Annotated in this window: 104 protein-coding genes, 3 tRNA genes and 1 pseudogene (1 of these 108 running past the window's edge); 31 read left to right on the top strand and 77 right to left on the bottom strand. The window is 70.3% G+C overall.

Annotated elements, in window-relative coordinates; all coding sequences use genetic code 11:
* Positions 1 to 182: 182 nt before the first annotated feature.
* Positions 183 to 1,205, top strand: coding sequence for an adenosine deaminase (locus ACWD4J_RS23255; protein WP_451397339.1), 1,023 nt, complete (start codon positions 183 to 185; stop codon positions 1,203 to 1,205).
* Positions 1,206 to 1,248: 43 nt separating this feature from the next.
* Here ACWD4J_RS23255 and ACWD4J_RS23260 read toward each other — a convergent pair whose 3' ends face one another.
* From ACWD4J_RS23260 to ACWD4J_RS23285, 6 genes are all read right to left on the bottom strand, one after another.
* Positions 1,249 to 2,304 carry a UDP-N-acetylmuramate dehydrogenase gene (locus ACWD4J_RS23260; RefSeq protein ID WP_451397340.1) on the bottom strand — a complete coding sequence of 352 codons (1,056 nt, stop codon included), beginning with the start codon at positions 2,302 to 2,304 and terminating at the stop codon, positions 1,249 to 1,251.
* A gap of 152 nt (positions 2,305 to 2,456) precedes the next feature.
* Positions 2,457 to 2,897, bottom strand: coding sequence for a MaoC family dehydratase (locus tag ACWD4J_RS23265; protein WP_451397341.1), 441 nt, complete (start codon positions 2,895 to 2,897; stop codon positions 2,457 to 2,459).
* On the bottom strand, positions 2,894 to 3,346 hold the full coding sequence (locus ACWD4J_RS23270) for an FAS1-like dehydratase domain-containing protein (protein WP_451397342.1): 453 nt from the start codon (positions 3,344 to 3,346) through the stop codon (positions 2,894 to 2,896). The genes ACWD4J_RS23265 and ACWD4J_RS23270 overlap by 4 nt, the downstream gene beginning before the upstream one ends.
* Positions 3,347 to 3,542: 196 nt before the next feature.
* Positions 3,543 to 3,707 carry a 50S ribosomal protein L33 gene (gene rpmG, locus ACWD4J_RS23275; RefSeq protein WP_003948671.1) on the bottom strand — a complete coding sequence of 55 codons (165 nt, stop codon included), beginning with the start codon at positions 3,705 to 3,707 and terminating at the stop codon, positions 3,543 to 3,545.
* A gap of 89 nt (positions 3,708 to 3,796) precedes the next feature.
* Positions 3,797 to 3,869 (bottom strand) — tRNA-Met (locus tag ACWD4J_RS23280).
* Between the two features lie 46 nt (positions 3,870 to 3,915).
* A tRNA-Thr gene (locus ACWD4J_RS23285) sits at positions 3,916 to 3,988 on the bottom strand.
* Positions 3,989 to 4,399: 411 nt separating this feature from the next.
* Here ACWD4J_RS23285 and ACWD4J_RS23290 point away from each other — a divergent pair.
* The 3 genes from ACWD4J_RS23290 (at position 4,400) to ACWD4J_RS23300 (ending at position 7,147) form a co-directional block, all read left to right on the top strand.
* Complete coding sequence (locus ACWD4J_RS23290; protein ID WP_451397343.1) at positions 4,400 to 5,758, top strand: amidohydrolase family protein; 1,359 nt, start codon at positions 4,400 to 4,402, stop codon at positions 5,756 to 5,758.
* Between the two features lie 127 nt (positions 5,759 to 5,885).
* Positions 5,886 to 6,542, top strand: a complete 657-nt coding sequence (locus tag ACWD4J_RS23295) for an NAD(P)H-binding protein (RefSeq protein ID WP_451397344.1) — start codon at positions 5,886 to 5,888, stop codon at positions 6,540 to 6,542.
* Between the two features lie 179 nt (positions 6,543 to 6,721).
* Positions 6,722 to 7,147 (top strand): nuclear transport factor 2 family protein, encoded by a 426-nt coding sequence (locus ACWD4J_RS23300; protein WP_451397345.1) that lies wholly within the window; start codon positions 6,722 to 6,724, stop codon positions 7,145 to 7,147.
* A gap of 59 nt (positions 7,148 to 7,206) precedes the next feature.
* On the opposite strand, the gene ACWD4J_RS23305 is transcribed toward ACWD4J_RS23300, so the two are convergent.
* Positions 7,207 to 7,288: transfer RNA gene (locus ACWD4J_RS23305), tRNA-Tyr, on the bottom strand.
* Between the two features lie 189 nt (positions 7,289 to 7,477).
* Here ACWD4J_RS23305 and ACWD4J_RS23310 point away from each other — a divergent pair.
* On the top strand, positions 7,478 to 7,966 hold the full coding sequence (locus tag ACWD4J_RS23310) for a YajQ family cyclic di-GMP-binding protein (protein WP_451397346.1): 489 nt from the start codon (positions 7,478 to 7,480) through the stop codon (positions 7,964 to 7,966).
* A 96-nt stretch (positions 7,967 to 8,062) separates the two neighbouring features.
* Here ACWD4J_RS23310 and ACWD4J_RS23315 read toward each other — a convergent pair whose 3' ends face one another.
* The gene (locus tag ACWD4J_RS23315; RefSeq protein ID WP_451397347.1) at positions 8,063 to 8,329 is read right to left on the bottom strand and encodes a GlsB/YeaQ/YmgE family stress response membrane protein; all 267 of its coding nucleotides are present in this window, start codon (positions 8,327 to 8,329) and stop codon (positions 8,063 to 8,065) included.
* 155 nt (positions 8,330 to 8,484) lie between these two features.
* Between ACWD4J_RS23315 and ACWD4J_RS23320 the strand changes: the two genes are divergently transcribed.
* Entirely contained in the window at positions 8,485 to 9,708 is a 1,224-nt protein-coding gene (locus ACWD4J_RS23320; RefSeq protein WP_451397348.1) for an APC family permease, read from the top strand.
* Positions 9,709 to 9,786: 78 nt separating this feature from the next.
* On the opposite strand, the gene ACWD4J_RS23325 is transcribed toward ACWD4J_RS23320, so the two are convergent.
* The 13 genes from ACWD4J_RS23325 to ACWD4J_RS23385 all read right to left on the bottom strand — a co-directional run bounded on the left by ACWD4J_RS23325 (position 9,787) and on the right by ACWD4J_RS23385 (position 22,445).
* Positions 9,787 to 10,926 (bottom strand): barstar family protein, encoded by a 1,140-nt coding sequence (locus tag ACWD4J_RS23325; protein ID WP_451397349.1) that lies wholly within the window; start codon positions 10,924 to 10,926, stop codon positions 9,787 to 9,789.
* A 14-nt stretch (positions 10,927 to 10,940) separates the two neighbouring features.
* The gene (locus ACWD4J_RS23330) at positions 10,941 to 11,339 is read right to left on the bottom strand and encodes a YccF domain-containing protein (RefSeq protein WP_451397350.1); all 399 of its coding nucleotides are present in this window, start codon (positions 11,337 to 11,339) and stop codon (positions 10,941 to 10,943) included.
* On the bottom strand, positions 11,336 to 12,199 hold the full coding sequence (htpX, locus tag ACWD4J_RS23335; RefSeq protein ID WP_451397351.1) for a zinc metalloprotease HtpX: 864 nt from the start codon (positions 12,197 to 12,199) through the stop codon (positions 11,336 to 11,338). The genes ACWD4J_RS23330 and htpX overlap by 4 nt, the downstream gene beginning before the upstream one ends.
* Positions 12,200 to 12,418: 219 nt before the next feature.
* Entirely contained in the window at positions 12,419 to 13,927 is a 1,509-nt protein-coding gene (locus tag ACWD4J_RS23340) for an NADH-quinone oxidoreductase subunit N (protein WP_451397352.1), read from the bottom strand.
* A complete protein-coding gene (locus tag ACWD4J_RS23345) occupies positions 13,924 to 15,498 on the bottom strand; it encodes a complex I subunit 4 family protein (RefSeq protein WP_451397353.1) in 1,575 nt (524 codons plus the stop codon). The genes ACWD4J_RS23340 and ACWD4J_RS23345 overlap by 4 nt, the downstream gene beginning before the upstream one ends.
* A 6-nt stretch (positions 15,499 to 15,504) precedes the next feature.
* Positions 15,505 to 17,499 (bottom strand): NADH-quinone oxidoreductase subunit 5 family protein, encoded by a 1,995-nt coding sequence (locus ACWD4J_RS23350; protein WP_451397354.1) that lies wholly within the window; start codon positions 17,497 to 17,499, stop codon positions 15,505 to 15,507.
* Positions 17,496 to 17,888, bottom strand: coding sequence for an NADH-quinone oxidoreductase subunit NuoK (nuoK, locus tag ACWD4J_RS23355; RefSeq protein WP_451397355.1), 393 nt, complete (start codon positions 17,886 to 17,888; stop codon positions 17,496 to 17,498). The genes ACWD4J_RS23350 and nuoK (ACWD4J_RS23355) overlap by 4 nt, the downstream gene beginning before the upstream one ends.
* Positions 17,888 to 18,577, bottom strand: a complete 690-nt coding sequence (locus tag ACWD4J_RS23360) for an NADH-quinone oxidoreductase subunit J family protein (RefSeq protein ID WP_451397356.1) — start codon at positions 18,575 to 18,577, stop codon at positions 17,888 to 17,890. The genes nuoK (ACWD4J_RS23355) and ACWD4J_RS23360 overlap by 1 nt, the downstream gene beginning before the upstream one ends.
* The gene (locus ACWD4J_RS23365; protein WP_451397447.1) at positions 18,574 to 19,152 is read right to left on the bottom strand and encodes a NuoI/complex I 23 kDa subunit family protein; all 579 of its coding nucleotides are present in this window, start codon (positions 19,150 to 19,152) and stop codon (positions 18,574 to 18,576) included. Before ACWD4J_RS23365 ends, ACWD4J_RS23360 begins: the two co-directional genes overlap by 4 nt.
* Before the next feature lie 86 nt (positions 19,153 to 19,238).
* Positions 19,239 to 20,207 carry a complex I subunit 1/NuoH family protein gene (locus ACWD4J_RS23370; protein WP_451397357.1) on the bottom strand — a complete coding sequence of 323 codons (969 nt, stop codon included), beginning with the start codon at positions 20,205 to 20,207 and terminating at the stop codon, positions 19,239 to 19,241.
* On the bottom strand, positions 20,204 to 21,445 hold the full coding sequence (locus ACWD4J_RS23375) for an NADH-quinone oxidoreductase subunit C (protein WP_451397358.1): 1,242 nt from the start codon (positions 21,443 to 21,445) through the stop codon (positions 20,204 to 20,206). Before ACWD4J_RS23375 ends, ACWD4J_RS23370 begins: the two co-directional genes overlap by 4 nt.
* Complete coding sequence (locus ACWD4J_RS23380) at positions 21,442 to 22,110, bottom strand: NADH-quinone oxidoreductase subunit B (RefSeq protein ID WP_451397359.1); 669 nt, start codon at positions 22,108 to 22,110, stop codon at positions 21,442 to 21,444. Before ACWD4J_RS23380 ends, ACWD4J_RS23375 begins: the two co-directional genes overlap by 4 nt.
* A complete protein-coding gene (locus tag ACWD4J_RS23385; protein WP_451397448.1) occupies positions 22,101 to 22,445 on the bottom strand; it encodes an NADH-quinone oxidoreductase subunit A in 345 nt (114 codons plus the stop codon). Before ACWD4J_RS23385 ends, ACWD4J_RS23380 begins: the two co-directional genes overlap by 10 nt.
* A gap of 443 nt (positions 22,446 to 22,888) precedes the next feature.
* On the opposite strand from ACWD4J_RS23385, the gene ACWD4J_RS23390 reads away from it, so the two are divergent.
* The 5 genes from ACWD4J_RS23390 to ACWD4J_RS23410 all read left to right on the top strand — a co-directional run bounded on the left by ACWD4J_RS23390 (position 22,889) and on the right by ACWD4J_RS23410 (position 29,946).
* A complete protein-coding gene (locus ACWD4J_RS23390) occupies positions 22,889 to 24,163 on the top strand; it encodes a sensor histidine kinase (RefSeq protein WP_451397360.1) in 1,275 nt (424 codons plus the stop codon).
* A gap of 171 nt (positions 24,164 to 24,334) precedes the next feature.
* Positions 24,335 to 25,723 (top strand): sensor histidine kinase, encoded by a 1,389-nt coding sequence (locus ACWD4J_RS23395; protein ID WP_451397361.1) that lies wholly within the window; start codon positions 24,335 to 24,337, stop codon positions 25,721 to 25,723.
* Between the two features lie 231 nt (positions 25,724 to 25,954).
* Positions 25,955 to 26,626: a LuxR C-terminal-related transcriptional regulator gene (locus tag ACWD4J_RS23400; RefSeq protein ID WP_451397362.1), complete on the top strand. Its 672-nt coding sequence runs from the start codon at positions 25,955 to 25,957 to the stop codon at positions 26,624 to 26,626.
* A gap of 304 nt (positions 26,627 to 26,930) precedes the next feature.
* A complete protein-coding gene (locus ACWD4J_RS23405; RefSeq protein ID WP_451397363.1) occupies positions 26,931 to 28,880 on the top strand; it encodes a 2-oxoacid:acceptor oxidoreductase subunit alpha in 1,950 nt (649 codons plus the stop codon).
* The gene (locus tag ACWD4J_RS23410) at positions 28,873 to 29,946 is read left to right on the top strand and encodes a 2-oxoacid:ferredoxin oxidoreductase subunit beta (protein WP_451397364.1); all 1,074 of its coding nucleotides are present in this window, start codon (positions 28,873 to 28,875) and stop codon (positions 29,944 to 29,946) included. Before ACWD4J_RS23405 ends, ACWD4J_RS23410 begins: the two co-directional genes overlap by 8 nt.
* A gap of 94 nt (positions 29,947 to 30,040) precedes the next feature.
* Here ACWD4J_RS23410 and ACWD4J_RS23415 read toward each other — a convergent pair whose 3' ends face one another.
* Positions 30,041 to 30,421 carry a winged helix-turn-helix transcriptional regulator gene (locus ACWD4J_RS23415; RefSeq protein WP_451397365.1) on the bottom strand — a complete coding sequence of 127 codons (381 nt, stop codon included), beginning with the start codon at positions 30,419 to 30,421 and terminating at the stop codon, positions 30,041 to 30,043.
* 91 nt (positions 30,422 to 30,512) lie between these two features.
* Here ACWD4J_RS23415 and ACWD4J_RS23420 point away from each other — a divergent pair, with 91 nt between their 5' ends.
* The 3 genes from ACWD4J_RS23420 (at position 30,513) to ACWD4J_RS23430 (ending at position 33,003) form a co-directional block, all read left to right on the top strand.
* Positions 30,513 to 31,367, top strand: coding sequence for an SDR family oxidoreductase (locus tag ACWD4J_RS23420; RefSeq protein WP_451397366.1), 855 nt, complete (start codon positions 30,513 to 30,515; stop codon positions 31,365 to 31,367).
* 126 nt (positions 31,368 to 31,493) lie between these two features.
* Positions 31,494 to 32,459, top strand: a complete 966-nt coding sequence (gene rarD, locus ACWD4J_RS23425; RefSeq protein ID WP_451397367.1) for an EamA family transporter RarD — start codon at positions 31,494 to 31,496, stop codon at positions 32,457 to 32,459.
* Between the two features lie 70 nt (positions 32,460 to 32,529).
* Positions 32,530 to 33,003, top strand: coding sequence for a VOC family protein (locus tag ACWD4J_RS23430; RefSeq protein WP_451397368.1), 474 nt, complete (start codon positions 32,530 to 32,532; stop codon positions 33,001 to 33,003).
* 100 nt (positions 33,004 to 33,103) lie between these two features.
* Here the strand turns inward: ACWD4J_RS23430 and ACWD4J_RS23435 are convergent, their stop codons facing one another.
* The 5 genes from ACWD4J_RS23435 to ACWD4J_RS23455 form a co-directional block, all read right to left on the bottom strand.
* Positions 33,104 to 33,835: a polysaccharide deacetylase family protein gene (locus tag ACWD4J_RS23435; RefSeq protein ID WP_451397369.1), complete on the bottom strand. Its 732-nt coding sequence runs from the start codon at positions 33,833 to 33,835 to the stop codon at positions 33,104 to 33,106.
* A 212-nt stretch (positions 33,836 to 34,047) separates the two neighbouring features.
* Entirely contained in the window at positions 34,048 to 34,884 is an 837-nt protein-coding gene (locus ACWD4J_RS23440; protein WP_451397449.1) for an ABC transporter permease, read from the bottom strand.
* 91 nt (positions 34,885 to 34,975) lie between these two features.
* Positions 34,976 to 35,944, bottom strand: coding sequence for an ABC transporter ATP-binding protein (locus tag ACWD4J_RS23445; RefSeq protein ID WP_451397370.1), 969 nt, complete (start codon positions 35,942 to 35,944; stop codon positions 34,976 to 34,978).
* Between the two features lie 65 nt (positions 35,945 to 36,009).
* A complete protein-coding gene (locus ACWD4J_RS23450; protein WP_451397371.1) occupies positions 36,010 to 37,314 on the bottom strand; it encodes a LolA family protein in 1,305 nt (434 codons plus the stop codon).
* A gap of 236 nt (positions 37,315 to 37,550) precedes the next feature.
* On the bottom strand, positions 37,551 to 38,561 hold the full coding sequence (locus ACWD4J_RS23455) for a polyprenyl synthetase family protein (protein ID WP_451397372.1): 1,011 nt from the start codon (positions 38,559 to 38,561) through the stop codon (positions 37,551 to 37,553).
* Between the two features lie 374 nt (positions 38,562 to 38,935).
* Here ACWD4J_RS23455 and ACWD4J_RS23460 point away from each other — a divergent pair, with 374 nt between their 5' ends.
* Complete coding sequence (locus ACWD4J_RS23460) at positions 38,936 to 40,999, top strand: CocE/NonD family hydrolase (RefSeq protein ID WP_451397373.1); 2,064 nt, start codon at positions 38,936 to 38,938, stop codon at positions 40,997 to 40,999.
* Positions 41,000 to 41,024: 25 nt separating this feature from the next.
* Here ACWD4J_RS23460 and ACWD4J_RS23465 read toward each other — a convergent pair whose 3' ends face one another.
* The 4 genes from ACWD4J_RS23465 to ACWD4J_RS23480 all read right to left on the bottom strand — a co-directional run bounded on the left by ACWD4J_RS23465 (position 41,025) and on the right by ACWD4J_RS23480 (position 45,495).
* Entirely contained in the window at positions 41,025 to 41,618 is a 594-nt protein-coding gene (locus tag ACWD4J_RS23465) for a hypothetical protein (RefSeq protein WP_451397374.1), read from the bottom strand.
* 83 nt (positions 41,619 to 41,701) lie between these two features.
* Positions 41,702 to 42,907: a sigma-70 family RNA polymerase sigma factor gene (locus ACWD4J_RS23470; protein ID WP_451397375.1), complete on the bottom strand. Its 1,206-nt coding sequence runs from the start codon at positions 42,905 to 42,907 to the stop codon at positions 41,702 to 41,704.
* Positions 42,908 to 43,060: 153 nt separating this feature from the next.
* A complete protein-coding gene (locus tag ACWD4J_RS23475; protein ID WP_451397376.1) occupies positions 43,061 to 43,885 on the bottom strand; it encodes an HAD family hydrolase in 825 nt (274 codons plus the stop codon).
* A gap of 65 nt (positions 43,886 to 43,950) precedes the next feature.
* Entirely contained in the window at positions 43,951 to 45,495 is a 1,545-nt protein-coding gene (locus ACWD4J_RS23480; RefSeq protein ID WP_451397377.1) for an MFS transporter, read from the bottom strand.
* A 306-nt stretch (positions 45,496 to 45,801) separates the two neighbouring features.
* On the opposite strand from ACWD4J_RS23480, the gene ACWD4J_RS23485 reads away from it, so the two are divergent.
* Both ACWD4J_RS23485 and ACWD4J_RS23490 read left to right on the top strand, forming a co-directional pair.
* Positions 45,802 to 47,961 (top strand): penicillin acylase family protein, encoded by a 2,160-nt coding sequence (locus ACWD4J_RS23485; RefSeq protein ID WP_451397378.1) that lies wholly within the window; start codon positions 45,802 to 45,804, stop codon positions 47,959 to 47,961.
* Positions 47,951 to 48,625 (top strand): GNAT family N-acetyltransferase, encoded by a 675-nt coding sequence (locus tag ACWD4J_RS23490; RefSeq protein ID WP_451397379.1) that lies wholly within the window; start codon positions 47,951 to 47,953, stop codon positions 48,623 to 48,625. The genes ACWD4J_RS23485 and ACWD4J_RS23490 overlap by 11 nt, the downstream gene beginning before the upstream one ends.
* A 91-nt stretch (positions 48,626 to 48,716) precedes the next feature.
* Here the strand turns inward: ACWD4J_RS23490 and ACWD4J_RS23495 are convergent, their stop codons facing one another.
* Positions 48,717 to 49,919, bottom strand: coding sequence for an FAD-dependent oxidoreductase (locus ACWD4J_RS23495; protein WP_451397380.1), 1,203 nt, complete (start codon positions 49,917 to 49,919; stop codon positions 48,717 to 48,719).
* A gap of 147 nt (positions 49,920 to 50,066) precedes the next feature.
* On the bottom strand, positions 50,067 to 51,371 hold the full coding sequence (locus ACWD4J_RS23500) for a carboxylate--amine ligase (protein WP_451397381.1): 1,305 nt from the start codon (positions 51,369 to 51,371) through the stop codon (positions 50,067 to 50,069).
* A 208-nt stretch (positions 51,372 to 51,579) separates the two neighbouring features.
* Between ACWD4J_RS23500 and fahA the strand changes: the two genes are divergently transcribed.
* A complete protein-coding gene (gene fahA, locus ACWD4J_RS23505) occupies positions 51,580 to 52,905 on the top strand; it encodes a fumarylacetoacetase (protein WP_451397382.1) in 1,326 nt (441 codons plus the stop codon).
* A gap of 229 nt (positions 52,906 to 53,134) precedes the next feature.
* On the opposite strand, the gene recQ is transcribed toward fahA, so the two are convergent.
* From recQ to ACWD4J_RS23580, 15 genes are all read right to left on the bottom strand, one after another.
* A complete protein-coding gene (gene recQ, locus ACWD4J_RS23510; protein ID WP_451397383.1) occupies positions 53,135 to 55,213 on the bottom strand; it encodes a DNA helicase RecQ in 2,079 nt (692 codons plus the stop codon).
* A gap of 336 nt (positions 55,214 to 55,549) precedes the next feature.
* Positions 55,550 to 57,199: an NADH-quinone oxidoreductase subunit NuoN gene (nuoN, locus tag ACWD4J_RS23515; RefSeq protein ID WP_451397384.1), complete on the bottom strand. Its 1,650-nt coding sequence runs from the start codon at positions 57,197 to 57,199 to the stop codon at positions 55,550 to 55,552.
* On the bottom strand, positions 57,196 to 58,767 hold the full coding sequence (locus ACWD4J_RS23520) for an NADH-quinone oxidoreductase subunit M (RefSeq protein ID WP_451397385.1): 1,572 nt from the start codon (positions 58,765 to 58,767) through the stop codon (positions 57,196 to 57,198). The genes nuoN and ACWD4J_RS23520 overlap by 4 nt, the downstream gene beginning before the upstream one ends.
* Before the next feature lie 5 nt (positions 58,768 to 58,772).
* The gene (gene nuoL / locus ACWD4J_RS23525) at positions 58,773 to 60,716 is read right to left on the bottom strand and encodes an NADH-quinone oxidoreductase subunit L (RefSeq protein WP_451397386.1); all 1,944 of its coding nucleotides are present in this window, start codon (positions 60,714 to 60,716) and stop codon (positions 58,773 to 58,775) included.
* A gap of 14 nt (positions 60,717 to 60,730) precedes the next feature.
* Positions 60,731 to 61,030, bottom strand: coding sequence for an NADH-quinone oxidoreductase subunit NuoK (gene nuoK, locus ACWD4J_RS23530; RefSeq protein ID WP_451397387.1), 300 nt, complete (start codon positions 61,028 to 61,030; stop codon positions 60,731 to 60,733).
* Positions 61,027 to 61,842, bottom strand: coding sequence for an NADH-quinone oxidoreductase subunit J (locus ACWD4J_RS23535; RefSeq protein ID WP_451397388.1), 816 nt, complete (start codon positions 61,840 to 61,842; stop codon positions 61,027 to 61,029). Before ACWD4J_RS23535 ends, nuoK (ACWD4J_RS23530) begins: the two co-directional genes overlap by 4 nt.
* Entirely contained in the window at positions 61,839 to 62,459 is a 621-nt protein-coding gene (gene nuoI / locus ACWD4J_RS23540; protein WP_451397389.1) for an NADH-quinone oxidoreductase subunit NuoI, read from the bottom strand. Before nuoI ends, ACWD4J_RS23535 begins: the two co-directional genes overlap by 4 nt.
* Positions 62,452 to 63,810 (bottom strand): NADH-quinone oxidoreductase subunit NuoH, encoded by a 1,359-nt coding sequence (nuoH, locus tag ACWD4J_RS23545; protein ID WP_451397450.1) that lies wholly within the window; start codon positions 63,808 to 63,810, stop codon positions 62,452 to 62,454. The genes nuoI and nuoH overlap by 8 nt, the downstream gene beginning before the upstream one ends.
* A 26-nt stretch (positions 63,811 to 63,836) precedes the next feature.
* Entirely contained in the window at positions 63,837 to 66,353 is a 2,517-nt protein-coding gene (locus ACWD4J_RS23550) for an NADH-quinone oxidoreductase subunit G (RefSeq protein WP_451397390.1), read from the bottom strand.
* On the bottom strand, positions 66,350 to 67,726 hold the full coding sequence (nuoF, locus tag ACWD4J_RS23555) for an NADH-quinone oxidoreductase subunit NuoF (RefSeq protein ID WP_451397391.1): 1,377 nt from the start codon (positions 67,724 to 67,726) through the stop codon (positions 66,350 to 66,352). Before nuoF ends, ACWD4J_RS23550 begins: the two co-directional genes overlap by 4 nt.
* Entirely contained in the window at positions 67,726 to 68,586 is an 861-nt protein-coding gene (gene nuoE / locus ACWD4J_RS23560) for an NADH-quinone oxidoreductase subunit NuoE (RefSeq protein WP_451397392.1), read from the bottom strand. The genes nuoF and nuoE overlap by 1 nt, the downstream gene beginning before the upstream one ends.
* Entirely contained in the window at positions 68,583 to 69,962 is a 1,380-nt protein-coding gene (locus tag ACWD4J_RS23565) for an NADH-quinone oxidoreductase subunit D (protein WP_451397393.1), read from the bottom strand. The genes nuoE and ACWD4J_RS23565 overlap by 4 nt, the downstream gene beginning before the upstream one ends.
* Positions 69,959 to 70,693, bottom strand: a complete 735-nt coding sequence (locus ACWD4J_RS23570) for an NADH-quinone oxidoreductase subunit C (protein WP_451397394.1) — start codon at positions 70,691 to 70,693, stop codon at positions 69,959 to 69,961. Before ACWD4J_RS23570 ends, ACWD4J_RS23565 begins: the two co-directional genes overlap by 4 nt.
* Positions 70,690 to 71,244, bottom strand: coding sequence for a NuoB/complex I 20 kDa subunit family protein (locus ACWD4J_RS23575; protein ID WP_451397395.1), 555 nt, complete (start codon positions 71,242 to 71,244; stop codon positions 70,690 to 70,692). The genes ACWD4J_RS23570 and ACWD4J_RS23575 overlap by 4 nt, the downstream gene beginning before the upstream one ends.
* 36 nt (positions 71,245 to 71,280) lie before the next feature.
* A complete protein-coding gene (locus tag ACWD4J_RS23580; RefSeq protein ID WP_306321116.1) occupies positions 71,281 to 71,640 on the bottom strand; it encodes an NADH-quinone oxidoreductase subunit A in 360 nt (119 codons plus the stop codon).
* 774 nt (positions 71,641 to 72,414) lie between these two features.
* On the opposite strand from ACWD4J_RS23580, the gene ACWD4J_RS23585 reads away from it, so the two are divergent.
* On the top strand, positions 72,415 to 73,212 hold the full coding sequence (locus tag ACWD4J_RS23585) for a C40 family peptidase (protein WP_451397396.1): 798 nt from the start codon (positions 72,415 to 72,417) through the stop codon (positions 73,210 to 73,212).
* Between the two features lie 85 nt (positions 73,213 to 73,297).
* Here the strand turns inward: ACWD4J_RS23585 and ACWD4J_RS23590 are convergent, their stop codons facing one another.
* The 3 genes from ACWD4J_RS23590 to ACWD4J_RS23600 all read right to left on the bottom strand — a co-directional run bounded on the left by ACWD4J_RS23590 (position 73,298) and on the right by ACWD4J_RS23600 (position 77,479).
* Positions 73,298 to 75,118, bottom strand: a complete 1,821-nt coding sequence (locus ACWD4J_RS23590) for a hydroxysqualene dehydroxylase (protein ID WP_451397397.1) — start codon at positions 75,116 to 75,118, stop codon at positions 73,298 to 73,300.
* A gap of 112 nt (positions 75,119 to 75,230) precedes the next feature.
* Positions 75,231 to 76,037 (bottom strand): nucleotidyltransferase domain-containing protein, encoded by an 807-nt coding sequence (locus ACWD4J_RS23595; RefSeq protein WP_451397451.1) that lies wholly within the window; start codon positions 76,035 to 76,037, stop codon positions 75,231 to 75,233.
* A 149-nt stretch (positions 76,038 to 76,186) separates the two neighbouring features.
* Positions 76,187 to 77,479 (bottom strand): geranylgeranyl reductase family protein, encoded by a 1,293-nt coding sequence (locus tag ACWD4J_RS23600; protein WP_451397398.1) that lies wholly within the window; start codon positions 77,477 to 77,479, stop codon positions 76,187 to 76,189.
* Positions 77,480 to 77,576: 97 nt separating this feature from the next.
* On the opposite strand from ACWD4J_RS23600, the gene ACWD4J_RS23605 reads away from it, so the two are divergent.
* Together ACWD4J_RS23605 and ACWD4J_RS23610 are read left to right on the top strand one after the other, a co-directional pair.
* A complete protein-coding gene (locus ACWD4J_RS23605; protein ID WP_451397399.1) occupies positions 77,577 to 78,092 on the top strand; it encodes a GNAT family N-acetyltransferase in 516 nt (171 codons plus the stop codon).
* Between the two features lie 97 nt (positions 78,093 to 78,189).
* Positions 78,190 to 78,534, top strand: coding sequence for a PASTA domain-containing protein (locus ACWD4J_RS23610; protein ID WP_451397400.1), 345 nt, complete (start codon positions 78,190 to 78,192; stop codon positions 78,532 to 78,534).
* 45 nt (positions 78,535 to 78,579) lie between these two features.
* Here the strand turns inward: ACWD4J_RS23610 and ACWD4J_RS23615 are convergent, their stop codons facing one another.
* The 4 genes from ACWD4J_RS23615 to ACWD4J_RS23630 form a co-directional block, all read right to left on the bottom strand.
* A complete protein-coding gene (locus ACWD4J_RS23615; RefSeq protein ID WP_451397401.1) occupies positions 78,580 to 79,269 on the bottom strand; it encodes a demethylmenaquinone methyltransferase in 690 nt (229 codons plus the stop codon).
* Positions 79,270 to 79,348: 79 nt separating this feature from the next.
* Positions 79,349 to 80,524: an acyltransferase family protein gene (locus tag ACWD4J_RS23620; protein ID WP_451397402.1), complete on the bottom strand. Its 1,176-nt coding sequence runs from the start codon at positions 80,522 to 80,524 to the stop codon at positions 79,349 to 79,351.
* Positions 80,525 to 80,554: 30 nt separating this feature from the next.
* Complete coding sequence (locus ACWD4J_RS23625) at positions 80,555 to 82,897, bottom strand: bifunctional polysaccharide deacetylase/glycosyltransferase family 2 protein (protein WP_451397403.1); 2,343 nt, start codon at positions 82,895 to 82,897, stop codon at positions 80,555 to 80,557.
* 19 nt (positions 82,898 to 82,916) lie between these two features.
* A complete protein-coding gene (locus ACWD4J_RS23630) occupies positions 82,917 to 83,309 on the bottom strand; it encodes a hypothetical protein (RefSeq protein ID WP_451397404.1) in 393 nt (130 codons plus the stop codon).
* A gap of 305 nt (positions 83,310 to 83,614) precedes the next feature.
* Between ACWD4J_RS23630 and ACWD4J_RS23635 the strand changes: the two genes are divergently transcribed.
* On the top strand, positions 83,615 to 84,646 hold the full coding sequence (locus tag ACWD4J_RS23635; protein WP_451397405.1) for a hydrolase: 1,032 nt from the start codon (positions 83,615 to 83,617) through the stop codon (positions 84,644 to 84,646).
* A 55-nt stretch (positions 84,647 to 84,701) separates the two neighbouring features.
* Here ACWD4J_RS23635 and ACWD4J_RS23640 read toward each other — a convergent pair whose 3' ends face one another.
* From ACWD4J_RS23640 to ACWD4J_RS23650, 3 genes are all read right to left on the bottom strand, one after another.
* Positions 84,702 to 85,148, bottom strand: a complete 447-nt coding sequence (locus ACWD4J_RS23640; protein WP_451397406.1) for an imidazolonepropionase-like domain-containing protein — start codon at positions 85,146 to 85,148, stop codon at positions 84,702 to 84,704.
* Positions 85,149 to 85,155: 7 nt separating this feature from the next.
* Positions 85,156 to 86,370, bottom strand: coding sequence for a cyclic dehypoxanthinyl futalosine synthase (gene mqnC / locus ACWD4J_RS23645; RefSeq protein WP_451397407.1), 1,215 nt, complete (start codon positions 86,368 to 86,370; stop codon positions 85,156 to 85,158).
* A 117-nt stretch (positions 86,371 to 86,487) separates the two neighbouring features.
* Positions 86,488 to 87,300, bottom strand: coding sequence for a menaquinone biosynthetic enzyme MqnA/MqnD family protein (locus tag ACWD4J_RS23650; RefSeq protein WP_451397452.1), 813 nt, complete (start codon positions 87,298 to 87,300; stop codon positions 86,488 to 86,490).
* 384 nt (positions 87,301 to 87,684) lie between these two features.
* Here ACWD4J_RS23650 and ACWD4J_RS23655 point away from each other — a divergent pair, with 384 nt between their 5' ends.
* On the top strand, positions 87,685 to 87,888 hold the full coding sequence (locus ACWD4J_RS23655; RefSeq protein WP_067282429.1) for a cold-shock protein: 204 nt from the start codon (positions 87,685 to 87,687) through the stop codon (positions 87,886 to 87,888).
* A 283-nt stretch (positions 87,889 to 88,171) separates the two neighbouring features.
* On the opposite strand, the gene ACWD4J_RS23660 is transcribed toward ACWD4J_RS23655, so the two are convergent.
* Complete coding sequence (locus ACWD4J_RS23660; RefSeq protein ID WP_451397408.1) at positions 88,172 to 90,079, bottom strand: AMP-dependent synthetase/ligase; 1,908 nt, start codon at positions 90,077 to 90,079, stop codon at positions 88,172 to 88,174.
* A gap of 43 nt (positions 90,080 to 90,122) precedes the next feature.
* Positions 90,123 to 91,457, bottom strand: a complete 1,335-nt coding sequence (locus ACWD4J_RS23665) for an acetyl-CoA C-acetyltransferase (protein WP_451397409.1) — start codon at positions 91,455 to 91,457, stop codon at positions 90,123 to 90,125.
* Between the two features lie 71 nt (positions 91,458 to 91,528).
* On the opposite strand from ACWD4J_RS23665, the gene ACWD4J_RS23670 reads away from it, so the two are divergent.
* Together ACWD4J_RS23670 and ACWD4J_RS23675 are read left to right on the top strand one after the other, a co-directional pair.
* Positions 91,529 to 92,881 (top strand): 3-oxoacyl-ACP reductase, encoded by a 1,353-nt coding sequence (locus ACWD4J_RS23670; RefSeq protein ID WP_451397410.1) that lies wholly within the window; start codon positions 91,529 to 91,531, stop codon positions 92,879 to 92,881.
* A gap of 46 nt (positions 92,882 to 92,927) precedes the next feature.
* Entirely contained in the window at positions 92,928 to 93,812 is an 885-nt protein-coding gene (locus tag ACWD4J_RS23675) for a MaoC family dehydratase (protein ID WP_451397411.1), read from the top strand.
* On the opposite strand, the gene ACWD4J_RS23680 is transcribed toward ACWD4J_RS23675, so the two are convergent.
* The 8 genes from ACWD4J_RS23680 to ACWD4J_RS23715 form a co-directional block, all read right to left on the bottom strand.
* A complete protein-coding gene (locus tag ACWD4J_RS23680; RefSeq protein WP_451397412.1) occupies positions 93,809 to 94,483 on the bottom strand; it encodes a TetR/AcrR family transcriptional regulator in 675 nt (224 codons plus the stop codon). The two genes, ACWD4J_RS23675 and ACWD4J_RS23680, sit on opposite strands and share 4 nt — an antisense overlap.
* Before the next feature lie 68 nt (positions 94,484 to 94,551).
* Positions 94,552 to 95,811: an MFS transporter gene (locus tag ACWD4J_RS23685; RefSeq protein WP_451397413.1), complete on the bottom strand. Its 1,260-nt coding sequence runs from the start codon at positions 95,809 to 95,811 to the stop codon at positions 94,552 to 94,554.
* Between the two features lie 24 nt (positions 95,812 to 95,835).
* The gene (locus tag ACWD4J_RS23690; protein ID WP_451397453.1) at positions 95,836 to 96,138 is read right to left on the bottom strand and encodes a DUF4229 domain-containing protein; all 303 of its coding nucleotides are present in this window, start codon (positions 96,136 to 96,138) and stop codon (positions 95,836 to 95,838) included.
* Positions 96,139 to 96,255: 117 nt separating this feature from the next.
* Positions 96,256 to 96,828: an N-acetyltransferase family protein gene (locus tag ACWD4J_RS23695; RefSeq protein WP_451397414.1), complete on the bottom strand. Its 573-nt coding sequence runs from the start codon at positions 96,826 to 96,828 to the stop codon at positions 96,256 to 96,258.
* A 95-nt stretch (positions 96,829 to 96,923) separates the two neighbouring features.
* Entirely contained in the window at positions 96,924 to 97,589 is a 666-nt protein-coding gene (locus ACWD4J_RS23700; RefSeq protein WP_451397415.1) for a UdgX family uracil-DNA binding protein, read from the bottom strand.
* 224 nt (positions 97,590 to 97,813) lie between these two features.
* Positions 97,814 to 98,977 carry an aminofutalosine synthase MqnE gene (gene mqnE / locus ACWD4J_RS23705; protein ID WP_451397416.1) on the bottom strand — a complete coding sequence of 388 codons (1,164 nt, stop codon included), beginning with the start codon at positions 98,975 to 98,977 and terminating at the stop codon, positions 97,814 to 97,816.
* A gap of 88 nt (positions 98,978 to 99,065) precedes the next feature.
* Entirely contained in the window at positions 99,066 to 99,521 is a 456-nt protein-coding gene (locus ACWD4J_RS23710; protein WP_451397417.1) for an Lrp/AsnC family transcriptional regulator, read from the bottom strand.
* A 212-nt stretch (positions 99,522 to 99,733) separates the two neighbouring features.
* Positions 99,734 to 100,468, bottom strand: coding sequence for a UbiX family flavin prenyltransferase (locus tag ACWD4J_RS23715; protein ID WP_451397454.1), 735 nt, complete (start codon positions 100,466 to 100,468; stop codon positions 99,734 to 99,736).
* A gap of 170 nt (positions 100,469 to 100,638) precedes the next feature.
* On the opposite strand from ACWD4J_RS23715, the gene ACWD4J_RS23720 reads away from it, so the two are divergent.
* Positions 100,639 to 101,301 carry a rhomboid family intramembrane serine protease gene (locus ACWD4J_RS23720; RefSeq protein ID WP_451397418.1) on the top strand — a complete coding sequence of 221 codons (663 nt, stop codon included), beginning with the start codon at positions 100,639 to 100,641 and terminating at the stop codon, positions 101,299 to 101,301.
* A gap of 20 nt (positions 101,302 to 101,321) precedes the next feature.
* On the opposite strand, the gene mqnP is transcribed toward ACWD4J_RS23720, so the two are convergent.
* Complete coding sequence (gene mqnP / locus ACWD4J_RS23725; RefSeq protein WP_451397419.1) at positions 101,322 to 102,224, bottom strand: menaquinone biosynthesis prenyltransferase MqnP; 903 nt, start codon at positions 102,222 to 102,224, stop codon at positions 101,322 to 101,324.
* Between the two features lie 79 nt (positions 102,225 to 102,303).
* Positions 102,304 to 103,761 (bottom strand): menaquinone biosynthesis decarboxylase, encoded by a 1,458-nt coding sequence (locus tag ACWD4J_RS23730; RefSeq protein ID WP_451397420.1) that lies wholly within the window; start codon positions 103,759 to 103,761, stop codon positions 102,304 to 102,306.
* Positions 103,762 to 103,861: 100 nt separating this feature from the next.
* Between ACWD4J_RS23730 and ACWD4J_RS23735 the strand changes: the two genes are divergently transcribed.
* Together ACWD4J_RS23735 and ACWD4J_RS23740 are read left to right on the top strand one after the other, a co-directional pair.
* On the top strand, positions 103,862 to 104,260 hold the full coding sequence (locus ACWD4J_RS23735) for a PLD nuclease N-terminal domain-containing protein (RefSeq protein ID WP_451397421.1): 399 nt from the start codon (positions 103,862 to 103,864) through the stop codon (positions 104,258 to 104,260).
* 174 nt (positions 104,261 to 104,434) lie between these two features.
* Entirely contained in the window at positions 104,435 to 105,850 is a 1,416-nt protein-coding gene (locus tag ACWD4J_RS23740; RefSeq protein ID WP_451397422.1) for a purine-cytosine permease family protein, read from the top strand.
* A 46-nt stretch (positions 105,851 to 105,896) separates the two neighbouring features.
* Here the strand turns inward: ACWD4J_RS23740 and ACWD4J_RS23745 are convergent.
* Positions 105,897 to 106,253 (bottom strand): annotated as a pseudogene (locus ACWD4J_RS23745) (ricin-type beta-trefoil lectin domain protein); the annotation flags it as partial.
* Positions 106,254 to 106,410: 157 nt separating this feature from the next.
* Positions 106,411 to 106,971 carry a hypothetical protein gene (locus ACWD4J_RS23750; protein ID WP_451397423.1) on the bottom strand — a complete coding sequence of 187 codons (561 nt, stop codon included), beginning with the start codon at positions 106,969 to 106,971 and terminating at the stop codon, positions 106,411 to 106,413.
* 325 nt (positions 106,972 to 107,296) lie between these two features.
* Between ACWD4J_RS23750 and ACWD4J_RS23755 the strand changes: the two genes are divergently transcribed.
* Entirely contained in the window at positions 107,297 to 107,791 is a 495-nt protein-coding gene (locus tag ACWD4J_RS23755) for an N-acetyltransferase family protein (RefSeq protein WP_451397424.1), read from the top strand.
* A gap of 62 nt (positions 107,792 to 107,853) precedes the next feature.
* Here the strand turns inward: ACWD4J_RS23755 and ACWD4J_RS23760 are convergent, their stop codons facing one another.
* Positions 107,854 to 108,201, bottom strand: coding sequence for an ArsR/SmtB family transcription factor (locus ACWD4J_RS23760; protein WP_451397455.1), 348 nt, complete (start codon positions 108,199 to 108,201; stop codon positions 107,854 to 107,856).
* Positions 108,202 to 108,328: 127 nt separating this feature from the next.
* Here ACWD4J_RS23760 and ACWD4J_RS23765 point away from each other — a divergent pair, with 127 nt between their 5' ends.
* Positions 108,329 to 109,315: a quinone oxidoreductase family protein gene (locus tag ACWD4J_RS23765; RefSeq protein ID WP_451397425.1), complete on the top strand. Its 987-nt coding sequence runs from the start codon at positions 108,329 to 108,331 to the stop codon at positions 109,313 to 109,315.
* Positions 109,316 to 109,327: 12 nt separating this feature from the next.
* On the opposite strand, the gene ACWD4J_RS23770 is transcribed toward ACWD4J_RS23765, so the two are convergent.
* Together ACWD4J_RS23770 and ACWD4J_RS23775 are read right to left on the bottom strand one after the other, a co-directional pair.
* Positions 109,328 to 109,810 carry an ABA4-like family protein gene (locus ACWD4J_RS23770; RefSeq protein ID WP_451397426.1) on the bottom strand — a complete coding sequence of 161 codons (483 nt, stop codon included), beginning with the start codon at positions 109,808 to 109,810 and terminating at the stop codon, positions 109,328 to 109,330.
* Positions 109,807 to 110,715, bottom strand: coding sequence for a hypothetical protein (locus ACWD4J_RS23775; RefSeq protein ID WP_451397456.1), 909 nt, complete (start codon positions 110,713 to 110,715; stop codon positions 109,807 to 109,809). Before ACWD4J_RS23775 ends, ACWD4J_RS23770 begins: the two co-directional genes overlap by 4 nt.
* 186 nt (positions 110,716 to 110,901) lie before the next feature.
* Between ACWD4J_RS23775 and ACWD4J_RS23780 the strand changes: the two genes are divergently transcribed.
* Positions 110,902 to 111,552 (top strand): MerR family transcriptional regulator, encoded by a 651-nt coding sequence (locus tag ACWD4J_RS23780; protein WP_451397427.1) that lies wholly within the window; start codon positions 110,902 to 110,904, stop codon positions 111,550 to 111,552.
* 47 nt (positions 111,553 to 111,599) lie between these two features.
* On the opposite strand, the gene ACWD4J_RS23785 is transcribed toward ACWD4J_RS23780, so the two are convergent.
* Positions 111,600 to 112,433 carry a class I SAM-dependent methyltransferase gene (locus ACWD4J_RS23785; RefSeq protein ID WP_451397428.1) on the bottom strand — a complete coding sequence of 278 codons (834 nt, stop codon included), beginning with the start codon at positions 112,431 to 112,433 and terminating at the stop codon, positions 111,600 to 111,602.
* Positions 112,434 to 112,703: 270 nt separating this feature from the next.
* Positions 112,704 to 113,534: the 3' portion of a PucR family transcriptional regulator gene (locus ACWD4J_RS23790; RefSeq protein WP_451397429.1), read on the bottom strand. The gene runs 468 nt beyond the window's last position; 831 of the gene's 1,299 nt are visible here — the last part of the coding sequence; its start codon lies beyond the right edge, outside the window; it ends in the stop codon at positions 112,704 to 112,706.

Raw genomic sequence — 113,534 nt, forward strand, 5'->3', positions numbered from 1 at the left:
GAGCGGGGAGATATACAGCACCCGGCAGCGCTTCTTCGGATCGGCCGGTGGCGGGGTGGACGCCAGCTGGTCCAGGGCGGCGACGGAGAATTCCGGGCGCCCACCCGTTTCTTCGTTCGAGCAAGGCCACGAACAGGGAAAGCGGCTACCGGCGCGACACCTGTGTGCGGCAAGATCTCCGGATGGAGCGCGTAGTACGTGACGTGAGTCAGCTGCCGAAGGCACATCTGCACCTGCACTTCACCGGGTCGATGCGGCCCACCACCCTGCTCGAACTGGCCGACAAGTACGGCATCCACCTGCCGTCCGCGCTGACCGGCGGGGAACCGCCCAAGCTGCGGGCCACCGACGAACGCGGCTGGTTCCGCTTCCAGCGGCTGTACGACGCGGCGCGGGCCTGTCTGCGTGAGCCCGAGGACATCCAGCGGCTGGTGCGCGAGGCCGCCCAGGAGGACCTGAAGGACGGCTCCGGGTGGCTGGAGATCCAGGTCGATCCGACGTCCTATGCGCCACGCCTCGGCGGTCTCATCCCGGCCCTGGAGATCATCCTGGACGCCGTGGACAGGGCCTCGCGCGACACGGGGCTCGGCATGCGCGTCCTGGTCGCGGCGAACCGTATGAAGCACCCGCTGGACGCCCGGACGCTGGCGCGGCTCGCCGTGCGCTACGCCGATCGCGGCATCGTCGGTTTCGGGCTGTCCAACGACGAACGGCGGGGCATGGCGCGCGACTTCGACCGCGCGTTCGCCATCGCGCGCGAAGGCGGGCTGCTGTCGGCGCCGCACGGCGGCGAGCTGACCGGTCCGGCCTCCGTGCGCGACTGCCTGGACGACCTGCATGCGCACCGCATCGGGCACGGGGTGCGGTCCGTGGAGGATCCGCGCCTGCTGAAGCGGCTCGCGGAGCGCGGAGTGACCTGCGAGGTGTGCCCGGCGTCGAACGTCGCCCTCGGCGTGTACGAGAAGCCGGAGGACGTGCCGCTGAGGACGCTGTTCGAGGCCGGGGTGCCGATGGCGCTGGGCGCCGACGACCCGCTGCTCTTCGGGTCCCGGCTGGCCGCGCAGTACGAGATCGCGCGCTCGTACCACGGCTTCACCGACGCCGAACTCGCCGAGCTGGCACGGCAGTCGGTGCGCGGCTCCGCCGCCCCCGCGGGCGTACGGGAGAAGCTGCTGGCGGGGATCGACGAGTGGCTGGCCGGTTGACGGCGTTCCGCTGACAGCCTGCTGACGACCCCCTGGGGATCCCTCAGAGGCTGACGCCCACCGTCACCGGTTCGTTGACCAGCGTGATGCCGAAAGCATCCCGCACGCCGGCGACGACCTCGCGGGCGAGGGCCAGCAGGTCCTCGGTCGTGGCGGCGCCCCGGTTCGTGAGGGCCAGCGTGTGCTTGGTGGAGATCCGCGCGGGCCCGTCGCCGTAGCCCTTGTGGAACCCTGCCTTGTCGATGAGCCAGGCGGCGGAGGTCTTGGTGAGGCCGTCGCCCGCGGGATAGGCGGGTGCGCTGGCGTCGGGGCCCAGACGCTCGGCCACGCGCGCGTGGAAGGCCGCGAGCTGCTCCGCGGTGAGGATCGGGTTGGTGAAGAACGACCCCGCCGACCAGGTGTCGTGGTCCTCGGGGTCGAGCACCATGCCCTTGCCGGTGCGCAGCTTGAGCACGGTCTCGCGGGCGTCGGCGAGCGGTACGCGGTCGCCGGGCCCGACACCCAGCGCGCGGGCCGTCTCGGCGTACCTGAGCGGAGCGGAGAGCCCGTCCGCGTCCTCCAGCCGGAACCGGACGCGCAGCACCACGAACCGTTCGGGATCGGCCTTGAAGCGGCTGTGGCGGTACGAGAAGTCGCACTCGGCGTTCGGAATGGTGACCGTTTCGCGCGCCCTGCGGTCGTACGCGATCACTTCGCTGATCGTCGACGACACCTCCTGGCCGTACGCACCGACGTTCTGGATGGGCGTCGCGCCCGCAGAACCCGGGATTCCGGCCAGGCACTCGATGCCTGCGAGACCCGCCTCGACCGTACGGGCCACCGCATCGGTCCACACCTCGCCGGCGGCCAGTTCCAGCTCCGTACCCTCGAGTGCGAAGCCGCGCGTGGCGATGCGCAGGGCCGTACCGGCGAAGCCCTCGTCGCTGATGACCAGGTTCGATCCGCCGCCGATGAGCAACAGCGGGGTGCCTGCGTCGTCGGCCTCGCGGACGGCGGCGACCACCTCGTCGTCGGTGGTCGCCGTGATCAGGCGGTTCGCGGGGCCGCCGAGCCGGAAGGTGGTCAGTGGGGCGAGAGGGGCGTCGTGGAGTTCCTGCACGCGCACCAGAGTACGAGAACGGCCCCGCGGCTCAGGCGGGGCCGTTCTCGAGGCGGGCCCCTACAGGCCGCTCCAGACGCTGCAGTGCCTGCCCAGTCGCCGCGGCAGTTCGTCACCGGTCGTCGCCGACCACGTGACGAACGTCGCGTCTCCTAGGCCAGCTGTACGACCGCCCGGGACATGCCCAGCACCTTCTGGCCTCCGGAGGTGGCCGTGAGGTCGACGCGTACGCGGTTGTCGTCGAGCTTGGCCGCGATCTTGCCGCTGACCTCGATCACCGCGCCCTGGTCGTCGTTCGGGACGACGACCGGCTTGGTGAACCGCACGCCGTACTCGACGACGGCTCCCGGGTCCCCCACCCAGTCGGTGACGACGCGGATGGCCTCGGCCATGGTGAACATGCCGTGCGCGATGACGTCCGGCAGCCCGACCTCCTTGGCGAACTTCTCGTTCCAGTGGATCGGGTTGAAGTCACCGGAGGCGCCCGCGTACTGCACCAGCGTGGCGCGGGTCACGGGGAAGGTCTGGGCCGGGAGTTCCGTGCCGACCTCGACGTCGTCGTAGGCGATCTTCGCCGCCGTGCTCACCGTCATGCCTCCTCCGCCGCACGGGCCACGAGCTTGGTCCAGGCCGTCACGACGTGCTCGCCGGCCTCGTCGTGGACCTCGCCGCGGATGTCCAGGATGTCGTTGCCCGCGAGGGACTTGATGGCCTCGATGGTCGAGGTGACCGTGAGGCGGTCGCCCGCGCGCACCGGGCGCGTGTAGGCGAACTTCTGGTCGCCGTGCACGACGCGGCTGTAGTCCAGGCCGAGCTGCGGGTCCTCGACGACCTGGCCCGCGGCCTTGAAGGTGATGGCGAACACAAAGGTCGGTGGCGCGATCACATCGGCGTGGCCGAGCGCCTTGGCGGTGTCCGGGTCGGTGTACGCGGGGTTGGCGTCCCCCACCGCCTCCGCGAACTCGCGGATCTTCTCCCGGCCGACCTCATAGGGGTCGGTGGGCGGGTAGGACCGCCCGACGAAGGACTGGTCGAGCGCCATGGGCTCGGCACCTCCTGGTTTCCACGGCTTTCACTGGCTCGCACGGCTCGCGCACTCGGCACCGGCCGGCTGCCCGGTCAGGGTTCCACGGATGACCCGGTAAGGACGCGAGGCCGTCCCCGATATGGACGCGGCGCCCCCCGGAACGACGCAAGGCCGCCCCCGGAGAGGGGACGGCCTCGCGTACGAGCCTGTTTTATCGCGTCTCGCGGTGCGCGGTGTGCGCGTTGCAACGCGGGCAGTGCTTCTTCATCTCAAGACGGTCCGGGTTGTTGCGCCGGTTCTTCTTGGTGATGTAGTTCCGCTCCTTGCACTCCACGCAGGCCAGCGTGATCTTCGGGCGGACGTCGGTGGCAGCCACGTGAGTGCTCCTTGACGAACGGATGGGATGAATTAACGCAAGAAAGAGTAGCCGATCGAAGGACCGACCCCGCAATCGGCTACTGTCAGTAGCGGTGACCGGACTTGAACCGGTGACACAGCGATTATGAGCCGCTTGCTCTACCGACTGAGCTACACCGCTGTGATGCGATCCGTTCCCGCCTTGCGACGGGAACCTCACACACCAGAGCCCCAATACGGAATCGAACCGTAGACCTTCTCCTTACCATGGAGACGCTCTGCCGACTGAGCTATTGGGGCGAGCGATGAAGACATTACACGCTCGCCCACCGATCGCCCAAATCCGTTTCCCCCGCCCTGCCGTACGCCGGTGACAATGCCTCTCTGCGGGCCCACCGGGCCCCGCACCAGCCGACTCTCGCCGCGCTCAGTCGTCTCTCCAGCCACAGCGGTCGCGCCAGGGCGCCTCAGCCGTGCCGTCCCGCCGCCCGTCGCGCCGGCCTTGTCCGGCTCCGGCCCCCTCGGCCTTGTCCGGCCCTGCCGTCCCGCCGCACCGGGCCTCGTCCGGCCGCACCACGCCGGTACGACTATTGCGCTCCTCCTCGAAGCGGACCAGCCGTCACCCTAGGCTCGACTCACGCTGCGTGATCTTGCGCACGTCGCCGCGTTCGACATGACGCCTGCAGCCGTCCTTCGAGTCCCAGGAGCGCGATGCCCGACAGCCAGCCGCAGCAGCCCGACTCCCCCGGCACCCCGGGCTCAGGGGGCGCTTCGGACTCCCCGGGATCCGCGGGCTCGTCCGGTTCATCCGGTTCATCGGGTTCATCGGGCCGGTCGGGCAGCGGCAGCGGCGACCGGTCGGTCGGGGACGGCACGGCAGTGCTGCTCTGCGGCGCACGTCTGACCGATGGCCGGACCGTGGACGTACGGCTCAGCGGGGGGCGTATCGAGGCGGTCGGCACGGCGGGCAGTCTGACCGTGCCCGCTGCCCGCGTGGACCTGACCGGCTATCTCCTGCTGCCCGCGCCCGCGGAGCCGCACGCCCACAGCGACTCGGCGCTCTCGGCCGAGACGCCCGGCCCGGTGTCGTACGAGGTCCAGGACGTGCAGCGGCGGACCACCGAGGCCGCCCTGCTTCAGCTCGGGCACGGTGCGACGGCACTGCGTTCGCATGTGCGGATCGGCGATGTGCAGGGGCTGGGGCCGATGGAGGCGGTGCTGCAGGCGCGGCGGTCGCTGCGCGGCCTGGTCGATCTGATGGCGGTGGCGGTGCCCCGGCTCCTGACGGGCGTGGCCGGGGAGGACGGGCTCGCGATGCTGCGGGACGCGGTCAAGATGGGCGCCTCCGTGATCGGCGGCTGCCCCGACCTCGACCCTGATCCGGCGGGCTATGTGGAGGCGGTACTGGAGGTCGCCGCGGAGCACGGCTGCCCTGTCGATCTGCACACGGACGCGGATGATCCGGCGCGGCTTTCCCGGCTCGCGGCCATGGCGGGCGGGCTCCGGCCCGGAGTGACGATCGGGCCGTGCACCGGGCTCGGGCGGCTGCCCACCGAGACGGCGTCGCGCAGCGCGGACCAGCTCGCCGCGGCCGGGGTGAGCGTGGTGTCCCTTCCGCAGGGCGGATGCGGGGGTGGTGGCGTGCTGGGTGGCGGCGCGGCCCCGGTACGACTGCTGCGGGCAGCCGGGGTGCGCGTCGCGGCCGGCAGCGGCGCGCTTCGGGACGTGTCCAATCCGGTCGGGCGTGGGGATCCGCTCGAGGCCGCGTATCTGCTGGCCGCGCAGGAGGGGCTGCGCCCCGAGGAGGCGTACGACACGGTGAGCGCCCGGGCCCGGGCTGTGCTGGGACTGCCCGAGGTGCGTGTGGAGGCGGGTTTTCCGGCCGAGTTGCTGGCTGTGCGAGGCGACCAGCTGGCAGGTGCGCTCTCGCTCGCGTACAGCCGCATCGTGGTGCATCGGGGGCGCGTGGTGGCGCGGACCAGCGCGGTACGCGAGTACTGCGACTCGGCGGCGGCGGTGGCGCTCGACCTGCCGCGGCAGGGGCGCTCGAAGGGCTGCGATTCACCGTGAGGGCCGGCTCGAGCGCCGTGCGTCGCCGGCCGGCTCAACTCGCCGGGACGGGTGGGCGAGTCGGCGGCCGCGGGCGTCCGTACCGGCCACACGGCGATCTCGTACAGCCCGGCGTACGGTCGGAAGCATGCGCATTGTCATTGCTGGAGGGCACGGTCAGATCGCGCTGCGGCTGGAGCGGTTGCTCGCTGCGCGCGGGGACGAGGTCGCGGGGCTCATCCGCAACGCCGAACAAGCATCCGACCTGGAGACGGCGGGGGCCGAAGCGATTCTGTGCGATCTCGAGTCCGCTTCCGTGGAGGAGGTTGCGGGGCATCTGCAGGGCGCGGACGCGGCCGTCTTCGCGGCGGGCGCGGGGCCTGGTAGCGGCGCCGCGCGAAAAGAAACGGTGGACCGCGCGGCGGCGGTTCTCTTCGCGGACGCGGCGGAACGGGCCGGAGTGCGGCGGTATCTGGTGGTCTCGTCGATGGGCGCCGATCCCGCCCACCAGGGCGACGAGGTCTTCGACGCCTATCAGCGGGCCAAGGGCGAGGCCGACGCCGACATCCGCGGGCGGGCGGGCCTGGACTGGACGATCCTCCGGCCCGGCATGCTGACGAACGACGCCGGAACCGGTCTCGTACGCCTGGAGGCCCACACCGGACGCGGGCCGGTCCCGCGGGACGACGTCGCGGCGGTGCTGGCCGAACTGGTCGACACGCCGGCGACCGCGGGCCTGACACTGGAGCTGATCAGCGGTTCGACGCCGGTGTCGGTGGCGGTGAAGTCCGTGGCGGGGAACTGAGGCAGGGCGACGGGCGACGGGTGCGTTCGCCTTCGGCGTAAGGCGTTCGCTGGGTGTTCGCTGTGGACACAACGCGGGAAGCGCGGGGAGGGCCGGTGCTTGGCTGATGCTTGGCTGAGGCATCCGGCCCTCTCGACACCTCGTCCGCCACGCCCTTTCCAAGCGAGGAGCGCCCGCCCATGAGCACCGAAGAGCCCCTGGGGCAACAGGAAGTACCGGCCCAGCAGGCCGCCCTGCTCCACCGGATGTACGAGGTGTTCAGCACCGATGAGCGCGAGGCCGTCCTGGCCGCCGCGCTCGCCCCGGACGTGGACTGGCCGAATGTCCTCGACGGCATCCGCCTCCACGGCCACGAGGAGGTATTCGCATACTGGGCACGCCAGTTCGCCGCCGGAACGCCTCTCGTACGGCTGGAGGGGCTGCGGCTCGACGAGCAGAAGCCGGGTGCCGAGGCACCCCCGGACCGATCCCGGCGGGTCGTCGCGACGGTCCGGACCGGCATGCGCGACAAGACGGGCGACCACTGGGCCGACGCGCCGGTCGAACACGTCTATTCCTTCACGAGCGCCGGGCTGGTGAGCAGGATGGATGTACGTCAGCCCTGAGCGCATGAAGAAACCCCCTCCGACTGCGTTGTCGCAGTCGGAGGGGGTCTCCCTCAGCGTGGCGGCGCCAGGATTCGAACCTGGGAAGGCTGAGCCGGCAGATTTACAGTCTGCTCCCTTTGGCCGCTCGGGCACACCGCCGGGTATCGCTGCCGTTGAGCCGCTTTCGCGGTGCTCCGTGGCAACGACGTAAACGATACCTGATGCGTGGGGGTGCTTCGCCACCCTATTGATCAGTACCTGCTCGCGCCCTGGTGGCTAGGCTTTGCTGATGCGGCCAACGGGACCGGCGGCCGCCCCTACGCACCCCGATACAAGGAGCCACAGGACATGGCCGACTCCAGTTTCGACATCGTCTCGAAGGTCGAGCGGCAGGAGGTCGACAACGCCCTCAACCAGGCCGCGAAGGAGATCTCCCAGCGCTACGACTTCAAGAACGTCGGCGCGTCGATCGCCTGGTCCGGCGACAAGATCCTGATGCAGGCGAACTCCGAGGACCGGGTGAAGGCCGTCCTCGATGTGTTCCAGTCCAAGCTGATCAAGCGCGGGATCTCGCTGAAGGCGCTGGATGCGGGCGAGCCGCAGCTGTCCGGCAAGGAGTACAAGATCTTCGCGTCGATCGAGGAGGGCATCTCCCAGGAGAACGCGAAGAAGGTGGCGAAGATCATTCGCGATGAGGGCCCGAAGGGCGTGAAGGCACAGGTGCAGGGCGAAGAACTGCGTGTCAGCTCGAAGAGCCGCGACGACCTGCAGGCCGTGATCGCGCTGCTGAAGGGCCAGGACTTCGATTTCGCGCTGCAGTTCGTGAACTACCGGTAGTTCGTTTCGGTCACGGCCTGAGGTCTGTTGATCGCGCGGCGGAGGGAGGCACCCGGAACGGTGCCGCCCTCCGCCGCTTCCGGCTGCGGTCTCGGGTCAGCGGCGGGAGTTCCCGAACAGGAGGCGGTAGGCGATCAGCAGGACCAGGGAACCGCCGATCGCGGAGGCCCAGGTCGCTCCGTCGTAGAAGTCGTTGACGACCGGGCGGTGGAGGTAGCGGGCCGAGATCCAGCCACCGACGAAGGCCCCTGCGATGCCGATGAGGGTCGTGCCGATGAAGCCGCCCGGGTCGCGTCCGGGCAGCAGAAATTTGGCGATGGCACCGGCCAGCAACCCCAGAACGATCCAGCTGATGATGCTCATGCCCTGAACCTGCCTTTCCTGCGCGGCATTCGTGCGCTGTTGTCTGGGATGACGTCTGCGGGCGGCGCTCAGTTCCGGTGATCAGTAAGGTGCGGCGCATGACACACGAGCGCGACATATGACATGAGGGCGCGGCACATGAGACAGGGGCTCGCATGACACAGGAGCTGCGGAGGACGCTGGGCGTCTTCGACGCCGTGGTCATCGGGCTGGGGTCGATGCTCGGGGCGGGAATCTTCGCGGCTCTGGGGCCGGCGGCGGGTGCCGCCGGGTCGGGACTGATGCTCGGGCTCGGGCTCGCCGCCGTGGTCGCGTACTGCAATGCGATGTCTTCGGCGCGGCTGGCCGCGCTGTATCCGGCATCCGGTGGGACGTATGTGTACGGGCGGGAGCGGCTCGGCGAGTTCTGGGGATATCTGGCCGGGTGGGCGTTCGTCGTCGGCAAGACCGCCTCGTGCGCGGCGATGGCGCTGACCGTCGGAGCGTACGTGTGGCCCGGGCAGGCGCATGCGGTCGCCGTCGCCGCCGTCGTGGCGCTGACCGCCGTCAACTACGGCGGGGTGCAGAAGTCCGCGTGGCTGACGAGGGCGATCGTCGCCGTGGTGGTGGCGGTGCTCGCGGCGGTTGCCGTGGCCTGTCTGGGGTCGGGGGAAGCGGACTTCGGGCGGCTGGACGTCGGGGCCGACGCCACGGCTGCCGGGGCGCTTCAGGCGGCCGGGCTGCTGTTCTTCGCCTTCGCCGGGTACGCGCGTATCGCGACGCTGGGTGAGGAGGTGCGCGATCCGGCACGCACCATTCCGCGCGCGATCCCGCTGGCTCTCGGTATCGCGCTCTGTATATACGCCACTGTGGCCGTGGCGGCCCTCTCGGTGCTGGGGTCCGGCGGTCTTGCCGATGCGTCCGCGCCGCTGGCCGACGCGGTGCGTGCCGCGGGAGTACCGGGTCTGGCTCCCGTGGTGCGGGTCGGTGCGGCCGTGGCGGCGCTCGGGTCGCTGCTCGCGCTGATCCTGGGCGTGTCGCGGACGACGCTCGCCATGGCACGGGACCGGCATCTGCCGGGCGCCCTGGCCGCCGTGCATCCCCGGTTCCAGGTGCCGCACCGGGCGGAGCTCGCCGTGGGGGCGGTGGTCGCGGTGCTGGCTGCGACGGTCGACGTGCGCGGTGCCATCGGCTTCTCCTCCTTCGGGGTGCTCGTCTACTACGCCATTGCCAACGTCTCGGCCTGCACTTTGAGTTCCCGAAGGGCACTCTCCGTAGTGGGTCTGGTCGGCTGCCTGTTGCTGGCCTTCTCCCTGCCGGTCCTATCGGTGGCCGCGGGTATCGGTGTGCTGGCCGTGGGGATGGTCACGTACGCGGTGCGGCGCCGGTCGGCGCAGTGAGCGGCTCGGCGCTGGTGAGCGGCTCGGCAAGGTGAGTGGGCCGGTGCTGGAGCTGGTCGGCGTGCGTGTGCACGCCGGTCAGGCCAGGACCACCTCGACCCCCATCTCGGCCAGATGGCCGAGCAGTTCCTCGAAGGCCGGCGAGCGGCCATGGGTCTGCGGGGTCACGCCGAGACAGGTGCGGGCGACGTGGGCGTCGTGCCAGACCAGGGTGAAGGGCCGCCGGGCGCCGAACCCGCCGCGCAGGCAGTCCTCCAGGGCGTCGAGGTTCCGGCCGAAGTACCCGCCCGGGCCGTTCACCGCCTCGCCCAGTGCGCAGTAGAAGCCGGGCGCGTCGGTGATGTGGCGGCCGTCGAGGTGGTGGGCGGTGCCGGGCTCCGCCTCCGGCCTGCGGCTGTTGTGCCTGGCCAGGGCGGTCCCGAGCCAGAAGTCGCGGCTCGCGGTGTCGCAGTGCGCCCACAGGTTCGGCTCGGCCGGAATGCCGTCCCACCACAGGTCCCAGACCGTACGAGCCGCGTGCGGAGGCCGCTCCGACCAGGGTTCCAGGGTGAGATCGATCAGTCCGCGGCCGTGCGCCGAGGGGATCCAGGCCGTGAGCTCGCCCTCAACGGCGTACTGGAGCGTTCGCCCGAAGGCGTCGAGACGCAGGACCTTGGCGTGGCCGAGTTCCTCGTCGCCCGCGTCCAAGGCCGCCCGCAGGACTCCTCGCGGAGCGCAGCCGAGCAGCCGCAGCGGGGGCTCCTGCGGGTCGGGGTACGGCTCGCCGACGTGGGCCAGGTCCCGGCAGCGGCCGTACGGTTCGGCGCGCCCGCCGAACAGCCGGTAGCCCGGGGACAGCGGGGGCCGTGCCGGGTAGTCGCGCCGGCTGTCGTCCTCGCGCGCCTCAACGGTGATGTCGCGCAGCGAAAGGTCCGGGGCGCAGGGGCGGTCGCCGAGGACGCGTACGTCCTCCAGGCGCCACTCGCCCACCCGGTTGCCCGCCTTGTCGAGGATCTCGAAGGCCAGGAGGCCGAGCGGTGCGGATCCATCCGAGTGAGCCCGGGCGAGGGCAGCGCTCAGTTGTCCCTCGGGCGCGCAGCCGAGCAGTTCGAGGCGCGCGCGCTCGGGCAGGGGTGGGTCGGCGAAGAGATCTTCCGCGTCCGCGCACAGGGCCCAGATCTGATCGTGTTCGGGCTCTTCGGCGTCGTACGGGGCCAGTGCGTACTTCGGCGGCTGCACCCCCGCGCCGCCCGCTACCAGCTTGCCCGGGCGAACGGCTGGTCCGTGCGGACGATTTCGCGGCCCAGCGGCAGCAACGAGACCGGTATGAGCTTGAAGTTGGCTATGCCCAGGGGGATGCCGATGATCGTGAGGCAGAGGGCGATGCCGGTCGTGATGTGGCCGAGCGCGAGCCACCAGCCCGCGAGGACCAGCCAGAGGACATTGCCGACGCAGGAGGGCGCGCCCGCGTCCCTGCGCTCGACCGTCGTATAGCCGAAGGGCCACAGGGCGTAGACGCCTATGCGGAACGCCGCTATGCCGAACGGGATGCCGATGATCGTGAGGCACAGGATCAGTCCCGCGAGCACGTAGCCGAGGAACAGCCAGAAACCGCTCAACACAAGCCAGATGACGTTCAGGACGGTCTTCATCGGCGTCGACCTGCCATCTGTTCGAGCCGGGCGATGCGCTCCGCCATCGGCGGGTGTGTGGAGAACATCTTCGACATTCCCTGACCCGGACGGAACGGGTTGGCGATCATCATGTGGCTCGCCGTCTCGAGGCGGGGCTCGGGCGGCAGCGGCAACTGCTTGGTCCCGGCGTCGAGTTTGCGCAGCGCACTGGCGAGGGCGAGCGGGTCGCCGGTGAGCCGGGCGCCGGACGCGTCCGCCTCGTACTCGCGGGAGCGGCTGATCGCCAGCTGGATGATGCTGGCGGCGAGCGGCCCCAGGATCATGATCAGCAGCATGCCGAGGATGCCGGGGCCCTCGTCGTTGTCCGAGCGGCCGACCGGGATCAGCCACGCGAAGTTGACCAGAAACATGATCACGGAGGCGAGGGCGCCCGCGACCGATGAGATGAGGATGTCGCGGTTGTAGACATGGCTGAGCTCGTGGCCGATCACGCCCCGGAGCTCGCGTTCGTCGAGGATCTTGAGGATGCCCTCGGTGCAGCAGACGGCGGCGTTGCGCGGGTTGCGTCCGGTGGCGAACGCGTTCGGCGCGACCGTCGGCGAGATGTACAGCCGGGGCATGGGCTGGCGCGCCTGTGTGGAGAGCTCGCGGACCATGCGGTAGAGCCCTGGTGCCTCGAACTCGCTGACCGGGCGCGCACGCATGGCGCGCAGCGCGAGCTTGTCGCTGTTCCAGTAGGCGTACGCGTTCGTGCCGATCGCGATGAAAAGGGCGACGATCAGGCCCGTACGCCCGAAGAAACTGCCGATGACGAGGATGAGTGCGGACAGTCCCCCGAGGAGTACGGCGGTCTTCAGCCCGTTGTGCCGGCGGTGCACGGTACGCCCTCCTGGTGGTGCGGCGGGGGAACCCTCTGCGTTGTTGACGCTCTGGAGCTTCCACGGTCCGGTGGCTGGTGCTGCCACTGTCCAGTGGAACCTCCCGTACGGGTCAACGCCAGGCGGGAAGTACTAGTTCCCTTGTGCGTGCAGCGGCGCGCATGGGCCGTCCGGGTGACGGGCCACGCGCGCGTGCCGGTTGAGTCGTGTCTGCGCGACTCAGAACAGCCCGGTGCCCGCGAAGCGCAGGACGATCTGGGGTGCCCCGGAGAGGGCGATGCCGAGGACGGCGGTCAGTGCGATCGCGGCCGTCAGCGGGGCCGGAACGCGGTGCCGCTCGGGTTCTCCCTCCGGCGCGCGGAAGAGCAGCGCGGTCCACTGCAGGTAGTAGTAGAGCGCGATCACGACATTGACGGCCATGACCACCGCGAGCCACCCGAGACCGGCGTCGACCGCGGCCGAGAAGACCGTGACCTTCGCGAACAGGCCGATGATGCCCGGCGGCAGTCCCGCGAGGCAGAGCAGGAAGAAGGCCAGCGCCAGGGCCGCCACCGGCCGCCCCGCATAGAGGCCGCGGTAGTCGCTGATGCGGTTGAGCGGCTTGGCACGGGCGACGAGAGCGGCCACGGCGAAGGCGCCGAGGTTCACGGCTGCGTACATGAGGGCGTACGCGACGGTGGAGCCGATGGCCTTCTCGGCGTCCTTGGAGTAGCCGGCGGCGGCGATCGGTACCAGCAGGTAGCCGGCCTGGCCGACGGACGACCAGGCGAGCAGCCGGACCGCGCTGTACGCGCGCGTGGCCTGCTGCCGCAGCGCGCCGGCATTGCCCACCGTCATGGTGAGCGCGGCGAGGACGGCGAGCGCGGGGCCCCACACGTCGGCGTACGAGGGAAGGGCGACGACGGTGACGAGGATCAGCCCGGAGAAGCCGACCGCCTTGCCGACGACGGACAGGTACGCGGCGACCGGCAGGGGCGCCCCGATGTAGGTGTCCGGCACCCAGAAGTGGAAGGGCACGGCGGCCGTCTTGAAGGCGAAGCCGACGAGGGTCAGGACGACACCAGCCTGGGCGAGCGTGTGGAGTTGCCCGTCGACGTGTCGGAGTGCCGATGCGGTCTCGGTCAGATACAGGGTGCCGGTCGAGGCGTAGAGGAAGCTGACGCCCATGAGGGTCACGGCGGTCGCGGCGACGGACGACAGGAAGAACTTCAGTGCCGCTTCCGCGGACCGCTTGTCGCCCCGCTTGAGGCCGACCAGGGCGAAGGCGGGCAGCGAGGCGACCTCGAGGGCGACGACGAGGGTGGCGAGGTCGCGGGATGCGGGCAGCAGGGCGGCACCCGCGGTGGAGGAGAGCAGCAGGAACCAGAACTCCCCTTCGGGGAGTTCCCTTCCGGAGTCCTTGGCGTCCTTCAGGGCGCTCGCCGACATCAGGGCCGCGAGCAGGGCTCCGCCGAGGACGAGGAACTGGATGACGAGTGTGAAGCGGTCGACGGTGTAGCTGCAGACGGACGCGTTGTGCCGCAGACAGAAGGTGGAGCGGTCGCCGTCCAGCAGGGGCAGCAGTGAGAGCGTGGCCGCGGCGAGTCCCGCGATGGACACCCAGCCGAGGACGGCCTTCCTGTCGTCGCGTACGAACAGGTCGGCGACCAGGACGACGAGTCCGACGAACGCGGCGATGGTCGGCGGCGCAATCGCGAGCCAGTCGACGGACTGGACCAGGGAGCTCATCGGGTGCCTCCTGCGAGGAGCTGCTGCACGGCCGGGTCGGTGAGGCCGAGGAGGACCGCGGGCCAGAGTCCGGCGATGACGGTGAGGGCGACGAGGGGCGTCCAGGCGGCGAACTCGTAGCCCTGGATGTCGGGGACCGCTCGGCGCTCCTGCTCGGTGGATCCCATGCAGACGCGGCGTACGACGACGAGCATGTAGGCGGCGGTGAGCAGGGTGCCGAGGCCCGCGAACACCATGAAGGTCAGGAACGCGGGCCGGCTGAGGCCTTGGGCGGGCTGGAACGCGCCGAACAGGGCGAGCATCTCGCCCCAGAACCCCGCGAGGCCCGGCAGTCCGAGCGAAGCCACCGCGCCGAAGGCGAGCAGGCCGCCGAAGCGGGGGGCGCGGCCGTAGAGGGCGGCCCCCGTCTCCTGGGAGAGGGTGTCGAGGTCCGTCGTGCCGGTGCGGTCCTTGAGGGCGCCGACCAGGAAGAACAGCAGGCCGGTGATGAGGCCGTGGGCGATGTTGGCGAACAGCGCGCCGTTGACGCCGGTCGGGGTCAACGTGGCGATGCCGAGCAGCACGAAGCCCATGTGGCCCACGGAGGAGTACGCGATGAGGCGCTTGAGGTCGCCCTTCGCGCCCTGCCTTGCCAGGGCGAGGCAGGCGAGGGACCCGTAGATGATGCCGACGACCGCGAAGGCGGCGAGGTAGGGCGCGAAGGTGTGCATCCCGTCGGGAGTGATCGGCAGCAGGATGCGCACGAACCCGTAGGTGCCCATCTTCAGCAGGACGCCGGCGAGCAGGACCGAGCCGACCGTGGGCGCGGCCGTGTGGGCGTCCGGCAGCCAGCTGTGCAGCGGCCACATCGGGGTCTTGACCGCGAGCCCGATGCCGATCGCCAGAACGGCGATGACCTGCACGGATGTGGTGAGCGACCGGCCGTTGTCAGTGGCGAGTGCCACCATGTCGAACGTGCCTGAGTTGAGCCCGACGAGGAGGAGGCCCAGCAGCATCACGACGGAGCCGAGCAGCGTGAAGAGGATGAACTTCCACGCGGCCGGGCCCCGTCCCTCGCCGCCCCAGCGGGCGATGAGGAAGTACATCGGGATGAGCACCATCTCGAAGGCGAGGAAGAACAGCAGCAGGTCGAGGACGGCGAAGGTGGCGAGGGTGCCGGACTCGAGCACGAGGATCAGAGCGACGAATGCCTTGGGGGACGGGCCCGCAGGCATCTTGAAGTAGCTGTACAGCGCGCAGAGGAAGGTCAGCAGCGCCGTCATCACAAGGAGGGGGAGCGAGATGCCGTCGATGCCGAGGTGGATCCGCACGTCGAGTGCGGGGATCCAGCTGATGTCGGTCGTGGCCTGCATCTTCGAAGGCTGGTCGTGGTCGAAGCCGAGCGCCAGGACGATGGCGGCGGCGAGGACCGCGCCGGTCACGGTCACGCCGTGGCGGAGCACGGCCTGCTCGGGCGACTTCCCCTTCAGCCCGGGCGGGGCGGGCAGGAGAGCGGCGACGGCGCCGATGAGCGGGCCGACGACGACGAACGCAAGAAGGAACTGCATCATGGATTCGCTGATATCGATCACGGCTGCTCACGCTCCCCTGGTGGCGACGAGGACGGCGACGATCGCCAGGACGGCGGAGCCGGCGAGCAGCGCGCTGAGGTAGGTCTGCACATTGCCGGTCTGGGCGCGGCGCACGGCCGTGCCGAGCCAGCGCGGGGCGGTGCCCGCAGCGCGTACGTAGGTGTCGACGACCTCGCGGTCGAGGAAGCGGACCAGTTCGGCGGCGGCGCGTACGGGGCGTACGAACAGGGCCGTGTAGACGGCGTCGAGGTGGAAGCCGACGGCCGCGTGGCGGTGCAGCGGGCCGAGCAGCAGACGGCCGGGGTCGGCCGGGTCGGGGGCGTAGGCCACGTCTCCGTACGCGGGGGCGTGGCTCGCGATGGCTTCGGCCTCGACCACGCCGGCGTCCGCCTCCGGGTGAGCCGCGACCGCACCCAGGGGGACCCGGGCTGCCAGCGCCGTCGTGTGCCGCCAGGCGCCATAGGTGACCAGTCCGCCGACCAGGGCCAGACCTGTGCCGAGCACGGAGGTGGTGAGGGTCGGGGTGAGGTCGCGGCCGTCGAACCAGTCGGGCAGGAACCCCACAGTGAGCCCGAAGGCGAGGGACGGCAGGGCGAGCACCCACAGGACGGCATTCATGACCACGGGCTGCTTGCCGTGGTCCGGGGCCTCGGCGCCGTGGCCCCGGAAGGCGAGGAGCCACAGCCGGGTGGCGTAGGCGGCGGTGAGGAGGGCGGTGATCAGTCCGGAGACGAGCACGACCCAGCCCGCCGATGCGGGTACGGCAGCCGCCTCACCGGAGGCCGCGTGCTCGGCTGCCCCCAGCACGGCCTCCTTGGAGAAGAACCCGGCGAACGGCGGGATCGCGGCGAGTGCCAGCAGCGCCACGGTCATCGTCCAGTAGGCATCGGGGACGCGGCTGCGCAGGTCCCGCATGCGGGACATGGCGGCCAGCGAGTTGGTGCCGGCGGCGTGGATGATCACGCCCGCGGCGAGGAACAGGAGCGCCTTGAAGGCGCCGTGCGCGAGGAGGTGGAAGACGGCCGCACCGCGGTCACCGACGGCCAGGGCGCCGGTCATGTAGCCGAGCTGGCCGATGGTCGAGTAGGCAAGGACGCGCTTGATGTCGTCCTGGGCGAGCGCGGCCAGCGCCGAGCCGGTCATCGTGACGGCGGCCATCACGGCGAGGACGACCAGGGCGGCCGCCGACGCCATGAACACGGGGAGGAGCCGGGCGATGAAGTAGACGCCGGCCGCAACCATCGTCGCGGCGTGGATCAGCGCGGAGACCGGCGTCGGGCCGGCCATCGCGTCGGGCAGCCAGGTGTGGAGCGGGAACTGTGCGGACTTGCCCGCGACGCCCGCCAGGAGCAGCAGAGCGATCAGCGTCGGGTGGTCGAGGCTGCCGCTCGCGACGGCGCCGAGGACCTTCGTGATGCGGAACGACCCGGCGTCGGTGGCGAGCGCGAACAGACCGAAGAGGAAGGGGACGTCGCCGAGCTTGGTGACCAGGAAGGCCTTCAGGGACGCGGCCCGTGCCTCGGGCGTCTCCCAGTAGTGGCCGACGAGGAAGTACGAGCAAATGCCCATGACCTCCCAGCCGACCAGCAGCACGATCAGGTCGCCGGAGTAGACGACGAGCAGCATCGCGGAGGTGAAGAGGGAGATGAGCGCCGCGTACGAGGGGTAGCGCGGGTCGTCGCGCAGATAGCCCGTGGAGTAGATCTGCACGCAGGACGCGACCACGCCGACCAGTACGGCGACGAGGACCGCGAAGCCGTCCAGGTGCAGGGCGAGTTCGATGGGGACCGAGCCGGTGGGGGTGAGCTCGGTGGCCGCGTCGATGGCCGGTCCGCCGGCCTGACGGGCGGCGACCAGCACCGCGAGGACCGTCGAGAGCAGGGTGGGCAGGACGGCCAGGGGGCGCACGAAGCCGGGAGCGGTGCGGCCGAGCAGGAGGCCGGCCGCGGCACCCAGAAAGGGAAGGAGGGGGACGAGTACGGCAAGGGTCGTGGTGGTCACGCGGCGGCCTCGGTGTTCTCTGCCATGGCGGGGGCGGCCGGTTCGGTGCCGTCGTCCCCGGGACCGGGGCGCGTCTCGGCGGTGTCGCGGAGCTTGTCGATGTCTGAGGTGCCCCGGGCACGGTAGACGGCCAGCACGATCGCGAGGCCGATGCCGATCTCGGCGGCGGCGATGGTGATCGTGAAGAGGGTGAGCGCCTGGCCTGAGTGGAGGGTGTCGCGGGCGGCCTGGCTGAGCCAGACGTCGAAGGCGACGAGGTTGAGGTTGACGGCGTTGAGCATGAGCTCGACGGACATCAGCACCAGGATCGCGTTGCGGCGGGCCAGGACGCCGTACAGGCCGGTGCAGAAGAGGAGGACGGAGAGCACGGCGGGATAGGCGAGATGCATCAGCGGACCCCTTCCTTGCCGGACGCCGCCTTGCCCTCGGAGGCCGCTGTGCCCATGGACGGTGTCTTGTCCTCGGCCGGCGCCTTGTCCCCGGACTGCGCCCTGTCCGGCGATTCCTCGGGTCGTTCGCCCTCGGCTGCCGCCTTGCGGGACAGGACGATGGCGCCGACGAGGGCGGCGAGGAGCAGGACCGAGAGCGCCTCGAACGGCAGCACCCAGTTCTTGAAGAGGCTGGCGCCGGTCACGGCGGTCGAGCCGTCGGAGCCGGCGACAGCGGCTGCCGCGGCGTCCAGGTCGATCCAGGTCGTACGGAAGGCGTCGACGACGACCCAGACCAGGGCGACGGCCGCGGCGCCGGCGACGGTGAGCGCCGCCCACCGGTTGCCGGAGTCGGCGTCCGGGGAGCGGCCGATGGGCGCCCTGGTGAGCATCAGTCCGAACAGGAGGAGGACCACGACGGAACCGACGTAGATGAGGACCTGCACCCAGGCGATGAACTCGGCGGTCAGCAGGAGGTACTCGACGGCGAGGCCGCCGAGCGCCACCACCAGCCACAGGGCGGCGTGCACCAGCTGCTTGGTGGTGACGGTTATGGCCGCCGCGCCGAGCGTGACGATCCCGACCAGCAGGAAGGCGATCTCGACGCCGGTCGGGGAGAGGAAGCCGTGGCTGCTCGCTGCGAGGGTCACGCGGATCCCTCCTCTCCAGGAGTGCCGGAGGCGGAGGGGCCACCGGACACCTCGGGGGCGCCGGAAGCCTCGGGGGCGCCGGAAGCCTCGGGAGCCGCGGGCGGCTCCTGGGCGGCGGCCAGCTTCTCCGCGGCCTTGCGGGCTGCGGCCAGCTCCTTGGGCTCTTCCGCTCCGGGGTCGAGGGCGGGCGGGGCCGGGACCGTCCACATCCACTCGCGGAGCTTGTCGCGCTCGTGGGTGAGGTCGCGGATGTCGGTCTCGGCGTACTCGAACTCCGGGGACCAGAACAGCGCGTCGAAAGGACACACCTCGATGCAGATACCGCAGTACATGCAGAGCGAGAAGTCGATGGCGAAGCGGTCGAGGACGTTGCGGCTGCGTTCGCGTCCGCCGGGTGCGGCGGCCGGGACCGTCTCTTTGTGGGAGTCGATGTAGATGCACCAGTCAGGGCACTCGCGTGCGCACAGCATGCAGACGGTGCAGTTCTCCTCGAACAGGCCGATGACACCGCGAGTGCGCGGCGGAAGCTCGGGCTGGACGTCCGGGTACTGCGCGGTGACGGACTTCCTCGTCATCGTGCGGAGGGTGACGGCCAGGCCCTTGGCGAGGCCGGAACCGGGAATGCGGGACCGTGTGGTGGGCGGAAGGGACTCGGCCACGGTTACGGGATCACCACCTTGACGACGCCGGTGAGGGCGATCTGGGCGAGGGCGAGCGGGATGAGGACGGTCCAGGAGAGCTTCTGGAGCTGGTCCTCGCGCAGCCGCGGGTAGGTCACGCGCAGCCAGATCACGATGAAGGCGAGCACGGCCGACTTGAGGAGGGTCCACACCCAGCCGAGCCCGTCGGCGCCCCACGGACCGTGCCAGCCGCCGAGGAACAGGACGGTGGTGAGGCCGCACAGGACGACGATGCCGGCGTACTCGGCGAGCAGGAACAGAGCGAAACGGAGGCCCGTGTACTCGGTGTAGGCACCGAAGATGATCTCCGAGTCGGCGACCGGCATGTCGAAGGGCGGACGCTGGAGCTCGGCGAGGCCCGCGACGAAGAAGACGATGGCGCCCACGATCTGCCAGGGCAGCCACCACCACTCGAAGGCGTTGACGATGCCCGGGAGCGACACGGTCCCCGCCGCCATCGCCACCGAGGCGGCGGTGAGCAGCATCGGCAGCTCGTACGCGAGGAGCTGCGCGGCGGTGCGGAGGCCGCCGAGGAGGGAGAACTTGTTGGCGGACGCCCATCCGGCCATGAGCGAGCCGAGCACGCCTACGCCCATGACGGCGAGTACGAAGAAGATGCCCGCGTCGACGATCTGGCCGACGGCGCTCTCGCTCGGGCCGATCGGGATGGCGACGAGGACGAGAAGGTAAGGGAGGAGCGCGACAGCGGGGGCGAGCTGGAAGACACGGCGGTCGGCGCCGGCCGGTACGACGTCTTCCTTCTGCGCGAACTTCACACCGTCGGCGACGAGCTGCGCCCAGCCGTGGAAGCCGCCCGCGTACATGGGGCCGAGGCGGCCCTGCATGTGCGCCATCACCTTGTGCTCGGTCTGCCCGATGACCAGGGGCAGCGTGAGGAAGACGACGAAGACGACGAGGAGTCGCAGAGCGACGTCGAGCGCGTCGTTCACTGCGGGCCTCCTGGGCGGTTGTCGGGGCTGTCGGTGCTGTCGGTGCTGTCGGTGCTGTCGGTGCTGTCGGTGCTGTCGGTGCTGTCGGTGCTGTCGGTGGGATTGTCCGGGGACTCGGGGCCCTTCGACTCCGAGGGCTCGGACTCCGGTGCCTGGGCTTCAGCTGGTACTTGTCCCGGTTCAGCTGAGGCCTCGGCCGACGGCTCTGCCGACTTCTGCGCGGAGTCGTCGTCCGACTCGTCGAAGGCGGGCCGTGCATGGTGCCAGGGCGCGTCGGCGCTACGGGCAGGGCGAGATGCACCCTCGCGCGCCTGGGACGCCGGGGCACCCTCAGCCTGCGCGCCCTCAGCCTCCACGGCCGAGGCACCCGTGGCCGTACCGTCCGCTGCGGCAGCCCGCTGGCTCGCCGAGCCCTGGCTCGCACTCCGCGACCGGCGCGGGGCCGCCGCCCCACAGGCCCCAGTAGCCCCACTGGGCCCACTGGCCCCAGGAGCAACAATTGCCCCCGTCGGCCCGGCCGGAGGCTCAGCCGCAGCGGCCGAGCCGGCCGTCGCCGCCGCAGCCGCCGCTCCTGCCTGGCTGGCCGAACCCTCGCTCGCCGTGCGCGTACGCCGAGCCGGGCGGTCCCCCGCGGCGCGGGCAGCCCCGCGCGCGGGACGGGCCGGAGCCGCGGGAAGCTGGCCCTTCAGCGGGCCCCACTCGTTGGGATCGGGCACGCCGGGCGGCAGCATCTGGCGGCGCTTCGGACCCCCGTGCTCGGACTCCCCCGGCTCCTTCGCGCCCGGCCAGGCCTTGGCGACTCGCGCCGCCAGCACGAAGTCCTTGCGCAGCGGGTGGCCCTCGAAACCGTCGGGCAGGAGCAGAGGCGTCAGGCCCGGGTGGCCCTCGAAGGTCACGCCGAACATCTCGTGGGTCTCACGCTCGTGCCATGCCGCGCCCGCGTAGAGGCCGACGGCGGACGGCAGTACGGGCGCGTCGTGCGGAACGGTCGTACGGACGAGGAGGCGGCGTACTGGCGACAGCGCCACCACGTGTGCGGACACGCGGAAGCCCGTGCCGGGCTCGTCGACGGCGCTCAGCCAGTCGAAGTAGGTGCAGCCGAGCACGGAACGCGCCGTCTCCAGGGCCGCCGTCCAGGAGGACGGGGGCACGTCGACGGTCAGCACGTCGTACGACTCCTCGGCCGTCGCATCCGCACCGAAGAGTTCCTCGACGGGGGCGGTGAGCCAACCGGTCACTCGGACGCCTCCCCCGCAACAGGCGGCTGAACAGGGGGCTTCACCAGGCCGCTCTGCAGCGCGGCTGCCGAAGGCCGGCCCGCACCCGCCCCGTACCGCTCCCCCAGCGACTCCCGCGCGATCTTCTCCTGGAGCTTGAGGATGCCCTGGAGCAGCGCCTCCGGACGCGGCGGGCAGCCGGGCACGTACACGTCCACCGGGATGATCTGGTCGACGCCTTTGGTCACGGAGTACGAGTCCCAGTACGGGCCGCCGCAGTTGCTGCAGGCGCCGAACGAGATGACGTACTTGGGCTCGGGCATCTGCTCGTAGAGGCGCTTCACGGCCGGGGCCATCTTGTCCGTCACCGTGCCGGACACGACCATCAGGTCCGCCTGGCGCGGGCCGGGCGCGAACGGGATCACGCCGAGCCGGATGAAGTCGTGCCGGGCCATCGACGCGGCGATGAACTCGATGGCGCAGCAGGCGAGCCCGAAGTTGAAGACCCACAGGCTGTAGCGGCGGCCCCAGTTGAGGATCACCTTCATCGGCTCGGGGGCGAGCCGGGCCAGGGCTCCCAGCCTCTTCGGCTCGGGAAGCAGCACGGGCTCGGGAAGCAGTACGGGCTCGGGCTGGACCGCGTCCGCGTTCTGGGCCGCGTCCGTATCGGGCCGGGTCACGTCCATGTGAGGACGCCCTTCTTGTATGCGTACAGCAGGCCTACGGCGAGGAAGCCGAGGAAGATGAACATCTCCACGAGCGTCGTCGCTCCGTAACCGGGCGCGGCGAACACCGTGGCCCACGGGAACAGGAAGATCGAGTCCACGGCGAAGATCACGTAGAGGAAGGCGTAGACGTAGTAGCGGACCTGGGTGTGCGCCCAGCCCTCGCCGACCGGGTCGACGCCGCACTCGTACGTCAGCAGCTTCTCGGGCGTGGGGACGACGGGGCGCAGCAGGCGCCCCGCGGCGAACGCGACGGCGACGAAGAGCACGCCGATGAGGGCGAGCAGACCGACCACGGAGTACGACTGGAAGTAGTCGGCCGCGAGGCCGCTCTGCGCGACATCCGGCGCCGCAAAGCCGAGGCCGCCCGCAGCAACGCCGTGTCCCCCTGCGAGTTCGCCCACGGCGACGTGAACCCCCGCGACGTCGCCCGCAGCGACGTGGCCTGCCGCGAGAACGGTCGGTTCCGGCACGTCCGCCCCTCGTTCCCTCATTGCGCCCGGTGCCGGGCGGCTTCGTTGCACCCGGTGACGGGCGTTTCGTTGCGCCCCGTGATGGGCCGTGTTCGACGATCTGTACGCACGGGAGTCTAGGGCCTGCTAAAGAAACGGTAAGCGGCCCGTCATGCGTGCAGTCGGCGGGCCCCCCTCGGCGGCCCGCACGAGGTGGGGTTATCCCCAGTTAACCTCGGCGGCGGACCTCATGGCGCAACGGCGCGCGACCGGGCACGCTGGCGGCCATGACCGCAGGGACCAGCACCGGCTCCAGCGCCGGCACCGCCACCACCCGAACCGGCACGGGCACCGCCGGGGCAGCCGCAGCCGCCCCCGAGGACAGCACCGCGCACAGCGACGAGCAGCTGCCGCCCGCCCGCTTCGCCTTCGGCGGGCAGACGTGGAAGGAGATCGCCCATCTCCTCGCGAACCTGCCGGTGGCGCTGCTGGGCTTCATCTACGTGATGACGGTGCTCTTCACCAGCGCCTGGCTGACCGTGACGGTGATCGGGTTTCCGCTGCTCGCGGCCGGGCTGATGGGCGCGCGGCAGCTGGGCAGGCTGGAGCGGGCGCGGGCCAGGCTGCTGCTCGGGGTGCGGGTGGACGAGCCGAGTCCGCTGCCGTTGCGCGGGCGCGGCGGGTTCTTCCCGCAGCTGTGGATGACGCTGAAGGACCCGGTCGGCTGGCGCACCGTGCTCTACGAGTTCATACGGCTTCCGTGGGGCGTGCTCACCTTCACGGTCACGTTCACGTCGCTGTTCGTCCTCTGGCCGGTCCTGCCGTTCATCGCGCGCGGGCTCACCAACGCCGACCGGGCGATGGTGCGCGGGCTGCTGTCGCCCTCCGACGAGCTGGAGCGCCGCATCGCCGAGCTGGAGTCGGACCGGGGCGTCGTGGTCGACACGGCCGCGGCCGACCTGCGCCGTATCGAACGCGATCTGCACGACGGCGCGCAGGCCCGCCTGGTGAACCTCGCGATGGGGCTGGGCCTGGCCAAGGAGAAACTCCTGGAGGACCCCGACGCGGCCGCGGCGATGGTCGAGGAGGCCCATGGCGAGGTGAAGCTGGCTCTGCAGGAGCTGCGCGACCTGGCGCGCGGCATCCACCCGGCCGTCCTCACCGACCGCGGCCTGGACGCGGCACTGTCCTCGGTGGCATCGCGCTGCACCGTGCCGGTGCAGGTGACCGCCGATCTGGACGCACGCCCGGCGGCCGCCATCGAGGGCATCGCGTACTTCACGGTCTCCGAGCTGCTGCAGAACGTCAGCAAGCACAGCGGGGCGCGCTCCGCGTCCGTGGAGGTGTGGCGCGCGGACCGGCGGCTGATGATCCAGGTACGGGACGACGGGCGCGGCGGTGCGCGCCTGGACGGCGGTACGGGGATGGCGGGGCTCGCGGAGCGGCTCGGCGCGGTCGACGGTCTCTTCGTGATCGACTCCCCGGGGGGCGGCCCGACCACGATCACGGCGGAACTGCCCTGGCGGGACCGGACGGACGATCCGGCGCCCGGGAGGGCGTAGCGCCCACACCCCGCCCGCGAGACCGTAGCGCCCGCCCGGGGAGCCGGGGGGTAGGGAAAACCCCCGCCCCAAGACGCCGACGGACTCCATGGTCCGGGGGCTCCGCCGCCAGCACTGTTGATGTACGACGACGACAGCCGGGCACCGAGCAGAAACGGACGGGCGGCAGCGATGGCCACGCAGTACGGGCAGGGGTACGGGCAGCAGTACGAACAGGGGTACGGGCGGCTCGGCGGGTCCGGTTTCGGCGGGACGGGCGACGGGGAACCGGCGCGGCGGCACCTGCTGCCGGCGGGGCTGCGCGCGCCGTTCGAGGGGCGCACCTGGCGCGAGTTCGGCTATCTGATGGTGAGCCTGCCGGTCAGCATCCTGACGTTCACCTTCGCCGTCACGATGCTGTCGCTCGGCGCGGGCCTCCTGATCACCTTCCTCGGCATCCCGGTGCTCGCCGCGGCGCTCGCCGGCTGCCGCGGGCTCGGCGCGCTGGAGCGGGCCCGGGCCAGGGCGCTGCTGCGCCTGGACGTGGCGGACCCGAAGCCGGTCCGGCGGCCGGGACGCGGCAACGCGCTCTCGCGGGGGGCGGCTCTGCTGCGGAGCGGCACCTCCTGGCGGCATGTGCTGTACGCGATCGTGCACTTCCCGTGGGCCGTGTTCGCCTTCTCGGTGGCGGTGTCCTTCTGGTCCCTCGGCTGGGCGATGCTGACGTACCCGCTGTGGCAGTGGGTCTTCCCGGCGTACGTGGGCGAGGGCGGCATCCAGCTCTACGGCGACGGCACGCACAGCGTCTACCTGGACAACCCGTTCGAGATCACCGTGACCGCGCTGGTCGGCCTGCTGATCACGCTGGCGACGCCGTGGATCCTGCGGGCCCTGACCTCCGTGGACCGGCTGCTGGTGTCGGGTCTGCTGGGGCCGTCGCGGCTGGCCACGCGGGTGGTGGAGCTGGAGTCCGACCGCGGTGTCGTGGTCGACACGGCCGCGGCCGACCTGCGCCGAATCGAGCGCGATCTGCACGACGGGGCACAGGCCCGCCTGGTGGCGCTGGCCATGGATCTGGGGCTCGCCAAGGAGAAACTGGCCAAGGACCCGGAGGCTGCGGCACGCATGGTGGACGAGGCGCACGGCGAGGTGAAGACGGCACTGCAGGAGCTGCGCGACCTGGCGCGCGGCATCCACCCGGCCGTCCTCACCGACCGCGGCCTGGACGCGGCACTGTCCGCGGTGGCGTCCCGCTGCACGGTCCCGGTCCAGGTCGACGTGGACCTGCCGTCCCGCCCGGCACCCGCGATCGAGGGCATCGCCTACTTCACGGTCTCCGAGCTGCTGCAGAACATCAGCAAGCACGCGCAGGCGACCCGGGCGATCGTCGACGTGTGGCGCGCCGAGGACCGGCTGTTCCTACAGGTCACGGACGACGGCATGGGAGGCGCGGCGGTCGCGAAGGGCTCCGGCCTGGCGGGCCTCGCCGAGCGGCTGAACGCCGTCGACGGCATCCTCCTCGTCGACTCCCCGCCGGGAGGCCCGACCCGCGTCACGGCCGAGCTGCCCTGGCGCGGCTGACCCTCGCGCGCCGTCCTGAGAACCGACCGGACACCCGACCGGCAAACCGGCCGCACCGGAGTCCCACCTCCCGATTCCCGCGCCTCAGGCCCGTCCCGTCCCGAATGCTGGGATGCTGGTCTCCGCCGTACGACCCGCAGAAGGCCGTACGGCAGAGACGTACACGTGCCGGCAGAGCCGGGCAGGGACCGCGCCGGGCGAGCCGAGAGAGTCCAGGGGGACCGGAGAATCGTGGAGGACAGGGTGCGGGTGGTCATCGCCGAGGATTCAGTGCTGCTCAGGGAGGGCCTGACCCGGTTGCTGACCGACCGCGGGCACGAGGTCGTCGCGGGTGTGGGCGACGCGGACGCGCTGATCAAGACCATCACCGAGCTGGCCGCGGAGGGCTCGCTGCCCGACGTGGTGGTGGCGGACGTACGGATGCCGCCGACGCACACGGACGAGGGCGTACGGGCCGCGGTGCAGCTGCGCAGGCTCCATCCCGGGCTCGGCGTGCTGGTGCTGTCGCAGTACGTGGAGGAGCGGTACGCGACGGAGCTGCTCGCGGGCTCCAGCCGCGGCGTCGGGTATCTGCTGAAGGACCGGGTGGCCGAGGTACGCGAGTTCGTGGACGCCGTGGTGCGCGTGGCCGACGGTGGTACGGCGCTCGACCCGGAGGTCGTGGCCCAGCTGCTGGGCCGCAGCCGCAAGCAGGACGTGCTCGCGGGACTCACCCCGCGCGAGCGGGAGGTCCTCGGTCTGATGGCCGAGGGCCGGACGAACTCGGCGGTCGCCAGGCAGCTCGTGGTGAGCGACGGCGCGGTCGAGAAGCACGTCAGCAACATCTTCCTGAAGCTCGGCCTGGCACAGAGTGACGGGGATCACCGGCGTGTTCTGGCGGTTCTGACTTACCTGAACTCGTAGCGGACTGACACTCTGTCAAATATCAGTCACAACCTGCGACGAAGTGCGGACAAGGCGAAGGCGAGGCGCATCGGACCCGAGCTCGGACCCGAGTCCTAGCACCAAGGGATGAGCGGCCCGCGTCTTCCACGGGAAGGGTCAAGGGCGTGCAGAATACGACAAAACAGGACAGCGGATCATCTCAAAAGTGCGTCCACCATGCGAACAGTCCCAGGAAGGACACCCTTACCGACGTAGGGTGGGCTATGGGGAGGCCGGTCGGCCGGCCGCCTCGTACGAGCCGCCTCGAGGGAGGTCCAGTTCAGTGACCAGCCAGGTCAGTAGCCCAGCCGAGCAGGCCGACGGGACCGTTGTCGGTGGGCAGCGCACGCCGCTGTCCGAGGCGGGCGCATCGGGCGACAAGGAAGTACGCCGTCTCGACCGTGTGATCATCCGGTTCGCGGGCGACTCCGGTGACGGCATGCAGCTCACGGGCGACCGCTTCACCTCGGAGACGGCGTCCTTCGGCAACGACCTGTCGACGCTGCCGAACTTCCCCGCCGAGATCCGGGCCCCTGCAGGCACCCTGCCGGGTGTCTCGTCGTTCCAGCTGCACTTCGCCGACCACGACATCCTCACGCCGGGCGACGCGCCCAACGTGCTGGTCGCGATGAACCCTGCCGCGCTGAAGGCGAACATCGGGGACGTGCCGCGGGGCGCCGAGATCATCGTCAACACGGACGAGTTCACCAAGCGCGCGATGCAGAAGGTCGGCTACGAGACGTCCCCGCTGGAGGACGGCTCGCTCGACGGCTACAACGTGCACCCGGTGCCGCTGACCACGCTGACGGTGGAGGCGCTGAAGGAGTTCGATCTTTCGCGCAAGGACGCCGGGCGCAGCAAGAACATGTTCGCGCTGGGCCTGCTGAGCTGGATGTACCACCGGCCCACCGAGGGCACCGAGAAGTTCCTGCGGGCCAAGTTCGCCAAGAAGCCGGACATCGCCGAGGCGAACATCGCCGCGTTCCGGGCGGGCTGGAACTTCGGCGAGACGACCGAGGACTTCGCGGTCTCCTACGAGGTCGCCCCGGCCACCAAGGCGTTCCCCACCGGCACGTACCGCAACATCTCCGGGAACCTGGCGCTGTCCTACGGGCTGGTCGCCGCGTCTCGCCAGGCGGACCTGCCGCTGTACCTCGGCTCGTACCCGATCACCCCGGCGTCGGACATCCTGCACGAGCTGAGCAAGCACAAGAACTTCGGCGTGCGCACCTTCCAGGCCGAGGACGAGATCGCGGGCATCGGTGCCGCGCTCGGCGCGGCGTTCGGCGGTTCGCTCGCGGTCACCACGACCTCCGGCCCGGGTGTCGCGCTCAAGAGCGAGACCATCGGTCTGGCGGTCTCCCTGGAGCTGCCGCTGCTGATCGTCGACATCCAGCGCGGTGGCCCGTCCACCGGCCTGCCGACCAAGACGGAGCAGGCGGACCTGCTGCAGGCGATGTACGGACGCAACGGCGAGGCGCCGGTGCCGGTGGTCGCGCCGAAGACCCCGGCGGACTGCTTCGACGCCGCCATCGAGGCGGCCCGGATCGCGCTGACCTATCGCACGCCGGTGTTCCTGCTCTCCGACGGCTATCTGGCCAACGGCTCCGAGCCCTGGCGTATCCCGGAGCTCGACGAGCTGCCCGACCTGCAGGTCCAGTTCGCGCAGGGCCCTAACCACACGCTGGACGACGGCACCGAGGTCTTCTGGCCGTACAAGCGCGACCCGCAGACCCTGGCCCGTCCGTGGGCGATCCCGGGCACGCCGGGTCTGGAGCACCGCATCGGCGGCATCGAGAAGCAGGACGGCACGGGCAACATCTCCTACGACCCGGCCAACCACGAGTTCATGGTCCGCACCCGCCAGGCCAAGATCGACGGCATCGAGGTGCCCGACATCGAGGTCGACGACCCGACCGGGGACGCGAAGCTGCTGGTCCTCGGCTGGGGCTCGACGTACGGACCGATCACGGCCGCCGTGCGCCGGCTGCGCAAGGCGGGCGAGAACATCGCCCAGGCCCATCTGCGCCACCTCAACCCCTTCCCGGGGAATCTCGGCGACGTCCTGAAGCGTTTCGACAAGGTGGTGATTCCCGAGATGAACCTCGGTCAGCTCGCCACCCTGATCCGGGCGAAGTACCTGGTCGACGCTTACTCGCACACCCAGGTCAACGGAATGCCGTTCAAGGCGGAGCAGCTCGCCGCGGCTCTGAAGGAGGCCATCGATGCCTGAGACCACCACCGAAGGGACCATCGAAGCGCTTTCGCTGGTGCCCAAGGCCGAGGCCAAGCAGTCCATGAAGGACTTCAAGTCCGATCAGGAAGTGCGCTGGTGCCCCGGTTGCGGTGACTACGCGATCCTCGCCGCCGTGCAGGGCTTCATGCCCGAGCTCGGCCTGGCGAAGGAGAACATCGTCTTCGTCTCGGGCATCGGCTGTTCCTCCCGCTTCCCGTACTACATGAACACCTACGGGATGCACTCCATCCACGGCCGCGCCCCGGCCATCGCGACCGGGCTCGCCTCCTCCCGTCGCGACCTGTCGGTGTGGGTCGTCACGGGTGACGGTGACGCCCTGTCGATCGGCGGCAACCACCTGATCCACGCGCTGCGCCGCAACGTCAACCTCAAGATCCTGCTGTTCAACAACCGGATCTACGGCCTGACCAAGGGCCAGTACTCACCCACCTCCGAGGTCGGCAAGATCACCAAGTCGACGCCGATGGGCTCGCTGGACGCGCCCTTCAACCCGGTGTCCCTGGCGATCGGCGCCGAGGCGTCGTTCGTGGCGCGCACGGTGGACTCCGACCGCCAGCACCTCACGAGCGTGCTGCGCGAGGCGGCCGCCCACCCGGGCACGGCGCTGGTGGAGATCTACCAGAACTGCAACATCTTCAACGACGGCGCCTTCGACGCCCTCAAGGACAAGCAGCAGGCCGAGGAGGCGGTGATCCGCCTGGAGCACGGGCAGCCGATCCGCTTCGGCCACGAGAACGCCAAGGGTGTCGTGCGCGACGCGGCCACCGGCGATCTGAAGGTCGTCACGGTCACGCCGGAGAACGAGTCGCAGATCGTGGTCCACGACGCGCACTCCGCATCGCCGACGACGGCGTTCGCGCTGTCCCGGCTCGCCGACCCGGACACCCTGCACAACACCCCGATCGGCGTCTTCCGCTCCGTCGACCGGCCGGTCTACGACACGCAGATGGCCGACCAGCTGGACACCGCCATCGAGCAGAACGGCAAGGGCGACCTCGCGGCGCTGTTCGCCGGAGGCGACACCTGGACGGTGGTCGGCTGACCGCCGACCCCCCGTTCGCACAACGGCATGAGGCCCGGACCCGAAGCCCTGAGCTTCAGGTCCGGGCCTCATCGTGTTTTACGTACCCGCGGTTTCAGGCCCGCGTCTCGTCGTACGCCTGGCGGGCCTTCAGTACCTCGCCCATACGCTGCTCGGTCCAGGTCGCCAGTGCCCGGACCTGCTCCGCCGCCTCCCTGCCGATCGGTGTCAGCGAGTAGTCGACGCGCGGCGGTATCACCGGCTTGGCGTCCCGGTGCACCAGGCCGTCGCGCTCCAGTGTCTGCAGCGTCTGGGCCAGCATCTTCTCGCTGACGCGGCCGATCTCGCGGCGCAGCTCGCTGAACCGGTACGAGCGCTCCTGCAGGGCGATGAGGACGAGCACGCCCCAGCGGCTGGTGACGTGCTCCAGGACCAGCCGGTACGGACACATGGCGGCGTCGTCGTCCACCTTGATGGGCTTGATGCTTACGGCCATGCCAGTACCTTACTTCAAAGTGGGTACTTTCCAATCCACAGCGCCCCTCCTAGGGTTAGCAGCAGAGCCACTCAAGAGGGAGAAATCAGTCATGAGCATCGTCGTCACCGGCGCCACCGGACACCTCGGCCGTTTCGTCGTCGAGGGGCTGCTCGAGAAGGTCCCGGCCGACCAGATCACCGCCGTGGTCCGCAGCGAGGAGAAGGCCGCCGGCTTCGCCGCCCGCGGCGTGAAGATCGCGGTCGCCGACTACAACGCCCCCGAGACCTTCGACGGCCTGTTCGCCGCCGGCGACAAGGTGCTCCTCATCTCCGGCAACGAGTTCGACAAGGGCCGGGTCGGCCAGCACAAGGTCGTCCTCGACGCCGCCAAGGCGGCCGGTGTCGCGCTCCTCGCGTACACCAGCGCCCCCGGCACCCTGACGGCCGCGCTCGCCGACGACCACAAGGGCACCGAGGCGGCGATCCTCGAGTCCGGTGTGCCGTACGTGCTGCTCCGCAACGGCTGGTACAACGAGAACTACACCGAGAACCTCGCCCCCGCCCTCGAGCACGGCGCCGTCGTCCAGGCCGCCGGCGAGGGGAAGGTCGCCTCCGCCTCGCGCGCCGACTACGCGGCCGCCGCCGTGGCCGTGCTGACCGGCGAGGGCCACGAGAACAAGACGTACGAGCTGAGCGGCGACACCGCGTGGGGCTTCGCCGAGTACGCCGCCGAGGTCGCCAAGCAGTCCGGCAAGGAGATCGTCTACAACGCCGTATCCGTCGAGGCCTTCACCGGCATCCTGACCGGCGCCGGGCTGCCCGGCCCCCTCGCCGCGATCCTGGCGGGCGTGGACGCGTCCATCGAGCAGGGCGAGCTGGCCGTCACCAGCGGCGACCTGTCCCGTCTGACCGGCCGCCCGACCACGCCGATCGCGGAGTCGATCGCCGCGGCGCTCAAGGCCTGAGCACCCCTCAGCCCCGCACCGCCACCCCCCGAACCCCGCCTGTCATGACCGTATTCCAATACGGACATGACAGGCGGGGTCGGGCGGCGCTACCTTCGTGGAGTTGCCGTGTCCGAGGAGGGTGTCTTGAAGTCGAAGAGCGAGCAGCGAATAGGTCTGCTGAACGGCTTCGCGGCATACGGGGCGTGGGGGATCGTTCCTCTCTTCTGGCCCCTCCTCAAGCCCGCCGCGGCCGGCGAGATCCTCGCGCACCGCATGGTGTGGTCGCTCAGCGTCGTGGGCGTCGCGCTGTTCGTGATGCGCCGCTGGGCCTGGGCCGGCGAGCTGCTCCGGCAGCCGCGCAAGCTGGGGCTGATCACGGTCGCCGCGGCCGTCATCACCGTCAACTGGGGCGTCTACATCTGGGCCGTGAACGCCGGCCATGTGGTCGAGGCCTCGCTCGGCTACTTCATCAATCCGCTGGTCACCATCGCCATGGGCGTCCTGCTGCTGAAGGAGCGCCTGCGGCCCGCCCAGTGGGCCGCGGTCGGCATCGGCTTCGCGGCGGTCGTGGTCCTCACCGTCGGCTACGGCCGGCCGCCGTGGATCTCGCTCGTCCTCGCCTTCTCCTTCGCCACCTACGGCCTGGTGAAGAAGAAGGTCAACCTCGGGGGCCTGGAGTCGCTGGCCGCCGAGACCGCGATCCAGTTCCTGCCCGCGCTCGCCTATCTGCTGTGGCTCGGCTCGCAGGGGGACTCCACTTTCGGGACCGAGGGCGCGGGCCACGCGGCGCTCCTTGCCACGACGGGCATCGTCACGGCCGCTCCCCTGGTGTGCTTCGGCGCGGCCGCGATCCGGGTACCGCTGTCCACACTCGGGCTGCTGCAGTACCTCGCACCGGTCTTCCAGTTCCTGCTGGGCATCTTCTACTTCCACGAGGCCATGCCGCCCGAGCGCTGGGCGGGATTCGCCCTGGTGTGGCTGGCGCTGATCACGCTCACCTGGGACGCGCTGCGGACCGCGCACCGGGCCCGGGCCAAGGCCGAGGCACTGCGACTGGAAGCCACCCGGCAGGCGCCCGAATCCCCGGCGCCGCGTGGGGCGACCGCCTGAACCGACGGGCAGGCACGGCTCTGCCGGAAGACGGCGTGTCGCAAGGCCCGGGGGCCTATAAGTGGTGCGTATGACTCAGCAGAGCCACCATCCGCCGACGCTCCACTGGAAGCTCGTCATCGACGCCGCGGATCCCCACTCCCAGGCGGCCTTCTGGGCCGAGGCCCTCGGGTACGAGGTCGAGGACAACAGCGCCCAGATCGAACGGCTACTCGGCCTCGGCGCCGCCCCTGAATCGCTCACTCTGAAGTTCCGCGGCCGGTACGCCTGGCGGGACCTCATCGCGGTACGGCACCCGGACGACCCGTACGACGAGGAGTCCGGCATCGGGCTCGGGCGCCGGATCCTCTTCCAGCGCGTACCGGAACCGAAAACCGGCAAGAACCGCCTCCACATCGACGTCCACTCCCCGGGCGGGCAACGGGACACCGAAGTCGACCGGCTGGCGGGGCTCGGCGCCAGCGTGCTGCGCCGGGTCAAGGAGCCGGCGGGCGAGTGGGTGATCATGCAGGACCCGGAAGGAAACGAGTTCTGCGTCCACTGAGCTTCTGCATTCACCGAGCTTCTGCGTCCAATGAGCCGTCGCTTCGCCTCGGGCGGGGCCTGCGCAGCCCGCCCGAGGCCAGGCGGCAGCCGTTATGCGTTCAGGTGCATTTCAGGACCCTCGGCCAGATCGCGCCGACCGGGCCACGGTTCCGGCAGAACAGACGACCCTCGGCATGCGCGGCGTCGATCAACTTCGGCAGGGCTGCCGGGTAGTTGGTGTACAGATGACCGTAGATGGTGCCCGCGTGCTTGGCATCAGCCGAAGCTTTCTTGTACTCCGAGACAATGGAGTCGATCGAGCGGTAGTGGACGCCGTCCGGCTTCTGCCAGTCGTCCGTCCGTATGGTCCATGTGCAAAGCCGGTACCCCAGCTGAGAAGCGATACGACGCACCCTGCTGTTCCACTCCCCATGCGGCGGCCGAAGCACGTTCGTCTTCACCCCGTCGGCGATCTGGAATCTGACCGCGGAATTAGTGAGGTTGGTGAGCGAACCAGGGTTGCTCGGGTGGGAGTAGGTGTGATTGCCGACATAGTGCCCCTGTGCGCGTAGCGTCGAGACGATATCGGGGTAGTTCTTTGCGTACTTGTTTATAAGGAAGAACGCGGCCCGGATGTTGCGGCTCTTGAGGTAGGCGCCTGTACGGGTGGCGATGTACGGGTCCTTGACATTCCAGTCGTCGAAAGTGAGCAGCAGTCGACTTGAATTGGTGTTCCCGCACCGCTGACGCGAATAGGCCGACGGGTAGGGAGGCACCGGTGGCGTCATCGATATGGTCAGGGCCGTCGCAGCCAGCGCGGCCGATTCCTTGAGAATACGAGCGGGACGCATGGATTCTCCTTTCGGCGTTGACGATCACTGAAGACATCAGCCTGGAGGATCACCAGCCGTCCCCTAAAAATGTCAGTCACTCCAGGTGGGCGCGCCACTGGAGAGTGGCATGTTCCCCGGCGACGTTGTCCGTTCAGGTGATCCTTGATTCCGCGGTCACCCGTTCAGCCCGCACATCAGAATCTGCCACTCGGCTCAGTCATACCGAACGGCTAAGCCGTGATGTCCTTCGCCGTGAATCTCGCCCAGGCTGCCGAGCCGAACACGGCCGCATAGACGGCCTGCAGCCCGAGGTTGCGCGTCAGGTCGTCCCAGTAGACCGGGTCGCGCATCAGATCGGCGAAGGACAGCCAGTAGTGCGAGAAGAGATACGGCTGGATCGCGTGCAGCTGGGGGATCTGGTCGAGGATCTGGACCGTGATCAGCAGGCCGACGGTCGTCGCCATCGCCGCGATGCCGCTGCTCGTCAGCGTCGAGACGAAGAGGCCGAGCGCCGCGACTCCGATCAGCGACGCGGCGACGACCAGCGCGATCAGCAGGGCACGCAGCAGCCCGTCACCCATCCCGATGCGTGTGCCGGAGATCGTGGTGAGCTCGCCGAGCGGGAACAGCAGCGCGCCCACGGTCAGGGCCGAGACCGCCACGACGAGGGTCGCCACGAGGCAGAACGCCATCGTCGTCGCGTACTTGGTGAGCAGCAGCCGCGTACGGCCCGCCGGGGCCACCAGCAGATAGCGCAGGGTGCCCGCGTTCGCCTCGCCCGCTATCGCGTCGCCCGCGACGACGCCGATCGCCATCGGCAAGAAGAACGGCAGCGTCGCGGCCAGCGAGGTGAACACCAGGAACAGGCCGTTGTTGGTGATCTGCGCGATGAACGCCGGGCCGCCACCGCCACCACCCGGGCCCGTGCCGCCGCCGTCGCTCGTCTCGATCTTCACCGCGATGCCGACGAGTACGGGCACGGCCGCGAGCACACCGAGGAGTGCCAGGGTGCGCCAGCGGCGGAACGTGGTCGTCAGCTCGCTGCGGAACAGGCCGAGGGTCCACATGCGGCGTATGGAGGGTGCGGCAGGCGCGGTCGCCGCGGTCTGCACGGCTCGTTCGCTATGTTCGGTTTGCTTGGTGCGTACGGATGTGCCCTCAGCCTGCGACATCGAAGCCCTCCCCCGTCAGCGCCACGAACGCGTCCTCCAGCGAGGCGCGTTCCAGGCCGAAGCCGCGCACCCGCACACCGGCCGTTACCAGCGCCGCGTTCACCTCCGCCAGGTCGCGGCCCGGATCCGGCGGCTCGCCCGTCACCCGGTCGTCCGTGACGACGATGTCCGTCACGCCCTGCTCCTTCAGTACGCGGGCCGCGTCCCCCGGGTCCGGGGTGGTCACGACGAGGCGGCCGCGCGCACCCGCGGCGAGCTCGGCGACCGGGCCCTGCGTGATCAGGCGGCCGCGGGCCATCACGGCCGCATGGGTGCACACCTGCTCGATCTCGTCCAGGAGGTGCGAGGAGAGAAAGACGGTCGTGCCGTCCGACGCCAGCTCCCGGACCAGCGCGCGTATTTCACGCATGCCCTGCGGGTCGAGGCCGTTGGTCGGCTCGTCGAGCACGAGCAGCCGCCTGGGCTGCAGCAACGCGGCCGCCAGCCCCAGGCGTTGCTTCATGCCGAGCGAGTACGCCCTCGCCTTCTTGCCGGCCGCGGCCGTGAGGCCCACCCGGTCCAGGGCCTCGGCGACGCGTGCCCGACGGGTGCGGGGGTCGGCGGTCGGGTCCGCCGCGTCGTACCGCAGCAGGTTGTCGCGGCCGGTCAGGAAGCCGTAGAGCGCCGGGCCCTCGATGAGCGCGCCCACGTGCGGGAGCACATGGCGCGTGGCGCGCGGCATGGGGCTGCCGAGGACCCGGGCCGAGCCCGAAGTCGGCTCGATCAGGCCCATCAGCATCCGGATGGTGGTGGTCTTGCCCGAGCCGTTGGGACCGAGGAACCCGAAGACGCTGCCCTCCGGGACGGTCAGGTCGAGCCCGTCCACGGCGAGCTGCCCGCCGCGGTAGCGCTTGGTGAGCGCACGGGTGGCGATCACCGCGCCCGTGTCCCTTTCCGCGGCGGACAGTTCCTCCATGACTCTCCCAACCTGCTTGCGTCGTACCGTTGCTGTGACTGACGAACCGCTCCTGAACCTGGGGGCTACTTCGCCGCGTTGGCCGCCTTCACCAGCGCGTCCTTGGTCACCGCGCCCGCGTAGACCTTGCCGTCGTCCGTGATGAGGGCGTTGACCAGGCGGGTCGAAAAGACCGTGCCGGAGCCGAACTTGCCGGACACCTTGTCGCCCAGCGCGTCCAGAAGCTGCTGCGCCTGCGGCGCGGCATCGTCCGAGCCGGCCGACGGCAGGCCCTGGCCGCCCGGCACCTCGAACTCGGCGATGGAGTCCCAGCCCTCGCCGATGACCTTCAGTCCGCCCAGCCCGCTCAGCTCGTCCTCGAGACCCTCGCCCGACTTGGGCGCCGTGCCCTTGAACGTCTCGCCCCCGTCCTTGGACGCCTTGTCCTCGTCCTTGGACGTCCTGTCCTTGGACGCCGACTCGTCGCCCTCGGTGACCTTTGTGCCCTTGGGCGGGCTGAAGTCGAACGCGGACGCTGACGGCTTGCCGAAGTCGACCTTGGTGAAGCCCGCGTCGACGACGGCGGCTCCGCCACTGGCCGGTGTCAGCGTGAACTTGAGCGGCATGCCGGTCTTCGCATCCACCGCCACCGAGATCGCGCCGACCGTCGAGCCGGACTGCTTCGGCTTGACGAGCAGCTTGTAGGCATCGCGGCCGGCGACCTGCGCGGTGCCGTCGACCGTCACCGACGTCGTGTCGTCGACCGCCTTCAGTGCCTCGTCGGTCAGCTCCTTGGGGGTGGCCGGGACGTCCTCGGGCGCGCCCCTGTCACCCTCGTCGCCCTTCCCGGCGTGCTCCGTACCCGTCGTGTGGTACGCCTCGTTCGACGCGCTGTCGTACGCCCACACCTCGTCGCCGTTGCGGATCAGGCTGTACTCGGACGCGTCGTCGAGGACCGACAGCTTCTGCTTGTCGGGGCCGTCGGCCGCCACGCGGAGCGTGTGCGTACCGGACGCGAGCTCCATCAGCTTGGCCTGGGGATCGGCGGACGAGCCGCTGCCGTCGTCGCTCGCACCGCCGCCCGGCGTGAGGCTGCCCGCGATGCCGCCCAGCGAGGGGAGCCCGAAGTCGGTGCTGATCTTCACCGTGCCGGAGAACTGCTGCACATCCGACGCGGCGATCTTCTCGATGAGTTTCTGCGCGCTGATCTCAGGCAGATCGGGGTCACCGGAGTCGGCGAGTGCCGGGACGAGCCCGATGGTCGCCGCGGCCACCCCCAGGACCGCGACCGGGACCACGTAGCGCGCGGCCCTGCGGCGGCCCGCGCGCAGGTCATCGGCCTCTGCGGCGGCCCCCTCCGCTGACGTCTTGCCGGATTCGTACGGTGCCATCTGTGCCCTACCTCCGTGGTTCGGCGGCGGCCTGCTCTGTCCCTGTACTCGTCCACTCCGCGCCGCCATTGTCACCCGAATTGCTGTGAAGTGGCGTGTTCCATCTGACCAAACCGGCCATGAGGAAGCGTCAGACCGGGGGCCCAACTCCGTGTACTCCTGCGGTATGACATGCGACGGCGGCGCCTCCCCCGTACCGTAGGGGAAGGCGCCGCCGTGTCGTGCGCGGACCGGGCTCAGCCCGCCCGATGCACCACCGCGTCGCACAGCTCCACCAGCGCCGCCTTGGCATCGCACTCGCGCAGGGGCGCGAGCGCGGCCCGCGCCTCCTGCGCGTACCGCACGGTGTCCCGGCGGGCCTGCTCCAGCGCCGGGTGGACGCGCAGCTTGGCCAGCGCCTCCGCGTGGCGGGCGTCGTCGGTGAGGTCGGAGTCGAGGAGCTCGCTCAGGGCGATGTCCTCGGGCAGGCCGAGCCGCTCCACGCACTCGCGAAGCCGCAGCACCGGCAGCGTCGGAATGCCCTCGCGCAGATCCGTGCCCGGCGTCTTGCCGGACTCACGCGCATCGGAGGCGATGTCCAGGACGTCGTCGGCCAGCTGGAAGGCGACGCCGAGCCGCTCGCCGTACTGGGTCAGCACGTCCACGACCGTCTCGTCGGCGCCCGACATCATCGCGCCGAATCGACCCGCCACAGCGATCAGCGAGCCGGTCTTGCCGCCGATCACGTCCAGGTAGTGCTCGACGGGATCGCGGCCGTCGCGCGGCCCCGCGGTCTCCAGGATCTGGCCCGTGACCAGGCGCTCGAAGGCCTCGGCCTGGATGCGGACGGCCTCCGGACCGAGGTCCGCCAGGATGTGCGAGGCGCGGGCGAAGAGGAAGTCGCCGGTCAGGACCGCGACGGAGTTGCCCCAGCGCTTGTTGGCGCTCTCGACGCCGCGGCGCACCTCGGCCTCGTCCATGACGTCGTCGTGGTAGAGGGTCGCGAGGTGCGTGAGCTCGACGACCACGGCGGAGGGCACGACGCCCGGCGCATACGGGTCGCCGAACTGCGCGGCGAGCATCACGAGCAGCGGGCGGAACCGCTTCCCTCCCGCGCGGACCAGATGCTGAGCGGCCTCCGTGATGAACGGGACCTCACTCTTGGTGGCCTCGAGGAGGCCCTCCTCGACAGCCGCCAATCCGGCCTGGACATCGGCTTCGAGAGCCTGGTCCCGCACGCTCAGCCCGAACGGCCCGACGACGGTCACGAGGGATCTCCTGTCTGCTGACGATCACAAGGTCGGTCACATGGGCGATGACACGGTTTTTCGCTGTGTTTGTCGATCTGTCGCTGCCATCACTCGAGTCAGCGTATCCGGTCGCCTTTCGATCACAGTGAGGGCCTGCCTGTCCAAGCCAGGCACTGTGCGACCTCCCCCGGTATCTTCGTGATCATCCTTATATCTCCCCATATGCCTCAAACACCCACTGTGCACCTTCGAAGCGCCCGCCCAGGCACCTCACACGGCCCGTCACTCACACAGCCCGTCACTCACACAGCCGGTCGCGCAGCGCGCAGATCCGGCGCCTCACACGTCATACGCAGAAGTGACCGCCGGAGTTCCGGCACCGAGGTCCCGTCATGAAGATCCGCACCTCCTTCCCGTACGAGACGACCCGCCAGGACGTCCGGATTCCGCTGTCGGACGGAACGCGGCTGTACGCGCGCGTGTGGCGCCCGCTGACCGCAGAACCCGTACCGGCGCTGCTCGAGTACCTCCCGCACCGCCTGACCGACCGGACCGCGCCGCGCGACTGGCAGCGGCATCCCTGGTACGCGGGCCACGGGTACGCGTCCGTGCGCGTGGACGTGCGCGGGCACGGCAATGCGGAGGGCATGCCGGGCGACGCGTACTCGTCCGCCGAGCTGTCCGACGGGGTCGAGGTGATCGAGTGGCTGGCCGCCCAGCCGTGGTGCAGCGGCAGTGTCGGCATGTTCGGCCTCTCCTGGGGCGGCACCAACGCCCTCCAGATCGCGGCGCTCGCGCCCGAGCCGCTCAAGGCCGTCGTCACCGTCTGCTCCTCCGACGACCGCTACGACAACGACCCGCACTACCTGGGCGGCTCCGTCCTCGCCGTGGACATGCAGGCGTGGGCCGCGGCGATGCTCGCCGGCGTGGCGCGTCCGCCCGACCCGCTGTACGCCGGTGACGCATGGCGCGACATGTGGCTGTGGCGCCTGGAGGCCGTCGAGCCCGTCGTCCACACCTGGCTGAGCCACCAGACGAGGGACGCCTACTGGCGGCACGGCAGCGTCTGCGAGGACTACGGCGCGATCAGGGCCGCGGTCCTCGCGGTCGGCGGCTGGCACGACCCGTACCGCGACACGGTCCTGCGGCTGGTCGAGCACCTCCGGCACCTTCCGGACGACCGGGTACGGGGGCTGATCGGCCCCTGGTCGCACCAGTACCCGGACCGGGGACTGCGGCCGGGCCCGGCGATCGGCTTTCTGCAGGAGACGCTCCGCTGGTGGGACCGGCATGTGAAAGGCGTCGACTCCGGTGTGTCCGCAGAGCCGAAGCTCCGCTCCTGGATCAGCGACTCCCATCCACCGGCGACGGTGTACGCGGAGCTGCCGGGCCGCTGGGTGGGTGAACCGTCGTGGCCGTCGCCGAACGTCCGCTTCGTTCCGTACGGGCTGGGCGAGGCGGGCAGCCGGTCACCCGGCGGGGCCGGGCCCTCCCCGGCAGTGGCGGCCCCAGCCCCCGTCCTCGTACGGTCGCCGATCCACACAGGGCTGGACGCCGGCCGTTTCCGCCCCTCCGGCAACGAAGCGGACCTGCCGCCGGACCAGCGTGAGGAGGACGGGAGATCGGTGTGCTTCGACTTCGCGGTCGAACAGGAGACGTGGATCCTCGGCCGGCCGCGGGTCCGGCTGCGGCTGACCTCCGCGACACCCCGCGGTCAGGTGGTGGCCCGCCTCTGCGACGTGGCGCCGGACGGCGCGTCGACGCTGGTCACCCGGGGTGTGCTCAACTTCTCGGCACGGCGGGGCCGGGACCGGGTGGTCGAGTGGACGCCGGGCGCGACCGAGGACGTCGCCTTCGAACTGAACGGCATCGGTCATGCCTTTCCGCCCGGCCATCGCATCCGGCTCGCCGTCTCGTCCGCGTACTGGCCGTGGATCTGGCCGCAGCCCGGCTCCGAGGCGGGCTTCGTACTGGACCCGGCGGGCAGCACGCTCGAACTCCCGGTCCGCGCGCTCACCGCCGACGCCGCCCTCGCCTCCCCCTTCGAGGCACCGGAGCAGTCCGAGCCGCTGGGCGTCGTCATCCCCCTGACGCTGAACGAACAGCGCCCGGAACGCCTCGTCGTACACGATGTCGCCCAGGGCGAGCGGCGCCTGGAGGTGGGCCCGCGGCCCGGGGGTGCCCGCGTCCACCCGGACGGCCTCGAATACTCCGAGGACGTCGTGGACACGTACACGATCAACGAGTCCGGCCCGCTCTCGGCCCGTACCCGCTCGGACTGGTCCATCCGGCTGCACCGGCCGGAGCTGCCGTGGGACGTTCGGATCGAGACACGCTCGGAGATCGCCTGCGACGCGACGTCCTTCACCACGTCGGACGAGGTCGTATGCCGGGAGGGGGACGAAGTGGTGTTCCACCGGACGTGGGAACGCCGCATTCCGCGGACAGCGGGCTGAGCCCCGTTCCAGCTGAGCCCCCGTTCTAGCTGGGGCTCAGCGGAAGCACCCGGCACGTCAGGGTTCCGGCGGCTGCGCTCCCGGCCGGGCCGGCAGCCGCCAGGGGGTTCGGCCACAACTGGAACAGCCACTCTTCCTGGTGGTCGACGGCGTCCGGCTGCCGGGGCGACCGCCGGTGAGCCCGCACCCGCCAGACGCCCTGCCGGCCGAGCCACACGGTGGCAACGTTGTCTCCCATGATGTTCTGCAACTGGAGTTCCAGGCTCTCCAGCAGCGCAAAGTCGCATTCCATGGCGTCACACGCCCACTCTGCGGCAGACACGGGCTCGGTGTCGTAGACCTCGAGGCTCACGGATGCGTAGCGAATGTCCGTGACCGCGCTGCGCGCGACCATGCCGGACGGCGTGCAGACCAGCATCCTGCGGTAGTCCTCGTCCTGCCACAGCATCAGACCGTCGTCCCAGTAGGACGCAGGGGGGTCGTTGAGGAGGAAACAGCCGTGGTCGACAGGGGTTTTGACCCACACGGTCTGGTGGGGCGAAGGCGAACGGGGCGTCGACGTCTCCGATGACCGGGCTCTGCGCATGCTCTCCTGCCGGGCTGCGATGAACGAGGACACGACGGGTGTGTCGTGTCCTCTGCTTCACGCAGCGGGAGGGTGCGTCCGTCGATAGACACTCACACTTTTTTTATGACATGGCCTCACATCACGCGATGACACCAGTTATGGGCGACAAACCCGGTTTGTTCAATTTTCACATATGGACTGGGCCAGGCCGCACTGCTCAGTAGCGGCATGCCTGTCGCACCGCCCCGGTCGGCGGGCTTTCCTTGGCCTGTGGGGATCCCGGGGTCTGTGGGCCTGCCTTTGTCGGCGGGCTCTCCTGGGTACGCGGGCTTGCCTGGGTACGGGGGCTTGCCTCGGTCTGTGGGCCTGCCCTTGTCGGCAGGCTTTCCTGGGTACGCGGGCTTGCCTCGGCCAGTGGGCCTGCCCTTGCCTGCCGGCTTGCCCGTGTCTGCAGGCTTGCCCTTCGCCTTGCCCTTGGCTTGGGACTTGCCCTTGCCCACGCCTTTGGACTTGCCCTTGTCTGCGGACTCCCCGCCGTCCGAAGCGGCCGTCGCCGAGGCCGACGGCACCGACGCCGGGGACGCGGACGTGGACGGAGAAGGAATCGAGCGCACGTCGGCGGTCGTTTCCGCAGGCAGTACGCCCGGCAGCAGGTGGTGCGGAGAGTGCGGCGCCGGTTCGACCGTCGCCGACTCGGGTGCGATCACGACCGCCACTACCATCGCGGTCGCGGTCGTCGCGGCGGCGACAACCGGGTAGGCGGGGGCGAGCCGGGCCGAGTCCGCCACCCACCTCCACCACACGACGACCAGTCCCAGTGCCGATGCCAGCAGGGCTTTCAGCGTGCTTCTCGCTCGGGCCAGCAACGACTCGGCAGTCCGGTAGCCGACCCCGAGCCGCCCGGCCACCTCGGAGACCGTGAGCCCCTCCGCCCGCAGCCGCAGAGCCCTGGCCTGACGGGCAGGCAGCCGTGACAGTGCCTCCGCTGCCCACGCGGCCTCCGCCCGATCGCACACCCGCTCGTCGAAGGACGCCAGGTCCAGAGCGACGGGGAGGCGGGACCACCTGCGATGCTCGCGGATGCGCTGCCGATGCGTGTCGGCGCACAGCCGCACCGTCACGCGCATCAGCCACGGAGCGAGCCCTTCCGTGTCACCGCGGTAGGACTCGACCGCGCGGATCATCGCCTCCTGCACCACGTCTTCGGCGTCCTCCACGGTGGCCGTGCGTGGACGGGCGATCCGTATCAGGGCTTCCCGCTGCTGCAGCACCGCGTGCCAGCGCGCTGCCTCTTCGTCCGGCCCGCATCCGTCAATGCCGTCCTCGGCACCCACCGTCACCGGTCCACCCCTGGGGAAGTCCAAAAAACCTGCGAAAGCGTAACGTTTCTGCGACTGCCTCGGTGACGGCCTGGACAGGAGCAGTTGCACAACGCAGGTACGGGCGGTCGACGAACTTGTTTGCAGGTCACGGGAGCGACATTGCCCAATAAGTCAGCCGAACAACCGCTCCAGCACTACCGCGATCCCGTCCTCCTCGTTCGACAGGGTCACCTCGTCGGCCACCGCCTTGAGATCGGTGTGAGCATTGGCCATGGCGACACCGCGGGCGGCCCAGCGGAACATGGGGATGTCGTTGGGCATGTCACCGAACGCGATCGTGCCGGACGGGGCCAGGCCCAGGCGATCGGCCGCCAGCGCCAGGCCGGTCGCCTTGTTTATGCCGCACGGCTGGAGCTCGACGGTGCCGGGACCGGACATCGTCACCGCGGCCAGTGAGCCGACGGCCTGCCGGGCCGCGGCCGCCAACTCGTCGTCCGAGAGCCACGGGTGGCGCAGCAGCACCTTGCTGATGGGCTCGGTCCACAGGTCGTCGCGCCGGTCCACACGTACCGCCGGGAGCAGGGGGTGCGGCATCCGGTAGCCGGGCTCGATGAGTGTGAGGCCGTCCACTCCGTCCTGGTCCACGGCCGCATAGACCTCACCGACCTCCGCCTCGATCTTGCCGAGCGCCGTCTCCGCCAGTTCGCGGTCCAGGGTCACCGACCAGACCATCCGGTGCGCTCCGGCGTCGTACAGCTGAGCTCCCTGGCCGCAGACGGCCAGCCCATGGCAGCCGAGGTCGTCGAGCAGGGGCTGCACGCGCGGCGCCGGGCGTCCTGTCACCACGAGATGCCGGGCGCCCGCGGCGACCGCCTCCGCCAGCGCGTCCCGTGACCGGTCGGAGAGCGTGTCATCGCCGCGGAGCAGCGTTCCGTCCAGGTCTGTGGCGATAAGTGAATACATGAGGGATGCGGGGGGTGCGGTGGGTGCGGCCATGATCCTGAGAATACGGACCATCGGCTCATCAGCCCCACGGGATGCAGAGGTTCAGTTCCGTCACATCACTGGCTCTTGCTGTCACGTATCTTTCCGGCGTCCGCCCCCGGCCGCTCCGCCCTCCGAAGCAGCAGCGCCGTCACGCAACCTCCGACGAGGACCGCCGCCGCGCCCGCGAGCTGGCTGGTCTCGATGCCCGAGGTGAAGGCGTCCATGACGGCGCCGCGTTCGGCGGCCGTTCCGGCGGCGGCCAGGGCGGCCGGGAGGGAACCCGCGCCTGCGACGGCGACCGGCAGGAGGGCGGTGAACCGGGAGTTCATGACGGCGCCCAGGACGGCGACGCCCAGGCTGGTGCCGAGTTCGGACATGGTGCCGTCCACCCCGGCGCCCGCCCCCGCCTTCTCCGGCGGGATGGCGCCCATGACCGCCTCGACGATGGCCGGGTTGGCGAGCGCGCAGCCCGCGCCCATGAGGACGAGGCCGACCAGCAGCACGCCGTAGCCGTCGGCGGACGGCAGCGCGGCGATGATGAAACCGGCCGCCAGCAGGGCCATGCCGACGGCTATCGACAGCGGCAGACCGAGCCGACGCATCAACCGCGCCGAGATTCCCACCGAGTTGAGGGCGACGACCGTGAGCGCGAAGGGCGCGATGCGCAGTCCCGCCTCCAGCGGCGCGTACCCGCGGACGAACTGCAGCTGCTGCGTGAGCAGATAGAGCGTGCCGCCGCTGCCGAAGGTGATGAGGACCACGCCCGCGACCGCCCCGACGAAGCGCCGGTCGCGGAAGAACTGCATGTCCAGCATGGGGTGCGGGACGCGGCGCTCCCACAGCGCGAACGCGCCGAGCACGAGCACGCCGACTGAGGCCGTGAGCAGCACCCGGCCGGAGCTCCAGCCGTGGTCGGGCCCCGAGATGACGGCGTAGACGACCGCGGCCATGCCGAGGGTGGACAGCAGCGCGCCGGGCAGGTCAGGGCGATGACCGTCGGCGTTCCTGGATTCGGGTACGAGGGCCCGGACGGCGACGAGTGCGAGCACCACGACCGGGATGTTGATCAGGAAGATCGCACCCCACCAGAAGTGGGCGAGCATCAGCCCGCCGATCGGGGGCCCGGCCGCGAAGCCGAGGGCGTTCACCGCGGCCCAGATACCGATCGCCTTGGGACGCTCCTCGGCGTCGAATATCTGTATAGCGACGGCGAGCGTGGTGGTCAGCAGCAGTGCGCCGCCGACTCCCATGCCCGCCCGTGCGGCGATCAACTGACCGCTGGACTGGGAGAGTCCGGCCGCCAGCGATCCGACACCGAACAGGGCGAGTCCGGCGAGCAGCAGCCTCTTGCGGCCGTACCGGTCGGAGGCGCTGCCCGCGGCGAGCAGCAGGCCGGCCTGGACGAGGGAGTACGCGTTGATGACCCACTGGACGTCGGCGGTGGTCGCGTCGAGATCCCTGCTGAGGGTGGGGATCGCGACGTTCAGGACCGTGTTGTCGAGCACCACCGTGAGCTGGGCGAGGCAGATCACCGCGAGGATCAGCCACCGTGTGGGGAGCCGGGCGTCGGACGGGGTTGCGGTGGACCCGTCGGCGGCCGTGTCGGCGGCCGCCGTCACGGCTGTATGCCGAACGGTATGCCGAACGGGCCGCGGCGGAGCAGGTCTGCGCTTCGGGCTCGATTCATGGCAGCGTCTTCTCTTCCGATTCGTCCGACTCTGATCCGTCTGACCTCGTCTGACTCTGATGCGTACGACCGACCCGGGGGCCACCGGACGTCGGGTGAGGTTAGGTTAACCTAACCGAAGTAAACGCGGTGGGCGGCGCCTGCTCGCCGGCCCCACACGGCTCGAAGGACCACATCCACCCGGCTCTGCCGTACGACGGTCAGCCTCCCTCAGAGGCGAAAAGGATGGAGAAGTGGTGTGAGCATCCAGGTCTACCGGGACTCGTGGGGGATACCCCATCTGCGCGCCGGCAGCGCGCTCGAACTCGCCTACGCCCAGGGGCGGAACGCCGCCGAGGACCGGGCGTGGCAGATCGAGGTCGAGCGGCACCGGTCGCAGGGCACGACGGCCGCCTTCCTGGGCGCCGAGGCCGTCGGCTGGGACCGGTTCGCCCGGCAGGCCCGGCTGGACGACACCGCCAGGCGCTGCTTCGACAGGCTCGACCGGCTCGATGCCGACACCGCCGCATGGATCAGGAGTTACGTCGACGGGGTCAACGACGGCCTGCGCCGGGGCGCGCGACGGGCGCCGCAGTTCGAGGCCACCGGACTGACGTCCGGCCGGTGGCAGCCGTGGACGCCGCTCGGTGTCTGGCTGTCCACGCACATCCTGTTCGCGGGCTTCCCCACCAAACTGTGGCGCGAGAAGGTCGTCCGCCGTCTCGGCACGGAGGCGATCGAGCTGTTCGCCACCGATGGGACCGGCACGTCCGGGAGCAACGGCTGGCTCGTCGCGGGCGACCGCACCGCCACCGGGGCCGCTCTCATCGCGGGCGACCCGCACCGGTTCATCGAGGATCCGGGCGTCTATCAGCAGATCCGCCTGGCATGCCCGGAGTTCGACGTGGTCGGCCTCGCCGTACCGGGCGTCCCGGGCATCGGCCATTTCGGACACACCGGGCAGGTGGCCTGGGCGATCACCAACGCCATGGCCGACTACCAGGACCTCTACCGGGAGCAGCTCCGACGCCGCGGTGACCGGCAGGACGCAGACCAGCACGGTGGAGGGGACGTCGAGGCGCTCGGACCGGACGGCTGGCGCCCCGCCTCGGCCCACCTCGAGACGATCGAGGTCGCCGGGGCCGATCCCGTCGAGGTCGAGGTGATCGAGACCGAACGCGGTCCGGTCGTGATCGGCGGCCCGGACGCATCGGTGGCCATCAGCCTCCGTTATCCGCCGCGCGTACGCGAGGACCTGGGATTCGCGGCGCTGCCCGCGCTGCTGAGGGCCCGGAGCGTGGCCGACGTGGACCGGGCGTTCGACCAGTGGGCGGAGCCCGTCAACGTCGTACAGGCCGCGGACACCGAGGGCGGGCTGCTGCACCGCGTCGCCGGCGCGGTGCCGCGCCGCCACCGGGACAACATGCTGCGTGTCGTGTCCGCCTGGGAGCCCGGACACGAGTGGCTCGGATGGCACGAGCTGCCCCGCGAGGACGTCGACGCTGTCGCCGTGATGGCGAACCAGCGGGGCATCGCCGGGCCGCTCGGCGTGGAGTTCGCGCCACCGCACCGGCAGCGGCGCATCCGGGAGCTCCTGGACGAGTCGGTGTTCTGGTCCGGCAAGGACATGGCGGCCATCCACACCGACACCCAGCTGGCTTCCGCCCGGCCCCTCATCGACCTCATCGAGGGAATGGGCGGGCTGGGCGGGCCGGACTGTGTGGACAGTCCGGAAGGGCCGGGCGGGCTCGTGGGGCTCAGTCCTGAGGCCGAGCGGCTGCGGGATCGGCTGCTGCGCTGGGACCGCCGGATGGATGCCGGGAGCACCGAAGCGACGGCATACGCGGCCGTGCGGGCGGCGGTGGTACGGCGGCTGGCGGCTCATCCGGCCCTGTCCGGTCTGAGCGAGCCCCCTCCGTATCCCGCGATCTTCCAGCCGTGGCTCGCGCTGGTACCGCGGGTCGCCTACGCGCTCGAAGCGCTGCTGACGTGCCGTGAGATCCCCGGCGTCGACGGGACCGGCCGGCTGAGGGCCGACCTCGTCCGAGCGGCCCTGGAGGACGTGGCCGCCGGCGGAGGCGAACCGCTGCCGTGGGGCGAGGTGCACCGGCTCGCTCCCTGGCAGGCCCTGCCCGACGTGCCGGACGAGCAGTGGCCGGGACTGTCAGGCGACCACGACTGCGTGCTGTCCACCTCGAGCGTTCCGGGCGTCACGGACCACAGCGCGCGCGGCCCCGCCGCGCGCTACGTCTGGGACCTCGAGCGCCGCGAGGACAGCCTCTGGGTGGTCCCGTTCGGAGCCTCCGGCGTGCCCGGTGACACCCACCACCGCGACCAGCTGCCGCTGTGGCTCCACGGCGAACTCGCCCCCGTGACCACCGACTGGAACCTTCTGACCGAGGAGAGCCATGACCTCTGAGACACCGTCCCTTCAGCCCCTCCAGCCCCTTCAGCCCCTTGAGACCGCTGAGACCGCTGAGACCGCTGAGACCGCTGATGCCCTTACCGAGTCCCACGCCGGTCCCCGGGAAGCCGTGTACGAAGAGACGGTCGGCGGCTTCGGCACGGTCCGTGTCGTCCCGGTGGATCCCGCCGGCGACATCGACCTGATCCACGCCTGGGTCTCCGAGGAGCGCGCCCGTTTCTGGGGCATGCGCGACATCGGCCGGGAGCGCGTCCTGGAGATCTACGCGTACCTGGACTCCCTCGCCACGCACCACGCGTACCTGATCCACCGGGACGGCAAGCCGGTCGCGCTCTTCCAGACGTACGAACCGGAGTCCGACCCGGTCGGCGAGTGCTACGACGTCCAGCCCGGCGACTTCGGCATACATCTGATGGTGGGTCCCCCGGGCGGTACCCAGGAACCAGGCTTCACCGGCACCCTCCTCTCCGTCTTCCTCGCCTTCGTGCTGTCGGTGCCGGGCCGGCGGCGGATCGTGGCCGAACCCGACGCCCGCAACGACAAGGCCATCGAACGCCTGGTCAGGCAGGGCTTCGTACGCGGGCCCCAGATCGACCTGCCGGAGAAGCGGGCGCAGCTGGTGTTCCTGAGCCGGGAAACCTTCGAGAGCCGCGGCTGAACCAGGCGGGGCGCGGTCGGCTCGGGCGAGCCGTGCGGGGCGGGCTGGGGTGGGCGAGCCGGTCTCGGCCCGCCCCGCCCCGCCCTGGGATTCAGCCGTGCGCCGCCGCCAAGTGCCTGGCCAGCCGCGGAGACGCGAACTCCGTCCCGCACACGAACCGCATGACCGGCCCGTACGACGCCGCCGCCGGAAGACCCGTGAAGTACAGGCCCGGCACCGAGGACCGGTACCCCGCGCCCAGCCTCGGCGTGCCACGGCTCACCGCCAATTGCGTACGCAGCTCGTGCCCCAGGAAGTCCATCGCGGCGATGTCGACGCGGTAGCCGGTCGCGGCTATCACATGGTCCGCGGAGAGCTCCTCGGTGCGGCCGCCGAGGGTCTGGACGGCGAGCATCGGGCGGCCGACCGGCGCTCCGGCCCGTACGATCCGGCTCACCTCGCGCACCTTCACCGCGCCCTCGAACCGCTCGCGCAGCCACCAGGCACCGAGCGGCCCGAGGATCCGGCGCACCAGGTAGTGGCGTGTCGCCGCGGGCAGATAGCGGTACGGGTGGGGGTAGTAGCTGAGCGCGTACAGCGACCAGGCACGGCCGAACGGCGACTCCGGGCGCAGCTTCGGCTGCTCCCACGGCGCCGCGCCGAACGCCACCGCCCCCTTGCCGCGCGCCACCACCCGTACCCGCGCCCCGGCCTCCGCGGCGAGCGCCGCCGTCTCCAGAGCGGACTGGCCCGCGCCGACGACGATCAGGTCCTGGCCCGCGAACCGCGTCAGGTCGTGGTGCTGCGAGCTGTGCGAGACCGCGGCTGTCGGCGCCGGTCCGTCGGGGGCGGCAGCGCCGAGCTCCTGCGGCAGGTACGAGAGTCCGGACAGGCCGGTCGCGACGACCACCGCGCGCGCCGTGAACTGCTCTCCGGAGTCCAGCTTCAGTTCGAAACCCGCGGCGCCGCGGCGGTCGACCGAGACGACCCGCACCTGCTCCAGATCCGGCACGAGCTTCTGCTGGAACCACTCCCCGTACGCCACGAACGTCTCGACGGGGATGATGTCCTCGTCGGTGACCAGGCGCCGTATCCCGGCCGCGGCGCAGTAGTCGCCGAGGGTGTGGCCGCGCTGTGGTGCGTCGATGTTCGACGCCGCGGGGGTCGACTTCAGCAGCATCCCCGCGGGCATGTGGGCACGCCAGCTCACCATGGGCTCGCCGAAGACCCGCACCGGAATGCCGCGCGCCCGCAGATGGGCGGCGGTGGACAGACCGAAGGGTCCCGCACCGATGACTGCTACAGGATGGTTCACGTTCACGAAGTCCCCTCCCCAGGACGTCACTTGCTTCGCGTCACGCCTACTTCGCTGATCCGCTCGCCGTTCTCGGCGCCTTGGCCCTTGGTCATGTGCTGGAGCGTCGGCGTCCTTGGTCATGTGCCGGAGCGGCGGCGGCCTTGGTCACGTGCCGGAGCGGCGGCCGGTCCGCCACAGCTGGTACAGATGTCTGGCCCCCGGTCCCACGAACCGGGCCAGCATCGTGAAGAACGGACGCATGTCGTCGCCCGCGAGCCACGCCAGCTCCGTGCCGCTCGCGCGGGCGGGGGCGTGCGGTGTCGTGTAGCCGCTGCGGCGGTACGCGATGAGGGCGGGCAGGTCGATGTTCTCCACGAGGTAGCGGTGGCCGGCGCGCTGTTCCCCCTCCGGAACCGCCCGGCCGGTCAGGTGCAGATGCATGGCACGGACGACGTCGACGCCCGACTCGCTCTCGAAGAGCCGGAACTGCGCGCCCATGCGCGGGTTGAAGTCGAGCAGCTTGTACTGCCCGTCGCGGCGGTCGAAGCGCAGATCGAGGTCGACGATGCCGGTGAAGCCGATCCGCTTGACGAAGCGCGCGGCGATGTCCGCGAGTTCCGGGTTGTCGACCACGAAGGCCTGCGCGGTCATGCCCGCGTGCGGCGGCCAGGAGCGGACCTTGACACCGGTGAACATCGCGAGCGGCGTCGACTCCTCGTCGAAGTACGCGTGGACGATCCAGTCCTCGGCCTCCTCTCTCGGCAGGTACTCCTGAAGGATCACCCCGGGCTGCTCTCCCCAGTCGCGGGCGAGCGCGAGCAGTGCCTCGCGGCTCGCGATGCGCGTGGTCCCGTTCACCGCCGGCCGTCTGCGGCGCACGAAAGCCTCGCGGTTCTTGGCGATCACCGGGAAACGCGCCTCGGCGGCGAACTTCTCGATGTCCGCCTGCGACTCGGGGAACACGGCAGCAGGGCTCGGGATGCCATGCTCGACGCACAGCTCGTGCAGCCCCTGCTTGCTGGCGAGGCGCCGCGGCAGTGCGGGGTCCACACGCGGGAAGAGAAACCCCCCGAACCCGCCGAACCCGCTGGATCCCGATGACCCGCCGGACGCCCCGGCTCCCCCGGGTCCCGCGCTGCCGCCGCCGAGCTCCTCCTGGTGCTCGGCGATGAGCACCGCCGCTTCCTCGTCGGTCGGAATGAGCACGGTCGGCCGACCGATGCGGCGGCCGATGCGCAGCAGTCCCTCGACCAGCCGCTCCGGTTCCTCCGTTCCGGTGGTCGGCCAGACGAAGGCGCGCCGCAGATAGCGCGAGGCCGCCGCGGGTGTGTAACGGTCCTCCGTGATCGCATACATGGGCACGCCGAGGCGCCCCAGGCTGCGTATGGCTCCCACCCCGCCGTGGTGCAGCGGATAGTGGCCGAACTTCACGATCAGGCCCGGCACTTCCCGGTCGGCTGCGAACGGCACGCCGCTGGCGCTCCTGGCCACGGGTCCCCCCACGTGTCCCCCCTACGGACCGGACCCCACCCAGTCCGCGTCCCCAAAGGACGCTAAGCCGGAATTGAACACTCCAGCAATATCTATCCGGACATTGCGAACTCTTTAGACACTGCCCATCGCCCGCAACTCCCCCGTAACGTGAGCCACAACCACACGGAAAGCGAGGCAGGAACAGATGCCCGAGCAGAACCCGCTCGATCCTCTCGACCCGCGCGACGCTCTCGACCCGGCCGACCAGGTCCACCCCCTCGGGCCGGCCGGCCCGCTCGACCTCACCGAGGGCGATCCCTTCGGCCCGCACAACCTCCCGTACGGCGTGTTCTCCCGGCCCGTGCACGGCTCCGCGGAGCGGCGGGTCGGCGTACGGCTCGGGGAGTTCGTGCTGGACGCGGGGGCGGTGGCCGCCGCGCTCGGCTCGCCGTATGCCTCGCTGCTCGCGCAGCCGGCGCTCAATCCGCTGCTGGCGGCGGGCCGCACCGCCTGGAGCGACGTGCGGCGCGCGCTCACCGCCTGGGTGACGGTGCCCGCCCACCGGGACGTCGTCGAGCCGCTCCTGCACCCGCTGTCCGAGGTCACACTGCACCTCCCCTTCGAGGTGGCGGACTACGTCGACTTCTACTCCTCCGAGCACCACGCCCGTAACGCGGGCCGGATCTTCCGCCCCGAGGCCGCAGACCCGCTCACCCCCAACTGGAAGCACCTTCCGATCGGTTACCACGGCCGATCCGGCACCGTTGTGGTGTCCGGAACGGATGTGGTACGGCCCTGCGGCCAGCGGAGGACTCCGGCGGATCCCGCACCCGTCTTCGGCCCTTCGGTACGCCTCGACATCGAGGCCGAGGTCGGGTTCGTGGTGGGCGTGCCGTCGGCCATGGGCACACCGGTCGCGCTGCCGGACTTCCGGGAGCACGTCTTCGGGCTGTGCCTGCTCAACGACTGGTCGGCCCGGGACCTGCAGGCCTGGGAGACCGTGCCGCTCGGCCCCTTCCTCGGCAAGTCCTTCGCCACGTCGGTGTCGGCATGGATCACGCCCCTGGAGGCGCTGGACGCGGCACGCGTGCCACCGCCGGAGCGCACACACCCGCTCCTTCCCTATCTCGACGACTCGGCGGAGCCGGCGGCGGACGAACCCGGCGGCTACGACCTGCGCATCTCCGTCGCGATCAACGGCCATGTGGTCTCCCGGCCTCCCTTCTCCACGATGTACTGGACGGCGGCGCAGCAGCTGGCCCATATGACGGTCAACGGCGCCTCGCTGCGCACGGGCGATCTCTACGCTTCGGGCACCGTCAGCGGCCCCGGTGAGCACGAGCGCGGCTCGCTGCTCGAGCTCACCTGGAACGGCCGCGACGCCCTCGACCTCCCCGATGGCAAGCGGACGTTCCTCGAGGACGGCGACGTGGTGACCCTGTCGGCGTGGGCACCGGGACCGGGCGGGACGAAGGTGGGCCTCGGGGATGTCACCGGACGGGTCGTACCCGGCGCGGCGGGCACCGCCTGACACGGACCTGCCGACGGGCCTCGGGAAGCACTGGCGCGACGGGCCTCTGAAATCCTGCGTCCGGGCCGCCCTCGCCACCGCGACGGCGGACTCCGACGCGGACGTCAGGGCGTACGCTGCGCGGGCGCTTCAGCGGTGGCATTGTCCCTTGGGGTGCCCGATGCCGGGGCGGGCCAGGGGGCGGACAGGGTGCCCGACGTCGCGGGGGTCAGCGGTGGCCGACGGACAGTTATATCCAGTCGTCCGGCTCCGGCTCCGTCGTCAGCTCCTCCGGCCAGTCCGGGTCCTCCCGGTCCGGGGCTCCTCCGGGAGCCCCGTCCGGGGCCCCCAGGGAAGCCAGCACCCCGAGCACCCCCTCCCCGTACGTCGCCAGCTTCTTCTCGCCGACCCCGCTGATGCCGCCCAGCTCGGCCACCGAGCCCGGGCGAACCGCGGCGATCTCCCTGAGCGTGGCGTCGTGGAAGATGACGTAAGCCGGAACGCCCTGCTCGCGGGCCTGTTCGGCCCGCCAGGAACGCAGGGCCTCGAAGACGGGCACGAGCTCCTCGGGCAGATCCGCAGCGGCCGCCTTCGCCTTGCGTTCCCCCTTCGCGGACGACGACGCCGACCGGGACGCGGCCGGCTTCTTCGGCTCCTTGCGCAGCGGCACTTCGCGCTCGCGTCGCAGCACCGTCCCGCTTGTGCCGGTCAGCACCAGCGTCCCGTACTCACCTTCGACGGCCAGCAGGTCCTGTGCCAGCAACTGGCGCACCACTCCGCGCCATTCAGCCTCCGAGAGCTCCTCTCCGATGCCGAAGACCGACAGCTGGTCGTGGTCGAACTGGATGATCTTGGCGGTCCGGCGGCCCAGCAGGATGTCGACGATCTGCCCCGTGCCGAACTTCTGGCCGCGCTCCCGCTGCAGCCGCACCACCGTGGAGAGCACCTTCTGCGCCGGGACCGTGCCGTCCCAGGTCTCGGGCGGCGTGAGGCAGGTGTCGCAGTTGCCGCACGCCGGGGCTCCGGGTTCCTGGCCGAAGTACGTCAGCAGCCGGCCGCGACGGCAGTCGGCGGACTCGCACAGGGCGAGCATCGCGTCGAGGTGGGAGGCCGCCCGCCGGCGGAAGGCCTCGTCGCCCTCGCCGCTCTGGATCAGCTTGCGCTGCTGGACGACGTCCTGCAGGCCGTACGCCATCCAGGCCGTGGAGGGCAGGCCGTCGCGGCCCGCGCGGCCGGTCTCCTGGTAGTAGCCCTCGACGGACTTCGGCAGGTCGAGATGGGCGACGAACCGGACATCCGGCTTGTCGATGCCCATGCCGAAGGCGATCGTCGCCACCACCACGAGGCCCTCTTCGCGCAGGAAGCGGGACTGGTGGGCGGCGCGCGTGCCCGCGTCCAGGCCCGCGTGGTACGGCACGGCCTCGATGCCGTTGCGGCACAGGAACTCCGCCGTCTTCTCCACCGAGTTGCGCGAGAGGCAGTAGACGATGCCGGCGTCTCCCGTGTGCTCCTCGCGGAGGAAGGCCAGCAGCTGCCGCTTCGGGTCGTCCTTCGGCACGATGCGGTACTGGATGTTGGGCCGGTCGAAGCTCGCCTCGAAGTGGCGGGCGTTCCGCAGATCGAGGCGCTGGGTGATCTCCTGGTGCGTGGCCCGCGTCGCGGTCGCCGTCAGGGCCATCCTCGGCACGTCCGGCCAGCGCTCGCCCAGCACCGAGAGCGCCAGATAGTCCGGCCGGAAGTCGTGTCCCCACTGCGCCACGCAGTGCGCCTCGTCGATCGCGAAGACGGAGATCTTGGCGCGGGAGAGCAGCTCGAGGGTGGCGTCCAGGCGCAGCCGCTCCGGAGCCAGATAGAGCAGGTCCAGCTCCCCCGCGATGAACTCCGCCTCGACCATGCGCCGCTCGTCGAAGTCCTGCGTGGAGTTGATGAACCCGGCCCGGACGCCGAGCGCCCGCAGCGCGTCGACCTGGTCCTGCATGAGTGCGATCAGCGGCGATACGACGATTCCGGTGCCGGGGCGGACCAGCGCCGGGATCTGGTAGCACAGGGACTTTCCACCGCCTGTGGGCATGAGCACGACCGCGTCGCCGCCCGCCACCACGTGGTCGATGATCGCCTGCTGCTCGCCGCGGAAGGCTTCGTAGCCGAAGACTCGGCGGAGTGTGCCGAGTGCGTCGCTCTCAGCCAGTCCCGTGGTACCGGCCGAGGCGCTCGCTGGCTCCGCGAAGCCGTCCTCCGGCGCCGCGAAGCCGTCCTCCGGCGCCGCGCCTGGCGCTGCGCTCAGCTCCGCGCCCGTCTCCGCTTCGGCCATCACGCCTGTTCCGCCCATCGCAATCATTGCCGTGCCCCCCGTGTGTCGTCCCTCGACCACCACAGCCACCATAGGGGGCGGCGCCGACACCCGAAGAGTTATCCACAGGCTGGGGAGTGCCCGGCAATCCCGGAGCGGGCGCCCTGCGGGGCTTTCCCCCAATCCCGCCCCTTCCCGAAACTGGGGGCTCCGCCCCCAGACCCCCGAGATCGCCCTTCGGGCTCGTCCTCAAACGCCGGAAAGGCTGAAAACAAGCACCGCACGGGCTCGAAACAAACACCGGGCGGGCCGAATACCTCAGCCCGCCCGGCACCTGAGAAGAAGCCCGGCCTCCGGCCCGACAGCCCGGCAACCTCAGCGCACAAACACCCCGGCTTGCCCCGCCAGATCCAGGAAGTACTGCGGCGCGACACCGAGCACCAGCGTGACCACGACCCCCAGCCCGATCGCCGTCATCGTCAGCGGCGACGGGACGGCCACCGTCGGCCCCTCCGGGTTCGGCTCACTGAAGAACATCAGCACGATCACGCGGATGTAGAAGAACGCCGCGATCGCCGACGAGATCACACCGATCACGACCAGGGGCGCCGCTCCGCCTTCCGCTGCCGCCTTGAACACGGCGAACTTCCCGGCGAAGCCGGACGTCAGCGGAATGCCGGCGAAGGCCAGCAGGAACACCGCGAAGACCGCCGCGACCAGCGGAGAACGCCGGCCGAGACCCGCCCACTTGGACAGGTGTGTGGCCTCGCCGCCCGCGTCCCGCACCAGCGTGACGACCGCGAAGGCGCCGATCGTCACGAACGAGTACGCCGCCAGATAGAACAGCACGGACGAGACGCCGTCCGGAGTCATGGCGATGACACCCGCCAGGATGAAGCCCGCGTGCGCGATCGACGAGTACGCCAGGAGCCGCTTCATGTCGGTCTGCGTGATCGCGACGATCGCTCCGCCCAGCATGGTGACGATGGCGACGCCCCACATCACCGGCCGCCAGTCCCAGCGCAGACCCGGCAGGACGACGTACAGCACACGCAGCAGGGCGCCGAACGCGGCCACCTTCGTCGCGGCCGCCATGAAGCCCGTGACCGGTGTCGGCGCTCCCTGGTACACGTCGGGCGTCCACATGTGGAACGGCACGGCGCCCACCTTGAACAGCAGGCCCATCACCAGGAGCGCGGCACCGATGAGCAGCAGCGCGTCATTGCCCATGGTGTCGGCGAGCGCGGGGTTGACGTTCTGGATGGTGCCGTCCACGACCTGCGAGATCGTCGCGTACGACACGGAGCCCGCGTAGCCGTACAGCAGGGCGATGCCGAACAGGGTGAAGGCGGAGGCGAAGGCGCCCAGCAGGAAGTACTTGACGGCGGCTTCCTGCGATACGAGCCGCTTGCGCCGGGCCAGGGCGCACAGGAGGTAGAGCGGCAGCGAGAAGACCTCCAGGGCGACGAACAGCGTCAGGAGGTCGTTCGCCGCCGGGAAGATCAGCATGCCGCCGATCGCGAACAGGACCAGCGGGAACACCTCGGTGGTGGTGAATCCCGCCTTCACCGCGGCCTTCTCGCTGTCGCTGCCGGGCACGGACGCGGCCTGCGCGGCGAACGAGTCGACACGGTTGCCGTGCGCCGCCGGGTCCAGCCGCCGCTCGGCGAAGGTGAACACGGCGACCAGGCCGGCCAGGAGAATGGTGCCCTGCAGGAACAGTGCGGGCCCGTCGACGGCGATCGCGCCCATCGCCGAGATCCGCGCCTTCGTGGTGCCGTATCCGCCGGCCGCCAGCCCGACGACGGCGGCGAAAGCGGCTGCGAGCGCGACGACGGACGTGAACACCTGGACGTAGTAGCGCTGCTTGCGGGGCACGAAGGCCTCGACGAGCACCCCGACGATCGCCGCGCCCAGGACGATCAGGGTGGGCGACAGCTGCCCGTACTCGATCTTCGGCGCGTCGATCTTGCTGATCGGCTCCGCCGCGGTTGTCCACAGGCTGTGGACGGCTGATGCGCTCACTTGGCCGCCTCCACCTCGGGCTTGGGGTCCTGCTTCTGTACGTCGGACAGGGTGTGCCCGACCGCAGGGTTGACGATGTCGGTGACCGGCTTCGGATAGACGCCCAGGAAGATCAGCAACGCGACCAGCGGGACGACCACCACGAGTTCGCGCAACCTGAGATCGGGCATCGCCGAGACCTCCGGCTTCACCGGGCCCGTCATCGTCCGCTGGTAGAGGACGAGCGTGTAGAGCGCGGCGAGCACGATGCCGAAGGTGGCGATGATGCCGATCACCGGGTAGCGGGTGAATGTGCCGACCAGGACGAGGAATTCACTCACGAAGGGGGCGAGGCCGGGCAGGGACAGGGTCGCCAGGCTGCCGATCAGGAACGTGCCGGCGAGCACCGGGGCGACCTTCTGCACGCCTCCGTAGTCCGCGATGAGCCGCGAACCGCGCCGCGAGATCAGGAAGCCGGCCACCAGCATCAGTGCGGCGGTCGAGATCCCGTGGTTGACCATGTAGAGCGTCGCGCCGGACTGGCCCTGGCTGGTCATCGCGAAGATGCCCATGATGATGAAGCCGAAGTGCGAGATCGACGCATAGGCCACCAGGCGCTTGATGTCGCGCTGGCCCACGGCCAGCAGCGCGCCGTACACGATGCTGATCAGGGCCAGCACCAGGATCACCGGGGTCGCCCACTTGCTGGCCTCCGGGAAGAGCTGGAGGCAGAAGCGGAGCATCGCGAACGTGCCGACCTTGTCGACGACCGCCGTGATGAGGACGGCGACCGGGGCGGTTGCCTCACCCATGGCGTTCGGCAGCCAGGTGTGCAGCGGCCACAGCGGCGCCTTCACCGCGAAGGCGAAGAAGAAGCCGAGGAACAGCAGCCGTTCCGTGCTGGTCGACATGTCGAGCGTGCCGTTCGCGCGGGCCTGGGCGATCTCCTGGAGCGAGAAGTTCCCCGCCACCACGTACAGCCCGATGACCGCGGCCAGCATGATCAGGCCGCCGACCAGGTTGTAGAGGAGGAACTTCACGGCCGCATACGAGCGCTGGGTGGCGGCGGCCGTGTCCCCGTGCTCGTGTGCCCGGTCTCCGAAGCCGCCGATGAGGAAGTACATCGGGATGAGCATGGCTTCGAAGAAGATGTAGAAGAGGAAGACGTCGGTGGCCTCGAAGCAGAGGATCACCATCGCCTCGACGCCGAGGATCAGGGCGAAGAAGCCCTGCGTCGGCCGCCATCTGCTCGACTTGGTCTCCAGGGGGTCGGCGTCGTGCCAGCCCGCCAGGATGATGAACGGGATCAGTACGGCGGTCAGCGCGATGAGCGCCACTGCGATGCCGTCGACCCCCAGCTCGTACCGCACGCCGAAGTCCTTGATCCAGGCGTGCGATTCCGTCATCTGGTAGCGGGCGCCGCCGGGCTCGAAGCGCACGAGCACGGCCATGGCCAGCACCAGCGTGGCCAGCGAGACCAGCAGCGCGAGCCACTTGGCGGCGGTCCGCCGGGCGGCCGGGACGGCGGCCGTGGCGATCGCACCGACCGCCGGGAGCGCCGCCGTCGCTGTCAGCAGAGGAAAGGACATCGGTATCAGACCGCCCTCATCAGCAGGGTCGCGGCGACGAGGAGCGCCGCACCGCCGAACATCGAGACCGCGTAACTGCGTGCGTAGCCGTTCTGGAGCTTGCGCAGCCGCCCGGACAGCCCGCCGACCGAGGCCGCCGTGCCGTTGACGACTCCGTCGACCAGCGAGTGGTCGAGGTACACCAGGGAGCGCGTGAGGTGCTCGCCGCCGCGGACCAGCACGACGTGGTTGAAGTCGTCCTGGAGGAGATCGCGCCGGGCGGCCCGGGTGAGGAGCGAGCCGCTCGGGGCGACGACGGGGACCGGCCGGCGCCCGTACTGGAGATAGGCGAGGCCCACGCCGAGCAGCAGCACCACCATCGTGGCGGTCGTGATGACTGGCACGCCGACGACCGGGTGCGGTTCCTCGAACGAGGTCACCGGCTCCAGCCAGTGCACGAACCGCTCACCGATGCCGAAGAACGCGCCCGCGAAGACCGACCCGAAGGCCAGCACGATCATCGGGATCGTCATGGACCTGGGTGACTCGTGCGGGTGCGGCAGCTCGCCGGGGTGCACCTCGATGCCGGGCTCGACACTCGGCGCCTTGTCCGGGTCGGGGGCCGGCTGCCAGCGCTTCTCACCGAAGAAGGTCATGATCATCACGCGCGTCATGTAGTACGCGGTGATGCCCGCGCCCAGCAGCGCGACGCCACCGAAGATCCAGGACCGCAGATCGCTCTGCTGCGCGAAGGCGGCTTCGATGATCTTGTCCTTGGACCAGAAGCCCGAGAACGGCGGCAGACCGATGATCGCGAGGTAACCGAGACCGAAGGTGACGAAGGTGACCGGCATGTACTTCCGCAGGCCGCCGTACTTCCTCATGTCGACCTCGTCGTTCATGCCGTGCATGACCGAGCCGGCGCCGAGGAACAGTCCGGCCTTGAAGAAGCCGTGCGTCACCAGGTGCATGATCGCGAAGGCGTAGCCGACGGGGCCGAGGCCGGCGGCCAGGACCATGTAGCCGATCTGCGACATCGTCGAGCCGGCCAGGGCCTTCTTGATGTCGTCCTTCGCGCAACCGACGATCGCACCGAAGAGGAGCGTGACCGCGCCGACCACCACGACCGCCAGCTGCGCGTCCGGAGCGGCGTTGAAGATCGCGCCGGACCGGGTGATCAGATACACGCCCGCCGTCACCATGGTGGCCGCGTGGATCAGGGCCGAGACCGGGGTCGGGCCCTCCATCGCGTCCCCGAGCCAGGACTGCAGCGGCACCTGCGCGGACTTGCCGCACGCGGCGAGCAGCAGCATCAGCGCGATCGCGGTGAGGGTGCCCTCGCTGGTCTTGCCCGTGGAACCGAGGACCGGCCCGAAGGCGAAGGTGCCGAACGTGGTGAACATCAGCATGATCGCGATGGACAGGCCCATGTCGCCGACGCGGTTGACCAGGAAGGCCTTCTTCGCGGCGGTGGCGGCGCTGGGCTTGTGCTGCCAGAAGCCGATCAGCAGGTACGAGGCGAGGCCGACGCCCTCCCAGCCCACGTACAGCAGAAGGTAGTTGTCGGCGAGGACGAGCAGCAGCATCGCCGCGAGGAACAGGTTCAGATAGCCGAAGAAGCGGCGGCGGCGCTCGTCGTGCTCCATGTACCCGATCGAGTACAGGTGGATGAGCGAGCCGACGCCGGTGATCAGCAGCACGAACGTCATCGACAGCTGGTCGAGCCGGAAGGAGACGTCCGCCTGGAAGCCGCCGACCGGGATCCAGCTGAACAGGTGCTGGGTGAGCGTCCGCTCCTCGGCCCCCTTGCCCAGCATGTCGGCGAAGAGCAAGAGGCCGATGACGAAGGAGACGGCCGCGAGCACCGTGCCGAGCCAGTGGCCCACACGGTCCAGGCGGCGGCCGCCGCACAGCAGGACGGCCGCTCCGAGCAGTGGCGCCGCTACCAGCAGCGCAATCAGGTTCTCCACGAGTCTGCGACCCCTTACAGCTTCATCAGGCTGGCGTCGTCGACCGAGGCCGAGTGGCGGGAACGGAACAGCGACACGATGATCGCGAGCCCGACCACGACCTCCGCGGCGGCGACGACCATCGTGAAGAAGGCGATGATCTGGCCGTCGAGATTGCCGTGCATACGGGAGAAGGTGACGAACGCGAGGTTGCAGGCATTGAGCATGAGCTCGATGCACATGAACACGACGATCGCGTTCCGCCTGATGAGCACGCCGGTGGCGCCGATGGCGAACAGCAGAGCGGCCAGATAAAGGTAGTTGACCGGATTCACTTCGATGCCTCCTCGGGCCGCGGCCGTTCAAGGCGGTCCTTCGCGCGCTGCTCGAGCGCCTTCAGATCGTTCAGCGCCTCGCTGGACACGTCGCGGATCTGGCCTCGCGAGCGCAGCGTCTTGTTGACGGTGAGCTCGGAGGGCGTGCCGTCCGGGAGGAGGCCCGCGATGTCCACCGCGTTGTGTCGGGCGTAGACGCCGGGGGCGGGCAGCGGCGGCACGTGCTTGCCCTCGCGCACGCGCTGCTCGGACAGCTCGCGCTGGGTCCTGGCGCGCTCGGTGCGCTCGCGGTGCGTGAGCACCATCGCGCCGACCGCGGCGGTGATCAGCAGCGCGCCGGTGACCTCGAAGGCGAAGACGTACTTGGTGAACATGAGCTCCGCGAGGCCCTGCACGTTCCCACCGGAGTTGGCCTGTCCGAGGCCGTTGAACTCCTTCAGCGAGGCGTTTGCGATGCCGGCGAGCAGCAGCACCGCGAATCCGACGCCGCAGAGGGCGGCCAGCCAGCGCTGGCCCTTGATGGTCTCCTTCAGCGAGTCCGCGGCCGTGACACCGACGAGCATGACCACGAAGAGGAACAGCATCATGATCGCGCCGGTGTAGACGACGATCTGCACGATGCCGAGGAAGTACGCACCGTTGGCCAGGTAGAAGACCGCCAGAACGATCATGGTCCCGGCCAGGCTCAGCGCGCTGTGCACGGCCTTCTTCATGAACACGGTGCCCAGGGCGCCGATCACGGCGACCGTGCCGAGCACCCAGAACTGGAACGCCTCACCGGTCGATGTGGTGTAGGCGGCGAGCTGGCTCATGTGTCCGCCCCTTCCTCTTCCGGACGTTCGCCCTTGGAGACCGCGACCTGCCGGACCGTGCCCGGCGCCGCCTCCGTCACCAGGCCCCGGTAGTAGTCCTGCTCGTCCGTGCCGGGGTAGATCGCGTGCGGCGAGTCGACCATGCCCTCCGTGAGGCCGGCGAGCAGCTGCTCCTTGGTGTAGATGAGGTTCTCGCGGCTGGAGTCGGCCAGCTCGAACTCGTTGGTCATCGTCAGCGCGCGCGTGGGGCACGCCTCGATGCACAGGCCGCAGAAGATGCAGCGGGCGTAGTTGATCTGGTAGACGCGGCCGTACCGCTCGCCGGGCGAGTAGCGCTCCTCGTCGGTGTTGTCCGCGCCCTCCACGTAGATGGCGTCCGCGGGACAGGCCCAGGCGCAGAGCTCGCAGCCGACGCACTTCTCCAGGCCGTCCGGATGGCGGTTGAGCTGGTGCCGTCCGTGGAAGCGGGGAGCGGTGGTCTTCTTCTGCTCCGGATACTGCTCGGTGAGCCGCTTCTTGAACATGGCCTTGAAGGTCACGCCGAAGCCGGCCACCGGGTTCTGGAACCCTTGATCCGTCTCGCCGGACTTCCCGGGCTCGTTGGACTGCTCAGCCATCGGACGCCTCCTTTCCATCCGCAGGTCCGTCACTTGGAGTATCCGGGCCGCCACTGACAATGAGCTCCCGCTCCCGCCGCGGGCGCCGCCTCGGCACCGGCGGCAGGGTCTGCCCCGGCAGCGGCGGCACGGGGAACCCGCCCGCCATCGGGTCGAAGGCCGCGGGCTTCGCAGGTGCCTCCTCGGCGGGCTGCCTGCCGCGGAACATGTCGACGACGAAGGACAGCAGCAGGACGGCGAGGACGCCTCCGGCGACGTAGAGCGCGATGTCGCCGACGGCGTAGTTCTCGTTCCGCAGCGCCCGTACGGTCGCGACGAGCATCAGCCAGACGACGGAGACGGGGATGAGGACCTTCCAGCCGAGCTTCATCAGCTGGTCGTAGCGGACGCGCGGCAGGGTGCCGCGCAGCCAGATGAAGAAGAACAGCAGCAGCTGGACCTTGATGACGAACCAGAGCATCGGCCACCAGCCGTGGTTCGCACCCTCCCAGAAGGTGCTGATCGGCCAGGGCGCCCGCCAGCCGCCGAGGAAGAGCGTCGCCGACACGGCCGAGACCGTCACCATGTTCACGTACTCGGCGAGCATGAACATCGCGAACTTGATCGACGAGTACTCGGTGTTGAAGCCGCCCACCAGGTCGCCCTCGGACTCCGGCATGTCGAACGGCGCGCGGTTGGTCTCGCCGACCATCGTGACGATGTAGACGAGGAACGACACCGGCAGCAGCAGGACGTACCAGCGGTCGTGCTGCGACTCGACGATCGCCGAGGTCGACATCGACCCGGAGTACAGGAACACCGAGGCGAACGCGGCGCCCATCGCGATCTCGTACGAGATCATCTGCGCGCAGGAGCGCAGGCCGCCGAGCAGCGGATACGTCGATCCGGAGCTCCAGCCCGCCAGCACGATGCCGTAGATGCCGACGGAGGCGACCGCGAGGATGTAGAGCATCGCGATCGGCAGGTCGGTGAGCTGCATCGCGGTGCGGTGCCCGAAGATCGAGATCTCGTTGCCGGACGGGCCGAAGGGGATCACCGCGATCGCCATGAACGCCGGGATGGCCGCGACGATCGGCGCGAGGATGTAGACGGCCTTGTCCGCGCGCTTGACGATCACGTCTTCCTTGAGCATCAGCTTGATGCCGTCCGCGAGCGACTGGAGCATGCCCCAGGGGCCGTGTCGGTTCGGGCCGATGCGCAGCTGCATCCAGGCGACGACCTTGCGCTCCCACACGATGGAGAAGAGCACCGTCACCATCAGGAAGGCGAAGCAGAAGACCGCCTTGATGGCGACCAGCCACCAGGGATCGGTGCCGAACATCGACAGGTCCTCCACCGCGAGCGGCGTCAGCGCCCCTGGCGCCAGGGCCTGCGGCGTCATGACGTCACCTCCGTGACAGAAGAGGCCTTCGGCTCCACCGCCGGGCCGATGCGGACGAGTTCGCCGGGCCGCGCCCCCGTGTCCGAGGCAACGCCTGTCCCGGTCGAGTTCAGCGGGAGCCACACCACGCGGTCGGGCATCTCGGTGATCTGAAGCGGGAGTTGCGTGGCGCCCGCGGGTCCGGTGACGGCGAGGACATCGCCGTCCTTGACGCCCGCCTCGCCCGCGGTGGCCGCGGAGAGCCGGGCCACGGCCGCGTGCCGCGTGCCGGCGAGCGCCTCGTCGCCGTCCTGGAGGCGGCCCAGGTCGAGCAGCAGCCGGTGGCCTGCGAGCACGGCCTCTCCGGCACCCGGCCTCGGCAGGGGCACCGCCGTCTCGAGCGGCTCGGTCGCCCGCGGCCCGTCCCAGGGGCCGAGCCGGTCCAGCTCGGCGCGCGCCGTACGCAGGTCGGGCAGGCCGAGGTGCACATCCATGGCGTCCGCAAGCATGTGCAGCACGCGCGCGTCGGTCGGCGCCAGACGGCGCGTCATCTGGTCCGGCTTGAGCGCGGCCTCGAACGGCCGTGCCCTGCCTTCCCAGTTGAGGAAGGTGCCCGCCTTCTCGGCGACCGCGGCCACCGGCAGGACGACGTCGGCCCGCTCCGTCACCTCGCTCGGACGCTGCTCCAGCGAGACGAGGAAGCCCACCTCGTGAAGCGCTTCACGCGCGCGTGCCGGGTTCGGGAGATCGGCGACCTCGACGCCCGCGACGAGCAGCGCCCCCAGCTCGCCCGTGGCGGCCGCCTCGACGATCTGCCCGGTGTCGCGGCCGTAGCGGTGCGGAAGTTCCGCGAGCCCCCAGGCGGCGGCGACCTCCTCCCGCGCGCGCGGGTCGGTCGCCGGACGCCCGCCCGGCAGCACGGACGGCAGGGCACCCACCTCGATCGCGCCGCGCTCACCTGCCCGGCGCGGGATCCACACCAGCTGTGCGCCGGTCGCGGTCGCGGCCCGTACGGCTGCGGTCAGCCCGCCCGCCACGGCGGCGAGCCGCTCGCCGACGGCGATGACGGAGCCCTCGGCGCGCAGCGCCTCGCCGGCCCTCGCCCCGTCGTCCTCCAGACCGACCCCGCCCGCGAGCGCGTCCAGCCACTCGGTCTCGGTGCCGGGCGCCGCGGGCAGCAGCGTACCGCCGGCCTTCTCCAGGCCGCGCGTGGCGTGCGAGGCGACCGCGAAGGTGCGCTGCCCGTGCTTCCGCCAGGCCTTGCGCAGCCGCAGGAAGACGCCGGGCGCCTCCTCCTCCGCCTCGATGCCCACGAGCAGCACGGCGGGCGCCTTCTCCAGCGCGGCGTACGTGACGCCCGTACTGTCCAGGTCCCTTCCGCGCCCTGCTACCTGCGAGGCCAGGAAGTCGGCCTCCTCGCTGCTGTGCACGCGCGCGCGGAAGTCGATGTCGTTGGTGCCGAGCGCCACGCGCGCGAACTTGCTGTAGGCGTAGGCGTCCTCGACGGTCAGCCGGCCACCGGTCAACACGCCGGTCCTGCCGCGCGCCGCGGTCAGCCCGCGGGCCGCCGCCTCCAGGGCCTCCGGCCAGCTGGCGGGCTCCAGCTCACCGGTCTCGGCGTTCCGGACGAGGGGGTGTTCGATCCGGTCCGGCAGCTGCGCGTACCGGAACCCGAACCGGCCCTTGTCGCAGATCCACTCCTCGTTGACCTCCGGGTCGTCGGCGGCGAGCCGCCGCATGACCTTGCCGCGCCGGTGGTCGGTGCGCGTGGCGCAGCCGCCCGCGCAGTGCTCGCACACGGACGGGCTGGAGACCAGGTCGAAGGGCCGGGCACGGAAGCGGTACGCCGCCGAAGTGAGCGCGCCGACCGGGCAGATCTGGATCGTGTTCCCGGAGAAGTACGACTCGAAGGGGTCGCCCTCACCCGTGCCGACCTGCTGCAGCGCTCCCCGCTCGATGAGCTCGATCATCGGGTCGCCGGCGACCTGGTTGGAGAACCGGGTGCAGCGCGCGCAGAGCACGCACCGCTCGCGGTCGAGCAGCACCTGCGTGGAGATCGGCACCGGCTTCTCGTACGTCCGCTTCTTGCCCTCGAAACGGGTGTCCGGGTCGCCGACCGACATCGCCTGGTTCTGCAGCGGGCACTCGCCGCCCTTGTCGCAGACCGGGCAGTCCAGCGGGTGGTTGATGAGCAGCAGCTCCATCACACCGCGCTGCGCCTTCTCGGCGACGGGCGAGGTGAGCTGCGTCTTCACGACCATGCCGTCCGTACACGTGATCGTGCAGGACGCCATGGGCTTGCGCTGGCCCTCGACCTCGACGATGCACTGGCGGCAGGCACCGGCCGGGTCGAGCAGCGGGTGGTCGCAGAACCGCGGGATCTCGATGCCGAGCAGCTCGGCGGCGCGGATGACCAGGGTGCCCTTGGGCACGCTGAGCTCGATGCCGTCGATCGTCAGCGTCACGAGGTCCTCGCGCGGCACCGCGGCTTCGGCGTTGCCGCCCCCGGAGGGAGCGCCAGTCGTCACCGTCATGCGTTCACCTCCGTACGGTGATCGGCCCAAGCCGTGGACTTGGCCGGGTCGAAGGGGCAGCCCCCGCCCGTGATGTGCTGCTCGTACTCCTCGCGGAAGTACTTGAGCGAGGAGAAGATCGGCGAGGCGGCGCCGTCGCCGAGGGCGCAGAAGGACTTGCCGTTGATGTTGTCGGCGATGTCCGCGAGCTTGTCGAGGTCGCTCATGGCGCCCTTGCCGGCCTCGATGTCGCGCAGCAACTGCACCAGCCAGTACGTTCCTTCACGGCAGGGCGTGCACTTGCCGCAGGACTCGTGGGCGTAGAACTCGGTCCAGCGGGTGACGGCCCGCACGACGCAGGTCGTCTCGTCGAAGCACTGCAGCGCCTTGGTGCCGAGCATGGAACCGGCGGCGCCCACGCCCTCGTAGTCGAGGGGGACGTCGAGGTGCTCGTCGGTGAACATCGGGGTCGAGGAGCCGCCCGGGGTCCAGAACTTCAGCCGGTGCCCCGGCCTCATCCCGCCGCTCATCTCCAGCAGCTGACGCAGTGTGATGCCGAGCGGCGCCTCGTACTGGCCGGGGTTGGCGACATGGCCGCTGAGCGAGTAGAGCGTGAAGCCCGGGGACTTCTCGCTGCCCATCGACCTGAACCATTCCTTGCCCTTGTGCAGGATCGCGGGAACCGACGCGATGGATTCCACGTTGTTCACGACAGTGGGGCACGCGTAGAGGCCCGCGACGGCAGGGAAGGGGGGACGGAGTCGCGGCTGGCCGCGGCGGCCTTCGAGAGAGTCGAGCAGCGCGGTCTCCTCACCGCAGATGTACGCGCCCGCGCCCGCGTGCACCGTGAGTTCGAGATTGATTCCGCTGCCCAGAACGTTCTTGCCGAGGTAGCCCGCCGCATACGCCTCGCGCACGGCCTCGTGCAGCCGCCTGAGCACGGGGACGACCTCGCCGCGCAGATAGATGAAGGCGTGCTCCGACCTGATCGCGTAGCAGGCGATCACGATCCCTTCGATGAGGGCATGCGGGTTCGCGAAGAGGAGCGGGATGTCCTTGCACGTCCCGGGCTCCGACTCGTCGGCGTTGACAACAAGATAGTGAGGCTTGCCGTCGCCCTGTGGGATGAACTGCCACTTCATACCCGTGGGGAAGCCCGCGCCGCCGCGGCCGCGCAGGCCCGAGTCCTTGACGTACGCGATGACGTCGTCCGGCGACATGGCGAGCGCCTTGCGCAGGCCCTCGTACCCCTCGTGCCGGCGGTAGACGTCCAGCGTCCAGGACCTGTCCTCGTCCCAGAACGCCGACAGTACGGGGGCGAGCAGCTTCTCCGGGCTCGACTCCCCGCCGGCCTCGGGCCGCGGGGTCCCCCCGTATTCGGTGGACACCGTCATCACTCCCCCTCCTCGGTGACCGGGCCCGCGGGGTGCGCGGGGTCGGACGCCGATGTCTTCTGCGGCGCGTCGTGGGCGCTGAGGTGCTCGGCGGGCGGCTCGTCCTGGGGTGCGGCGTCGCTGCGCTCCTCGCCGCGCGGGTGGACGATGCGCGGCTCGGGCTGCTCGCCCTTGGCCAGGCGTAGTCCGATCAGCGAGGCCGGGCCCGCGCTGCCGCTCGCCTCGGCGGCGCCGGGCCGGGGGTCGGGGAACCCGGCGAGGATGCGGGCCGTCTCCTTGTATGTGCACAGGGGCGCGCCGCGGGTGGGCCGGACCTCGGCGCCCGCGCGCAGATCGTCGACCAGCCGCGTGGCGCTCTCGACGGTCTGGTTGTCGAAGAACTCCCAGTTGACCATCACGACCGGGGCGAAGTCGCAGGCCGCGTTGCACTCGATGTGCTCCAGGGTGACCTTGCCGTCGCCGGTGGTCTCGCCGTTGCCGACGCCCAGGTGCTCCTGGAGGGCGGAGAAGATGGCGTCGCCGCCCATGACCGCGCACAGGGTGTTGGTGCAGACGCCCACCTGGTAGTCACCGCTCGGCTTGCGCCGGTACATGGTGTAAAAGGTCGCGACCGCGGTGACCTCGGCCGTGGTCAGGCCGAGCATGTCCGCGCAGAACCGCATCCCGGTGCGCGTGACGTACCCCTCCTCGGACTGCACCAGGTGCAGCAGCGGGAGCAGCGCGGACCGGGAGTCGGGGTAGCGGCCGATGACGTCGCGCGCGTCCGCTTCGAGCCGGGCCCGGACGTCGTCCGGGTAGTCGGGCGCGGGCAGTTGCGGCATGCCCAGGCTGACGCCCTGTTCGGAAGGGGTGGTGGTCACCGGTCGACGCCTCCCATCACGGGGTCGATGGACGCGACGGCGACGATGACGTCGGCGACCTGGCCGCCCTCGCACATCGCCGCCATGGCCTGCAGGTTGGTGAACGACGGGTCGCGGAAGTGGACCCGGTAGGGGCGGGTGCCGCCGTCGGACACGACATGCACCCCGAGCTCGCCCTTGGGGGATTCCACTGCCGCGTAGGCCTGGCCGGGCGGGACCCGGAAACCTTCCGTCACCAGCTTGAAGTGGTGGATCAGGGCCTCCATGGAGGTGCCCATGATCTTCTTGATGTGGTCGAGCGAGTTGCCGAGACCGTCCGGGCCGAGGGCGAGCTGCGCGGGCCAGGCGATCTTCTTGTCGGCGACCATGACCGGGCCGGGCTCCAGCCGGTCCAGGCACTGCTCGACGATCCGCAGCGACTGGCGCATCTCCTCGAGCCGGATCAGGAAGCGTCCGTAGGCGTCGCAGGTGTCGGTGGTCGGGACGTCGAAGTCGTACGTCTCGTAGCCGCAGTACGGCTGCGCCTTGCGCAGGTCGTGCGGGAGGCCCGCCGAGCGCAGGATCGGTCCTGTGGCGCCGAGCGCCATGCAGCCGGCGAGGTCGAGGTAGCCGATGTCCTGCATACGGGCCTTGAAGATGGGGTTCCCGGTGGCGAGCTTGTCGTACTCGGGAAGGTTCTTGTTCATCTTCTTCACGAACTCGCGGATCTGATCCACCGCGCCGGGCGGCAGGTCCTGGGCGAGTCCGCCGGGCCGGATGAACGCGTGGTTCATCCGCAGGCCGGTGATCAGCTCGTAGATATCGAGAATCAGTTCACGATCACGGAAGCCATAGATCATGATCGTGGTGGCACCGAGCTCCATGCCGCCGGTCGCGATGCACACCAGGTGCGAGGACAACCGGTTCAGCTCCATCAGGAGCACCCGGATGATCGTCGCCCGGTCCGGGATGTCGTCTTCGATGCCGAGAAGCTTCTCGACCGCGAGGCAGTACGCCGTCTCGTTGAAGAAGGGCGTCAGGTAGTCCATGCGCGTCACGAACGTGGTGCCCTGCGTCCACGTGCGGTACTCGAGGTTCTTCTCGATGCCCGTGTGCAGATAGCCGATGCCGCAGCGGGCCTCGGTGACGGTCTCGCCCTCGATCTCCAGGATGAGGCGGAGCACACCATGGGTGGACGGGTGCTGCGGACCCATGTTGACGACGATGCGCTCGTCGTCGGCCTTGGCCGCGGTCTGGACGACCTCGTCCCAGTCGCCGCCGGTGACCGTATATACAGTCCCCTCGGTCGTCTCTCGTGAAGACCCCAGCGTCCCGGAGGGACTCGATGAGGGGCGGTGGCCGGGTGACGGGTGGGCGGAAGCTGACTGCGTGCTCATGAGTACGACCTCCGCTGGTCCGGAGCCGGGATCTGGGCGCCCTTGTACTCGACGGGGATGCCGCCGAGGGGGTAGTCCTTGCGCTGCGGGAAGCCCTGCCAGTCGTCCGGCATCATGATCCGCGTCAGCGCCGGGTGGCCGTCGAAGACCAGCCCGAAGAAGTCGTACGTCTCGCGCTCGTGCCAGTCGTTCGTCGGATAGACGGAGACGAGCGAGGGGACGTGCGGATCGGCGTCTGGGGCGCTGGTCTCCAGGCGGATCAGCCGGTTGTGGGTGATCGAGCGCAGGTGGTAGACGGCGTGCAGCTCGCGGCCCTTGTCGTCGAGGTAGTGCACCCCGGAGACGCCGGTGCACAGCTCGAAGCGGAGCGCCGGGTCGTCGCGCAGGGTCTGGGCGACGCGGAGCAGGTACTCGCGCTCGATGTGGAAGGTGAGCTCGCCGCGGTCGACGACCGTCTTCTCGATGGCGTTCTCCGGGACGAGGCCCTGTTCCTCCAGGGCGCCCTCGAGCTCGTCGGCGACTTCGTCGAACCAGCCGCCGTAGGGCCGCGCGGCAGGGCCGGGCAGCCGTACGGAGCGGACGAGCCCCCCGTACCCGGAGGTGTCGCCGCCGTTGTTCGCGCCGAACATGCCGCGCTGGACGCGGATCTCCTCGCCCTGGTCACCCCGCTGACCAGGAAGATTCGAGGCATTGAGGTCCTTCTCGGGGTTCACGCCGTTCTGCTCGCTCATCGCAGCAGCCCCTTCATCTCGATGATGGGGAGCGCCTTGAGCGCCGCCTCCTCCGCCTCCTCGGCCGCCTCCTCGGCGTTCACGCCGAGCTTGGAGGTCTGGATCTTCTGGTGGAGCTTGAGGATCGCGTCCATCAGCATCTCGGGCCGCGGCGGGCAGCCGGGCAGATAGATGTCGACGGGGACGATGTGGTCCACGCCCTGCACGATCGCGTAGTTGTTGAACATGCCGCCGGACGAGGCGCAGACGCCCATGGAGATGACCCACTTGGGGTTCGGCATCTGGTCGTAGACCTGCCGCAGCACCGGCGCCATCTTCTGGCTCACGCGGCCGGCCACGATCATCAGGTCGGCCTGGCGCGGCGAGCCGCGGAAGACCTCCATGCCGAAGCGGGCCAGGTCGTAGCGCCCCGCGCCGGTCGTCATCATCTCGATGGCGCAGCAGGCCAGGCCGAAGGTGGCCGGGAAGACGGACGACTTGCGCACCCAGCCCGCGGCCTGTTCGACGGTGGTCAGCAGAAAACCGCTCGGCAGTTTCTCTTCGAGTCCCATTAGTGGCCCCTCAGACCCCTTTGTCCCTTGCGCCTGTCAGTCCCATTCCAGGCCGCCGCGCCGCCATACGTATGCGTAGGCGACGAAGACGGTGAGCACGAAGAGCAGCATCTCCACGAGCCCGAAAACACCCAGGGCGTCGAAGGTGACGGCCCAGGGATAGAGAAAGACGATCTCGATGTCGAAGACGATGAAGAGCATCGCCGTCAGGTAGTACTTGATCGGGAATCGTCCGCCGCCCGCCGGTGTCGGCGTCGGCTCGATACCGCACTCGTAGGCCTCGAGCTTGGCCCGGTTGTAGCGCTTTGGACCGACAAGCGTGGCCATCACCACGGAGAAGATCGCAAAGCCTGCCCCGAGGGCTCCCAGTACGAGGATGGGCGCATAAGCGTTCACCGCTCCTCGCTCCTCTCAGTCGGCACTGACTGTTTCGGCGGCGCCGAGCTGCTCCCCGCGCCCTAGTCACACGAGTCCCGCGAGCCCCGGGAACCACAGAGGCTCCGGAAGCCCCATCAGGCCCACAAGTCCCGTACGGACCCGGGGAGATCGTGTACATGTGAAGCAGGTCACAAGCCCAGCTGCCACGCATCCTATGCCTGTAAGTCTGTGATCTGCGACACGGGGTACGCCACGGACTTTGTGATCTCCACCACCCGTCGAAGGATCATCAAGTCGTATGAGCAGTGATCTTCACACGCGAAGCGCCTGAGTGATCACCAGAGGTGACAACTTGACCTGTTTTCCCAGGTGGAAGAGGCGGGCCCATTATCAAGCGAGGAGCCTCCAGAGCAAATTGGTGCTGGACGAATCGGCCTGATAGTGACGCGCGACCCCATGTCGACAGGACAAGGGCAGGCGTCCATCGAACGCGTGCATCCGTTCACGAGCCGGACGCCCCCGCGACGGTGACCGTTCCGTGACCTGTGCCACATCGTCGGACGATGTGAAGAAACCGGGCTTGGCCAACCGTCTCAACCGATGGTAAGTGGCAGGCAATTCGGACGTAATACCGAAAGACCGTGATCACAGGCCTGATCACCCCTGCCCGCTATGTCCGTTACGGCGTCAATAAAGAACGACACGCGCGGGATTCGGTGTCCGAAATGAGCAACTGTGGCGCACCACACGTTTCTTGAAGGTAACGGGGAGTCCCTGATAGCGCTTTTACACATGTCCCTCACCGCTCACATACCCAGCCACCGGAAGCCCCGCCGCGGCGCGTCGAAGCTCGCATTGCGCGCCGGAGTTGCCGGTGGCGTCCTCAGCACCCTGGCAGTGGCCGGTGCGTCCGGGTCGGCGACCGCCGCCGAGCCCGTGACCGAGACCATCGAGCTGCCCACCATCACCACCGGCCTGACCGCGCAGATCGCCCAGTCCGCGGACGCCACCCAGCAGGCAGCAGACCGCTACGAGTTGCTGGCGGAGCAGGACGCGGCCGCCGCGCAGGCCGCGAAGCAGGCCAAGAAGGACCTCACCGAGGCCAAGCGCAAGGCGGAGGCCAAGAAGAAGGCCGAGGCCGAGCGCAAGGCCGAGGCCGAGCAGGCCGCCGCCTCCCGGTCCTCCGCGCGCACCACCCTGGTGTCCACCGCCTCCGACGTGTCCGCCCCCGCTAGCGGCAGCGTCGCGACCGTCATCGGCTTCCTCAAGGCGCAGCTCGGCGACGCGTACGTGATGGGCGGCACGGGCCCCAACTCCTGGGACTGCTCCGGCCTCGTCCAGGCCGCGTTCAGGCAGGCCGGTGTGGACCTGCCGCGCACCTCCCAGGCGCAGTCGACGGCCGGCACCCAGGTCTCGCTCTCCAACGTCCAGGTCGGCGACATCCTGTACTGGGGCGGCGCCGGATCCGCGTACCACGTGGGCGTCTACATCGGTAACGGCCAGTACCTGGACGCCGCCAACCCCTCCAAGGGCGTCGTCATCCAGGACCTGTCCGGGTACCCGGCGAGCGGTGCGGTGCGCGTGCTCTGAGTTTCAGGCACACCGAGCGGCTTTTGGGCCGCGGCTCCCGAGACCGGTGAGCCGCGGCCCGACCCGTTTTCACAAGGCCACGGCCTCAGCCCACGTCGAAGGTGTTGGGCAGCCCCAGCCGGTAGCGGACCTCGTCGACGCGCTTGAGGGGCTCCATCTCCGGCGGGCGGTACAGCTCCCAGATGCGACAGCGCTCGGCGTCCGAATTGTCCGTGTCCAGCAGCGCGTTGACGGCCATGCGCGCCGACTCGTTGGCGCCCTCCATGGTCGCCAGATCCACATCTGTCCGGACATAGTCACCCGCGAGGAAGAAGTTCGGGACGGCGGTCCGGGCGGCGGGGCGATTGTAGAGCGTGCCGGTGGGGTGGATCAGGAGCGGTTCGCGGTTCTGGGGGTCCGGCCCGCCGAGGCCGGTGACCGCCGGGTCCATGAACCAGCCGAGCCGGTCCTCGTCCCTGAGCACGGTCTTGCCCGCATCGTTCAGCCCGTCCTTCAGCTGCGCCCAGCACTCGGCCACGATCTCCTCGCGAGTGCACTCCCGGGCCGTCTTGCCGTAGAGGATCCCGGGCAGGTCCCACTCCGAGACGATCGCGGAGAGGCAGTCCTGCGCCTGTCCGTCGCCGTAATCGGCGGGGAAGTCCCGTACGTCCCAGAACTGCGCCTGGCCGATGCCGGTCACCGCCCACGGCGAGTCGAGGCAGTTGATGTGTCCGTGCACCACGGGCGTGGGCGTGCGCAGATAGAACTGCACGCCCGTCATCCAGTCCGTCTTCAGCGCGTCGCACCGTGCCAGCTGCGGATCGGCCGCGCGCAGGGCCGCGCCCCACGTCACGCGCGCGTGCTCGACGGGCATGGCGGACACGTAGTGGTCGGCGGTGACGGTACGGGTGTTGGTCCCGTCCGGCGCGGAGACCTGGACGCCGGTGATCCGCCCGCCCTCGTACACCACCTCGCGTACCTGCGTGCCCAGCTCGAACTCGACGCCCAGTGAACGGAGATGGGCCTCCCACGGGTTGATCCATGCCTCGCTCGTCGGCGCGTTCAGGACGCGGTCGATGTCCGCGTCGCCGTCCATGCCGCGCCCGAGCAGCCCCCACAGCAGCAGCGCCTCGATGATGACGCGCCCGACGGTGCGGGTGGAGGCCACCTGGGCACGAGTGGCGACGAGATTGCGGGTCTGTCCGATGCCGAGGGTGATCTGGTACTCCTCGCTCATCTCCTCGGCCCGGATGAAGTCCCACCAGGCGGTCTTCTCCCACTCGTCCTCGCGGCGGGCGTCGCAGCTGGTGAGGTGGACGAGCAGCCGGTCGGCGAAGTACGCCGCCTCGTTCGCGGGCAGCCTGGTGCCCGTGTCGAGGACGCTCAGCACCTGGTCGCGGATCCAGGACGGGGTGAGGTCCACCGGCCGGGGCGGGGTCGTGACGCGGCGCAGGGGGAAGTGCAGATCGGGTCGGCTGGCCTCGCGGGCGAAGAGGGTCTCGGTGCCGCTGCGGAGATTGTCGTGGACGCCGTTCGCGTTGCCGGGGAACGGGATGCGGCGCAGGGTGTCCGGCAGATTGCGGTAGAAGCCGGGGAAGAAACGGAAGCCGTGCTCACCGGGGAGTGGCCCCCGGCCGCCCTCGCCCGTGCCCGGCACGTCCATCGAGCGGGCCTTGCCGCCGAGCACGTCGTAGTACTCGTAGACCGTGACCGCGTAGCCGCGCTCGGCGAGCTCCTGGGCGGCGCTGAGGCCGGAGACGCCGCCGCCGAGGACGGCGACTCGTCTGCCGGATGCCGCGGCCGCCGAGCCGGCCGGCCATAACGCGGTGGCGCCGACCGCGCCCCCCACCGCCGCCCCGGCGCCGGCCAGGAAGCGTCTGCGTGTGGGGCCCGGCTCCCCCACGGGTCCCATGCTGTCTGTTGTCATGGGTCCGTCAGGGTAGGCAGGGGTGGGTGACGCCGGAAGGCGCCCGGCCGTCTACCCACAGCATCCTCACACCGTGTTCGCCATCGCTTACGGAGAGGCGTGCTCAGGGGAGTCAGGACGAGGGTTCGGCGAGCCGTTCGCACACCTCGTCCGTCAGCCGGTCGGCGGCGTCGAGTGCCGCCGCGAGCACCTCCGGGGCCGTGCCGAGGCCGGAGAACAGCGCGTGAGCGCGCTCGGCGAAGCCCTCCGGGGCGACGGCGAGTTCTCCCGCGGCCCGCACCGCACCCTTCTCGTTGAGCACCCAGTGCCCGGCCTGAGCGTGGAGAGCGTGTACGAGAAGCCCCACCGCGCGGAAGAGGCAGCCGGCGACGTAGAAGGCGTCGCCGCGAGCCGCGCCCTTGCGCGCGCCGCCCAGGATGAACGGTGCCTCCCACCGCGCGTTGGCGATGAGCGCATCACGCAGCGGCTCCGGGTAGCTCCGCGTCTGCTGCTGCAGGTCCCGCAGCTCGCCGGTGGGGTCGGCGAGGACGCGTCCGAGGGCGAGTTCACCGACGTAGGCGTGGGAGTACACGCCGAGCGGGTGGCCGGGTTGGCTGCCCACCTCGAAGCGGCCCTCCCGGCACTGCTGCCATATGCGGTGCACGCGGTCCAGATCGCGGTAGATCCAGTCGACGCGGTGGCCGTCCACGGTCAGCCAGCTGCCGCCGTCCACCCATGGGCCCCAGCCGCCCGGCTCGGTCACCTCGACGGGCGCGCCGGTCAGCTCGGCCGCGAGCCGGCGCAGTGCGGCGGTGTCCAGCGGCGGCCGGTAGTACAGGCCCAGGTCGAAGTCGGAGTCGGGACTGTGCGCGCCCCTCGCCCGGCTGCCTCCCAGACACACCCCGACGACGCCGCTGACGTCGGTCAGCCGTTCGGCCATCTCCACCAAGAAACGATCCACGGCCCGGATTCTGCAGATCCGGGCCGTGTGCCGCGAGCGGATTTCCGGCGCCTCCGGCACAGCGACCGGCGACCAGCGACGGGCAACGGGCAACGGGTCGCCGCGGCACACACGGCCGGCGCCACGGCTCACGCCTTCGGCGCCACCTTGCTCAGCCCGTTGATGATCCGGTCCATCGCGTCGCCGCCCGTCGGGTCCGTCAGGTTGGCGAGCAGCTTCAGCGTGAACTTCATCAGCAGCGGGTGGGTCAGGCCGCGCTGCGCCGCCAGCTTCATGACCTTCGGGTTGCCGATGAGCTTCACGAAGGCGCGGCCCAGCGTGTAGTAGCCGCCGTACGTCTCCTTGAGGATCTTCGGGTAGTTGTGCAGGGCGAGTTCGCGCTGAGCCGGGGTGGCGCGGGCGTGCGCCTGGACGATGACGTCGGCGGCGATCTGGCCGGATTCCATGGCGTACGCGATGCCCTCGCCGTTGAACGGGTTCACCAGGCCGCCCGCGTCGCCGACGAGCAGCAGGCCCTTGGTGTAGTGCGGCTGGCGGTTGAAGGCCATGGGGAGGGCGGCGCCGCGGATCGGTCCTGTCATGTTGTCCGGTACGTAGCCCCACTCCTCGGGCATCGACGCGCACCACGCCTTGAGCACCTCGCGCCAGTCCAGCTCCTTGAAGGAGGCCGAGGTGTTGAGGACGCCGAGGCCGACGTTCGACGTGCCGTCGCCCATGCCGAAGATCCAGCCGTAGCCCGGCAGCAGCCGGTCCTCGCCCGGGCCGCGCCGGTCCCACAGCTCCAGCCAGGATTCCAGGTAGTCGTCGTCGTGGCGGGGCGAGGTGAAGTACGTGCGCACCGCGACGCCCATCGGGCGGTCCTCGCGGCGGTGCAGCCCCATGGCCAGGGACAACCGCGTGGAGTTGCCGTCCGCGGCGACGACGAGCGGCGCGTGGAACGTGACGTCCCGCTTCTCCCCGGCGTCGCCGAGCTTGGCGTGCACGCCGGTGATGTACCCGGTGCGCTCGTCGACGATCGGCGCGCCGACGTTGCACTGCTCGTACAGCCGCGCGCCCGCCTTCTGCGCCTGCCGCGCCAGCTGCTCGTCGAAGTCGTCCCGCTTCCGCACGAGCCCGTAGTCCGGGTAGGACGCGAGATCCGGCCAGTCCAGCTCCAGCCGGACGCCGCCGCCGATGATGCGCAGACCCTTGTTGCGCAGCCAGCCCGCCTCTTCGGAGATGTCGATGCCCATCGCCACGAGCTGCTTGGTGGCGCGCGGGGTCAGCCCGTCACCGCACACCTTTTCGCGCGGAAACGAGGTCTTCTCCAGCAGGAGGACGTCGAGCCCGGCCTTCGCCAGGTAGTAGGCGGTGGTGGAACCGGCTGGCCCGGCCCCGACGACGATCACATCAGCGGTGTGTTCGGTGACGGGCTCGGTCACAGCGGGATCTCCCCAAGACTCGAAAACTGCGTGCTGGGTGGCACCGGATATGGGCAGTCTATTCAGCAGCACTGATCACCCAGCCGAAGGGCCGCCCGTGAACCGAGCTCTCCCCGCCGTACAGCTGCGCGTCCCGACCGACGAGGACGCCTTCACCTGGTACCGGGTCTTCGACCACCCTGACGTGATGGAGTTCCACGGCGGCCGGTCCGCGGAGCTGTCCGTCTACGAGGAGTTGACGGCCCGGCAGCGCAAGCACGACGCGGAGCGCGGGTTCTGCTTCTGGACCATGCTCGACGAGGAGCGCTTCCCCGGCGAGGTGCTCGGCTTCACGGGCGCCCAGCCGTGGCCGCACGAGTGGGGGCCGAAGGGCGAGGTCGAGATCGGCTGGCGGCTCGGCCGGGCGTACTGGGGCATGGGGTACGCGACGGCCGCGGCGCAGGCCGCGCTGGAGCGCGTACGGGCGGCGGGCGTCAGCAGCGTCGTGGCGATGGTCGACGCGCGCAACGAGCGCTCCGTCGCGGTGACGCGGCGGCTCGGCATGGAGCTCGCAGAGACGTTCACGACGCCCGTTGGGAAGCGGCAGGGGTACTGCTTCCGGCTGAAGCTCTGACGGCGGGCGCGAACAAATCACGTTGACGGTCACCCCCGGCTGTTCCGGGATGCCCGGTTTGGGGTCTACCCTTCCGGTACCGCTGGGGGTGACGTCCGTGCGCCTTACACCGAAGACACCCGAAGTGCGCGTACCGCGGCTGGTCGGCCTGATGGCCGTGGACGCGCGCGAGAGAGCCGAGGCCGGCGGTGTGCTGCTGGCGGCTCCGGACCGGCCCGACTTCCATCTGACCGTCATCGACTACGTGGTGCGGCAGTACCCGCTGCCGGGCGTCGAGGTGCCCATCGGCGCCGTCGTCACCGTCTGGTTCGACCTCGGCGACGGTGAGGGCGGCGGCGGGGCGGGAGTGCGTGAGCCGCGCCGTCCCGGCCCCCCGATGGGCGGGCTGTACCGGGAGCTCGACGAGCCGGGTGAGTCGTTCGAGGCGCTCTGGCCTGCGTGATCCGGGCCGCCTGGCGACTGCGTTTCGCCGGCGGACGCCCTGCGGCTACTTGACGCCGCGGTGCAGCGCCACGATCCCGCCCGTCAGGTTGCGCCACGCCACCTTCGACCAGCCCGCCTTCTGCAGCCGCTCCGCCAGCGCGGGCTGGTCGGGCCAGGCGCGGATGGACTCGGCGAGATAGACGTACGCGTCGGGGTTGGACGACACGGCGCGGGCGACGGGCGGCAGGGCGCGCATCAGGTACTCGGTGTAGACGGTGCGGAACGGCGCCCACGTCGGGTGCGAGAACTCGCAGATCACGACACGCCCGCCCGGCTTCGTGACGCGGTACAGCTCGCGCAGCGCCGCGTCCGTGTCGTGGACGTTGCGCAGCCCGAAGGAGATCGTCACCGCGTCGAAGGTGTCGTCGCGGAACGGCAACTTCGTGGCATCGCCCGCCGTGAACGGCATCCAGGGGTGGCGGCGCTTGCCGACCTGGAGCATGCCGAGCGAGAAGTCGCACGGCACGACGTACGCGCCGGTCTGTGCGAACGGCATCGAGGACGTCGCCGTACCGGCGGCCAGGTCCAGGACCTTCTGCGCGGGCCGGGCGTCGACGGCCTTCGCGACCTCCTTGCGCCACAGCCGGGCCTGGCCCAGGGACAGCACGTCGTTGGTGAGGTCGTACCGTTCCGCCACGCCGTCGAACATCGAGGCGACTTCGTGCGGCTGCTTGTCCAGGGATGCGCGGGTCACCGGCCCATTGTGGCAGTACGGGCCGGGCAGCTCTCAGGCGCCCGGCCCGTACATCGTCCTTCGGGCAGGTCGGGCCGGGTCAGGGCAGCAACCGCGGCTTGCGCTTCGCCGCGACGTCCTCGACCCAGCCGAACAGCACGATCGCCACGGCGATCAGCACCCAGCCGATGCCGAACATGAACCACTGGCTCTCCAGCGGCAGGTACTTCTCGAACGCGGGGACATTCCAGAACTGGTCGATCAGCGGTACGGCGATGACCAGCGCGACCTCGTGCCAGAGGTAGAGCGTGACGGCACGGCTGTTGAAGATCGTCACGGTCCGGTCGAGCCGCTTGAAGCGGGCGAGCCAGGCGAAGTCCACGTGGAAGTACGCCTTGAAGTACATCAGCAGCGTCACGAACCCGGCCGACCAAAGCGCCTGGGCGAGCGGGATGTCGTCCAGGTCGTACGAGCCGTACTCGCCCTGGTGGCTGAAGGCCCACCAGCCGCCGACCGCGAGCAGCAGCAGCGAGCCGGTGACCACCGGGCCCGGCTTCCAGCGCTGGAGCAGGCCGTCGCGGTGCGCGAAGCCGAGCAGCCAGCAGAACAGGAAGGTGGCGAGGTCCGTGAGCGCGCTGCCGAGGCGGCCGTCCGGCGGCGTCCACACCGTCTCGAAGACGACGACGGGTACGAGGGACAGCAGCAGGACCGGGACGGGGGCCAGGCGGAACAGCTTGAGCAGTACCGGGGAGAGCAGCACGAACCAGAGGTAGGTGCGCAGGTACCAGAGCACCGCCCAGGCCTGTTCGCCCCAGGCGTTGCCCGGGGGGTCGCCGAGCGGGACCACCCAGTAGAGGATGTTCGCGCCCGGGATCCAGCCGTGGATCATCATCGCGATCGCGAGGAAGAAACCGAAGACCCACAGCGGGATCAGGAGCCTGCGCATGCGGCTTCTGATCACCTTGAGGGCGGGGCGCTCCAGGGACTTGGCCATCAGGGTGCCCGCGAGGGCGAACATCACGCCCATGGAGGGGAAGACGAGGCCTGCCCAGGCCCATTCGAAGGTGTGGTAGGCGACGACTCTTACGAGCGCGATTGCGCGTAGCGCGTCGAAGTAGCGGTCTCGGGTTTTGGGGGCGCCCTCGTGTTTCGGCGCCCCCTGCGAGCCCCCTGCGTCGGGGTGGACGCCGGTGTCGGGCGCACCCGCCGTCGTGGGCACAGCGGTAGCGGCGGTGGCGGCGCCGTCGGCCGCCGCAGGAACGGCACTGTTGCCCACAGCAGTAGCCCCTCGCCTGTGTGTCCCCACTCAGCTCACCCCCGCCGGTGTCCCGACCTCGCCCGTGCGCTTGAGTTTCTGCCAGCGCAGGCGGCCGCCCGTGAGGGCTGTGACGCAGGAGTGGATGAGGACGAGGTACATCATCTGGCGGTACGCGAGTTGCTGGAGCGGAAGCATCAGCAGATAGCGGTACTGCTCTCGGTCGAGCCGGAAGGCGTAGGCCGCGCAGACGAGCTGGACGGCCAGGACGGCGAGCCAGGCGAGCAGTGACGCCTTGAAGTCGACGAAGATCATCGAGTAGACGGTGAACATGTCGATCAGCGGGGCGAAGACCGGCGTGACGATCTGGAAGAGCACGACGAGGGGCATGCCGACCCGGCCGAAGCGCCCGGAAGGGCCCTTGTCCGTCAGGGATTTGCGGTGCTTCCACAGCGCCTGCATCGTGCCGTAGCTCCAGCGGTAGCGCTGGCTCCACAGCTGCTTCAGGGAGCCGGGCGCCTCGGTCCAGGCGCGTGCGTGCTCCTGGTAGACGACCCGCCAGCCCGCGCGGTGCAGGGCGATGGTGATGTCCGTGTCCTCGGCGAGGGTGTCCTCGCTCATGCCGCCCACGGCGAGCACCGCTTCGCGGCGGAACGCGCCGATCGCGCCGGGGATGGTGGGCATGCAGCGCAGCAGGTCGTACATGCGGCGGTCGAGGTTGAAGCCCATGACGTACTCGATGTGCTGCCAGGCGCCGATCACGGTCTTGCGGTTGCCGACCTTGGCATTGCCCGCGACCGCGCCGACCTCCGGATCGGCGAAGGGCTGCACGAGCTGGTGCACGGTGTCCGGTTCGAAGACCGTGTCGCCGTCCATCATCACGACGATGTCGTACGAGGCGTTGCGTACCCCGTTGTTGAGGGCGGCGGGCTTGCCCGCGTTCTCCTGGCGGATGACGCGGACGTTGGGCAGGCCGAGGGACTCCGCGATCTCCGATGTCCCGTCCGTCGAGCCGTCGTCGACAACGATGATCTCGATCGGGTGGGTGCTCTGCGCGAGCGAGTGCAGGGTGTTGGCGATGCACTCCTTCTCGTTGTACGCGGGCACGATCACGCTCACCGGGCGGGTGACCTCGGGGCCCCAGCTGAAGCGGCGTCTGTTGCGCTGTCGGTGGTGGCGGCGGGCGAGGATCAGCATCATCCCGAACCGGCCCATGACGGCGACGCCGACCACGGCGAGCCCGGTCGCGAGGCCCGGCACCGTCCACTCCGCGACGGCGACGGCCCACAGCAGTGCCCTGCCCTCCCAGAGGGTGGCGCCGGTGGCGGTGCGGTGGGCGGCCGTGAGGGACGAGGCGCTGCCCTGCCTGCCTGTGCCCTGCTGCCCGTTCCCCGGCTGGCCGGTCGGCTCCTGGACGGTCGGCTGCTGCCCAGCGGCCTGCTGGCCAGTGGCCTGCTGACCGCTGGCCTGCTGACCAGCCGCCTGCTGCCCGGCGTTCTGCCCGACGGCGTTCTGCCCTATGGCGCCGCTGATGGTGGTGAAGGTGTAGCCCTTCGCCTTCATCTTCTTGATGTACGTGCCGAGCGCCTTGACGGTCTGCGAGCGGTCGCCGCCCGCGTCGTGGAAGAGGACCGACGCGCCCTCGCCGTCCTCCGGCGTGGCCCACTTGATGATCTTCGAGACGCCGGGCTTCTTCCAGTCGTCGCTGTCGGTGTCGACGAAGACGCTGGTGTAGCCCCGGGCGCCGAGCTCCTTGTAGACGGGCCAGCTGTAGTTGTCGATGGCGTCCGTCTCGGAGGAGTACGGGGCGCGGAAGAGCGTGGTCGTGATGCCCGCGGCACCGGCCAGCGCGAGCTGCGTCTGCTCCATCTCACGTGTGACGCGCGCACTGCTCTGGTACGAGAGGTCGACGTGCGTGAAGGTGTGGACGCCCACTTCGTTGCCCTGCTCCACGAGGTCCTTCACGATGCCCGGATAGCGCGAGACCATCGAGCCGACCACGAAGAACGTGCCCGGTACGTCGTTCTCCTCGAGCACCTTGAGAACCTGGGGCGTCCACGTGGGGTTCGGGCCGTCGTCGAAGGTGAGCGCGATGGTCTTCTCCGGCACGGACACGGTCTGCGCCTGGCCGTTCCGGAAGGTCAGGATCGGCCCGCCGTCGAGGACCTTGTCGGGGACCTTGCTGGAGCTGGCTCCGGTGCGTATGCGCTGGTCGCCTCCGACCTCGGCGCGCAGATACCCGTCGAGCAGCATCACGCTGGTGAGCGCCAGCAGAAGCAGCGCGGCGAGGATCACGCGCGGTTTCTGCAGTGCCGCGGCCTTGCGCCCGGCCCGCTCGATGCGCGAGGGGGAGCGCCGCCGGCCACGCTGGGGCCTCGTCGTGTGGGGGGTCATGAGTTTGAGTGCATTCCGGTCAGTTGGCGCCTGCGTAGGCGGACGCGGCGGCGGAGGGAGCGGAGGTGGGCGGCGCGGCCGAGGGCGCGGCGCCGGTGGGCAGGCCGGTGGGCATGGTCCGGGTGGGGGGCGCCCCGGTCGGGGCGGCGCCCTGCGGTCCGCCGGCGGGGGCGTCATCGAAGGGCAGCAGCGCCGACGGCGAGAGCGAGGTGCCCCAGCCCATGAACGCCATGCCCAGCACGGCCGCGTACCCGACACAGATGGCGCCCACGACGAGGCCGAGTCGGCGCAGCAGACGCGCCCTGCGCCCGGAGTTGTCGACGAACACGGGCCCCGTTTCGGGCCCGTTACCGCCCTTACGGCGGCGTCCACGCGACGGCACGCGGTTTTCGATCACAGGCTCGGAATGCATTCCTGGATATTAGAACTCCATTACGGAGTGAAAGCCTTCATTTCACTGTGCGAGGCCCATGAAAAGCGCAACAACCTGTCCTTCACCTGAGAATTCAACTCCACAACACCCTGGCACCCTTGGCGAACGTGCCCGAATACGTCCAATTTGTCCGCCCGATTAGTCCCAGTTGAAGACGAACCTCTGTGATCCGCATAAGATCAACCTGTGTTCATGAACCCAACCCGAATGTGAGACGTTCCCTACTCCGGAAGCACATTTTGTTCCAATCCTGAGACAGAAATCACGAGAGCGGGTACGTCACAATGCGGAGTTTCCTGAAGCCGGCTGCCGGGCTCATCTGCCTGGTAGCGCTGGCCTGTTCCGGGTGCTCCTCCGGCGACAATGCATCCTCGGACGCGGCGCCGACTAAGCCCCCGGCGGCCAGCGCGTCGCCCGAGCCGACTCGGACGCAGACGTCGGCCATCGCTTACGAGCCGTACGTCAGCGCCACGACGGCGTCCGACCTGGACTCGTCCGGTTCACCGTCCACGTACAACCTCGCTTTCGTGATCGCGGACGGCAGCGACTGCACACCCACGTGGGACGGGACGGCGGCCATCGACGACTCGGCTGTGAAGTCGCGGATCTCGGAGCTGACCTCCTCGGGCGCCGACGTACGCGTCTCCTTCGGCGGCGCGTCCGGCAAGGAGCTCGCCTCGACGTGTGACAGCGCGTCCGAACTCGCGGACGCGTACGCGAAGGCGCTCGACGCCGCCGGTGCGACACAGGCGGACTTCGACATCGAGGGCGACGAGCTCACCGACTCCGACTCCGTGGCACTGCGCTCCGAAGCCATTGCGCTGCTCCAGAAGAAGCGCGATCTGCAGGTCTCCTTCACGCTGCCCGTGATGCCCTCGGGCCTCGACGACAACGGCGTGGCGCTGCTGGAGTCCGCCAACGACCACGGTGTGGCGGTCTCCACGGTCAACATCATGACGATGAACTACGGCGAGTCGTACGGCGGAGACATGGGCGACTACGCCATCACGTCGGCCAAAGCGGCCCATGACCAGCTGGAGGACGTCTTCGGCCTCTCGGACGGGGACTCCTGGAAGGGGCTCGCCCTCACCTCGATGATCGGCGACAACGACATCGCCGGCGAGACCTTCACGCTCTCCGACGCCGCTCAACTCCGGTCGTTCGCCGAGAAGAAGAGCATCGCCTGGCTCTCCATGTGGGCCTCTTTCCGCGACCAGCAGTGCGACAGCGCTGATTCCTCGTCGGACGACGCGGCGACCAACTGCAGTGGCGTGGAGCAGAAGGACGGGGCGTTCGCGGAGGCGTTCTCCGGCTGACGGCTGACGGCTGACAGTCTGAAGACCGACGGCTGACCTACCGTCTGCGGCTGACCTACCGCCTGCGGTGGACCAGACGGCCCGCACAGACCGTGGCGACGCACGTGCCGGTCGCGTCGAAGACGGCGAGGTCGGCGCGGCCGAGGCCCGTGATCGCGGCGAGACGGGTACGGCCGAGCACGGCGACGTCGTTGCGCGCGGCCGCGGCCCGGAGCTCAGGCGTGCCCGCATACTCCTCAAGGACGGCCGTCGCGCCCGTCTTCAGCACCGCATGGACGCGCTCGCGCGGGGTCGGCGCGTCCGGCAGCGGCCCTTCGTGGACGCGCGCGGGACCGAGGGCACCGGGCCAGCGGCGCACGCGGGCGCCCGGGAACCGCTCCTCGAGCTCGGCCTGCGACCCCACCGCTGCGACCCGGTTGCCCTCGACGGCGACGGCACCGCCCTCGACGGGCTCCGAGTCCCAGGTCAGGCGAAGCTCGTCCGCGACGTGGATCGTCAGCACAAGAGCCCTAGTTGGAGGCGAGGAGCTTCAGCTCCGGATGCGCCGTGCCGCCCTCGATCGCGGTGGACGAGATGTGCGAGACGACGCGGTCGTCGACGGGGTCGTTCGCCGGGTCGTCATGCACGACGATGTGCTCGTACGTGGTGGTCCGCTGGGCGGGAACGCGACCGGCCTTGCGGATCAGGTCGATGATCTCGAGCCGGTTGGAGCGGTGCTTGGCGCCTGCCGACGACACCACGTTCTCCTCCAGCATGATCGACCCCAGGTCGTCCGCGCCGTAGTGCAGCGAGAGCTGGCCGATCTCCTTGCCGGTGGTCAGCCACGAACCCTGGATGTGGGCGACGTTGTCGAGGAAGAGCCGCGCGATCGCGATCATCCGCAGGTACTCGAAGATCGTGGCCTGCGTGCGGCCCTTCAGATGGTTGTTCTCGGGCTGGTAGGTGTACGGGATGAAGGCCCGGAAGCCGCCCGTCCGGTCCTGTACGTCGCGGATCATCCGCAGGTGCTCGATGCGCTCGGCGTTGGTCTCACCGGTGCCCATCAGCATCGTCGTCGTGGACTCGACACCGAGACCGTGCGCGATCTCCATGATCTCCAGCCACCGCTCACCGGACTCCTTGAGCGGCGCGATGGCCTTGCGGGGCCGCTCGGGCAGCAGCTCGGCGCCGGCGCCCGCGAAGGAGTCCAGACCCGCGGCGTGGATACGGCGGATCGCCTCCTCCACGCTCACGCCCGAGATCCGGGCCATGTGCTCGACCTCGGACGCCCCCAGCGAGTGGATGACCAGCTCGGGGAATTCCTTCTTGATGGCGGCGAAGTGCTTCTCGTAGTACTCGACGCCGTAGTCCGGGTGGTGGCCGCCCTGGAACATGATCTGCGTCCCGCCGAGCTCGACGGTCTCGGCGCAGCGCCGCAGGATGTCGTCGAGGTCGCGCGTCCAGCCCTTGGCGGTGTCCTTCGGCGGGGCGTAGAAGGCGCAGAACTTGCACGCCGTGACGCAGACGTTCGTGTAGTTGATGTTGCGCTCGATGATGTACGTCGCGATGTGCTCGGTACCCGCGTACCGCCGGCGGCGGACGGCGTCGGCGGCGGCGCCCAGGGCGTGCAGCGGCGCGTCGCGGTAGAGGACGAGCGCCTCTTCCGGAGTGATCCGCCCGCCTGAGGCAGCACGGTCGAGCACGGCTGTGACATCAATGGAGGTGAGGTCGGCCTTCTCGGTCACCGGGCTCCCCTTCGCAGAGTTGAGGCCTCTGGGGCACTGGACGGACCGATCCAGCCTACGCCAGCGCCTTTCGGCAGCTGACGTCAGGCCAGGTCGGAACAGCCCTGCTGCGTACGCCTACGAGTGCAGCAGCTCCACGCGTACGTCCGCCGGGAAGCCCGTCGTCGGTCCGACCCGGCGGGCGAACTCCGTGACGCCCTTCAGCTGGGCGTCGCCGAGGCGGAAGTCGAGCGTCGTGAAGTAACGCTCCAGCACGCTCTCGTCGAAGGCCTCCCAGCGCGCCGCCTGCTCGGCGACCTTGGCGACCTCCTCCAGCGACAGATCACGGGAGGCGATGAACGCCTCGTGGACCTTGCTCACGATGACGGGCTCGCGCTCCAGGTAGTCGCGGCGGGCCGCCCATACGGCGAAGACGAAGGGAAGGCCCGTCCACTCCTTCCACATGGCGCCCAGATCGTGCACCTGGAGACCCAGGCGCGGAGCGTCGTGCAGATTGGCGCGCAGCGCGGCGTCCCCGATGAGGACGGCCGCATCCGCCTCCTGCATCATCACGCCGAGGTCGGGCGGGCACGTGTAGTAGTCCGGCTGCACCCCGTAGCGCTCGGCCAGCAGCAGCTGGGCGAGGCGCACGGACGTACGCGAGGTCGAACCGAGGGCGACGCGGGCGCCGTCGAGCTGCTCCAGCGGCACCTGCGAGACGATCACGCAGGACATGACAGGGCCGTCGCAGCCGACCGCGATATCGGGGAAGGCGACGAGCTGGTCGGCGTTCCTGAGGAATTCGACGAGGGTGATGGGCCCGATGTCGAGATCGCCCTGCACCAGCCGCTCGCTGAGCTTTTCCGGGGTGTCCTTGGTGAGCTCGAAGTCGAGGAGCGTTCCGGTCCGCGCGAGCCCCCAGTACAGGGGCAGGCAGTTCAGGAACTGGATGTGGCCGACACGCGGCCGGGAGCGACGAGGGCCGGGGCTGACGCCCGGCCCGGTGAGTGAGTCCTGCGAGTCCGCGTGTGAGTTGTCCACATCGCGAGATTAGACCCATGGGATACGGTGCAAGAGGCGGGGTACCCCATCTGGCACTTTTCAGCAGGCACGTCAACCTTATTTGCATCACTCAAACATATGGGTGACGTGATCTTGCCCACTATCGTTTTCGGCGGCTTGCGTGCTACGCTCGCCGCAAGTTGCAGTTTGGTTTCCCTTGCAGTACAGAGCCTGCGGAGCATGTGACCGCGGGCTCTCGTCGTATTCAGACTTTTGCATTGTTTAACAAGGCAGGTTCTGGAGCAGGGCAACCCTTTGGCCCAAGGAGGGCTTATGGCTACCGGAACCGTTAAGTGGTTCAACGCCGAAAAGGGCTTTGGCTTCATCGCCCAGGAAGGCGGGGGCCCCGATGTCTTCGTCCACTACTCCGCGATCAACGCGTCCGGGTTCCGTTCCCTCGAGGAGAACCAGGCCGTGAGCTTCGACGTCACGCAGGGTCCGAAGGGCCCGCAGGCGGAGAACGTCACCCCGATGTAGTCGGGGTCCCGAGAACACTCGGGATCTGATCCGGAACCGGATAGCAGTACCCAAGGAGCCCAGCGCCTTCCCGGCGCAGGGCTCCTGCCTTTTTCTCATCGCCCATACGCACGCCCACCACCCACGCGTACGCGGCCGACCGTGGGTATCTCCGCCCACGCGCCCCGGGCAGCCATGCCACGCGGCCGACACCGGGTCGACGCGAGTGCACCGCACGGATGACGGCCTTACGTGTGCTGCATGACGAGCACGAAGCCGGTGCCCGGGGCCGGGTCGGACTCCCTCAGGTGCGTGGCGTCGCGTACAGCTCCTCGATCTCCTGCCCGAAGTCCCGTGCGATCGCCTCCCGCCGCAGCTTCAGCGACGGCGTCAGATGGCCCGCCGCCTCCGCGAAATCCACGGGAAGAACGGTGAAACGGCGGATGGACTCCGGGCGCGAGACCAGCTTGTTGGCCTCGTCGACGGCGCGCTGGAGCGTCGCGAGGAGTTCCGGGTCCTTCACCAGCCGGGTGATCGGCAGATCCTCCTTCCCCTTCATACGGCACCAGTGGGCGATGCCGTCGGGTTCCAGGGTGATCAGCGCGGTGATGTACGGGCGGTTGTCGCCGACGACCATGCACTGGCCGACGAGCGGATGGGCGCGGAGCCAGTCCTCCAGCGGGGCCGGGGCGACGTTCTTGCCACCGGTCGTGATGAGGATGTCCTTCTTGCGGCCGGTGATGGTGAGGTAGCCGTCGGCGTCCAGGCGCCCGATGTCACCGGTCGGGAACCAGCCGTCCGCGCTCGCGGGTGTCACTCCGCCGGCCCCCGGATCCCAGTAGCCGCGGAACACCTGTCCGCCGCGGAGCATGATCTCGCCGTCCCCCGCGATGCGCACCTTCGTACCGGGCAGGGGCCAGCCCACCGTGCCGAGGCGGGGCTTGAGCGGCGGGGTGACCGTCGCGGCCGCCGTGGTCTCCGTCAGGCCGTAGCCCTCGAAGACCTCGATTCCCGCGCCCGCGTAGAAGGCCGCGAGCCGGCGGCCGAGCGGGGAACCGCCGCAGATCGCGTACCGGACCTTGCCGCCGAGCGCCGCCCGGATCCGCCGGTACACGAGCGGGTCGTACAGCGCACGCGCCGCCCGCAGACCGCTGCCGGGCCCCGGCCCGGTGCCGTGCTGCAGGGCCTCGACCGCCTCGCCGTACCGCCGGGCTATGTTCGCCGCGCGGTCGAAGGAGGAGGCGCGGCCCATCTTCTCCGCGGTGGCGCGTCCCGTGTTGAAGACCTTCTCCAGGACGTACGGGATGGCGAGCAGGAACGTCGGGCGGAAACCGGCGAGGTCCGCGAGCAGCTCCTCGGTCTGGATGCTCGGCCCGTGGCCGAGGCGTACGCGTGCCCGCAGGCAGCCGACGGCGACCATGCGGCCGAAGACGTGCGAGAGCGGCAGGAACAGCAGCGTGGACGCCGGTTCCTTGCTGACGGACTTGAAGACGGGGTGCAGCAGCTCGATGGCGTTGTCGACCTCGGCGAAGAAGTTGCCGTGGGTCAGGGCGCAGCCCTTGGGGCGGCCGGTGGTGCCCGAGGTGTAGATGAGCGTGGCGAGGGAGTCGGGGCCGAGCATGCCGCGCCGTACGGTGACCTCCTGGTCCGGCACCTCGCGGCCCATCTCCGCGAGGCGCTCCACGTGCCCCTTCTCGAAGGCCCACACGTGCCGCAGATCCGGCAGCCGGTCGCGCTCCGGTCCGAGCGCCGCCGCCTGCGCCGTGCTCTCGACGGCTATCGCGACGGCTCCCGAGTCCTGCAGGATCCAGCGGGTCTGGAAGGCGGACGAGGTCGGATACACCGGCACGGTGACCAGCCCGGCGGCCCACGCGGCAAAGTCGAGCAGCGTCCACTCGTACGTCGTGCGGGCCATGATGGCGAGCCGGTCGCCGGGCACCAGGCCCTCCGCGATCAGGCCCTTGGCGACGGCGAGGACCTCGTCCGCGAAGGCCGCGGCGGTGACGTCGGTCCACCGGCCGTCCTGCCCCTTCCGGCTGAGGACGGCCTCTCCGGGAGCCTGCTGGGCGTTGTCGAACGGGATGTCCGCCAGCGATCCATGGGTGACGGGCGGCGCGAGCGGGGGGACGGACGCCTCGCGCACCACGCCGTCGAGCTGCCTGATCTCGGGCGGGGTGAGCGCGGGCGGGCTGGTGGTCTCTCGGCGTGACACAGGGCGGCTCCTTGTCGTTGCCTGGCGGTACAGGGGGGACGGGTCAGATGCGTTCGAGGATCGCGGTCACGCCTTGGCCTCCGGCCGCGCAGACGGAGATCAGCCCGCGTCCGGGCCCGTCGCGCTCGGCGAGCAGCTTGGCGAGGATCGCGACGATGCGCGCCCCGGTCGCCGCGAAGGGGTGCCCGGTCGCGAGGGACGAACCGGCCACGTTGAGCTTCGCCCGGTCCACCGGGGCGAGCCCGCGCTTCTCCCAGGCCGCCAGGGTCGCGAGCACCTGGGAGGCGAACGCCTCGTGGACCTCGACCAGATCGAAGTCCTCGATACCGAGCCCGGCCCGCTCCAGCATCCGCGGCACGGCGTGCGCGGGCGCCATCAGCAGACCGTCCTCTCCCCCGCGGACATCGCCGCCGTCTCCGGCGAAGTCGACGGCCGCGGTCTCGTACGCGGTGAGGTACGCGAGCGGCTCCAATCCGCGCTCCCGGGCCCACTCCTCGCTCGCGAGCAGCACGGTCGCCGCGCCGTCCGTGAGCGGCGTCGAATTCCCGGCGGTCATGGTCGGGTCCGGCTGGTCCTTGCCGAACACCGGCTTGAGCGCGGCCAGTTTCTCCACCGTGGAACCGGGGCGCAGGTTCTGGTCCCGGGCGAGGCCGCGGAACGGCACGACGAGGTCGTCCAGCAGGCCCCTTTCGTACGCGGCGGCCAGCCGCTGGTGACTCGCCACGGCGAGTGCGTCCTGTTCCTCGCGGGAGATGCCCCAGGCGCGCGCGGTCACGGCCGCGTGCTCGCCCATCGACAGACCGGTGCGCGGCTCGGCGTTGCGCGGGATGTCGGGCACGAGGTGCCGGGGCCGGACACGGGCGAGCGCCTTCAGCCGCGCCCCGGCCGACCTGGCCCGCCGGGCCTCCAGGAGGATGCGGCGCAGCTCGTCGTTGACGCCGAGCGGCGCATCGCTGGCGGTGTCCGCGCCGCCCGCGACCGCCGATTCGAGCTGCCCGAGCATGATCTTGTTGGCGGCGGCGATGACGGCCTGGAGTCCGGTGCCGCAGGCCTGCTGGATGTCGTACGCGGGGGTGCGCGGGTCGAGCCGGGAGGCGAGGACGGTCTCGCGGGCGAGGTTGAAGTCGCGGCTGTGCTTGAGGACGGCACCGGCCACGAACTCGCCGACGGCGCCCGGCTGGTCGAGCCCGAAACGGTCGGCGAGCCCGTCGAGCGCGGCGGTGAGCATCTCCTGGTCGGAGGCCGTGGCGTAGGGGCCGTCGGAACGGGCGAAGGGGATACGGCTGCCGCCGATGACCGCCACGCGTCGCACGCCCGGCGGGAACTGCGCACCGGGGCTGTGGGGACTTCCGGGCTGCGGGGGACCTGCGGGACTCATCTCGACCGGCACCTGACTCTTAAGTAACCTTACTCCGAAGTAAATTTACGATGATGCTGGGAGTTTGGACAATGGCCGACCGCTATCTGCAGTTCTCCCGCACCGCTCCCGGCCGTTTCCTGTCCCGCCGCCTCGGCCTGCCCCAGCCCGCGGCGCTGCACCGCTGGTCGGCCGAACGCCCCGCCCTGGAGGGGCCGTTGCTGCACCTCACGGCGGGGACGTCGCGGCTCGGGGGCCCGGTCGGTTCCCCGGGCCCGCTCGGCGATGTTCTCGCCCGTACCGGCCTGGAGGTCCGGGCGGCCGCCGACCGTCCCGCGGCCGTCGTGCTCGACGCCACGGGTGTCGCCGACGTCGAGACGCTCGCCGAGGTGCATACGGCGCTGCACCCCGTGGTGCGCTCGGTCGCCGAGAGCGGGCGGGTCGTGGTGCTCGGCGCGCCGCTGGACCCGGCCGACCACCACCAGGCCGCCGTCCAGCAGGCACTCGAGGGGTTCGTCCGGTCCCTCGGTAAGGAAATGGGGCGCGGGCGGACGGTCTCGCTGGTACGGATCGCGGCCGAAGCCGGGGCCGGTGCCGTCGCCGCCGAGTCGACACTGCGTTTCCTGCTCTCGCCCAAGTCCGCCTTCGTCAGCGGTCAGGTGATCGAAGTGGGCGGCGCCGACGGCGGCGTGACGGCGCCGGAGGAGTGGGAGCGGCCCCTCGCAGGGCGCACCGCCCTCGTCACCGGCGCCGCGCGCGGCATCGGCGAGGCGGTCGCCGAGACGCTGGCGCGCGACGGCGCACGGGTCGTCTGCCTCGACATCCCTGCCGCGGCAAGCGACCTGGAGAGGGTCGCGGACCGGCTCGGCGGGAGCGCACTGCCGCTCGACATCACCGCGGACGACGCGGGCGAGCGGATCGCGGCGGCGCTCCCCGACGGGCTCGACGTCCTCATCCACAACGCGGGGATCACACGCGACCGCAAGCTGGCCAACATGCCGGCCGAGCAGTGGACTTCGGTCCTGGAGGTCAACCTCGCGAGCGTGCTGCGTACGACGGACTCGCTGCTGAAGTCCGGGGCGCTGGGGGCGGGCGGACGGATCGTCGCCACCGCGTCCATCGCCGGGATCGCCGGCAACACCGGCCAGACCAACTACGCGGCGAGCAAGGCCGGCATCGTGGGCCTGGTGCGAGCGCTGGCCCCGCGGGCGGCCGCCGAGCACGGGGTGACGGTCAACGCCGTGGCCCCCGGGTTCATCGAGACGCGGATGACGGCCGCCATTCCATTGTTCATACGCGAGGCGGGGCGGCGGATGAACTCCCTTGCGCAGGGCGGGCTGCCCGTCGATGTCGCCGAGACGACGGCATGGCTGGCGAGCCCCGGATCCGGGGGTGTGAACGGGCAGGTGGTGCGGGTGTGCGGGCAGAGCCTGCTCGGGGCGTGAAGAACGCCTGCCCACATCAGACGACAGCCCGAGGAGGCCACCGACTTTGCAGACTCTGACTCTTGCCACGCCGCCCTCGCTGCCGCGGGTCCTCGCCAGTGGGGCGTTCCTCTCACCGTTCAAGAAGGGGGCGCCGACGGACGGCCGCGGGACCGGTACGCGGCTCGTGCTGCCCGGGGTCCGGGTCGACGGGGCGCGGCTCACCGCGTACGAGCGGGTGTGCGGATTCGCCGCCGGGCAGGATCAGGCTCTGCCGGTGACGTATCCGCACGTCCTCGGCTTTCCGCTCGCCATGCGGCTGATGGCCGCCCGTGACTTTCCGCTGCCGCTGCTCGGGCTCGTCCACACGTCGATCGAGATCGGTCAGCGGCGCGGCCTCGGGCCGGACGAGGAGTACGAACTCACCGTGTACATCGACGGGTTGGCGCCGCACCGGCGCGGCACCGAAGCGGTCGTGGTGACCGAGGCGCGGGTGGGCGGTGAGGTCGTTTGGGAGTCGAGGAGCAGGTATCTGGCCCGGCACAGGACCGAGCCGGCCGCCGCTCCCCGCGACCGGTCGGCGCAGCCGGAGCGGGAGCCGCTGCCCGCCGTCGCCGAATGGACGCTCGGCGGGGATGTCGGCCGCCGCTACGGCGCCGCGTCCGGGGACCGGAACCCCATCCATCTGTACCCGCTCACCGCTCGCCTCTTCGGCTTCCCCCGGGCCATCGCGCACGGCATGTGGACCGTCGCGCGCTGCCTCGCGCAGCACGGCGTTCCCGAGGCGGCCCGCGTCCGGGCCGAGTTCAGGGCTCCGGTGCTGCTGCCCGGCACGGTGGTGTACGCCGCCGAGGGGGCGGCCTTCGAGCTGCGTGGCGGTGGGCAGGGGGCGGGCGAGGACCGGATCCATGTCATGGGTGAGGTGTTGTCCCTGGTTCAGGCAGGAGCCTAGGCGCGCGCCGGGGCCGGAACCTGAGCGGATCCTGCCGCGGGGGACCACGCCCGCCCCTCCATGAGGCCGCCCAGGCCGGCCCATGCGAAGTTCATCAAGGTCGCCGCGGCCTCCTTCGAGGAGACGCCGGGTGTGGCGTTCGCCCACGCGGCGAGCGACTCGGCGGACCCGACCAGGGCCTCGGCCAGGCCCGCGACCTCGCGTTCCGGCAGCGACGGATCGCGGTGTGCCTCTCGGGCGGCCACCGCGATCAACCGCGTGACCAGCGCGACGATCTCCTTCCGCATCGCGGCGGCCTCGGCCGCGAACGGCTCGCCGTGCGTACGCGCCTGACGGTGCAGCACCGCCCAGCCGTCCTGGTTCTGCGCGGTGTGCGTGAAGAAGGCGCGCAGCCCTCCCCAGAGTCTGCGGTCGGCCGGGTCCTCGAGCCGTACCCCCGCGCGTACCGCCTCGATCAGGGACCGGGCCTCACGCCGGATGCATGCCGTGAAGAGGTCTTCCTTGGAGTTCAGATACAGGTACACCAGCGGCTTGGATACGCCCGCCAGGTCGGCGATCTCGTCCATGGACGCGGCCTGGTACCCGCGCTGCCCGAAGATCCGCACGGCGGCGTCCATCATCTGCTGCTCACGCACAGCACGCGGCATCCGCTTGTTCTTCACAGCACCCATACGGCTTAGCGTACGGTCCGCTCCGGCGCCCGCGGCGGAACGCGTCGGGTGCCGTGAGCCGCCGTGGTTCACGGGTGGCTCCGGGCCGGCTCCGGTTCGTGCCGCGACACGTGGTCGTGGCGCGGGAGCAGGAGCGGGGTTGCCAGCAGGAGGAGACCGGCGATCCCGATCGCGGTACGCGGACCGGTGACGCCGGCCAGCAGGCCCCACAGCGCTGTCATGGCCGCGGTAGTGACCTTGCCGGTGGCCGACCACGCGGACAGGGTGCGGGCCACTCGGTCCGAACCCGTCTGTTCGAGCCGGTAGGTGGCGAACACCGGGTTGAACACGCCGCAGCAGGTGATCAGCCCGAGCTCGACGGCCATGACGAGCACGAGCCCGGCGACACCGGGCCGGACGAGGACGAGTCCGAGCGACCAGCACGCGCGCAGTACCCCGGCCGTGAACATGACCTTGTGCTGCCCGAAGCGGGCGACGAGCGGCCGGGCCAGGCGTGAGCCGATCAGACCGCCGACGCAGGGCACCGCGAAGGCGAGGCCGTACTGCCAGGGCGCGAATCCGAGATCGCCGAGCATGAGGACGGCGAGCAGCGGCGAGCTCACCATGATGAGGCTGTTGACCAAGACCGTGTTGAAGAACATGGGGCGCAGCGCGGAGCTGGCCAGGATGTGCCGCCACCCGTCGAGGAGGTCGGCCGCCCGGAAGCGCGGCGGTGCACCGGGCGGTGTACCGGTTCGTACGGGGCGTGGCTCACTGCCGCCGATCGCACGGATCCCCACGGCCGAGAGCAGGAAGCTGACCGCGTTGGCCGCCACGGTCATCACCGGGCCGAACAGCCCGATCGCGGCTCCGCCGAGCGGCGGTCCGAGCACGGTGGCGGTCCAGGTCGTGGCCTCGAACCGCCCGTTGGCGACGAGCAGGTCCTCGGGTCGTACGAGTGCCTTCAGGCATGCGCCAGTGGCCGCAGTGAAGGTGATGTCGGCCGCGCCGACGATGACCGACACGACCAGGAGCTGGGTGAAGGTGAGCCGGCCGAACGCGTACGCGGCGGGGACGGTCAGCAATGCTCCGAACCTGACCAGGTCCATCGCGACCATCACCGGCCGCTTGCGGTGGAACTCCACCCACGGGCCGAGCGGCACCGACACCACCGCGCCGACCGCCAGCCCCGCGGCCGCCAGCAGCGCCACCTCCGTCGATCCGGCGTGCAGCACCAGGACCGCGATCAGGGGGAACGCGTCGAACGCGAGCCATGTGCCGAGCGTGCTGACCGCGTACGCGGCCCACAGCCATCCGAACTGCCGCCCCAGCGGACGTCTGGCCCCCATGCGCAGCAGGAGTGCGTGTGCGGGCTAGCCCTGGGCCTGCCCGTGTGCGCGGGCCGCGTCGTCCACGCCGTCCTCCTGGCTGCGGTTGCTCTCCAGGTTGGCCTTGGCCCGGTCGACCCGCGCCACGATCTGCTCGGACGCGCGGTCGCGCTCCTTGCGGAGTACGACGAAGCTGATGGGCGCGGAGATCACCAGGGCGAGGAGGACGATCCACATGTCGTTGGAGCCGCCGAGCCCGCGCGGCAGAACGCCCGAGTAGACGAGGCCCCAGACGACCACGAGGCAGCCCACGAAGATCCCGAGGCGCATCAGCGTGTAGCGGAGCATGTCATTCCACTCTTCCGTTCCGAACATTCCGAAATTGGACGCTCCCCCAGTGAAGCACGCGGCCGGTGGTGCGCGGCCCCGGGGGTCGGACGCCGAGGGACTCAGCCGTCGGGAGAGTCAGCCGGCAAGGGATTCAGCGGTCGCGAGGAGCGGCTGCCGCCCTGCGGGTTCGAGCGGCAGCAGCATCGTGATGTCGTCGCGGTCGTCGCCGGGCGCCACGCGTATGGCGCTGGGCACACGCCCGACCTCCTCGTAGCCGCAGGAGCCGTAGAAGCGCTCGAGGCCGAGACCTCCGCGGCAGGTCAGCCGTATCGCCTCGATGCCCTCCAGGCCGCGGGCCGCGTCCGCCGCGGCCTCCAGCAGGTCCCGTCCGTAGCCCCTGCCCTGGTGCCGTGGGTGGACCATCACCGTGTAGAGCCAGATCCAGTGCCGCATCAGCCGGTGCGTGTTGTGCGTGAGGAACGCGGTCGCCGCGGCCTCACCCGCCTCGTCGAAGCCGACCAGGAGCCGGGTGCGGCCCTCGCTCATCGCCGCGAAGTGCTTCACGAGCTCCGGACGTATCGCCTCGGCGGTCACGGGCGGCACGAAGCCGACGGCACCGCCGGCGTTGGACACGTCCGCCCAGAGGGCGAGGAGTCCGTCGCGCAGCCCGGGCGTGATCGCGGGGTCGAGTTCGAAGGTGAGCGACATGCGGCCGACCCTAACCGGCGCCACTGACAGCCGGGCACGGCGTCTCGCGACGTGGACCCGTGACGCGATCGTCGCGCGGTCAGGGTCGTCGGTCGTCAGCCCAGCGCTCGCACGGCCACCTTCAGGTCGGACACCAGCCCCTGGTACACCGCCTCGCGGTCGTCGGCGCGCAGCACCGCGGAGGGGTGGATCGTGGCGACCACGCGCGCGTGCCGCCCGTGCATCTCCTCCTCGAGCAGCATTCCGCGCTGCTTGGTGACCCGGAACGAGGAGCCGAGCAGCGCCTTGCCCGCGGTCGCACCGAGCACCACGATGATCTCGGGGTCCACGAGGGCCAGTTCGGCGGCCAGCCACGGCCCGCACGCCGTCATCTCGCGCAGGCTGGGCGCCTTGTGGATACGCCGCTTCCCGCCGCCGGGCGGCTGGGTCCACTTGAAGTGCTTGACGGCGTTGGTGACGTACGTCTGCGTCGGGTCGATCCCCGCCTCGGCCAGGGCGCGGTCGAGCACCTTGCCGGCGGGCCCGACGAACGGCTGTCCGCGCCGGTCCTCCTGGTCGCCGGGTTGCTCACCGACGAGGACCACACGCGCGTCGGCGTTCCCGGTGCCGAAGACGGTCTGGGTGGCGTCGCGGTGCAGGGGGCAGCCGCGGCAATCGGCGGCGGCCGCGCGCAGGGACTCCAGGTCCGTGACCTCGGGGACGAACGGTTCGGCGGTGTACGCGTCCTCGGACGCCGTGGCGGTACGGGTACGGGTGCTCACGGCGGCCGGGTACCCCGGCGACGTGGGCCAACCCCACCGCCCCCGTTGTGGGCAGTCGTTCCGCTGGGGCGGAACGGGTGGGCACAACCCACGACGGCGGGTGCGCCTTCTGGCGGGGTTGCCCGGGGGCAGTACAGCGAGCCCCCGCCAGAGGGGGTGCCGCTGTGCCCACCCGTGCCGCCCCTAGCGGCACGACTGCCCACAGCGGTGGGTGCGCCCCCGCCTCAGACCCGCATCGGCTGCGGCGACTCCCGCCGCGCCGGATCCGGACCCTCGTACTCGCGAATGATCTCGTACCGCGTGTTCCGCTCCACCGGCCGGAACCCCGCGTCACGGATCAGGTCCAGCAGATCCTCACGGGTGAGCTTGTTCGGCGTGCCGTAGTTGTCCGCGTCGTGCGTGATCTTGTACTCGACGACCGAGCCGTCCATGTCGTCCGCGCCGTGCTGGAGCGCGAGCTGCGCGGTCTGGACGCCGTGCATGACCCAGAAGACCTTGACGTGCGGGATGTTGTCGAAGAGGAGGCGTGAGACCGCGAAGGTCTTCAGGGCCTCGGCGCCGGTCGCCATCTGCGTCCGGGCCTGAAGGCGGTTGCGGACCTTGCCGTCCTTCATGTCGACGAAGTCGTGCTGGTAGCGCAGCGGGATGAAGACCTGGAAGCCGCCGGTCTCGTCCTGCAGCTCACGCAGGCGCAGAACGTGGTCGACCCGGTGGCGCGGCTCCTCGATGTGCCCGTACAGCATCGTGCACGGGGTCTTCAGACCCTTCTCGTGCGCGAGCCGGTGGATGCGCGACCAGTCCTCCCAGTGGGTGCGGTGGTCGACGATGTGCTGCCGGACCTCCCAGTCGAAGATCTCCGCGCCGCCGCCGGTCAGCGACTCCAGACCGGCCTCGATCAGCTCGTCGAGGATCTCCGACGCCGACAGCCCGGAGATCGTCTCGAAGTGGTGGATCTCGGTCGCCGTGAAGGCCTTCAGGGAGACGTTCGGCAGGGCCTTCTTCAGCTCGCTGAGCGAACGCGGGTAGTACCGCCACGGCAGATTGGGGTGCAGGCCGTTGACGATGTGCAGCTCGGTGAGGTTCTCGTTCTCCATCGCCTTGGCGAGGCGGACGGCCTCCTCGATGCGCATCGTGTACGCGTCCTTCTCGCCCGGCTTGCGCTGGAACGAGCAGTAGGCGCACGACGCGGTGCACACGTTCGTCATGTTGAGGTGGCGGTTGACGTTGAAGTGCACGACGTCGCCGTTCTTGCGGGTGCGCACCTCGTGGGCGAGACCGCCGAGCCAGGCCAGGTCGTCCGACTCGTAGAGAGCGATGCCGTCCTCGCGGGTCAGGCGCTCACCGGCCCGGACCTTCTCCTCCAGCTCGCGCTTCTGCCCCACGTCCATCCGGGCGCCTCCCATTGCCTGTGCTGATCGAGCACTCAACCGTACTCCCCCGCCTTCCGGGCGGCGGCACCCCCACCGCCGCACCGTGTCACGCCTCTTCGGGCAGCTCCCCGACCCGGTTCTCCCACTTCGTGGAGAGCACGATCGTGGTACGCGTACGCGAGACGCCCTTGGTGCCGCTGAGCCGGCGGATGGTCTTCTCCAGGCCGTCCACGTCGGTGGCCCGGACCTTGAGCATGAACGAGTCGTCGCCGGCGATGAACCAGCAGTCCTCGATCTCGGGCAGGTCCTTCAGCCGGCGTGCCACGTCCTCGTGGTCGGCGGCGTCGGAGAGCGAGATGCCGATGAGGGCGGTCACGCCGAGGCCGAGGGACGCGGAGTTGACCGTCGCCCGGTAGCCGGTGATGACACCCGCGGCTTCCAGGCGGTTGATGCGGTCGGTGACGCTGGGGCCGGAGAGCCCGACGAGCCGTCCCAGCTCGGCGTAGGAAGCCCTGCCGTTCTCCCGCAGGGCCTGGATGAGCTGCCTATCCACGGCGTCCATAGGTCAGATGCCTTTCATTATTCAGCAGTCCCGCAAGTTTATGTGCAAAATCCAAGGCGTGCAGGGCGGACACCCTGTGAACCTTTCTCTACATCTCCTTGAGATGTCGGTGCGTGTGCCGGTCGGGCAAAGGTGATCTTGCAGGAGCCGCCGGGGCCCCTCAAGACGCCGGACGGAAAACGACACCCCCCGCAAGCCAAGTCCCCGACCTGCTAGGACACTCCAGAAGGTCCCTCCCGCAAGGGCCCCTTGTCCCCCGGGTCCGGCGATTCCCCCGAGTGCCCCGTGTCCCGGCCGCCTCCCCCGAGCTCCCCCTCCCAGCGGCGGTACAGCCCGTGCGGTACCCCCGCCGCGTCCAGCGCCCGCCCGGCGACGAAGTCCACCAGGTCCTGGATGTGCGTCGCCCCGGCGTAGAAAGCCGGTGAGGCGGGCAGCACGGTCGCGCCCGCGTCGTCGAGCGTCACCAGATGCCTCAGCGTCTGGCCGTTCAGCGGTGTCTCCCGCACCGCGACGACCAGCCTGCGCCCCTCCTTGAGCGTCACGCTCGCCGCGCGCTGCAGCAGGTCCTTCGACAGACCGAGCGCGACCCCGGCCACGCACGCCGTGGACGCGGGCACGATGAGCATGCCCTTCGCCGGATACGACCCCGAGGACGGGCCGGCCGCGAGATCGCCGGCGGCCCAGTACCGCACATCGCCGAGACCGCTCTGAAAGGGATACGGCTTCCCGTCGGCCCCCCGCGACAGCCATTCCCGCAGGTCGTCCCGCCAGTGCCCGTCCCGGAACGCGATACCGGTCTCGTCGAGGAGCGTCAGCCGTGACGCCCTCGACACCACCAGGTCGACGCTCTCGCCCGCCGCGAGCAGCGCTCGAAGCACGGCAGCGGCGTACGGCGTACCGGATGCGCCGGACACTCCGACGATCCAGGGCCTGCGCTGCGCGCTCACCGCGCTCTCCCCCTGTTCTTGCGCTTCGCGACCATCCTGACGGGAACTCACGCACCGAGCCTATCCGGCGCCCGGAACGCCGGGACGACGGCGGGGGGTGGCCGGAACCATGAGGGCGGTGCCGTGCGTTGTGCAAGGCAGAGAAGGGGGACGCTCACAGGGGGACGCTCATGTCGTACGGATTCACCCAGCAGGCCCAGGCGCCGGAGCCATCCCGGCGCGTGCCGGAGCCTTCCGGGCGCGAGCGCGCCAAGGCCGCGGGAGTCCTGATGCTGGGCTGGGTGGCGCTGCTGTGGCTGCTGGAGATCGTCGACGTGGCGAGCGGCCACGCCCTGGACACCTTCGGCATCACCCCGCGGCATCTCGGCGAGCTGCGCGACATCGTGCCCGCCGCGTTCATGCACTTCGGCTTCGGCCACCTCGCCGCCAACAGCATCCCGCTGCTGGTGCTCGGCTTCCTCGCCGCCCTCTCGGGCATACGCCGCTTCGTCGGCGTCGCCGCCGTGATCATCGTGACCAGCGGTCTGGGCGTCTGGCTGACGGCACCGGCGCACTCGACGACCGCGGGCGCCTCGGGCGTCGTGTTCGGCCTCTTCGGCTATCTGCTGGTACGGGGCTTCGTGGACCGCCGCATCCGCGACATCCTCATAGGCCTGCTGGTCGCCGCGATCTACGGCTCGATCCTGTGGGGCGTCCTGCCCACGGCGACGGGTGTGAGCTGGCAGGCCCATTTCTTCGGGCTGCTCGGCGGTGTGCTCGCGGCGTTCGTGTTCCGGCGTCCGCGGGCGGTGGAGCAGACGGCACGGGCGGGCGCCGGCCGCCTCATACCGTAGGCGGCCGATGCCCGCCGGGCTCACACCGTGAGGCCGCGCACCAGCAGGTCCAGGAGCGCGCAGGCGAACAGGGCGATGCCGATGAACCCGTTGACGCTGAAGAACGCCCGGTTCAGCCGGGACAGGTCGTTCGGCCGCGCGATGGAGTGCTCGTAGAGGAAGGCACCCGCGACGATCAGCAGACCGAGCCAGAGGAACGCACCGCCGTCCGTGGCGAGGGCGTACCAGACGAACAGTGCCGTGGTGACCAGGTGGCAGGCGCGCGCGCCCCACATGGCGGCCGGGATGCCGAAGCGGGCCGGGACCGACTTCACGCCGATCTCGCGGTCCGTCTCGACGTCCTGGCAGGCGTAGATCAGGTCGAAGCCGCCGATCCAGATGCCCACCGCGAGGCCGAGGATCACCGCTTCCCAGGACCACTCGCCGGTGATCGCGATCCAGGCGCCGACCGGGCCCATGGCCTGGGCGAGTCCGAGGATCGCCTGCGGGAAGTTCGTGAACCGCTTGCCGTACGGATAGACCACCATCGGGATGACGGCGATCGGCGCGAGCGCCAGGCACAGCGGGTTCAGCAGGGCGGCCGCGCCGAGGAAGAACACGAGGGCGATCAGCGCGCCGGTCCAGGCGGACTTCACGGACACGGCGCCGGTGACGAGTTCGCGGTGCGCGGTGCGCGGGTTACGGGCGTCGATCTCGCGGTCGATGATCCGGTTGGCGGCCATCGCGAAGGTACGCAGGCCCACCATGGCGATGGTGACCAGGAGCAGCCGCCCCCAGTGAATGCCGCCGTCGAGCCGGAACATCGCGGTGAGCGAGGCGATGTAGGCGAAGGGGAGCGCGAAGACCGAGTGCTCGATCATGACGAGGCGCAGGAACGCCTTGGTTCTGCCCGGCTGCGGGATCGCGGCGGATGCGCTGCTCACAGGCTGTACCCCGGCTCACCCGCGGCGCCTCGGGGACGCCCCGCCTCCGCGCTGTCGTACTCTCGCGCTGCCTCGGACCTCACAGCCCATACTCCTTCCACCGGCGGTCGACCTTCGCGGCCGTCTCCGGGTCGGACAGCACCATGTCCGGCCAGCCGCCGTCTCGTGTGTAGCCCTCCTCGGGCCATTTCTTCGTCGCGTCGATGCCCGCCTTGCCGCCCCAGAACTGCTGGTACGAGGCGTGGTCGAGGTGGTCGACCGGGCCTTCCACGACGGTGAGGTCGCGGGCGTAGTCGGTGTTGCCGAGCGCGCGCCACGCCACCTCGTGCAGATCGTGGACGTCGCAGTCGGAGTCGACGACCACGATGAGCTTGGTCAGCGACATCATGTGCGCGCCCCAGATCGCGTGCATCACCTTCTGGGCGTGCTTGGGGTACTTCTTGTCGATCGCCACGATGGCGCAGTTGTGGAAGCCGCCGGCCTCCGGCAGGTGGTAGTCCACGATGTCCGGGACGATGATCTTCAGCAGGGGCAGGAAGAAGCGCTCCGTGGCGCGGCCCAGCGGGCCGTCCTCGGTCGGCGGCCGGCCGACCACGATCGACTGCAGAAGCGGCCGCTTCCGCATCGTGACGCAGTCGATCTTCAGCGCGGGGAACGGTTCCTGCGGTGTGTAGAAGCCGGTGTGGTCGCCGAAGGGTCCCTCGGGGAGCATTTCGCCGGGCTCCAGCCAGCCCTCCAGCACGACCTCGGCCTGCGCCGGGACCTGCAGCGGCACCGTCTTGCAGTCGACCATCTCGATCCGCTTGCCCTGCACGAAACCGGCGAACAGGTACTCGTCGATGTCGCCGGGCAGCGGCGCCGTGGCCGCGTAGGTCACGGCGGGCGGGCAGCCGAAGGCGATGGCGACCGGCAGGCGTTCGCCGCGCCGGGCCGCCACCTGGTAGTGGTTGCGGCTGTCCTTGTGGATCTGCCAGTGCATGCCGATGGTGCGCTTGTCGTGGCGCTGCAGGCGGTAGAGCCCGAGGTTCCTGATCCCGGACTCGGGGTCCTTGGTATGCGTCAGGCCCAGGTTGAAGAAGGAGCCGCCGTCCTTGGGCCAGGTGAAGAGGGCCGGAAGCTGGTTCAGGTCCACGTCGTCGCCGCGCAGGACGACCTCCTGGACCGGGGCGTTCTCGGACTTCACCTTCTTCGGCGGTAGGTGGGTCATGGCGCCGAGCTTCCCGAAGGCCTCGCGCACCCCCACGAACCCGTGGGGCAGCTCCGGCTTGAGCAGCCCGCCGATCTTGTCGGTGATGTCCTCGTACGACTTCAGGCCGAGGGCCTTGAGCAGCCGGCGGTCCGTGCCGAAGACGTTCATCGCGAGCGGCATCGCGGAGCCGCGCACGTTCTCGAAGAGGAGAGCGGGGCCGCCGGACTTCTGCACCCGGTCGACGATCTCCCCGACCTCCAGATACGGATCGACCTCGGCCTTGATGCGCTTGAGGTCGCCTTCGCGCTCCAGCGCCCGGAGCAGGGACCGAAGATCGTCGTAAGCCATGCCGTCCAGTATCGGACACCCGTTACCCTGACCCCGTCACCGGGGCCGTGCTCCCCGCTGCCGCACTCACGTCCGACGTCTGCTGGGGGATCGCACGACCATGCTCAGGTATCTGCCCTTCTTGCTGGTCCTGGCGCTGTGGATCTACGCCTTCATCGACTGCCTGAACACCCCCGAGGAAGAGGTGCGGGGTCTGCCCAAGGTGGTCTGGGTCATCATCATCCTGCTCTTCGGCGAGGTGCTGGTCGGACCCGTAGCCTGGCTCGTCGCGGGCAAGGCGCGCAAGGGTCCCGGCGGTGGCTCCACACCGTCCGAGTGGCACCGCAACCACCGCACGCAGTGGGTCGCGCCGGACGACAACCCCGATTTCCTCAAGTCCCTCAAGGAAGAGAACAAAAAGGACGAGGCGCTGCTGAAGGACTGGGAGGCCGACCTGCGCCGCCGCGAGGAGGAGCTCAAGCGGCGCGAGCAGCAGAACGGGGCCGAGGACGAGTCGTGACATGGAACTGCGGCTGCTCGTGACCTTCGAGAAGGCCGCAGCCGCAGCCGGCCGGCCGGGGCGGCCGTAGCACGCCGGCCGAGGCGGCCGTAGTACAAGGTGTACGCCCGCGCGCGCCGAGAAGCGGACAGAGCGCCTCTGGGCCGGGGCGCGAACGGCCCCGACACTTCGGTCATGACAACCGCGCCCACCAGTACGCCCGTCGAGCCGGCCCCCGAGTACGGCGACAAGGTCATCGCCGTCGAGACGGCCGGTTCCGAGCCGATTCCGCTCGCCGAACGGCACGGCAGCCCGCGCGGGCTGCTGTGGACGTGGGCCTCGCCGAACATCGAGTTCGCGACGGTGTACATCGGCGTCATCTCGGTGCTCTTCTTCGGTCTGAACTTCTGGCAGGCGTCGGCGGCGCTGCTGCTCGGCACGGCGCTCGGTGCGGTGACGCACGGGGTGCTGAGCCTGGACGGTCCCCGGTTCGGGGTGCCGCAGATGGCGATCGGCCGGTTCTCCTTCGGATACAAGGGCAACGCCGTGCCGTCCGTGGTCAACGCCCTTGTCGCGGGCGTCGGCTGGTTCGCTGTCAACAGCGTCAGCGCGGCCTTCGCGCTCAACACCCTCACCGGTCTGCGCCCGTTGCCGTCGCTGCTGATCGTGGTGGTCGCGGAGATCGTGATCGGCTTCATCGGCCACAACTTCGTGCACGCCTTCGAGCGTTACGCGCTGCCGGTGCTGGCGGTGGTCTTCCTGCTGGCCGGTGTCTGGACGTTCCGCGAGGCCGACCTGGGTGCGTCCGGCGCGGGCGGCGGGACAGGCGGATTCCTGCTCGCGTTCAGCACGGCGTGGGGGTACGCGGCGGGCTGGAACCCCGGCGCGACGGACTACTCGCGCTATCTGCCGCCGACCGCGACCCGCTGGAAAGTGGCGCTCTACCCGGCGTTCGGCCTGTTCGTCTCCATCTCCGTCGTCGCCCTGATCGGCGCGGCGTCGGCGACGATCGCGGCACCGCAGAGCGCGACGCCGACGGCCGCCTTCACCGGCCACCTGCCGTCGTGGCTCAGCAACCTGGTGCTGCTCGCGATCATCCTGGGCGCCGTCTCCGCGAACGCGCTCAACGTCTACTCGTCCGCGATGTCCGTCACCGCACTCGGGCTGCGGCTGCCCGCGTGGCTGGGCCGCAGCGCCATCGTGGTCCTCTGCGGTGTCGCGGGCACGGCGGCCGCCTGGGCGTCCCTCGCCGACGCGGGCCACGCCTACGAGGCGTTCCTGCTGGTCATCGCGTACTGGGTCGGCCCCTGGCTGGGCGTCGTCCTGGTGGAGCGCCGGCTGCAGTCCCGTACGGCGACGGACGAGGAGCTGTCGGCCCGCCTGACCGACCGCGCCTACACCAACTGGCCCGGGATCGTCTCGCTGTTCGCGGGCGTCATCGTGTCCGTCCCGCTCTTTTCGAACCAGGAGAAATACGTGGGGTGGGTGCCGGAGCAGTGGCCGTCCGTGGGTGACGTGACGTGTCTGGTGGGGTTCGCGGTGAGTGCGGGGTTGTACGCGGTGCTGCGACGGGCGGTCACGAAGACGCCCTCGTCCGGGCCGACCGCCTAGCTGCCGCCTGCCTGGCGAGGCGGGCCGAACAGCCCGCCCTCGCCGACTACACCCGTGTCCAGCTCTGTGACGAGTCCCCGGATCGGCAGGTCACGGTCACCACGTTGACGCCCGAGCCCAGGTCCAGGCAGCCGCCGTTGGAGACGCTGATGACGGAGTTCCCCGAACCCGTGCGCCAGTACACGTACCGCCCCATGCCGCTGCAGACGTTCGTGTAGACGTCATTGCCCAGGTCGTTCGCGTACAGGCACGATCCCATCTGCTTGTCGACGAGCTTGAAGCTGCCGTCCGACATGCTCTGGAGGGTCCATGCGGCGGACGCGTCCGTGCAGCTCCCCATGGACACGGTGCCGTAGAGCTGGGTCATGCACTTGCCGTTGGAGACGTTCTTGAAGCGGTAGGTGCCCGATGCCGGGGCCTTGGCCGCGCCCCCCGCAGTCGTACCGCTGGAGCCGCCCGAACTGCCCGAACCACCCGAGCCGCTGCTTCCGCATGATGCGGCCCACCGGCTCCGCTGGTCCGCCTGGCGGCGTCGCCATCAGGCCCGAGCCCAGGCCGGCCTACGGCGCTGTGCGGAGTGTGCGGTTGCGGGCCAGCGGTGCGAGGCTGGCCATGAGGCCGACGGCCGCGAGCGGGATCAGGTCGAGGTTGACCGTGATCAGGGCGAAGGACACGAACACGAGCGCCGGGCTCCACACGGGCAGCCGCCTGGGCCGTGCGGCTGCCAGCATGATCAGCAGGGTGAGCATGCCGAGCTGGAAGGCGAGCGGGCCTGCCAACTTGAGAAGGTCGGGCAGCGGGGTCGAGTCGGCCAAGCCGGAGAACAGATCGCCGAGGATAACCCAGACGAAGCAGCCTGCGCCGAATACTCCGGCGACCATGGCGGCACTGGCGGCGGTTCGCATCCGGACGGTGGCCGCGGGAACGAGGCGGCGCAACTCCACGACGAAGGCGCCGAGCAGGAGGAAGGCGGCGAGGAAGAACGTGTGGCCGAGGTTCCAGGCCACCCCCGGGCCGTGGTCGCCGTCCATGCCGTCGATCAGGCGAAGCACCCCGTAGCACAGCAGCAGGAAGGGGATGAGGACGGAGAGCAGCCGGGTTGTGCGTGCTATTGAGGTCATGCCCACACGGTCCCTGTCCGGTCCGGCTGTGGGCTATCGGGATGATCCCCTAGCGCACCCGGAGGGCTGCCTTAGGGGTTAGGCCGCTCAACGACGGGCGCTCTAGGGGGTGTAGCGCTTCCGCAGGGACCTTCCGGATCAGGGTGACATCCCCAATCCCGCAGCCGCGGGTCAGCGCTCCCACGGTAGAGCCGCACCCAACCGCGAATCAGACATGAAGATCACGATCTACGGCTGGAGTACTGGAACGCATTTCTAGAAAAGCGAGCACAAGCGCATCGACCGGCCGGATCTCGGGCGCTGAGCGCCGGTTAGAGTCGGTGCCATGACCGCTGCCCCTGACCTTCGGCCGGCTCGTGTGCTGCGGCCCGCGACCCGCGCTGACTTGCCCGCCGTACTCGCCCTGCTCGCCGACGAGGACACCGTGGTGGATCCGGCGACGGTCGTGGTGACGGAGGCGCACGAGCGCGCCTTCGCGGCGATCGACGCGGACCCTCGCAACGAAATGCTGGTCCTGGTCGAGGACGCCGGCGACCAGGGCGCGGGCGGCACGGTGGTGGGGTGCCTGCAGGCGACGTACATCCCCGGGCTCGGCAAGGGCGGCGCCGAGCGGGCCCTCGTCGAGGCGGTGCGGATCCGCGCGGACCGGCGCGGCAGCGGGCTCGGCCGGACCTTGATGGAGCACACGGCCGCACGGGCACGCGCGCGAGGCTGCGCCCTTGTCCAGCTGACCAGCAACAAGAGCCGCGAGGACGCGCACCGCTTCTACACCGCACTGGGCTTCGCCCGCAGCCACGAAGGGTTCAAGCTCGCGCTCTAGGGTCTGCAACCCTGCAGTTCAGGCCGAAATTCATCTGGAGCGGCGGGGTATGTGTCAGCGCTTCACCCGCCCTGACGTTCAGCAAGGTCCTCGCGCAGCACCAACTCCAGCAACCCCGGAAAACGCGCGTCGAACTCCCCCCTGCGCAGGCGGTTGACGCGCTTCGGGCCCTCGTCCCGTTGTTCCACCAGGCCGGCCGCGCGCAGGACGCCGAAGTGGTGGCTGAGGGCCGCCTTGCCGACGGGTACGTCGAAGCTGCCGCAGGTGCGCGTCCAGTCCGTGGAGCCCGCCAGTTCCCGTACCAGCTGGATGCGTACCGGGTCCGCGAGCGCGGTGAGCGCCGTCAGGAGCGAGACCTCGTCGGGGTGGGTGTGGACGGGGGCGGCTCGGTGGCTCGCGCGTTTCGCCATGGCCATGCCTGGCTCCTTCTCCCTCCGCCTCGGACTGCGGCGTGGTGCGGTTGTGGAGTGTTCGATGAAGACCATACACTCCTGAGTGTTCGCCTTCCGTTGAACACTCGCTGAGGGGTGTTGTGTCATGCGCGCTGTCCGGATCCAGGAGTACGGCGGTCCCGAGGTCCTGAAGGTGGTGGAGGCCGACGTTCCGGAGCCGGGGCCCGGGCAGGTGAGCATCGATGTCGCGTACGCCGGTGTGAACTTCGCCGATCTCAAGGCGCGCGGCGAGGGATACCGGGTGGCGTCACTCCCGTTCGTGCCCGGGCTGGAGGTGGCTGGGCGCATCCGCACGGTCGGCGTCGGCGTGACCGGGCTCGCTGTCGGCCAGGACGTGGCCGCACTGACGGACGGCGGCGCCTACGCGGAGGTGGCCGTCGCCGACGCCGCCACCGTCTTCGCCCTGCCGGACGGCGTGTACCTGCGTACGGGCGCCACCCTCCCCACCGTGCTGCCGACCGCGCACGCCCTACTGCACGAGGTGGGCCGGCTGCGGGCCGGCGAGACCGTGCTCGTGCAGGGCGCCGCGGGCGGAATCGGCACCGTGGCCGGGCAGTTGGCGAAGACGGCCGGTGCGGGGGCGGTGTACGGCGTGGTGTCGGGCGCCGCGAAGGCCGAGTACGCCCTCAAGTACGGGTACGACGAGGTGTTCGTCGGGGACAGTTGGGCGGACCAGGTGCGGGCCGCGACCGGCGGGCGCGGGGTCGATCTCGCGCTCGACCCGGTCGGCGGCGACACGTTCCGCCGGACCCTGGAGGCGCTCGCGGTCTTCGGGCGCCTGGTGTCCTTCGGCAACGCGAGCTCGGCGGAGCCCTGGCGGGTGGGTCAGCCGGAGCTCTACCCCGGCGGGCGCTCTGTCGCTGGGTTCTCGATCCTGACGCTGGCCCAGACGGCCCCGGACGTACTACGGGAGGTCGCCGAACGCGCCTTCGGCGCGGTGGTCGACGGGACCGTCACCATCCCCGTGACCGAGGAGTTCCCACTGTCCGAGGCCGCGGAGGCACACCGCCTGATGGGCTCCCGGACCAGCACGGGCAAGCTGCTGCTCCGGGTGGCGGACCAGGTCCGCTGAACCGGGGACCTCTCACGTACCGATGCGCGCCTGGCGTGCGGCCCGGTCCCCGAGCTTCCTCCCGGGCCGGGCCTTGGCCGTCCGCGTCCGTGCCGCCCGCAGCACCAGGAAGACCAGCAGCCCGATCGGCGAGAGCAGGATCGTCAGGACCAGCAGCGGACCCATGACCAGCGGATGGATCCCGAGCCTGCGGGACTCGAGGAACATCCACTGCCCGAGCAGCAGGTCCCAGGCGATCACCTGCGCCCAGATCGCCCCGGCGCCGTCGGCGAGCGCCGTCAGCTCCCGGAAGACGTCCAGGTCGGGCGCGCGTACCGCGTCCCACAGCTCGGGGAAGACCGGAACGGCCAGACCGAGGTAGACCAGCAGGATCGGTACGGCGGTCAGGGGCGACGCTGCGATCCGGGCCGTCCACGCCCAACCCGGCGCCAGAATCATCAACAGCCAGACGGGCGCGGCCAGACAGAAGGACGCCTCGAAGAGGAAGACAGTCATGCCGCGCCCTCCTGTTCAGGGTGGCTGCCCGGAACCGCCGTCTTCCGTACGGGAGTCGGGCGCAGTGCGACGAGCGCGCCCGCCACCGCTCCCACCGCGATCAGCGCCACCGCCCCCAGTGTCAGGCCGTCCGGGTGGATCAGCGGCTGGCCGCGCAGCGCCTGCCAGGTCACGAGGGCGAAGAAGGCGGCGTAGGCGCCGGAGGCCACGAGCACCAGGCGGAGCCGTACGCGCGCGTCACGCAGTGCAGGGAAGCGCGGCGCCAGGGCGACCAGCCCGAGCAGCAGGAACGGCAGCAGCTGAAGGGCGTGCATACCGACGAAGTGCGGGATGCGCAGGTCGCCGCCGGTGGTCGACCATCCCGTGAGCGGCATGGACGGTCCGCCGTCCGGCACGCCCACGCTGTGCCCGCCGACCACCTTGGAGACGCCGCCCTCCTGGCCGGGCTTCGGCTGCGTCATAAGGAATCCGACCGCGGCGCCGGCCAGCGCGAGCACCGAACCGCACCTGATCGCCCAACTCGAGGCCGGATCGAGTGACTTGGCGCGGAACATCAGGACGGCGATGACGAGAGTGGCGGTCCATAACACGACGACCGTCACGCCCATGGTGGCGAAGACCGCCGCGTCGAAGGGTGTCGCGAAGTTGAAGTGGCTCCGCTTGCCGCGGATCACCTGGAGCACGATGAGCACCATCTCGATCGCGCTCGCGACCGTCACGACCGTGCCCGCCCACCAGCCGACCCGCCGGGCGCGCGGGAGCAGCGACAGGATCCAGGCGAGCGAGAGGCAGTACGCGATGAACGACAGCGAGAACTTGAGCGGCTTGAACCAGATCGGCGAGCCGACGAGAACGCGGTCGTCCACGACGAGCCCGACGGCGGAGACCGCCGCAAGGACGGCCATCGCGCCCGCGAAGGCGACCAGTGGTCGATGCCAGCCGGTGAGGGATGAGGAAGATGAGGACGCAGAAGACATGATGCACCCCGAGAGAAATAGATAGTGACGCTTTCCGCTATCCGATAGTGGAACTATCTATCATGGGGTGTGGAGTTGGCAACGCCGTTTCGGCGGCAGGAAGGTGACCGCACCGTGCGCATCGGGGAGTTGAGCCGCCGGACCGGAGTGTCCGTAGCGACGATCAAGTACTACGTACGCGAAGGGCTGCTCCCCGCCGGGCAGTTGTCCAGCCCGAACCAGGCCGCCTACGACGAGACACACGAGCGCCGGCTGCTGCTGATCCGCGCCCTGCTCGACGTCGGCGGGCTCTCCATCGCGGGCGCACGGGGAGTGCTCTCGGCGATCGACGACCCCGGTCAGTCGGTGCACGACGTGCTGGGCGAGGCGGTGCATCTGCTCGGCCCGGTGGCCCCGCGCCACGAGGCGGAGGCCGACCCGGTGCTGGACGCGGCCCTGGCGGAGGTGGCCGGACTGCTCAAGCGGCGCGGCTGGCAGGCGGACGTGGGCGACGTCCAGTCGCAGGCCGTGGCAGCGGCGCTCGCGGCGCTGGACCGCGCGGGTATGGCCGGTTTCGCGGCGGCCGTCCTGGACGACTACGCCGACGCGGCCGAGACGGCGGCGCGCGCGGACCTCGCGTACGTGAGCCGGCATGTGGCGCGCGAGGACATGGTGGGGAGTTCAGTGGTCGGGACGGTACTGGGAGAGGCGCTGCTGGGCGCGCTGCGGCGCCTGGCGCACGTGGACGCCTCGGCTCACGCGTTCGAGGGGGACGAGCGGGCATAGCTCCAAGGGGGTGCGCGCCGCACCCCCGACCTCCTCCGTACAGCCGACTACGCCCGGACGGCATCGGCCGGGCGCTCACCGGCCGTCTCGGGTGTGGCATGAGTGATGCGGATCTTCGACTGCGGGTGCCACGTCTCCTCCCAGTCGTCCATGAGGCGGGCGGCCAGGCCGTGCTTCTCGGCGAGCCGGACCAGCGTCTCCGTGCGGTAGTAGAAGTCCTCGCGCAGCACCTGGTGCTCGGCTCCCTCCGTACGGTCGAAGGTGAAGTCGAAGAAGCCGCCGGGGGCGAGGATCCGTCCGACGTGCGACAGGCATTCGTCGATGACGTGCAGCGGCGAGTGCGAGAACACGCTGTGCGCGTGCACCTTCGTGAAGTGCGCGTCCGGCAGGAAGTCCAGCTTCAGGTTGTCGACGGGTGTGAGGTGCGGCAGTTTGTCCTGGAGGCGGTAGCGGACCAGCGTCTTCTTGGCCTCGATGAGGATGTCGGGCGAGATGTCGATGCCGTAGTAGTGACCGGGGTCCAGGTGCTGGATGAACCGCCAGCCGGCGCGCAGGTTGCCGCAGCCGATCTCCAGCATCCGGTCCTCGGGCTTCAGTCCGTGCTGCAGCAGGTAGTCGAACTGCAGCTGCCCGATGGCCAGCCAGCGTTCGCGCGACGGCCGGCCGCCGACTGCCGCCTCGGGACTCCGAGCGGTGTCGGACGCCATCACGGCCCGGTAGTACGCGATGTGGCTCCCGCGGTGGCGCAGCCGCAGCCAGCCGTCCCGGCCGGCCCGCCGCAGATAGGGCAGCACACGCTCCGGATGCTGCAACGCGTAACGCGCCTTGTGTCCGAGCTGTGTGCGGTTCGTCCGCAGACGCACAGCGGATCGCTTCTGCATTGACGGCCTCCGTGGCATCCGTGGGTTGCCCCTGCGCGGATGCTAGCGACGCACGCCGCACCGTCCCATTTCCGCGTCACCCGTTCGGCCGCGGAGGTGTCGCGCGGCATCACTCGGTACCGCCTCGGCCTGCCGGTTCGTGCCGTGTCGGCCTGCCGGTCCGTGGCGTGGAGGCCGTGCGCTCAACCGTTCGGGAGAGTCGTTCGGCAGAGTGGCGCGTCGCCGTGGTGGACGGGGGCGACCACACGCAGCGTGGAGCCGTGGAACGAATCACGCCACCGTCCGCAGGCGGCCGCCCTCAGCGGCCGCCGGAACCCCCCTCACCACCCGATGCGCACACGTCGCCGCCAGCAGTTCCCCCAGCAGGTCAGGGTCGTCGACCTCCAGGCCCAGCAGGGACTCGATGCGCTCGAGCCGCTGGTAGAGGGACTGGCGGCCGATGTGCAGAAGCGCGGCCGTGCGGGTCGGGGAGCAGCCGTGGCGGAGGTGGACCTCCAGGGTGCGGACCAGGTCGCTGGGGTGCGCGGCCTCCCATTCGAGGAGCGGGCCGAGGGTGTGCTGGACGAGGCGGGCGAGGCGGTCGCGGTTGGTGTCGACGCCGCCGCGGGTGAGTTCCCGTTCGAGGGCGAGCGCGCGGGACGACGTCACCAACGGGCCCTGCCCGTCGTCGGGTTCGGCCGCCGGCACGGTGAGGGCCAGCTCCAGCGCCGTACGGGCGGCCCGGAGCGTCTCGCTCCAGCGCAGCCACCCGGCGCCCGCCGCCACCGCGTGCCCGACCGCGACGGTCAGCCCCGGCTCGGCCGCCGCACGGAACGCGTCCTGCACCGCGCGTACCGGATCCCGTCCGCTCCCCGGGCGCGCCTCCGCGCCCGACATACCCACCGCCCCGGGAAGCGCGAGCAGCGCCAGTACGTCGCCGGGGAACGCGGCCCGCAGCGCCCCGGCCCCGCCGAGGGCACGGGCCGCCCGGTCGACGGCGGTCAGGGCCGCGTGCCCCGGACCGTGCACGGAGACGCCGACCAGCCGGGCGCCGGGCGCGGGATGGAAGTCCGCGAGGGCCGCCCGAGCCTCGACCTCCGGCTGGTTGAGCGCCTGCCCGTC

The organism is Streptomyces sp. NPDC002577 (assembly GCF_053594815.1).

Coding starts and splice junctions, on each gene's coding strand:
- ACWD4J_RS23390 (WP_451397360.1), top strand. CDS start 22,889: ATGACCGCAGGGACCAGCACCGGCTCCAGCGCCGGCACCGCCACCACC.
- ACWD4J_RS23775 (WP_451397456.1), bottom strand. CDS start 110,715: ATGGCCGTCCTTGCGGCGGTCTCCGCCGTCGGGCTCGTCGTGGACGAC.
- ACWD4J_RS23685 (WP_451397413.1), bottom strand. CDS start 95,811: ATGGGGGCCAGACGTCCGCTGGGGCGGCAGTTCGGATGGCTGTGGGCC.
- ACWD4J_RS23735 (WP_451397421.1), top strand. CDS start 103,862: ATGCTCAGGTATCTGCCCTTCTTGCTGGTCCTGGCGCTGTGGATCTAC.
- ACWD4J_RS23310 (WP_451397346.1), top strand. CDS start 7,478: ATGGCCGACTCCAGTTTCGACATCGTCTCGAAGGTCGAGCGGCAGGAG.
- ACWD4J_RS23535 (WP_451397388.1), bottom strand. CDS start 61,842: ATGAGCCAGCTCGCCGCCTACACCACATCGACCGGTGAGGCGTTCCAG.
- ACWD4J_RS23575 (WP_451397395.1), bottom strand. CDS start 71,244: ATGGGACTCGAAGAGAAACTGCCGAGCGGTTTTCTGCTGACCACCGTC.
- ACWD4J_RS23630 (WP_451397404.1), bottom strand. CDS start 83,309: ATGCATTCCGAGCCTGTGATCGAAAACCGCGTGCCGTCGCGTGGACGC.
- ACWD4J_RS23430 (WP_451397368.1), top strand. CDS start 32,530: ATGACTCAGCAGAGCCACCATCCGCCGACGCTCCACTGGAAGCTCGTC.
- ACWD4J_RS23655 (WP_067282429.1), top strand. CDS start 87,685: ATGGCTACCGGAACCGTTAAGTGGTTCAACGCCGAAAAGGGCTTTGGC.
- ACWD4J_RS23295 (WP_451397344.1), top strand. CDS start 5,886: ATGCGCATTGTCATTGCTGGAGGGCACGGTCAGATCGCGCTGCGGCTG.
- ACWD4J_RS23255 (WP_451397339.1), top strand. CDS start 183: ATGGAGCGCGTAGTACGTGACGTGAGTCAGCTGCCGAAGGCACATCTG.
- ACWD4J_RS23570 (WP_451397394.1), bottom strand. CDS start 70,693: ATGAGCGAGCAGAACGGCGTGAACCCCGAGAAGGACCTCAATGCCTCG.
- ACWD4J_RS23330 (WP_451397350.1), bottom strand. CDS start 11,339: ATGAAGACCGTCCTGAACGTCATCTGGCTTGTGTTGAGCGGTTTCTGG.
- ACWD4J_RS23475 (WP_451397376.1), bottom strand. CDS start 43,885: ATGGCCGCACCCACCGCACCCCCCGCATCCCTCATGTATTCACTTATC.
- ACWD4J_RS23625 (WP_451397403.1), bottom strand. CDS start 82,897: ATGACCCCCCACACGACGAGGCCCCAGCGTGGCCGGCGGCGCTCCCCC.
- ACWD4J_RS23445 (WP_451397370.1), bottom strand. CDS start 35,944: ATGGAGGAACTGTCCGCCGCGGAAAGGGACACGGGCGCGGTGATCGCC.
- ACWD4J_RS23590 (WP_451397397.1), bottom strand. CDS start 75,118: ATGACAACAGACAGCATGGGACCCGTGGGGGAGCCGGGCCCCACACGC.
- ACWD4J_RS23450 (WP_451397371.1), bottom strand. CDS start 37,314: ATGGCACCGTACGAATCCGGCAAGACGTCAGCGGAGGGGGCCGCCGCA.
- ACWD4J_RS23720 (WP_451397418.1), top strand. CDS start 100,639: ATGTCGTACGGATTCACCCAGCAGGCCCAGGCGCCGGAGCCATCCCGG.
- ACWD4J_RS23740 (WP_451397422.1), top strand. CDS start 104,435: ATGACAACCGCGCCCACCAGTACGCCCGTCGAGCCGGCCCCCGAGTAC.
- ACWD4J_RS23410 (WP_451397364.1), top strand. CDS start 28,873: ATGCCTGAGACCACCACCGAAGGGACCATCGAAGCGCTTTCGCTGGTG.
- ACWD4J_RS23340 (WP_451397352.1), bottom strand. CDS start 13,927: ATGAGCTCCCTGGTCCAGTCCGTCGACTGGCTCGCGATTGCGCCGCCG.
- ACWD4J_RS23565 (WP_451397393.1), bottom strand. CDS start 69,962: ATGAGCACGCAGTCAGCTTCCGCCCACCCGTCACCCGGCCACCGCCCC.
- ACWD4J_RS23265 (WP_451397341.1), bottom strand. CDS start 2,897: ATGACGGTGAGCACGGCGGCGAAGATCGCCTACGACGACGTCGAGGTC.
- ACWD4J_RS23710 (WP_451397417.1), bottom strand. CDS start 99,521: ATGGACGCCGTGGATAGGCAGCTCATCCAGGCCCTGCGGGAGAACGGC.
- ACWD4J_RS23635 (WP_451397405.1), top strand. CDS start 83,615: ATGCGGAGTTTCCTGAAGCCGGCTGCCGGGCTCATCTGCCTGGTAGCG.
- ACWD4J_RS23695 (WP_451397414.1), bottom strand. CDS start 96,828: ATGTCGCTCACCTTCGAACTCGACCCCGCGATCACGCCCGGGCTGCGC.
- ACWD4J_RS23690 (WP_451397453.1), bottom strand. CDS start 96,138: ATGCTCCGCTACACGCTGATGCGCCTCGGGATCTTCGTGGGCTGCCTC.
- nuoI (WP_451397389.1), bottom strand. CDS start 62,459: ATGGCTGAGCAGTCCAACGAGCCCGGGAAGTCCGGCGAGACGGATCAA.
- ACWD4J_RS23290 (WP_451397343.1), top strand. CDS start 4,400: ATGCCCGACAGCCAGCCGCAGCAGCCCGACTCCCCCGGCACCCCGGGC.
- ACWD4J_RS23595 (WP_451397451.1), bottom strand. CDS start 76,037: ATGGCCGAACGGCTGACCGACGTCAGCGGCGTCGTCGGGGTGTGTCTG.
- ACWD4J_RS23420 (WP_451397366.1), top strand. CDS start 30,513: ATGAGCATCGTCGTCACCGGCGCCACCGGACACCTCGGCCGTTTCGTC.
- ACWD4J_RS23670 (WP_451397410.1), top strand. CDS start 91,529: ATGGCCGACCGCTATCTGCAGTTCTCCCGCACCGCTCCCGGCCGTTTC.
- ACWD4J_RS23395 (WP_451397361.1), top strand. CDS start 24,335: ATGGCCACGCAGTACGGGCAGGGGTACGGGCAGCAGTACGAACAGGGG.
- ACWD4J_RS23760 (WP_451397455.1), bottom strand. CDS start 108,201: ATGGCGAAACGCGCGAGCCACCGAGCCGCCCCCGTCCACACCCACCCC.
- ACWD4J_RS23435 (WP_451397369.1), bottom strand. CDS start 33,835: ATGCGTCCCGCTCGTATTCTCAAGGAATCGGCCGCGCTGGCTGCGACG.
- mqnE (WP_451397416.1), bottom strand. CDS start 98,977: ATGGACGTGGGGCAGAAGCGCGAGCTGGAGGAGAAGGTCCGGGCCGGT.
- ACWD4J_RS23365 (WP_451397447.1), bottom strand. CDS start 19,152: ATGACGAGGAAGTCCGTCACCGCGCAGTACCCGGACGTCCAGCCCGAG.
- ACWD4J_RS23490 (WP_451397379.1), top strand. CDS start 47,951: ATGACCTCTGAGACACCGTCCCTTCAGCCCCTCCAGCCCCTTCAGCCC.
- ACWD4J_RS23315 (WP_451397347.1), bottom strand. CDS start 8,329: ATGAGCATCATCAGCTGGATCGTTCTGGGGTTGCTGGCCGGTGCCATC.
- ACWD4J_RS23755 (WP_451397424.1), top strand. CDS start 107,297: ATGACCGCTGCCCCTGACCTTCGGCCGGCTCGTGTGCTGCGGCCCGCG.
- ACWD4J_RS23750 (WP_451397423.1), bottom strand. CDS start 106,971: ATGACCTCAATAGCACGCACAACCCGGCTGCTCTCCGTCCTCATCCCC.
- ACWD4J_RS23585 (WP_451397396.1), top strand. CDS start 72,415: ATGTCCCTCACCGCTCACATACCCAGCCACCGGAAGCCCCGCCGCGGC.
- ACWD4J_RS23270 (WP_451397342.1), bottom strand. CDS start 3,346: ATGGCGCTCGACCAGTCCTTCGTCGGGCGGTCCTACCCGCCCACCGAC.
- ACWD4J_RS23665 (WP_451397409.1), bottom strand. CDS start 91,457: ATGAGTCCCGCAGGTCCCCCGCAGCCCGGAAGTCCCCACAGCCCCGGT.
- ACWD4J_RS23785 (WP_451397428.1), bottom strand. CDS start 112,433: ATGCAGAAGCGATCCGCTGTGCGTCTGCGGACGAACCGCACACAGCTC.
- ACWD4J_RS23550 (WP_451397390.1), bottom strand. CDS start 66,353: ATGACGGTGACGACTGGCGCTCCCTCCGGGGGCGGCAACGCCGAAGCC.
- ACWD4J_RS23520 (WP_451397385.1), bottom strand. CDS start 58,767: ATGTCCTTTCCTCTGCTGACAGCGACGGCGGCGCTCCCGGCGGTCGGT.
- ACWD4J_RS23320 (WP_451397348.1), top strand. CDS start 8,485: ATGACACAGGAGCTGCGGAGGACGCTGGGCGTCTTCGACGCCGTGGTC.
- ACWD4J_RS23415 (WP_451397365.1), bottom strand. CDS start 30,421: ATGGCCGTAAGCATCAAGCCCATCAAGGTGGACGACGACGCCGCCATG.
- ACWD4J_RS23770 (WP_451397426.1), bottom strand. CDS start 109,810: ATGACTGTCTTCCTCTTCGAGGCGTCCTTCTGTCTGGCCGCGCCCGTC.
- fahA (WP_451397382.1), top strand. CDS start 51,580: ATGCCCGAGCAGAACCCGCTCGATCCTCTCGACCCGCGCGACGCTCTC.
- ACWD4J_RS23300 (WP_451397345.1), top strand. CDS start 6,722: ATGAGCACCGAAGAGCCCCTGGGGCAACAGGAAGTACCGGCCCAGCAG.
- nuoK (WP_451397355.1), bottom strand. CDS start 17,888: ATGCATCTCGCCTATCCCGCCGTGCTCTCCGTCCTCCTCTTCTGCACC.
- ACWD4J_RS23380 (WP_451397359.1), bottom strand. CDS start 22,110: ATGGACGTGACCCGGCCCGATACGGACGCGGCCCAGAACGCGGACGCG.
- recQ (WP_451397383.1), bottom strand. CDS start 55,213: ATGGGCGGAACAGGCGTGATGGCCGAAGCGGAGACGGGCGCGGAGCTG.
- nuoF (WP_451397391.1), bottom strand. CDS start 67,726: ATGACGGTGTCCACCGAATACGGGGGGACCCCGCGGCCCGAGGCCGGC.
- ACWD4J_RS23440 (WP_451397449.1), bottom strand. CDS start 34,884: ATGTGGACCCTCGGCCTGTTCCGCAGCGAGCTGACGACCACGTTCCGC.
- ACWD4J_RS23680 (WP_451397412.1), bottom strand. CDS start 94,483: ATGGGTGCTGTGAAGAACAAGCGGATGCCGCGTGCTGTGCGTGAGCAG.
- ACWD4J_RS23460 (WP_451397373.1), top strand. CDS start 38,936: ATGAAGATCCGCACCTCCTTCCCGTACGAGACGACCCGCCAGGACGTC.
- ACWD4J_RS23765 (WP_451397425.1), top strand. CDS start 108,329: ATGCGCGCTGTCCGGATCCAGGAGTACGGCGGTCCCGAGGTCCTGAAG.
- ACWD4J_RS23730 (WP_451397420.1), bottom strand. CDS start 103,761: ATGGCTTACGACGATCTTCGGTCCCTGCTCCGGGCGCTGGAGCGCGAA.